Below are 97314 nucleotides of genomic sequence, written 5' to 3' on the forward strand. Positions count from 1 at the left end.
TGCCCGTACTCCGTCGGCCGTGAGGCCGTGACCGAAGGGAAGACCCGATGTCCGAGATCCTGAAGCTGCAGAACCTCTCCGTGAGCGAGCCGGAGGGCTCCGAGGACCAGCAGGTGGCCGACTGGTCGACCGTCAGCAGCGGCTGCAACAACACGAGGGTCCCCGTCTAGTCCGTCCGCTCCTCCGCAGCACGCCGAGCGCCGGTTCCGCACCGCGTCGTACCCGACGCCCGGCCGTCGGGCCGCGAGGCCCGGCCGAAGGGAAGACCCGATGTCCGAGATCCTCAAGCTGCAGAACCTGTCCCTGAGCGGGCCGGAGGGCTCCGAGGACGAGCAGGCGGCCGACTGGTCGACCATGAGCCTGGTCTGCGGCGACGCCGACCGGATCGAGGTCTGACCCCTCCGCACCGCCCCGTACGGCGCACCGCACCGCATCGCACCGCACCGCACCGCATCGCACCCACTCCGCCCGGCCGCGAGGCCGTGACCGAAGGGAACCGCCATGTCCGAGATCCTGAAGCTCCAGAACCTCTCCCTGGGCGAGCCCGAGGGCTCCGAGGACCAGCAGGTCGCCGAGTGGTCGACCGTCAGCAGCGGCTGCAACAACACCAGAATCGAAGCCTGAGCCCCCGAGTCGTCATCCGTGAAGCGGCCGGCACACCCGGTGCCGGCCGCTTCGGCCGTGGTCCGAAAGGAGAGCAGACCCATGTCGGTCCGGACGCTCACCCCGCTGCACCGCAACCGCGACTACCAGCGGCTGTGGCTGGCTCACGCCCTCTCGGGCTTCGGGTCCCAGGCCAGCGCCATCGCGCTGCCCCTGGTCGTGCTGCACGCCACCGGATCGGTCACCGCGTTCGGCCTGGTGACCTTCACCGAGATCCTCGCCTCCGTCCTGGCGAGCCTGCCCGCCGGCGTCCTCGTCGACCGGCTCCCGCGCAAGGCCGTCCTGATCGTCAGCGACGCCGCCCGCGCCCTGGCCTACGTGGTGATGACGGCCGCCGTCCTCACCGACCGGGTCACCCTGTCCCTCGCCCTGTGCGTGGCCGTCGCCAACAGCGTCTTCGGCGCCCCCTTCGGCCCCGCCGCCTCCGCCGCCCTGCGCCATGTCGTGCCCCGTGAGCAGCTCGGCGCCGCGCTCTCCCTGAGCCAGGCCCGCTCGGCCGCCGTCACCCTCGCCGGGCCGCTGATCGGCGCCGCCCTCTACGCCGTGGCGCCCGCCCTGCCGTTCCTCGTCGACGCGCTCTCCTACCTGGCGTCCACGGTGTGCGTGGCCCTGGTCCGGCTGCCCGCCGGACGCCCCTCGGCCGCCGGGAGCCCGCCCCCGCCGAGCCTCGTCAAGGACCTGGGCACCGGCCTGCGGGAGGTGCGCCGCAGTCCCTTCCTGCGCTACACGCTGGTCAACGCCGCCCTGGTCAACCTGGCGTTCAGCGGCATCGTCCTGGTCCTGATCACCGGCGGCGCCCACAGCGCGTCGGGCGGCTACCACAACGCGGTGATCATCGCCGCCTCGGGCGCGGGCAACCTCGTCGGCTCCCTCGTCGCCGCCCGCACCAGCACCACCCTGGCCCCCCGCACCCTGGTGCTGTCCGTCTGCTGGAGCACCGCCCTCTTCACCCCGCTGCTCGCCCTGAGCACCCACATGGCCGCCCTCGCGCTGGTCATCGGGCTGTGCAGCCTGGCCACCCCGGCCGCCAACGCCGTGATCGCCGCCGCCCGGCTGCACAGCATCCCGGACCACCTCCAGGGCCGTGTGCAGACCGCCTGCGGACTGATCCCCGCCCTGATCATCCCCTTCGGCCCGCTGCTCACCAGCGCGCTGCTGACCCGGGTCGGCCCCGGCACCGTCCTCCTCGCCAACTCCGCCCTGCTGCTGGCGCTGGCCTGCTACAGCACCGTCAGCCCCGGCCTGCGCCGCATCCCCGACCTGCGCCCGCCGCGGCGGCCCGACCCCGCGCCGGACCCGGCGGAAGACCGCCCCGCCCCGGTGCCGGAGCGGGCCCCGGAACCGGCGCCCCCCGTGGCGGCGGCACCCTGAGGACCGTCCGTTTTCCGCGGCCCCGGCCGCCGTGCGACCCGCCCCGGACGCCCACCCCCCGTGCGCCTCGGCCCACCCCCCCGTGCGCCTCGGACCACGCATCCCGCGATCCGCGCCCCGCGCCCTTCCCGCACCGGGAGGGGCGCGTGCGCGTGCCCGGGGGAGCGGACGCCGAAGCTCAGATGTCCCTCAGCTCGATGGACGGCCGCTCCACCGGCTCCATAGGGTCGCCACCATGCCCGACATACCGCTGACCGCGCTCGTCCTGTTGTGTCTCGCGGCCTTCGCCGCCGGCTGGGTCGACGCCGTGGTCGGCGGCGGCGGTCTCGTGCTGCTGCCCGCGCTGCTGCTGGGCCTGCCCGCCGGGACCCCGGCCGCGCACGCCCTCGGCACCAACAAGGCCGTCGCCATCGTCGGCACCACCGGTGCCGCCGTGACCTACGCCCGCAAGGCCCCCGTCGACGTGCGCACCGCCGTCCGGATCGGGCTCGCGGCCCTCGCCGGATCGTCCGGCGGCGCCTTCTTCGCGGCCGGGATGAGCACCGAGGTGCTGAAGCCGGTGATCATGGTGGTGCTGCTGGGCGTCGCGGCCTTCGTCATCCTGCGCCCCTCCTTCGGCACCGGTCCCGCCCCCGCCGGACCGGCCGGGCCCCGCCGCGTCCTGGCCGCCATCGCCCTCGCCGGGGTCGGCATCGGCTTCTACGACGGCCTCATCGGCCCCGGCACCGGGACGTTCCTGGTGCTGGCGCTCACCGCCGTGCTCCACCTGGACCTGGTGACCGCCTCGGCCACCGCCAAGATCGTCAACTGCTGCACCAACGCGGGCGCCCTCGCCACCTTCGCCTGGCAGGGCGCCGTGCTCTGGCAGCTCGCCGCGCTGATGGCCGTCTTCAACCTGGGCGGCGGCACCCTCGGCGCGCACACCGCGCTCAAGCGGGGCAGCGGCTTCGTCCGCGTCGTCCTGCTCACCGTCGTCCTCGCCCTGGTGGCGAACCTGGCGTACGAGCAGTGGCTCGGCTGACGCCCCGCCCGGCGGGCCCGGTCGGCCCTGTGCGCCGGGCGGGCCGGGCGGCTCAGCGGACGCCGGTCAGACGGGCGTAGACGACCACGTTGCCCTGGTAGCCCGTCGCCCGGGAGTAGCCGCCCCCGCAGGTGATGACGCGCAGCTCGGGGCGGTCGGCGGCGCCGTACACCTTCTCGTCGGGGAAGTCCTTCGCGGCGTACACCTCCACCGCGTCCACCGTGAACACGGCCACCGTCCCGTCGCGCCGCTCGACCTCGATGGCGGCGCCCCTGCGCAGCGCCCCGAGCCGGTAGAAGACGGCGGGACCCCGGGCGTTGTCGACGTGCCCGGCGACGACGGCGGTGCCCCGCTCGCCGGGGACCGTCCCGGCCTCGTACCACCCGGCCAGGTCGGCGTCGTCGGCCGGCGGCACGTCCAGGCTCCCGGCGGCGGTCAGGCCGAGGCCCATCAGGGGGGCGTCCACGCCGATGGCGGGGATGCGGACGCGTTCCGGCGGGGACGGCGCCAGGGCCGGGGCGGCGGGCGCCTCGCGGCCGGGCGCGGTGCCGGCGGCGGACTGCGCGGCCGACGGCTGCGGCGGGGCCCCGGCACCGGTGCCGATCAGCAGCCACACCCCGGCGCAGAGCGCGACCGCGGTCCCGGCGGCTATCGCCGTATCACCCACCCTGCGCATGACGTCCCCTCTCGGACTCGTGGGGGTCCCCCGCCCCCTCCGGGCCGCGAGGGGCGTCGGGCCCGGAGGGGGCGGGGACGTGCGGTACCGGCCGACGGGCGGCGGAGGGTGCCCGTCAGATCCCGTCGCCTCTCGCCCGGCGATGCAGGAGCCAGGTACCGCCCGCGGCGGCGACGGCCAGAGCCGACACGCCCGCCGCGGTCTGCACGGGGTCGGGGCCCAACGCGCCGCCGACCCCCGTCTTGACGCTTCCCCTCGGGTACACCCGCTCGGGGTCCGCGGTCAGCGTGACCACCAGATCGCCCGTCACCCGCCGGCCGCCCTCCGCACAGGTGGCGACGATCTCGTACGTCCCCTGCTGCGCGCTCGGCGGCACCTCGAACCGGCCCGCCGCGACGCCCCTGCCGCCGTCCGGCGCCAGCGGGAACGTCCCGGCGCCCACGGCGCCCGCGTTGCCCACCGCCGCGCCGTGGCCCGCGCAGCTCGCCGTCTCCGCGATGGCCGGCTCACCCGGCACGACCGAGGCCGGGTACACCCTGAGCCCGCCGTCCTCCTCGCTCTGCCCGGCGTGTGCCGAGGAGGCGGTGGCGAGACCCGCTGCCGCGACGGCGAGCGCGGTACCGGTCAGCAGGCGGGCGGTACGTCGCATCGGTGCTGCTCCTTCGGGCTGTTCGGTGGCCCCTGCCCTACCGAGGAAAGTGGCACCCGACGCGGCCCGCTTGTCGAGAAGGCGCCCGCGCTGCGGTGAACGGGTGTCACCGGGGGCGCCGCCGCGGGCCGCCCGCCCGCCGTCCTGGCAGGTCACCGGGGTGACGCGGGGCGGAACCGAAAAAGATCCACCGGGCGCCCGGCGCGGGGGTGAACGGGTGACCGGACGGGCCCCGCCCCGCGTCACGCCCCCTGGGAGCCCGGCCCGGGGCCGGGGGAGCGCCGCCCACGGCCGCGGGGCCCGCGCGTACGCGCCCTCCACCGGGGGCGGCGCCCTCACCGGCGGTCAACCAGAGGCACCGGCAGGCGAGTTGGCCCTTCCCGCCGGGAGGCTCCGTCCCCCGAGGCCCACCCCGGGCACCTCCGGCCCAGCCCTCACCCGGCCAGGAGCCCGGCAGCCCGGGTCAGTTGTCTCCCGCCACCCGGGTCCGGTCACGCACCCCGGCCCCCGCCGGGCACCCCCGGGCTTCCCGGCACCCGGGGCCCACACCCCCGGCGCCGCCGGGCCCCGTCACGCATCCCGGCCCGCCAGGAGCCCCGGGCTCCCCGGCAACCCGAGGTCCGCGCTCCGGCACCCGGTACCCGGGGCCCCGCCAGGCACCCTGGCCATCCGGCTCCCCGCCAGGCACCTTCCGGCACCCCGGCACCCGCGCCCCCCGGGGGGCCACACCCCGGCACCCCAGCATCCGGGCCCCGTCCCCGGCACCCCGGGCACCGCCCCGTTCAGCGGGGCTCCGTCAGGGCCAGGGACACCCCCGGCTCCCTCGGGCCCAGGAACGTCGGGTCGGGCCGGAGCACCGCGTCCGCCGCCGCCTTGCCCGCCGCGAACAGCTCCCGCACGCCGCCGTAGTACCAGGTCGCGTCGTGCCTGGCGTCGACGCCGACGCCGTACGACGTCACGCCCGCCCGGCGGCAGAGCGCCACCGCGCGGCGGATGTGGAAGCCCTGGCTGATCAGGACCGCCCGGTCCACGCCGAAGACCTTCTTCGCCCTGACGCAGCTGTCCCAGGTGTCGAAGCCGGCGTGGTCGCTGACGATCCGCCCGTCGGGCACCCCCGCCCGGACCAGGTAGGCGCGCATCGCGTCCGGCTCGTCGTACTCCTCGCGGCCGTTGTCGCCGGTGACCAGGACCACCTCGATCCGCCCGGCCCGGTACAGCTCGGCCGCCGCGTCCAGCCGGTGCGCGAGATACGGCGACGGACCGCCCCGCCACAGCCCCGCGCCGAAGACGACCGCGACCTCGGTGCGCGGCACGTCCGCCGTGGTGTGCAGCCGCCCGGCCGACGCCAGGTGCGTCCAGGTCGCCGGGGTCAGCGCCAGCACGCAGACCGTCACCACCACCCGCACCAGCCGCCGCCACCCCCGGCGGGTGCGCGGCAGGCGCGGCCTCCCCGTCAGCTCCGTCACGCGGTTCGCCCAGCGGCGCATCGGCGCCCCCCTTCTCCCGTTCCGTCCCCGTCCCGGAGGACGTGCCCGGCCGCCGGGCGGTTCGCCGCCGGGCACGTGACCGGTTTCACCCCCGGCGGCCCCGGCGGTCGCACCGGACCCCCGCGTGTCCCGCCCGCCCCGGCTTCCGCCTACTGTTCAGTCATGGAAGGCACCGCACCCCCGGCCCCCTACGACCCGGCCTCGACCGCCCGCTGGGCGCCCGAACCGGACAAGCGCCCCGGGCGCACCGCCTTCCAGCGCGACCGCGCCCGGGTACTGCACTCCGCCGCGCTGCGCCGCCTCGCCGGCAAGACCCAGGTGGTCACACCGGGCGAGGGCAGTCCGGTCTGGGACGCCAGCCCCCGCACCCGGCTCACCCACTCCCTGGAGTGCGCCCAGGTCGGCCGCGAACTCGGTGCCGCCCTCGGCTGCGACCCGGACCTCGTGGAGGCCGCCTGTCTCTCCCACGACCTCGGCCACCCGCCCTTCGGGCACAACGGGGAGCAGGCGCTCAACGAGTTCGCCCGGGACTGCGGCGGCTTCGAGGGCAACGCCCAGTCCCTCCGGCTGCTCACCCGCATCGAGCCCAAGCGGTTCACCCCGGAGGGCTCCGTCGGCCTCAACCTGACCCGCGCCGCCCTCGACGCCGCCACCAAGTACCCCTGGCCGCGCGGCGCCCACCCCACCGACCCGGCCTCCCCCAAGTTCGGCGTGTACGACGACGACCGGCCCGTCTTCGCCTGGCTGCGCGAGGGCGCCCCCGCCGCCCGCACCTGCTTCGAGGCCCAGGTCATGGACTGGTCCGACGACGTGGCCTACTCCGTGCACGACCTGGAGGACGGGCTGCACGCCGGGCACATCGACCCCAACTGCCTGCTCGCGGACCCCGAGCGGGAGGACGTCTTCGCGGTCGCCGCCGGCCGCTACGCCCCCGCCGGCACCGCCCGCGCCGAACTCGCCGCCGCCCTCGACCGCCTCCTCGCCCAGGACTGGTGGCCGCACGGCTACGACGGCACGGCCGTCGCCCAGGCCCGCCTCAAGGACGCCACCAGCCAGCTCATCGGCCGCTTCTGCCTGGCCGCCGAGACCGCCACCCGGGCCGCGCACGGCACCGGGCGGCTCACCCGCTACACCGCCGAACTGGTCGTGCCCCGCGCGAGCCGCCTGGAGTGCGCCGTCCTCAAGGCCGTCGCCGACCGGTACGTGATGCAGCGCGCCGAACAGGAGCGGCTCCGCGCCGACCAGCGGATCGTGGTGGCGGAACTGGCCGCGGCGCTGACCGCCCGCGCCCCCGACGGGCTCGACCCGCAGTTCCGCAGCCTCTTCGACGCCGCGGGCGACGACCGGGCGCGCAAACGGGTGATCGTGGACCAGATCGCGTCCCTGACGGACGCCTCGGCCCGCTCCCTGCACGCCCGGCTGACCGGGCGCCGATAAGACTGACATGGCCGGAACGAGGAAATTGCCGCTGGCCTGATCGGGTCACTCCCCCTTCCCGCGCCACGCGGGGTGCGGGACGCTCGCATGTGGCGGCACCCTGACGAGGAGGCAACAAGTGGTCGACGCGGATCAGACATTCGTCATCGTCGGAGGAGGGCTGACCGGCGCCAAGGCGGCCGAGACGCTCCGCACCGAGGGATTCACCGGCAGGGTGATCCTCATCTGCGACGAGCGCGACCACCCCTACGAGCGCCCGGCCCTGTCCAAGGGCTTCCTGCTCGGCAAGGAGAGCCGGGACAGCGTCTTCGTGCACGAGCCGGCCTGGTACGCGCGGCACGACATCGAACTCCACCTCGGCCAGACCGTCGTCTCCGTCGACCGGGACGCCCGGACCGTCCACTACGGCGACGACGGCACCCGGGTCCGCTACGACAAGCTCCTCATCGCCACCGGTGCCGAGCCCCGCCGCCTCGACGTCCCCGGCACCGGCCTGGCCGGCGTCCACCATCTGCGCCGCCTCGCCCACGCCGAGCGGCTCAAGGGCGTCCTCGCCTCCCTGGGCCGCGACAACGGCCACCTGGTGATCGCCGGCGCCGGCTGGATCGGCCTGGAGGTCGCGGCGGCGGCCCGCGAGTACGGCGCGGAGGTCACCGTCGTCGAGCCCGGTCCCACCCCGCTGCACGGCGTCCTCGGCCCCGAGCTGGGCGGCGTCTTCGCGGACCTGCACCGCGAGCACGGCGTCCGCTTCCACTTCGGCGCCACCCTCACCGAGATCGTCGGCCGGGACGGCATGGTGCTCGCCGCCCGCACCGACGACGGCGAGGAGCACCCCGCCCACGACGTGCTGGCCGCCATCGGCGCCGCCCCGCGCACCGCCCTCGCCCAGGCGGCCGGGCTGGAGATCGCCGACCGCGCCCACGGCGGCGGCATCGTCGTCGACGAGCACCTGCGCACCTCCGACCCCGACATCCACGCCGCCGGGGACGTGGCCTCCTTCCCGCACCCCCTGTTCGGCACCCGGCTGCGCGTGGAGCACTGGGCCAACGCCCTCAACGGCGGCCCGGCCGCCGCCCGCGCCATGCTCGGCCGGGACGTCGTCCACGACCGGGTGCCCTACTTCTTCTCCGACCAGTACGACCTGGGCATGGAGTACTCCGGCTGGGCGCCCGCGGGCTCCTACGACCAGGTGGTGATCCGCGGCGACGCGGCGAAGCGCGAGTTCATCGCCTTCTGGGTGAAGGAGGGTCGGGTGCTGGCCGGGATGAACGTGAACGTGTGGGACGTCACCGAACCCGTCCAGGCCCTCATCCGCGCCAAGGCCCCGGTGGACACCGACGCCCTGGCCGACCCGCACGTGCCGCTGGACGCCCTGCTGCCCTGACCCCGGCGCCGCGCGGCCCCGGCCCCCGGCCGGCCCGTCCCCGGTCGGGGCCGTCGGGGCCGCCGCCGGGGCCACCGTAGACTTCGTTCCGTGGCCGGACGGATCAACGACGAGGACGTGAAGGCGGTACGGGACGCGGTCCCGATCGACGCCGTCGTCTCGGAGTACCTCCAGCTGCGCGGCGCGGGCGGCGGCAACCTCAAGGGCCTGTGCCCCTTCCACGACGAGAAGTCGCCGTCCTTCCAGGTCAGCCCGAGCAAGGGACTCTTCCACTGCTTCGGCTGCCAGGAGGGCGGCGACACCATCACCTTCGTGATGAAGGTCGACCACCTCACCTTCTCCGAGGCCGTCGAGCGGCTCGCCGCCCAGGCCGGCATCACCCTGCGCTACGAGGAGGGCGGGTACAACCCGACCCACCAGCGCGGCGAGCGCATCCGCCTGGTCGAGGCCCACAAGGTCGCCGCCCAGTGGTACGCGGAGCAGCTCGCCACCGGCGCCGAGGCCGACACCGGCCGCGCCTTCCTCGCCGACCGCGGCTTCGACCAGGCCGCCGCCGTCCACTTCGGCGTCGGCTACAGCCCCCAGGGCTGGGACCACCTCACCCGCTACCTGCGCGGCAAGGGCTTCAGCGACAAGGAGATCCTGCTCTCCGGCCTCGCCCAGGAGGGCCGCCGCGGCCCCATCGACCGCTTCCGCGGCCGGCTGATGTGGCCCATCCGGGACATCGGCGGCGACGTCGTCGGCTTCGGCGCCCGCAAGCTGTACGAGACGGACAACGGCCCGAAGTACCTCAACACCCCCGACACCCCGATCTACCGCAAGTCCCAGGTCCTCTACGGCATCGACCTCGCCAAGAAGGACATCGCCAAGGCGTCCCGCGCGGTCGTCGTCGAGGGCTACACCGACGTCATGGCCTGCCACCTGGCCGGGGTCACCACCGCCATCGCCACCTGCGGCACCGCCTTCGGCGGCGACCACATCAAGATCCTGCGCCGCCTCCTCATGGACAACGGGTCGGCCCGGGTGATCTTCACCTTCGACGGCGACGCGGCCGGGCAGAAGGCCGCGCTGCGGGCCTTCGAGGACGACCAGAAGTTCGCCGCCGAGACCTACATCGCCATCGCCCCCGACGGCATGGACCCCTGCGACCTGCGCCTGGCCAAGGGCGACGACGCCGTCGCCGACCTGGTCGAGCCCCGCACCCCGCTGTTCGAGTTCGCCCTGCGCCAGATCACCGGCCGCTACGACCTGGACACCCCCGCCGGGCGCGCCGCCGCGCTCGACGAGGCCGCTCCCGTCGTCGCCCGGATCAAGAACAGCGGCGCCCAGCACGAGGTCGCCGTGCAGCTCGCCGGGATGCTCGGCATCCTGGACACCCAGTTCGTCGTCCGGCGCGTCGCCCAGCTCGCCCGCTGGGCCCGCGAACGCGGCGGCAAGGGCGGCCCCGCCCCGGCCCCCGACCGGCAGCAGCGCGGCGGCGCCGGGTCCGCGCAGCCCCACGCCGCCGCCGACCGTCCCGCCCCGCGCGGCCCCGCGCTCAACCTGCGCAACCCGGTCTTCGCCACCGAACGGGAGCTGCTCAAGCTCGCCCTCCAGCGCCCCGAGCTGGTCTCCCCGGCCTTCGACGCCTACGGCGCCGACGAGTTCACCGCCCCGCCCTACGCGGCCGTGCGCCAGGCCATCCTGGAGGCGGGCGGCGCCGAACTCGGCGTCCAGGACCCGCAGGACTACCTGGTCCGGGTCCGCGACACCGCCCCCGACGACGCCGTCCGCGCCATGGTCACCGAACTCGCCGTCGAGGCGATCATGCTGCACCGGGGCGTCAAGGGCGTCGACGAGCTGTACGCCGGGGCCCAGCTCGTCACCGTCCGCCGCCGCGCGGTCGAGCGCCGCATCCACGAGATCACCGGCCGCCTCACCCGGCTCGCCGCCCACGGCGACCCCGCCGAACTGGCCGCCGTGCAGAACGAGCTGTGGGTCCTCCAGCAGTACGACCAGACCCTGCGCGAGCACGGCGCCACCGCCCTCTGACGGCGGCGCTCGCCCCGCCGGTGGCCCCGCCCGCGCCGCCGGCCGGGCGACGGCACCCGGCACCCCGTCGGCGCCCGTCCCGGAGCCCCGCGCGGGGCCGTGGCGGGCCCCGACGCGTCGGGCGCCCCGGAACGCCGCCCGCCCCGCGCTCCGTGCCGCCCCGCGTCCCGCGCCGCCCACCGGTCAGGACCCCCGGGGCAGCCCCGGACGTGCCGCGTCGCCGAGGCCCCCGGGTGGCGCTCCCGGGGCGCGCTCCTGGGGGCGCGCTCCCGGACGGCGGCCCGGGCGCCCCGGCCGTCCCGCCGGGGCGCGGGCACCCGGAGGCCCCGATGAGCCCGCCGTCACGGGCCGGACGCAAAAAGTCACCGCACGCCCCTCGTGGCGGCGATGTGCCGTACGCCACACTGGGGGCCGGTGCCCGAGTCCCCCGGAGCGCGGCCGGTCCGTCCTCCGACGGGCCCCGGACCCCCACCGGCCGTGTCCTCCGCGTACGGGACGGCCGGCGGTGAGCCCGCCGACCGCGCTCCCGCGGTACCGCCGAGGCCCCGCCGGCAGCGTTCATCCTGGAGGTCGCCACCCGTGCAGACCCGGACCCCCACCCAGACCGACGCGAGCACCCCGGGCGCGGCGCAGGACGCCGAGCGCGCCGTCCTCGTCGCCCCGCCCCCGCACGGCCGCGCCGCCCACCGCCCCGCGCTCCTGCCCGCCGTGCCCGCCGCCCCGGCCGTCCGCGGCGAACCCCGGACCGACGGCGCGCCCGGCGGCCACGGGGCGCCCCGCGCCGACGGCGCGCCCGGGAGCGGGGCCCCGCCCGGGGAGCCGGAGGAGGTCCGGCCCGCCGGACCGCCCAGGGCGCCCACCCGCACCGAGTCCGGCGGTCCCCTCTCGGACCTGTTCCGCCAGTACCTCCGCGAGATCGGCCGCATCCCCCTGCTCACCGCCGCCGAGGAGGTCGAACTCGCCCGCCGGGTCGAGGCCGGGCTGTTCGCCGAGGAGAGGCTGAGGCTCGCCCCGGGCCCGGACGGCCGCCTCGCCCACGACCTCGACCGCCTGGTCGTCATGGGCCGGGTCGCCAAGCGCCGCCTGATCGAGGCCAACCTGCGGCTCGTCGTCTCCGTCGCCAAGCGCTACATCGGCCGCGGCCTGACCATGCTCGACCTGGTCCAGGAGGGCAACGTCGGCCTGATCCGCGCCGTGGAGAAGTTCGACTACACCCGCGGCTACAAGTTCTCCACCTACGCCACCTGGTGGATCCGCCAGGCCATGTCCCGGGCCCTGGCCGACCAGGCCCGCACCATCCGCGTCCCCGTGCACGTCGTGGAGCTGATCAACCGGGTCGTCCGCGTCCAGCGCCTCATGCTCCAGGAGCAGGGCCGCGAACCCACCGCGCAGGAGGTCGCCGCCCGCCTGGAGCTGACCCCGGAACGCGTCGGCGAGGTGCTGCGGCTGGCCCAGGAGCCGGTCTCCCTGCACACCCCGGTGGGGGAGGAGGACGACGTCTCGCTCGGCGACCTGATAGAGGACGGCGACGCCGCCAGCCCCGTGGAGTCGGCCGCCTTCCTGCTGCTGCGCCGGCATCTGGACGCGGTCCTGTCCACCCTCGGGGAGCGCGAGCGCAAGGTGGTCCAGCTCCGGTACGGACTGGACGACGGCCGCCCGCGCACCCTGGAGGAGATCGGCCGCCTCTTCGGCGTCACCCGCGAGCGCATCCGCCAGATCGAGTCCAAGACCCTCGGCAAGCTCCGCGACCACGCCTACGCCGACCAGTTGCGCGGTTACCTGGACTGACCGGCGGGCACGGGGGCGCCGCCCGGACCGGCGCCGAGCACCGCCCCCGCCCCTGTCCGTGCCCCCCGCCAGGGACCGGCACCGAGCCCCGGTCCCGTCCCCGCCCTCCGTCCGGACGCGCCGAAGGGGTGCCCCCGCCCGGGGAGCACCCCTTCACCGGTCCCGGCGGATCAGTCCACCTCGGCCACCGCCTGCGCGAACTGCGCCTCGTACAGCCGGGCGTACGCCCCGCCCGCCGCGAGCAGCCGCGCGTGCGTGCCCTGCTCCACGATGGACCCGTCCTCCATCACCAGGATCGTGTCCGCGTCCCGGATCGTGGAGAGCCGGTGCGCGATAACGAACGAGGTCCGCCCGTGCGCCAGCTTGGCCATCGCCTTCTGGATCAGCACCTCGGTACGGGTGTCCACGGAGGAGGTCGCCTCGTCCAGCACCAGGATCACCGGGTCGGACAGGAACGCCCGCGCGATGGTGATGAGCTGCTTCTCGCCCGCGCTGACCCCCGTCCCCTCGTCGTCGAGCACCGTGTCGTAGCCGTCCGGCAGCGTCCGTACGAACCGGTCGGCGTGCGCGGCCCGCGCCGCCTCCTCGATCTCGCCGCGCGTCACCTCGCGCGCCGCCCCGTACGCGATGTTCTCCGCGATGGTGCCGCCGAACAGCCAGGTGTCCTGGAGCACCATGCCGATCCCGGCGCGCAGTTCGTCCCGGGACATCGTGGCGATGTCCACGCCGTCCAGCGTGATCCGCCCGCCCGACACCTCGTAGAACCGCATCAGCAGGTTGACCAGCGTCGTCTTGCCCGCGCCGGTCGGCCCGACGATGGCCACGGTGTGGCCGGGCTCCACCGCCAGCGACAGGTCCTCGATCAGCGGCCGGTCCTCGTCGTAGCGGAAGGAGACGTGCTCCAGCTCCACCCGCCCGCGCAGCTCCTCGGGCCGCACGCCCGGGATCGGGTCCGCCGACTGTTCCTCGGCGTCCAGCAGCTCGAAGATCCGCTCCGCCGACGCCACGCCGGACTGGACCAGGTTCGCCATCGACGCCACCTGCGTCAGCGGCATCGAGAACTGCCGGGAGTACTGGATGAACGCCTGCACGTCGCCGATCGACAGCGAGCCCGACGCCACCCGCAGTCCGCCGACCACCGCGACCAGCACGTAGTTCAGGTTGGACACGAACATCATCAGCGGCTGCATGATCCCGCTGTTGAACTGCGCCCGGAACCCGGCCTCGTACAGCGCCTCGTTCTGCTCCGCGAACTGCCGCGCGGACTCCTCCTGCCGCCCGAACACCTTCACCAGGGTGTGCCCGGTGTACATCTCCTCGATGTGCGCGTTCAGCTCGCCGGTGGAGCGCCACTGCCGCACGAACTGCGGCTGCGACCGCTTGCCCACCCGGGTGGCCACCACGAACGACAGCGGCACGGTCACCAGCGCGACCAGCGCGAGGATCCAGGAGACGTAGAACATCATCGCCAGCACGCCGACGATGGTCAGCAGCGAGTTGATCAGCTGGCCCATCGACTGCTGGAGCGTCTGGCCGATGTTGTCGATGTCGTTGGTGGCGCGGGACAGCACCTCGCCGCGCCGGCTCCGGTCGAAGTACGACAGCGGCAGCCGCGACAGCTTCGTCTGCACGTCCTCGCGCAGCCGGAACATCGTCCGGTTGACCGCCCGGTTCACCAGCCGGGTGGCCACCGCCATCAGCACCCCGGCCACCGCGAAGGTGCCCAGCGCCAGCAGCAGCACCTCACCGACGGCCCCGAAGTCGATGCCCCGGCCCGGGGTGAACTCCGTGCCGCGCAGCATGTCCGCGATGCCGCCCCGCCCCTGCTCCCGCAGCGAGTCGAGGACCTGCTCCTTGGTCTGCCCGGCCGGCAGGTCGCGTCCGACGATGCCGCCGAAGACGAGGTCGGTGGCGCGGCCGAGGATCTTCGGCCCGATCACGTTGAGCCCGACGCTGACGACCAGGCAGGCCAGCAGCGTGTACAGGGTGGTCCGCTCCGGCCGGAACTGACCCATGAGCCGCTTGCTCGACCCCTTGAAGTCCATGGAGCGCTGGTCCGGGCCGCCCCCGGCCATCATGCGTGCCGCAGGCCCGGCCATCAGGCAGCCTCCGCTTCCGTGAGCTGGGAGAGGACGATCTCCCGGTAGGTCTCGTTCTCCGCCATCAGTTCCTCGTGCCGCCCGGAGCCGACCACGCGGCCCCCGTCCAGCACGATGATCCGGTCGGCGTCCCGGATGGTCGCCACCCGCTGCGCGACGATCACCACGGTGGCGTCCGCCGTCTCCCGGCCCAGCTCGGCCCGCAGGGCGGCGTCGGTGGCGTAGTCGAGCGCCGAGAAGGAGTCGTCGAACAGGTAGATCTCCGGGCGCTGCACCAGGGTGCGGGCGATGGCCAGGCGCTGGCGCTGGCCGCCGGAGACGTTGGTGCCGCCCTGGGCGATGGGCGCGTCGAGCCCGCCCTCCAGCCGCTCCACGAACTCCCTGGCCTGCGCCACCTCCAGGGCGCGCCACAGCCGCTCGTCGCTCGCGTCCGGGTCGCCGTAGCGCAGGTTGCCGGCGACGGTGCCCGCGAAGAGGTACGGCTTCTGCGGCACCAGCCCCACCACCCGGGCCAGCAGCGCCGGGTCGACGGTGCGCACGTCCACCCCGTCGACCAGCACCTCGCCGTCGGTGGCGTCGAACAGCCGGGGGACCAGCCCGAGCAGGGTGGACTTGCCGCTGCCGGTGGAGCCGATGACGGCGGTGGTCTCGCCCGGCCGGGCGGTCAGGTCGATGCCCCGCAGCACCGGCTCCTCGGCGCCCGGATAGCGGAACCCGGTGCCGCGCAGCTCCAGGTGCCCGCGCCGGCGCAGCTCGGTGACCGGCGCCGCGGGCGGCACCACGCTGCTCCGGGTGTCCAGCACCTCATGGATGCGCTCGGCGCACACCTCGGCGCGCGGCACCATCATGAACATGAAGGTGGCCATCATCACGGACATGACGATCTGCATGAGGTAGGCGAGGAACGCGGTCAGGTCGCCGATCTGCATGCCGCCGCTCTCGATCCGGTGGGCGCCGAACCAGACCACCGCGATCGACGACAGGTTGACCACCGTCATGACCACCGGGAACATCAGCGCCAGCAGGTTGCCGGCGCCCAGCGCCACCTCGGTCAGCTCCGCGTTGGCCCGGCGGAACCGCTGCTGCTCGTACTCGTCGCGCACGAACGCCCGGATCACCCGGTTGCCGGTGATCTGCTCGCGCAGCACCCGGTTCACCGTGTCCAGGCGCACCTGCATGGAGCGGAACAGGGGCCGCAGCCGCCGCACGATCAGCGTCACGCAGACGGCCAGCACCGGGACGACCCCGACCAGGACGCCGGACAGCGGCACGTCCAGGCCCAGCGCCATGACGATGCCGCCGACGCACATGATGGGCGCCGACACCATCAGCGTGAACGACATCAGGGCGAGCATCTGCACCTGCTGCACGTCGTTGGTGGTCCGCGTGATCAGCGAGGGCGCGCCGAAGGCGCCCACCTCGCGGGCCGAGAACGACTGCACCCGGCCGAAGACGGCCCCCCGCAGGTCCCGGCCGAGCGCGGAGGCGGTGCGGGCGCCGTAGTAGACGGCCCCGATGTTGCACACGACCTGGGCCAGGGAGATGCCGATCATCACCGCGCCGAAGCGCAGGATGTGGCCGGAATCGCCCTTCACCACGCCGTCGTCGATGATGTCGGCGTTCAGCGTGGGCAGGTAGAGGCTGGCGCAGGTCTGCAGGAACTGCAGCGCCACCAGCAGCGCGATGGGTTTCTTGTAGGGCCTGAGATAGGCCCTGAGAAGTCGTATGAGCACACTGGGTCTCTCGGAGTGGGCGGCGGGGGCGGATGGCTGCCCTTGGCACCCATCGTCGAACACTCCACCGGTGTTACTTCAACCGATTAACCCGACAGGGCGGAACTTCCGGCCGTACGGGGGGCGCCGCGGCCCCGGCCGCCCGGCGCGGCGGGCGGCCGGCACGGTCCGGGCCCGCGGCCCGCGGCCCGCCGGGCGGCTGCGCCCGTCCCGGCCTCCCCGTCCCGGCCTCCCTGACCCGGCAGCCCGTCCCGGTCGCCCGGTTCGACGCGTTGTGCCGCGGCCCGTCCCGGTGACTCGTCCGCGGGCAGGCACCCCGCCCGCGGGCAGGCACCCCGGCCCCCCCCGAGGGCGGACGTCCGGCCCGCCCGGCAGGCGCCCCCCGTCGGCCGCCCGAGCCCGGGAGGTAAGCGCGCGGGGGTACGGCGGGGTGCGCGGAACTGTCCCCCGGCCGTCCCCTCCCGGCCGTCCGCCGTCGCCCCGGCTCAGCCGAAGGCGCCCGGGTGGGTCTGCTCCCGTACGGACACGTACTGCTGGCGCACCGCCTGGCCCACCGCCAGTTCCTCGCCCGGGTCCAGCACCTCCGCCGCCGCGCCCTGCCAGGCCGGGCAGGAGTGCGGGGCGAGGGTGCCCCGCGAGACGCCCAGCGACCAGGCCGCCTGCCGGGCCGCGCCGATCGCCGCGTAGTCCGCCGGCTCCGGCACCACCACCTGGGCGCCGAACAGCGCCGGTGCCATCGCCCGCACGGCCGGGAGTTCGGCCGCCCCGCCCAGCAGGAACACCCGCCGCACGTCCACGCCCCGGCCGCGCAGCACGTCCAGGGCGTCCGCGAGACCGCAGAGCATGCCCTCGAACGCGGCCCGCGCCAGGTGCTCCGGCTTCATCGACTCGCGCCGCAGCCCCGCCAGTGTGCCGGCGGTGTGCGGCAGGTTGGGCGTCCGCTCGCCCTCCAAGTACGGCAGCAGCACCAGCCCGTGGGAGCCCGGCGTCGACTTCATCGCCAGGTCGGACAGCCCCTCCAGATCCGGCACGCCCAGCAGACCGGCCGCCCCGCGCAGGGCCCGCACCGCGTTCAGGGTGGTGACGACGGGCAGGTGCATCCCGGTGGCGTCGGCCAGCGAGGTGATCATCCCGGACTGGTCGACCAGCGGTTCGGAGTGCACGGCCATCACGGAGCCGGAGCCGCCCAGCGACACCACCGCGTCGCCCAGCCCGATGCCGAGCCCGAAGGCGGCGGCCATCGTCTCGCCCGTCCCGGCGGAGATCAGCAGCCCCTCCGGGGTCGTGCCGGCCGCCTCGGCGGGGCCGATCACCTCCGGCAGCAGGGGCAGGTGGCCGAGGGCCAGTTCGACGAGGTCCGGGCGGTAGCCGCCGGTGGCCGCCGACCAGTAGCCCGTGCCGGAGGCGCCGCCCCGGTCGGTGGTGTGCCGCCCCGGGCGCCCCAGCAGCTGCCACACCAGCCAGTCGTGCGCCTGGAGCAGCGCCGCGGTGCGGGCGGCGGCCTCGGGCTCGGTACGGGCCAGCCAGCGCAGCTTGGTCACCGGGTGCGCGGCCTGCGGCACACAGCCCACCGCCTGCGCCCACGCCTCGCGCCCGCCGAGCGCGTCGACCAGATCGGCGGCGGCCACCTGGGCCCGCTTGTCGGCGCCCACCAGGGCGGGCCGCACGGTGCCGCCCTGGGCGTCCAGCGGCACGACCGCGTCGGGCTGGGCCGAGACCCCGATGGCCTGGACGCCCTCCAGCAGCCCGCCGCCCGCGGCCTCGCCCAGGGACAGCAGCCAGGCCTGCGGGTCGACGTCGGCCGGACGGCCTCCGCCCTCGGGGCTCTCCACCGGATGCGGCGCGTATCCCTGCCGGAGCACGGCACCCGTGTCCGCATCACAGACGACGATACGAGTGAAATCGGGCGAACTGTCCAGCCCGGCGACTATCCCCATGCCCGAATTCTGCCGCACCGCGCGCGGTATCCGTACCCGGCGCGGGAACGGGCGGTCCGGCGGGGTCAGGTGTTGCTGGTGCCCCAGTCGTCGGAGCCGTTCCGGGCACCGCGCTCGCGCAGCGCCTGCACCCGCTGGGCGACCGAGTCGGGCATCCGGTCGCCCACCTTGTGGCTCACGGCGCTGTAGGCGCGGTCGGCGAAGTGCCGCCCCTGCTGCGCGGCCGACTCGGCGGTGTTGCGGACCGCCGGATTCTGTGCGACCTGGCGAGCGGACCTCCGCAACTGCTCGTACCGCTCGCGGCCGGCCTTCGTGCCGAGCACGTAACCGACGGCCAGTCCGACGACGAACGTGAGGCGATAACGCATGGCGGCCACCCTTCCCTTGCCTGGTGCCGTAGGAGTCTGCGGGAGCGGGGGAGTACCGATTGGCGGAGCACCCCCCTGCTTGCGCTAATGTATGTGTCGCAGCGAACGCACGCCCCTGGTGGGTACCCGGGACGAGGCGTTCGATGCGACGAGGCATTCCTCCGTAGCTCAATTGGCAGAGCAGCCGGCTGTTAACCGGCAGGTTACTGGTTCGAGTCCAGTCGGGGGAGCTCGGTCCTCCGTAGCTCAATTGGCAGAGCAGCCGGCTGTTAACCGGCAGGTTACTGGTTCGAGTCCAGTCGGGGGAGCATCGTGAACCAGGGCCCTTCGGGGTCCTTTTTCATGTCTCCCGCCTCCCCGGGGAACCACCCGCCGCACCGCGGAGTCCTCATGGTCAGGAAGGTGCCGTGGAAGCCGACCATCCGAGGCAGGAGATCGTATGAGCGGCTATGCTGCGGCAGACGGCGCGCACACATGTACGCGACACGCCGCTATGGGGCGGTAGCTCAGCCGGTTAGAGCAGCGGACTCATAATCCGTCGGCCGTGGGTTCGAGTCCCACCCGCCCCACCAGAGAAGGATCTCGCACACCGCTGTGACCTGCTCCGGAAGGCGTGGCGCCGGTTCGCGGCGATCGGTGGTCCCCGGCGTCAGCCGCGTGGTGACGGCCGGTCGGCGGTGCGTCGGGAGAGGAGCCCGGCCGGCAGCATGAGGGCGAGGCCGATGCCCACACCGCAGAGCGTCCACAGCACCCGGTAGCCCTCGGCGGCGTTGTCGGAGGGCTGCGGCAGGCCCACCAGGACGAGCGCTCCGGCGGCGATGGCCGCGCTGTAGAACGCGTAGTTCCAGAAGCGGATCAGCGCACCGTGCATCAGCAGGACGAGTGCGACGACTTCGAGCCCGCGCTCCACCGCGAACAGTCTGAGGCCGTTCTCGCCCGCGGGCACCCACAGCAGCAGCGCGGCGACGAGGGCGCCGATCAGCGCGCCGGTGAGCCGCTGCGCGGCGGTGAGCGCGGCCTGCTCCAGGCCGGGCTTCATCGCGATCATGGCCGCGATGGGGATCCAGTAGCCGTGCGGGAGGTCGAGCCCGAACGCCAGCGCGAACGTTCCGGCGGCGACCACCGCGCGGATCACCGCGAACAGGACCGGCGGACGGGTCAGCCTCCTCCGTGCCGTGTCGCCCGGGAGTTCCGGGAAGGGCCGGTCCTGGTCCGTGCGCCCCCGGGCGAGCCACCAGAGGAGGGCCACCGTGATCCACAGTGCCGCCCCTCCGGTCCAGGAGAGCACCTGCGCCCAGACGTGGCTGGTGACGTGGGGGTCCCCGTGGATGCCGGACTCGAATCCGACCGCGACGACGAACCAGATGTTGAGCAGCAGCGCGTCGACGAACCTGCGCACCCCGAACGCGACCGCCAGCCCGGCCGCCAGCGTGACCCCGAACGCGGCGAGCACCAGCAGGCCCCAGGCGTCGGAGCCGATGCCGAAGCCCAGGGCGGTCACCCCGGCGCCGGCCGCCGCGAAGAGGGAGATGCGGAGCGCGCGGGTGCCGTACCCGCCCCCGGGGTCGGCCAGCGCCGCGAACAGCAGGCCGAACAGCGCGCTGAGCAGGTACACCTCGTGCCCGATCGCCCAGAAGACGAACATCGGCACCAGCGCGGCGTCCAGGAACGCCACGGCGCGCGGCCAGTTCAGCCCCTCGGGGTGGAGCGCGAACACCTTCGACAGCCAGGCCCCGGCCCGTCCCCGGCCGACGGACTGCCCTGCGGATCTGCTCTCGGTGGCCACGACCCCTCTCCCTCCAGCGCGCGCGGTGCAAGGGACATGCACCTCGGGTGAGGAATTCTGCGATTCCGTGACGTGCGCGACGCGGCGACCCGCCGGGAGCGGGCGAGGAGAGGCGTGCCACCGCCCCTGCGGCGACACCGGCCGGCGGGGGGACGACTCGCGGGAGCCGGCCGAGGTCCGTGCTCCGACCGGGCCGGGCCCTCCGCAGGGCGGGCGGTGTCCCGCGCCGCGCCCCTCGCCGGCCCGACGGGGACTCCGCGGAGACCGGGCGGTGCACGCCGAGGGCGCCCGGCCCGATGAGAATGGCCGCCCGACCAGGGGTCGAAAAGCATGTTCCGGCCAGGTGCGGCGGTGGTGCGTCCGCGAGGTGTGGGGCGGAAGGGGCTGGGGCGACGGCCCATCGGGCCCCGGCGGGCGGACGGGTCGACCCGCGGCGTGATCCGTGGGCATGGAGGGGAACCCGCGGCGCCTGGGGCCCGGTGCGACCGGCGCCGGAACGGCCGGTGGAGTACGCCACAGCGGGCCGTTCTTCTGGGACGGTGAGCGCCGGGTTTCAAGCGTGTGACGCCCCATCGGGACACGGGCGGACGCGTACCTCGACGGGACTCCACCGCCGTCGCGGGGCACCGCCGAAACCACCCGTCCCGAACCGCGCGCGCCGCATCTCAGCACTGCCGCACACGCCGCACTTCAGCACACGCCGCACTGCCGCCCGCCGCACCCGCGTACGTCCCGCTTCAGCGTGCTCGGCGCCTCCGCACACTTCGCGCTCCAGCACGTCTCCCGTTCCAGTACGGCTCCGCGCTCCGGCGTGGTCCGGCACTTCCGCACCGCCGCACTTCCGCACCGCCGCACCGGACCGCAGCACCGCACCGCGCCGCCGCACCGCACCGGACCACGCAGACGGCATCGGCCCCACCAACAGGAGGTACCCCATGCACACCCGCACCGCAGCTCCGCCGAACAGACCCGTCCGGGCCGTACTGCTGGTCATGGGCATGCTGGCCGCACTGCTGGCCGCCGCCGTACCCGCCGCCGGCCCCGCCCATGCCGCCGTCCCCGACCAGTACGGTTTCGCCTACCTGGACAACCCGACACCGCCTCCCGGCTACGTGCCCGACCCCAGCCGCCAGTGGGGCAGTTGGGCCTCTCCGTCCACCAACCCCGTCAAGGTCGACCAGATCGGCCTCGGTTCCTACGTGGTGCACTTCCCGCAGATCGCCGGGAAGCAGGGGATCGCCCACACCACCGCGGTCAACAGGGTCCCGCACTGGTGTCAGATCGCCGGCTGGCAGCCCGCGGGGACCGGTGAGGACGTCTTCGTGAACTGCTATCTCCCCAGCGGCGCACCCGACAACTCCTCCTTCACCGTCCTCTACACCACCAGCAGCGGTGCTCCCGCCACGCGGACCGGCTCGTACGGCTATGTGTACTCCGACATCAGCGGCGCCGTCCTCACCCAGTACAACTCCGCCGGGGCCGTGAACACGGTGAGCAAGGGATCGACCGGCATCTGGAAGGCGTGGCTTCCCGGCCTCGGGCTGTCCGGCTTCTCCGGAAACCTCCAGGTCACCGCGGTCGACCCGAAGCAGGGGGCGCACTGCAAGGTGTCCGACTGGGCGCCGGGCGCGTCCGGGCAGACCGTCGAGGTCGCCTGCTACGACGCGTCCAACGCCCCGTACGACACCCGGTGGACGCTGAGCTATGCGTATCAGCGGGCGGTCCACGGACCGGCGTTCCCGCCGAAGTCGTTCGGTCACCTCTGGTACAACGGTTCGCTGCCCCCGCTGACCAACTACAACTCCAGCGGTGGCACCAACACCCTCGGCGGTTCGGGAGCCCCCTTCGTGGTCGCCATGCCGTCGGTGGCCGTCCCCTCGGACACCGCCCAGGCGACCGCCTTCGGCAGGGGTCCCGAGTACTGCGGCTTCCTCGCCCCGTGGGGCAGGACCAGCGGCACGGCCCAGCTCCCCGTCAACTGCTACGGTCCCGGCGGCAAAACGGTGAAGACACCCTTCTTCACCGCCTACACCTCGGCGTTCTGACCTCTGCCCGCCGACGGCCTCCCCCCGGGGGGACTCACCCCCGGCCGGCTGACCGGCCCGAACGGCAGCCCGGCCACCGGGCCGCACGGCGTCGGCGGGCGAGCGGGTGCCTGAGCACCCGGAGGGCCGGGAGAACCCGGAGCACCGGAGCCCGGCCCTGCGGGTGGGGCCGAGGACGGGCTCGGGCGTGCGGAACCGGTCGTGACCGATGACGTCGGCAGACCCCGCCGCACACGGCCGTACGGTCGCCACCGTCCTCCAGGAGGTGCGTGCGGGGGCCGGGGGCCCGGGCCCTCGGCCCCCGACGTTGCGTCCCGCGCGGGCGGGGCGTCCGATCGGTGACCCCGGAACGGGCCGGTCAGGAGGCCGGCCGCGTGCTGCGGGGCAGGGCCGGCGGGAGCCCGCCGGCCCTCGATCGCGAGCTCCACGGGTCCCGCAGCCTGGCCGAGCGCCGAGCGCCGAGCGCCGAGCGCCGCTTCAGCCGCCTCGTGCTGTTCCGCGTGGTCGCGACCCGCTTTCGCGGACCCGCCGTCCGCTGCACGGCCGGAGTCCGCCTCGCCCCACTCGTCCGCCGGCTCCGCGAACCCACCCGGGACCGTCCGCCGGACAGGCCCTCGGCCGGGGCGACCGGACCGCCGCCTGTGCCGGGGGCGGGGCCTTCCGCGCTCCTCCGGAGAAGCCGCCGTGGCCGAGCGGCCGGAGCTGCCCGAAGAACCTCGGCCCCCGTTGCCCCCCTCGACGGCGACGCCCTGACCGAGGCCCTCGAAGCCGCCGTCGCCCCCGCGGTCAGCTCCCCCCGTGTCCGTCCACCAGCATGTGCACCAGGCCCCGTACCCGGTGGCGGATCTCGTTCTGGTCGGCCGCCTGGGCGCTGCCGGAGCCGACCAGCCAGTAGAAGAGGATGCCCTCGCAGGCCGACATGAGCATGTGGGCGTCGGCGACCGGGGCGCGGGAGCCGGCGCGGGCCAGCAGATCGACCATGGCGAGCTGGAACTTCCGGCCCAGGTGGCTGTAGAGCTGGCGGAGTTCGGGTCTGCGCGAGGCTTCGAGGGCGAGTTCGAAGCGGGCCAGGGTGGTCTGGCGGCCGGTGGTGAGCGAGACGACCAGGGCGTGGGTGACCACGTCGATCAGGTTCTCCGCGGACGAGTCGGCGGAGCCGGCGGCGTCGGCGGGGACGGGGGCCGGGGCGTCGAAGGCGAGCGTGTAGTCGTCGGCCTCGACCGCGGCCAGGCGCACGAGGGCCAGCTTCAGCAGGGCGGCGCGGGTGCGGGCGTGGTTGGACGTGGAGCCGATCGGCAGTCCGGCGGCGCTGTCCACCGCGCGGTGGGTCAGCCCTCGAACGCCCTGGTCCGCGAGCACCGCGATGGCCGCGTCCGCCACCGCCTCCGACCGTGCGCTAGCCATGTTTCCACTCTCCTGTGCCGGTGTGTGCCGAGGTGTCCGATGTTCCCATGCGCGGACGGGCCGGTCCGACGTGCCGGAGGGGCGCTCCGGTGTGCCGAGGGGGCGGGAGGGTGTCGCGGACGGGGCGGCCCGGCCATCCGTTGACTTCAAATGTAGTTGATGAATACTATCGATGTAGTTGTTTGAGGGGTGGCCGGCCGAGTCGGCCCCGGCCATGGGGCCGTACGGGCGACTCGGGCGTCAGGCACTGACGGGCGGGTCCCGGTGTCCACGACGGCATCAGCCGCACGGGGACGGTTCACCCCGACGCATCCGAAACCGGAGAGACCTCCTATGAGCGAACGCCAGCGATGGACACTGCTGGCCGTCAGCATCGCGGCCTTCATGCTGCTGCTCGATCTGACGATCGTCATCATCGCGCTGACCGACATCCAGCAATCTCTCGATTCCTCCTTCGACGACCTGCAATGGGTCGTCGACGCCTACGCGCTCACCCTCGCGGCGTTCCTGCTGACCGCCGGGGCCCTGGCCGACCGCATCGGCCGGCGCAAGGTCTTCCTGATCGGGCTGGTGATCTTCGGTCTCGCCTCGCTCGGCTGCGGCCTGGCGTGGTCCTCCCCGGCACTGGTGATCTTCCGCGCGCTCCAGGGGGTCGGCGGCGCGGTCCTGCTCGCCGCCGGACCGGCGCTCATCGCCCAGGAGTTCGAGGTCGGCGTGGCGCGCAACAAGGCGTTCGCGGCCTTCGGCGGCGCCTCGGGCCTCGCGCTCGCGGCGGGCCCGCTCATCGGCGGCGCCCTGACCACCATCGGATGGCGCTGGATCTTCCTGATCAACCTGCCCATCGGCCTGCTCTGCCTGGCCGTCGCCCTGGTCAAGCTCCGGGACGTCCGCGAGGACGAGCGGCGCGCGATCGACTGGGCGGGCGCCGTCCTGCTCTGCGCGGGCCTCTTCCTCGGCACCTACGCCCTGATGCGCGGCCAGGCCGAGGGCTGGACCTCCGCGAAGATCCTCACCAGCCTGATCGCCGCGGTGGTGCTCCTCGCCGCGTTCGTCCGGCGCCAGTCCACCGCCCCGGCGCCCCTGATGGACCTGCGCCTGTTCCGCAACATCACGTTCAGCGGGCTGTCGATCGCCACCCTGCTCGCCTTCGCGGCGATCTTCCCGGCGATCTTCTTCTCCACGCTCTACCTCCAGCAGGTCCTCGGCCACGACGCGCTGGCCAGCGGCATCCGGATGCTCCCGCTCACCGGGGCGCTCTTCGTCGCCTCCGCGCTCGCGGCCCCGCTGGCCGCCAAGGTGCCCCCGCGCCTGCTGCTGACCCTCGGTCTGGCGCTGGCCGGAGTGGGCCTGTTCCTGCTGCGCGGGCTCTCCCCGGACGACACCTGGCACGCGATGCTCCCCGGCTTCATCGTGTGCGGCCTGGGCGTCGGCGTCTTCAACGTGGTGCGCGCCGAGACCACCGTCTCGCTGGTGCCGCCGTCCCGCTCCGGCGAGGCGTCCGGCGTCGGCAGCACCTTCCAGGAGGTCGGCGTCGCCCTGGGCATCGCGGTCCTGGGCGCCCTCTTCCAGCACCGGATGACCAGCGCCGCGGGCGACGCGCCCAGCTCCGTGACCAGCGACACCTCGCTCCTCTCGCCCGAGGGCGCCGAGGGCCCGCAGGCCGCTGTCGCCACCGTGGTGCGCCGGACGTTCGTCGACGCCATGGACGAGATCTTCCTGGTGGCGGGCATCACGGCGCTGGCCGGCGCGGTGCTCGTCCTGCTGATGGTGCGCCGCACGGACGCCGTCGAGCACGAAGGGGAGGACCGGTCCGCGAAGCTCCCCGCCGCTTCCTGAGCCGCGGGGACAGCGAACCGGGTACCGCACCGCGGGGCCCCGGCCCCGAGTTTCCAACCTGGAGAATTCCGATGACCGTTCCGCCCGAAGCCTCCGAGCTCCCCCCCTCCTTCGACCCCAACGACCCGGTCTTCCGGGCCGACCCCTATCCGATCTACAGCATGCTGCGGCAGGCCGGACCGGCCCATCGGGGCTTCCTCGGGATGTGGACCTTCGTCCGTTACGAGGAGTGCTCCGCCCTGCTCCGCGACCACCGCCTGGGCAAGGACTTCCAGCGCTCCAGCTTCTACGACTCCGTCCTCGCGGCCACCCAGGGCAACCCGCCGCCCTTCCTGGGTCTCGGTCTCGAAGGGGGCATCAAGCCCCTCTTCCTCACCGACCCGCCCGAGCACACCCGGCTGCGCGCCCTGGTGGGCTCCTCCTTCAGCCCCTCCCTGATCCGCTCCATGACCGAGTGGATCGACGCCACCGTCGACGAGCTGCTCGACGCGGCCGGCGACCGGTTCGACCTGGTGGAGGCCGTCGCCGACCCGCTCGCCACCCGCGTCCTCGGCAAGCTGCTCGGCGTCCCGGTCGAGGACCAGGAGCGGTTCCGGGAGTGGAACCGCGAGCTGACCGGCGTGCTCGACCTCGACCTCAGCCTCCCGCCGGAGGTCGCGGCCCGCCGCCGCCAGGCCATCACCGACTGCAACGCCTACTTCCACGGCCTCGCCCAGCGGCGCCGGACCGAGCCCGGCGCGGACCTCGTCTCCGCCCTCGTCCAGGCCCGGGAGAACGACGACGCCCTCAGCGACGAGGAGATAGCCGGCACCTGCGCCCTGCTGATGGCGGCGGCGTCGGAGACCTCGGCCAACCTGATCTCCTCCGGAGCGATGATCTTCGCGCGGCGGCCCGGCGACTACGCGCGGCTGGTCGAGGACCCGTCGATCGCCGCCACGGCCCTGGAGGAGATCCTGCGCTGCGAGCCCCCGGCGCACGTCGCGGGCCGGATCGCGCTGGAGCGCGTCGAGGTCGGCGACATCGTGCTGGAGCCCGGCGAGTCCGTGATGCTGGTCCTCGCCTCGGCCAACCGGGACGAGGCCCGCTTCCCGGACGGCGACGCCTTCGTCGTCGACCGCGGGGACAAGGGACACCTCTCCTTCGGCGCCGGCATCCACTACTGCATGGGCGCCCCGCTGGCCCGGAGCATGGCCGAGTCCGTGCTGCGCGGCCTCGCCGCCCGGCACCCGAAGCTGGCCCTGGACACCGACGAGGTCGGCTTCACCGAGGGGACCGGCCTGCGCGGTCCCGCAAGCCTGCCGCTCGCGGCCGGCTGACCCCGACCAGCCCGCGGCGAATCCCCCCGGCGCCGCGGGCACCCGGAGGCGGCGCACCCCGAGGGACCGGACGGCACCACCCCCGACCGTCCGTTCCCCGGGACCGCCGCCCCGAGGGGCGGGACCGGCCGTCGCGTGTCCGGCCGGTCCCGCCCGCTCAACGGAGGGCGGCCGCCCCCTCGGCGGCCGCCGCGCCGATCGCGCGGACCGCCTCCGCGGTCCTCGACGGCTCCTCGACGACGTAGAGGTGCCCGCCCTCGACCGTGCGGCTGGAGACCGGCCGCAGCAGCGCCCCCAGGGCCTCCAGCCGGGCGGGCGGACAGATCGCGTCCCCGGTGCCGCCGAGCAGGTGCACCGGCGCGTGGACCGGCTCCGGCCGCCACGCCAGGGTGCGCAGCGCCGCCAGGTCGCTCCGGAGGTCCGGCAGCAGGAAGCGCTTCGCGAACTCCTCGGTGACGTCGAGGTCCGGCGTCATCCCCCGGCGGGTGGCCTCCGCCAGCAGCCCGGAGTCGTCCAGGGCCAGCAGGTCGGCCGAGGTGGTCCCGGCCTCCGGCGGAGCGGAGAGCACCACGTGCAGGCCGTCCGGCCAGCGCTCGCCCTTGATCCGGGCCATCCGCTGCACCGCCGCCGCGCCCAGGCTGTGCCCCAGGACCAGACCGGGACCGCGCAGGTCCTCCGCGAGCAGGCCCAGGTAGAAGTGGGCCAGCGCGTCCAGGCTCGCCCCGGTGCCGCCGAACCCGGCGGGGGGCTGGACCGCGACCACGGTCCACTCGTCGCCGAGCTGGTGGGCGAGCCGGGTGAAGGAGCGGGCCGACCCCCCGGCGAACGGCACGCAGACCAGCCGGCGCTCCCCGCCCCGCTTCACGACCACCCGCTCCGGGCCCGACCTCATGAGCGCCGCTCCATCTCCCGCTGGCGGATGAGGAAGCGCGCGGTCTTGCCGGTGGAGGTGGTCGGCACCGCGTCCACCAGCCGGACCCGCTGCGGCCGCTTGTGCGGCGGCAGGGACGCCCGCACGGCCGCCATCACCCGCCCCCGCAGCCCCTCGTCCCCCGGCCGTCCCGGCTCGCCGGGCGCGCCCGGCCTCCCGGCGTGCCCGGGGTCCTCGGGCACCACGTAGGCGACGATGCGGATCAGCTCGTTCTCGTCCGGCACCCCGACGACCGCGCAGGAGGCCACACCCTCCAGGGGCAGGATGACCTCCTCGATCTCCGAGGTCAGCACCTTGCCGCCGCCGACGTTCAGGATGTTGTCGTCCCGCCCCAGGTAGACCCACCCGGCGCCGGGCTCGTAGCGCAGGTTGTCGCCGGTGTGGAACCAGCCGTCGCGGAAGGTCTCGGCGGTGAGCTGCGGGCGGTTCCAGTAGCCCAGGGCGTTGGCCGGGCCGCGCACCCGCATCCGGCCCATGCCGCCCGGCGGCAGGACGCGGCCCTCGTCGTCCAGCACCTCGACCTCGTACGTGGGCACCGGCTCGCCGGTGACGCCCGGCGCCGAGACGCCCGGCTCGGTGGAGACGAAGAAGTGCAGGCACTCGGTCGAGCCGAGGCCGTTGACCATGCTCAGGCCGAAGGTCTCGGTGAGCCGGTTGCTCAGCCCCGCGCCCAGGTGCTCGCCCGCCGAGAGGGCGAGGCGGACGGGGGAGAAGTCGAACTGCTCGGTGGCCCGGGGCACCGCCAGCATCGCCGCGTAGAGCGTGGGCACCGCGCAGAACACCGTCGGCCGGTGGGCGCGCAGCAGGTTCGCCGCCGCGTACGGGTCCGACCGGCGCTCGGTGATCACCGCGCTGCCCCCGACCGCGAACGGCATCAGCAGGGAGTTGCCGAAGCCGTAGCCGAAGGGCATCTTGGCCATCGACAGGAACCGGTCCCGGTGGGTCAGCCCGAGCCGCCGGACCACCCCCTCGGCGAAGGCGAGCAGCCCCCGGTGCGCGTGCACCACGCCCTTGGACCGGCCGGTGCTGCCCGAGGTGTACTGGAACAGCGCCGGTTCCTCCCCGCCGCCCACCGGCGCGGTCTCCAGCGGTTCGGCGGCCTCCGCCTCGGCGGGCAGACAGCGGACGGAGCCATCGCCCGGCCTGCGGCTCCAGAGGGCCGTACCGGGGAAGCGCTCGCGGAAGTCCGCCGCCAGCTCCCCCTCCGGGTCCTCCAGCAGCACGGCGCCCGGGGCGCAGTCCTCGATCACGTGGCGCTGCTCGTCCAGGGTCAGCAGCGGGGCGATCGGCACGGGGACCGCGCCCATGCGCATCGCCGCCAGGACGGTGGCCACGAAGGCCACGGTGTCGGGGAGGACGAGCACCACGCGGTCCCCCCGGCGCACACCCCCCTCGGCGAGCACCCGGGCGAACCGGCACACCCGCCCGTGCAGTTCGCGGTAGGTGAGTTCGCCCTCCTCGCTGATGAGGCAGACGGCGTCCGCCGTGTCCAGCCCCAGGTGGCGGTCCAGATACCACCATCCGGCGTTCCGCTCGTGCGGCCCGTTCATGCGCGTTCCCCTCGCCCGTTCACGTCGTCCTCCACCGTCTCCGGCCCGCCGAGCAGGACCGCGGCGCAGCTTCCGCCCGCGTCCACCGACAGGCACAGGGCCAGCCTTCCGCCGGGTGGTTCCCAGCCGGAGCCCCCGCCGCCCGTTCCCGCCGGGGGCAGGACGCCGCGGCGGATCGCCTCCACCGCGACGGCCGCCGCGAGCGCCCCGTCGGCGCCGCCGGTGCGCCCGGTCGTCGCGGTCACGTCGCACACCCGCGGGCCGTCGCCGAACTCCGCGTCCAGCGCGGCCCGCAGCGCGGCCCCGGACGCGAGGTCGCCCGTGGCGTGGACCACGGCCAGACCCACTTCGGCGGGCCGGCGCCCCGCCTCCCGCAGCGCCTCCCGGACCGCGTTGCGGGCGGCCCCGGCGAGGAGTGCGGCGCCGGGCGCGGTGTCGCGGGCCCGGCTGCCGCCCGTCGCGGCGCCGCCGCCGGGGCCGCCGTCGTCCGTCCCGCCGCCGGTGGCGGAGCCGGTGGCCCCGTCGCCGGGCGGTGCCGCGGCGGCGTCCCGGCCGGTGCCCAGGATCCGGGCGAGCGCCCGGCCCTCCCCGGCCCCGGCGCGCTCCAGCAGGAGCACGGCCGCTGCCTCGCCCTCCGGTACGCCGTCCGCCCCCTCCGGCGCGCCGCCGACGGCCGCCGAGAGGGTGTCCAGGCCCGCCGCCAGCACGGTGTCGCAGACCCCGTCGTCCAGACAGCGCGCGCCCACCGCCAGGGCCTCCAGCCCGGCCGTCGCCCCCGAGGTGAGCGTCAGGTTCGGCCCCTCGGCGGGCAGGACGATGGAGAGCTGCGCGGCGGCGGCGTTGTACCCCGAGTGCGGCCCCCAGACCGGATTGACCGTCAGCCCGCTGTGCCCGGCCGCGTTGTGGATGGCGATGTACTCGTTGCGTCCCGCCCGCAGCGTCCCCAGGACGACGCCGGTCCGCTCGGGGAGGTGCCCGGAGCGGTCCGGCCAGGCGGTGTGCGCCGCGTGGATCAGCAGCCGGGCGTCCCGGGTGAGGGTGCGGTCCACCCGGGGGCCGACCACGTCGCCCAGCGGCAGCGGGCCGCGCACATGGGCGGCGTGGATCTCGCGGCTGTCGTCGTACGCCCCGGCGGACGGCCGGGGCGGGAGGGCGTTGGCGACGAGCGGGATCCGCTCGGTGGTGAACCGCCGCCGCCCGCCGAGCAGGTCGTCGAACAGCTCCGCCACCGTCGCGCCCGACGCGGTGACCGCCGCCACGGCGGTGATCGCGGGCGGACCGGCGGCCGTGGGCCCGTCGGTGATCACGGGCGGGGCGGCGGAGGGCTCCGCCGTGTCGTCTGCGCGCATGTCAACTCCCCGTGGTGGCTGCGGACGGGCGGTGCGGGGCGTCCTCGGCGTACCGGCGGAGCACGACGGTCGCGACGTTCCCCCCGAAGCCGAAGGCGTTGCTCAGGGCCACCCGCACCGGTGCCTCGCGGGCCGGTCCGCGGACCAGGTCCAGCTCCGCGCAGCCGTCGTCCGGCTCCCGCAGCGTCGGATTGCCCGGCACCAGGCCCTCGGTGACGGCCTGGACGCAGGCGACGGCCTCCAGGGCGCTCGCGCCGCCCTGGGCGTGGCCCAGCATGCCCTTGATCGAGGACACCGCGGGCCGTCCTCCGCCCGGCCCGAAGAACCCGGCCAGGGCGGCCGCCTCCAGCGCGTCGTTGGCCTGGGTGCCGGTGCCGTGGGCGCTGACGTAGTCCACCTCCGCGGGGTCGAGCCCGGCCATCGCCAGCCCGTCCCGCATGCACCGGACCATGCCGAGCCCCCGGGGGTGCGGCGCGGTCATGTGGTGGGCGTCGGCCGCCACCGCGTAGCCGCACAGCTCGGCCAGGACGGTCGCGCCCCGGGAGCGGGCGTGCTCCAGCGACTCCAGCACCAGGACGGCCGCGCCCTCCGAGGGCAGCATGCCGCCGCGGTCGCGGTCGAAGGGCCGGACCACGTCGGGGGCGAGCGCCCGCAACGTGGTGAAGAGCTGGAACACCGCCTCCGACAGCTCGTCGGTGCCGCCGGCCACCATGGCGTCGGCCTGGCCCCAGCGGATGTGGTCGGCGGCCAGCGCGAGGGCCGTGTTGCCCGCCGCGCACCCGGCGCCCACCACCTGCCGGGGGCCGCGCAGCCCCCGGCGCCGGGCCGGTCCCGCCGCCAGGATCCCGGGGGTGTCCCACACCGGGTCGCCGTCGAGCGGACGGCCCCGGCGGCGCAGTTCCTCCAGATGCGGGCGGGTGCCCATGACCGTCCCCACGACGACGCCGACGCGCCGGGGGTCGGCGTGCTCCATGAGCCGGGACTGGGCCAGCGCCCGGTCGACCGAGTGGTTCACGTAGCGCAGCGAACGGGGTGTGCGCGGGGCGTCCGGGTCCCCGGCGTCGTCCAGTTCCGCCGCGTCGACCTCGGCGGCCAGCCCGACCGGGTAGCCGTCGGCGGGGAACCGGGTGACGGGGCCGGTGGCCACCGCCCCGGAGGTCACGTTCTTCCAGTACGTGGTCACCTCGCTGCCGAGCGGTGAGACGACACCCATGCCGGTCACCACCACCCGGCGGTGCCGGGCGCGCTCAGCCGGTGACACTGAGGGCGGCCCGTTCCGCGAGTTCCTCGGCGGTGTCGCTCGACGCGACCTGGTCGGCCTCCAGGCGGCAGCCGAAGCGGGCCTCCATCAGGGCGACGACCTCCAGCTTCTGGAGCGAGTCGCCGCCGAGGGCGTCGTAGAAGTGCGCCTGTGGCGACACCTCCTCCGCGGGCAGGGCGAGTACTTGGGCGATGATCTCGATCACTTCCGCGGTGAGATCCGACGCGTTCATGGGGACTCCCTCGTTCAGGACGTTGCTGTCAGCAGATGCCGCCAGCGGACGAGCTGGTCCTTCTTCAGACCGCCGGACCAGTGCAGGAACCTGGACGCCACCAGCCAGTAGGCGACGGCGGCGACGGCCACCGCGGCCACGGCCGGCCGCGGGGCCGCCGCGGCCAGGGCGAACGCCAGGAAGTAGAAGGTGAACTGGTGCATGACCTCGCGGGCCGCCGCCCGGTCCGCGGGCACCCGGGCGCGCGCGGCGGCCTTCACCACCAGGACGGAGACCACGGCCAGCGGCAGCAGCGCCAGCGCGGTCGGGGGCAGGGCGCCGGTCAGGACGAAGACCACCACCAGCAGGTGGGGCGCGGCGGTCAGCAGGTAGACGGCCGCGCCGCGGCGCAGCCGGGCCAGCAGCATCCAGAGGCTGGAGTAGCCGAGGGCGCGGTCGCCCTCCACGTCGGTGATGTCCTTGATGCCGGACAGGCCCAGCGTGAACGCCGCCAGCACCGCGGCGACGGGCAGGACGGGGCTCAGCAGCACCCCGGTGTCGCCCTCCACCGCCCAGCCGGTGAGGACGGGCATGACGACCGGGGTGATCAGTGTGGCCAGCGAGAGCACGCGGTGCCGCTTGAGGGCCGGGCCGACGGAGTAGCAGATCGCGATGGCCATGTCCGCGACCAGGAGCACCGCGAGCACGACGCTCGGGCTGGTCCACAGCAGCGCCGCCCCGAACAGGGCGAAGCAGGTCCAGCTCCCGATGGCGACCCCGGTCAGCCGGCTCCACCCGAACTCCTCGCACAGGCGGGTGCGTTCGGGCTGGTTCACCACGTCCGCCTCCCGGTCGGCGATCCGGTTGACGGACTCGGTGCCCACACAGAGCGCCAGCCACATGGGGGCGCCCAGCAGGACCCACAGAAGGGCGGAGCCGCCGCCCGCGAGCAGGCCCGCGGTGAAGCCCACCCAGTAGTAGGCGGTGAACCGGACGCTGCAGCTCCGGACCAGCAGCACCACCGACCGGGCGATGCCCGCGCGGCCCCCGCCGTAGGGTCCGACCGTCGTCGAGGCGGCCATCTCAGCGGCCCGTCCGTATCGCGGGGGACGCGTGCGCGGTCTCACTCATGGTGATCAGTCCTCGGCTTCCTGCGCGGCAAAAGGGCGTACGGGGTCTCCGCGCCGGGACGGTCTCCGGCGGGGGAGGGGGCGTGCCGGGGCGTCGCCCTACGGCACGTCCCGGGTACGGGTCGGTGCGTCCGCCCGGCGCGCGCCGGTGAGCGGGGGCGGTACGTGTGGTGCCGTTGGTGCGACGGGCGGGTGCTGCCCCGGGGCCGTCACGCGCGGTCGCGCGGTGCGGACCGGTGGAGGCCGCCCGTCGCCGGCCGACCGCCGTGCTCCGGCGCGGGACGGGTGGTCTCCGTGCGGGACGGGCGGTGCCGTGGGGCGGGGGGAGGCACCGGACGGCGGCGGGAGTGCCGGGCGCCGGGCGCGGTGGAGGGTGCGGGGCGGGCCGGACGGGCGCGGTCGCGCACTGCCGATGGGAGAGGGGGCAGCCGTCTCGCGGCGGCCGTCGCCGGGGTGGAGGCGTACGGGGGCACCGGGACGTCCAGGGGTGCCGCGGCGTCGAGGAACCGGTCCCCGGGTGCCGTCAGCTCGCGCAGCCGTCCTTCGTCGCACCCCATCGGTCCCCGATTCCCCGCCCATGCGAACACGTGTCTCACTCGCGGAGGTGAGATTACAAGCCAAGAATCAGCTTTTCAATCGCGCGCTGTCCATAGGTGACAATCAGTCAAGTGGCTGAAAAATAAAGTAAGTTGCCCCATCGGTCGTCGATCGCCGTGCTCTCCGGTGAATCCCCTGCTCAGAGGTGGTGGCCTGGGTGATCGCACAGGCGGCCGACATGGCGAAGCCTCCCGGCGCGGGGCGCGGGGAGGCGGTGTCCGGGGCGCGGAGGCGGGCGCGCGCGGAGGGGCGGCGCTCGGGCCACGCGGCGGGCGTGGACGGGGGTGCGGTGTTTGAAACGCGGGGTGGAGGTGCGGGAGGGGGCGGAGCGCGGGGAGTGGTGTGCGGGGCGGGCGCGGGGCACGCCGTGGGAAGGGGGGCGGGCCGGGCGTGGGGGCCGCCCCCGGGTCCGCCCCGGGGGCGCGGCGGAACGGGGGCCGTGCGCGGGGAGCGTCGGCGGACGCCGAACGAGTGGGTGTTCCGGTTGTTCCCGGCATCGCGGGCGACGAGCCGCGCGTTGGTGTCGGCGCCGATGGCGGCGGGGTACTGGACGCCGTCGGCCCGGCCGACGCCGGCGTGGGTCCGCCGCCGTGACGGTGGGGGTCACCCGGAGGGGTGCGCCCGTGGGGGCGGGGGTGGTCGCGGGCGGGCCGGGGCGTGCCTCAGTAGCCGACGGTGAAGCGCTCGCCGATGTGCCGCGGCCGGTCGATCTCGTCGACCAGGGCCACGGCGAAGTCCTCGGCGCTGATGCGGCTGCTGCCGTCCTCGGTGACGACGAGGTCGTCCAGGGAGGTGCGGTAGGTGCCGGTGCGCTCGCCGGGCTCGATCGTTCCGGCGGGGCTGAGGTTGGTCCACCGCACGTCCTCGACGGTGCGGCAGAAGTCCAGGGCGTCGCCGTGGGCGTGCATGATCTGGAGCAGGAACTCCGGCAGGCCCTCCGCGTCCCAGACCTGCCCGCCGTCCGGCGTGCGCAGCGAACCGGCGCCGCCGACCAGCAGCAGCCGCGGCGCGGCGTCGCCGAGCGTGCGCAGCCCCGCGACCAGGGACTCGGCGGCGGGCCGGATGGTCGCGACATGGCCCGGCCCGTCGCCCCCGCCGACGGCGCTGACCACGACGTCCTGGCCCCGCGCGACCTCGGCCACGAACGCCGGGTCCAGGACGTCCCCGGTGACGACGGTCGGGCCGGGGGTGCTCCGGGTCGGCTTCGCCGGGTCGCGCACGACGGCCGTGACCTCGTGGCCGCGGCGGAGCGCCTCGTCCAGGACACGGGATCCGATGGTTCCATTGGCGCCGAACAAAGCGATCTTGGACACGTGCGGCTCCTGCTTCGGGTCGGTTCTCCTGAGATGTCCGCACATGGCGGGACGTCCCACGATAGGCGTGGGGGCTGCCTGGAGGGGGCGGGGTGGGGGTGTGGCGGCCGCGCGGTTCCTGTGCCCTCCGGGCGGGTGTCGGACGGCCGCTGCGGGCCCGGGGTCGGGCGGGGTGGAGCGAGGTAGTCGCGGGGAGGCCGAGGAGGCGCTGTGCGAAGGGTGTTTGCGCAAGGGCGGGGTGTCGGTGACCCGGGTGCCCGATTCGGCGCGCCGTATCATTCCTGCGAAGCCGCTCCGGAGGACGGTGGGTGGCGATTGCGTCGGAAATGACCGATGGGTCGGAGTCGAAGGAAGTGGGCAAAATCTGCCCCTGCCCGAGACAAACCCGCAGGTCGTTTCCTGTAGTCCCCGCGCACGCGGGGGTGGCCCCACCCCGGGGGTGCCGAGCGCCCGGGCGAGGTAGTAGTCCCCGCGCACGCGGGGGTGGCCCCGGGCGGCGGGCCGCGGCCTGCGCCTGCTGCGCCGTAGTCCCCGCGCACGCGGGGGTGGCCCCCGAACTCGCCGAGCTCGGCGAGGACATGCGCAGTAGTCCCCGCGCACGCGGGGGTGGCCCCGGGACATGGGTCAGCCCTCCTTCGCGGCGGGGGTAGTCCCCGCGCACGCGGGGGTGGCCCCCGCGTTCTCCCGATTCCGCGCCCCGAGCCGCCGTAGCTCCCGCGCACGCGGGGGTGGCTCCGAGACCACGGTCATGGCGCAGCTCGTCCACCGGTAGTCCCCGCGCACGCGGGGGTGGTCCTGGCTTCGGCCGTGTATGCACTGGTCGTTGAGTTCGGGTGGTTCTTTCGTGCGGGGGATTGTGGTGGGTTTGTTGGTGGAAGTCGGGGGGCTCAGTGTCCCGGGCCCGGGGCCGAGGGGCGGGGGGTGCGGTCGTGGGCGGTGATGGCCTCGGCCACTTGCTGGACGGCGTCCCGGATTCCGTTTCCGTAGGGGTTCCGGGGGAGGGCGGGGGTGTGGGTGCGGGCCGCCTCGATGTGGTGGGCGGCGGCCTCGAAGGAACCCAGGCGGCGGTGGTCGTCGGCCAGGTTGAGGTGGAGCGAGGGGCGGAAGCCCTCGACACGGAGTCCGGCGTCGTGGTCCCGCACCCGCTGGTCGGTCATGGCGTCGGCGGCGTCCAGCGCCCGGACGTCCCAGGTGAGCGCCTCGGCGGGGTGCTCGTGGAGATCCGCCAGATAGTGGGCGAGAGTGCAGCGGTGCAGCGGGTCGCCGGTGACGCCGATCGCCGCCCAGAGCTCCAGGAGCCGCGTGCGGGCGCCGTCGGGGTCGCCGGTCCTGCCCTCGGTGACGGCCAGGCCGATGGCCTCCATGGTCGGGTCGGGGGTGGTGGCTGCCGGGGTGGTCATGAGGTGTCCTCGGGTCGGTGGTCGGTGGTCGGTGGTCAGGGGAGGGGCGGGACGGGCATGGCCAGGGTGGTGAGGTCGCCGCCGTCGGCGGAGCGGAGGGTGACCGGGCGGTCGGCGCCCCTCAGGTCGAGCATCAGATCCGGGCCGAGCGCGGTGCTCACCGCGGGGTGCAGCGTGGTCAGCCCGAACCGGACGCACAGCGCCTCGCCCGTCACGGCGGCCGGGAGCCGGACGCCCGGGCCCGCGGCGTCCGCCGGCAGCACGCTCACCCCGCCGTCCGCGACGCGCAGCGCCAGCCGCTCCCCGGGGTGGTCCTCCAGGGCGCGCAGGAACGGGCCCTTCGCGACCGTCGCGCGGGTGGTGGGCCCGCCCAGCGAGGCGAGCACCGACCGGTGGTCGGGGAACTCCCCGGGCAGGTGGCGGCAGAGCCGGTCGCCCCGTCCGGCCATGCGCAGCCGCACGCCGTGCGGGGTCGCCTCCAGCCGGACCAGCGCGCTGCGGCGCACCTCGCCGAGGGCGGCCCGCAGATCGTCCCCGTGCAGGGTCCCGGCCCAGGCCCGGTCCGCCGGTTCCGACGGCGTCAGGGTGCGGACGGAGAGCCGGTACCGGTCGGTGGCGATCAGGGAGACCTCTTCCGGCCCGGCCTCCACGCGCAGTCCGGCGAGCACCGGCATGCCCGGCTCGTGCGCGGTGGCGGTGAGCACCTGCTCGACCGCGTCCGCCAGGACGGGCCCCTTCAGCGCCGCGATCGGTGTGCCGGGCGCGGCGGCGCCGAGCACGGTGCGCAGGGCGGCGGCCCTGCGCAGGGTGTCCGCCGCCTCTCCGGCGATCCGCGCGGCGTGCTCGTCGACCAGCCGGGCCGCCTCGTCGGGCGCGGCGCCGAGGACCCGCTCGACGGTGGCCAGGGGCATGGCGATCCCGCGCAGCCGGCGCAGCAGGTCCGCCCGTTCCAACTGGCCCGTGTCGTAGTAGCGGTAGCCCGAGGAGGGGTCGGTCTCGGCGGGGGGCAGCAGTCCGGAGTCGGCGTAGAAGCGCAGCGCGCTGGCGGTGAGGCCGCAGCGCCGGGCGAAGACCCCGATCGGCATCAGCTCGGATGTGGGCACGCCGTCATCATGGGGTTTCATCCCACTCGAAGGTCCACCCGAGGTGGCATCTCCCGATTTCCATGACAGTGGAACGTTTCTGTGTTCACGTCCCGCGAGACGCCTCCCACCGCGTACGGGCAGGGGCGCGGACGCGGGCCGGAGTCACGGGCGTGCGGCCCCGGTGCGATGGGACGGTGGGGCATGCGACCGGACGACTGGCACCTGACCGGGAACCTCGACGCCTTTCTTTCCTCCGCTCGCGTCCCGTTCCGCACACCCCCGCCCTCACGGTGACGGAGACGCTGCGCACCCGCGGGACGGCGGTCTACGGCAGCGAACCTCCGGTCCTCGGGGTGCTGGAGCGGGCGGGCCGGGTCCGCGTCGTCCCCTTCCGGACACCGCCGCACCCCCTGCGGCTGACCGCCCTGACGTCGGACGGGGCCGACGCCCTGGCCGCGCGGCTCGCCGCTCTCGGGCACGTCCTCCCGGGCGTCGGCGCGGACCGCGACACCGCCGCCGCCTTCGCCGCAGCCTGGCGGCGGCACCGGCGCGACCCCGGTGCTCCACGAGCGCGCGCGCCTGTACCGCCTCGGCACCCCCACCCCGCCGGAGCCCGCCCCGGAGGGCCGCGCCCGGGTGGCGGGGGAGCGGGACCGGGAGCGACTGGCGCGCTGGTACCGCGAGTTCGGCGCGGCCGTGGGCGGCGGCGCCGTCCAGGACCACGGCGCCTGGGCCGACGCGCAGGTCGCGGCCGGGAGCGTCACCCTCTGGGAGACCCCGGACGGCACCCCGGTCGCCATGGCGGGACTCACCCCGATGGTCGCCGGGCAGATCCGGGTGGTTCCCGTCTACACCCCGCCCCACCTGCGCGGACGCGGGTACGCCGGTGCCGCGGTGGTCGGGGCGGGCCGGGCCGCGCGGGCCGCGGGCGCGGCGGAGGTGCTGCTCTTCGCGGACCCGGACAGCCCCACCGGCACGGCCCTGTACCAGCGGCTCGGCTACCGTCCGGTCGCGGACTTCGCGGAGTACGCCTTCCGGTGAGCCGCCCCGGCCCGGGACACGGTGGAGCGGCGACCGCCTCCGGGCCCTGGGTCAGCCGGGGAGCCGGCCCAGGGCGGTGCGCAGGGCCGCGCGGATCTCCGGCGGCGGGGGCGGTCCGTCGGGGGCGGCCCCGGCGGTGACCGAGGCGGCGACCGTGCGCAGCTTGGTGTTGGACACCTGCGACGCCTCCCGCAGCAGGTGCCACGCCTGGTCCGGCGTACAGGAGTGGACGGCCATCAGCACGCCCCGGGCCTGGTCGATGACGGGGCGGGAGGCGATGGCCCGGCGCAACTGCTCCACCTCCTCCTCCAGCACGTCCACCCGCCGGGCCCCGTCCTCGGGCCGGTGCTCTCGGGGCCCGGCGGGGGTGTGCAGGGGGTCGGCGGGGTCCAGTCCGGCCAGGTCCAGGAACCGCGAGGGCTGGCCGTGCCAGCGCGTCGCCGTCACCGGTACCGAGCGGCGTCTGCCGTGGCCGCCGAGCAGGTCGAGGAACTGGAGCCCGGACGCGTCCATGAACACCACCCCGGTCATGTCGGCGTCGATCCGGCCGACGCCCCGGGGCAGCCCGGCCAGCGCCTCGGCCAGGACCCCCACGCATCCGCGCGCCAGGTCCCCCCGGGGCAGGAGCAGGGCCCGGCCGGAGTCCGCGTCCACCCGGCCCTCTATGGCCAGGGCGGTCGTCGTCCCTCCCGCCGGACGTGGTGGAGCCGCTGAGGTCATGTCACCCGCCTTGTCCGTCCCGCTTCCTCTGTCCGCAGACGTTCGCCACGTCGGCACGATCCCCGTGGGAGTGCGCCTGCCCCGCCGCGCGGCCCGCCACACCCGGGCCGTTCACAGCGGTGCGTCCCAGGTGATCGTGGTGCCGGTGCCGGTGCCGGTGCCGGTGCCGATGCCGGTGCCGATGCCGTCGACGTCCCAGCCGCCGTCCCGCCGCTCGCCCGTGCCCTCCCCGTCCTCCCGTTCGCCGTCGTCCGTGACCGTCAGGCGCACGGCGTCGCGGCCGTCCGGGAGCCGTGCCGTCGCGTCCACGGAGACCTCCACGCGGGACACGCCGGTGCGGCGGCGGGCGGCGTCCAGCGCCCGGCGCAGGACGGTGACGAGGTGGTCCGCGACCCCGTCCGGCACCCGGGCGTCGACGGCGCCGGTGAACCGGGTGGACGGCGGGAACCCGAGCCGGGCCGCCGCCACCGCCGTCTCGCGCAGCACCCGCCCGCGCGGACCGGACGGCGGCTCCGCGGGCGGCTGCTGGAGGACGAGGATGGCCGTACGGACGTCCTGGACCGTGGACCGCAGCTCCTCCACCGCCTCGCCGAGCACGTCCCGGACGTCGTCCGCGTCGGGGCGGCGCCGTGTGGACTCCAGCATCAGCCCGGTGGCGAACAGCCGTTGCACCACGAGGTCGTGCAGATCGCGGGCGATGCGGTCGCGGTCCTCCAGGACGGCGAGGCGCTCCCGGCCGCGCCGGGCGTCGGCCAGGACGAGGGCCAGCGCGGCCTGCGAGGCGAACTGGGCCGCGAGCTGCCGTTCCACGGCGGTGTACGGGGGCCCGCCGCGGCGGCGGGGCAGCGCGAGGGTGCCGATCAGACGGCCGTCCGTCCGCAGGGGCAGCATCATGCTGGGCCCGAAGCGGTGCCGCACCCGGGTCGTCATGCGCGGGTCGGTGGCGGAGTCCGCGATGAACACCGCTTCGCCGCCGAGGAGTTGCTCCAGGACCGGGCTCCCCGGGGCGATGGTCGCGCCGACCAGGCCGTCCGGGTCGTCCGGTGCCGAGGCGGTCACGATCTCCATGCCGCCCCCGGCGGCCCGCTGGAGGATCACGCCCGCGGAGGCACCGGCGAGCGTCCGGGCCCGCTCCGCCACGGTCAGCAGGGCGTCGCCGGTGTCCCCGTCGGTGAGCAGGGCGGTGGTGACGGCCGCCGCGCCCTCGATCCAGCGCTCCCGCAGCCGGGCCGCCTCGCGCAGCCGGGCGGTGCCGACGACGATCCCCGCCTGGGTGGCCAGGACCCCCAGCAGGTGCCCGTCCCCGGGGGTGAACGGGCCGGCACCGGGGCGGGCGGTGACGCGCAGACCGCCGAACGGCTCCTCGCCCACCGGGACCGGCACCCACAGCCGGTGCGCGGCGCCCGGGGCGGACCCGGGAGGAGGGTCCGGAGAGGTGCTGAGGGGGGCGAGACCGTCCCGGGCCGGGTCGGCGGGGACCAGTTCCGCCCGCGCGGCGCCGGTGAGCGCGACGGCGGCGTCCAGGAGGCGGCGGAGCGCGGGGGCGGGGTCGTCCCCGCCGCTCCCGGCGCCGAGGACGGCGTCGAGGAGGAGGGACAGGGCCGCGCGGGGCGGGGGCCGGCCGGTCGTCATGCCGTCGGGGCGCGGCGGGGGGTCAGTCGCCCGTCGGGTCGAGCACCATCGGCTCGATGCGGCCCTCGAGCATGATGCCGAGACCCTTGACGGCGCAGACGCCGGGCCGCTCGGCGATGTGCACCGGCATGCCGGTCGCCTCGCGCAGCATGTGGTCGAAGCCCGGCAGCAGCGCGCTGCCGCCGACCATCATGATGCCCCGGTCCGCGAGGTCGGCCACCAGGTCCGGCGGGCAGTCCCGCAGCACCTTGCCGATGCCGTCGAGCACCGCGGTCAGCGGGGTCTGGATGGCGTGCCGCACCGCCGCGGTGTCCACCCGCACGCTGCGGGCCAGCCCGGTCGCCACGTCCCGGCCGTGGATCTCGGTGGAGGCCGGGCCGTGCGGGGTCAGGCCGTTGCCGGACAGGGCCAGTTGGAGGGGGCGCACCGACTGGCTGGGCAGCACCAGCTCGTGCTGGTGGCGCAGATGCTGCACGATCGCGTGGTCGACGGCCTCGCCGCCGACGGGGATGCGCTCGGCGGTCACGATGGCACCGAGGGAGAGCACCGCGACCTGGGTGGCGTGCGCCCCGCACACCATGATCATGGTGGCCTCGGGCTGCTCCACGGGCAGCCCGCAGCCGACGGCCGCCGCGATGAGGGTGTCGACGAGTTCGACGCGGCGGGCACCGAGGCCGACCAGGGTCTCGATGGCGGCGCGCTGGGCCAGCGGATCGGCGTCGTGCGGGGTGCAGGCGGCGGCGCGCAGCCGGGGCTTGCGGCGCAGGGTGCGGCGGATCCGGTCGCCGAGCAGGTGCCGGAGCATGCGCTGCGCCATCTCGATGTCGACCACGGTGCCGCCGGACACGGGGCGTACGACGCGGATGTAGCCGGGGGTGCGGCCCGTCATCCGCTCCGCCAGTTCCCCCACGGCGATCAGCGCGCCGGTGCGGGTGTTGACCGCGGCGGCGGACGGCTGGTCGACGACGAGCCCGGCGCCCTTGACGTACACGCGGGTGCGCGCGGCCCCCAGGTCGACGGCGAAGTGGCAGCGGCGCAACTGCTCCAGTGTGGCGGTACTGGCGGTCATGGCGGTTCCTCCCGAGTGCCGGACCGTACGGCCGCCGGGTGGCCGGCCTCACAGGCATCGTGCGCGCGGCGGCTGCGGGGCGCCTTCCGGAGGGGGCCGGGCGGGGGGACCGGAGGACGGCGCCTGCTCCGTACGGGGGAGGCGCGGGGCCGTACGGGTGACGGGGGGCGGGGCGAGGGGCGCCGGACCGTCGGCGGGTGCGGGAGCGGGAGCGGGAGCGGGAGCGGGTGCCGGTGTCCGGCGGGGCGGGCGGCGGCCCCGACGGCGCGGCCCCGGCGGCGGTCCGGCGGTGACCGGTGGTGATCCGATGGTGGCCCGGCGGCGCCCGGAGCGTGCGGCACACCGGCCCGGAGCGCACGACGGGGGAGGCGCGCCCCGCGCACGCGGACGGCGCCGCCCCCCTGGGACGGGGGGACGGCGCCGCCGGTTCCCTGCGACCGTCAGACCAGCCGGCCGACGAGGTGGACCAGGCCGGCGAGGATGTCGGTGAGAAGGTTCATGTGCGTACTGCTCCTTGGGACGTGCGTTCATCCGGGACCGTGCGCCCGTCACGGTCTGCAGCCCGTCGTGCGCACACCGTTGAGTATCGTTGCCGCGGGCACCCTTCATCACTCTCCCGAGCGATGACCACCTGTTCCGGGGAACACCCGATCATCCGTTCGGATCAGCCCCAGCTCCGCCAGGTCCTGCGGCCGCAGGCGCAGTTGATCGGCGGTCCGCTCGGCCTCGGCCGGCGGGCGCTTGAGGATCGCCGCCGCCTGCTCCGGGGCGATGACGGAGAAGTAGCCGTCCGGCGCGACCCAGGTGCGGCCGGGCGCGGCCAGGGCCAGGGCGCCGCCCGAACCGCCCTCGCCGATCACCAGCGTGGTGGCGGGCACCCGCAGCGAGGCCATCGCCCCGAACAGGTCCGCGACGGCGGGCCCGACCCCCTGGCGCTCCGCCGCCGCGTCGTTGGCGGCGCCCGGGGTGTCCACCAGGGTCAGCACCGGGATGCCGAGCCGGTCCGCGAGCCGCACCAGCCGGGCGGCCGTGCGGTATCCGGCGGGCCGGGTCGCCGTCCCGGTCTGGGCCGCGTACGCCACCGTCCGCCCCGCGTGCTCGCCGAAACCGCACAGCATGCCCCGGGGGTCGGTGCCGCCGCAGCGGTCGCCGCTCAGCGCCACCCGGTGGGTGAAGTAGGCGTCCAGATAGGCGCCCGCCCGGGGCCGCCCGGGCGCCCGCGCCCGCCGTACCGCCTCCGCCCCGTCGGCCGGCAGGTCCCGCGCCCCGAGCGGCTCCGGCACCGGCGCCGGGTCCGCGGACGGCGAGGTCAGCAGCCGCAGCCAGCGCCCCAGCACGGCACGCAGCTCCCCGGGCGGCACGACCGCGTCCGCGCTGCCCGCCGCCACCTGCCCCTCGGCGCCGTACGCCGCGGGATCGGCGCCCGGCGGCCGGACGCGGGACCCGGCGAAGCCCACCTGGGCGCCGGGCAGCGCCAGCACCACGTCGGCGCCCGCGCCCAGGGTCGCCCAGCCGCCGCCGGTCGCCGGGTCGCGCAGGACCGCGATCTGCGGCAGCCCCGCCGCCCGGGTCAGCGCCGACTGCCGGGCCACCCGCTGGAGCTGGGTCAGCGCGAGCATGCCCTCCTGCATCCGGCTGCCGCCGGTGGCGACCAGCGGCACCACCGGCAGCCGGTGCGCCCGCGCGTGGGCGAACGCCGCCTCCAGCCGGTCGCCGGTGCGACGGCCCAGCGAGCCGCCGAGGAAGCCGAACTCGAAGGCGATCAGCACCGCCCGGGTGCCCCCGACCACGCCGGTGCCGCAGACCACCGACTCCTCCTCGCCGGTGCGCGCGGCGGCACGGGCGCGGGCGTCGTCGTACCCCTCCCAGCCGAGCGGGCCGTCGGGCGGCTCCGGCGGCGCGGGAGGGGACGGCAGCTCGTCGAAGGCGTCGCAGAGCAGGGCGACGGTCTCCCGCGCGCCGTGCCGCCCGGGGCGGGCCGGGCCCGGTGCGGCCGGGCGGGCGTCAGCCATCGCCCAGCGCCCGCTTCATGATCTTCCCCATGTCGTTGCGGGGCAGCGCCTCGCGCAGCCGCAGCACCCGGGGCCGCTTGTGCGGGGCCAGCCGTTCCGCGACATGGGCGGCCAGCTCCGCCAGCCCCGGGGGCGCCTGCGGGTCGGCGGGCACCACCCAGGCCACGATCCGCTCGCCCAGGTCGGCGTCCGGCTCGCCGGTGACGGCGGCCTCCCGCACCCCGGGGTGTTCGAGCAGCGCGTTCTCGATCTCCCCGGCGCCGATCTTGAAGCCGCCGCTCTTGATCAGGTCGGTCGCCCTGCGCCCGACCAGGCGGACCCAGCCGTCGGGGTCGCGCACCGCCATGTCCCCGGTGCGGAAGAAGCCGTCGGCGGTGAAGGCGGCGGCGGTGGCGTCGGGGCGGTTGAGGTACCCGGTGAACAGGTTCGGGCCGCGCACCTGGATCTCGCCGACGCTCTCCCCGTCGTCCGCGGTCAGGGGTGTGCCGTCCTCCTCCACGAGCCGCAGCTCCACCCCGGGCAGCGGCGGCCCCACCGCTCCGGCGCGCGGCTCGGCGTCCGCGGGGACGCCGGTGTTCATCAGCGTCTCCGTCATGCCGTACCGCTCGACGACCCGCCGCCCGGTCGCGGCGGCGATCCGCTCGTGGTCGTGGACCGGCAGCGCGGCCGACCCCGACACCAGCAGCCGGGCCCCGGCGAGCGCCTTCGCCAGCGCCGGGTCGCCGGGCAGGGCCTCGGCGATCCGGTGGTACATCGTCGGCACCCCGAACAGCATGGTCGCCCCGGAACCCAGCTCCCGCGCCACGCCCTCGGTGGTGAAGCCGCCCAGGTGGCGCACCGACCCGCCGCGCCGCAGCGGGCCCAGGATCCCGAGCACCAGTCCGTGCACATGGAACAGCGGCAGTCCGTGGACGAGGACGTCCCGTCCGGTCCACCCCCAGACGGCGGCCAGCGCGTCCAGCGTCGCGGCCAGCGCGCGGCGGGGGAGGACGGCGCCCTTGGGCGGGCCGGTGGTGCCGGAGGTGTAGACGACCAGGGCCGGGTCCTCCTCGCCGCCGGTGTCGGCGGGCACCGGCCCGGCGGCACGGACGTCGACGTCGGCCCGGGGCAGCGCGGCCACCGGTCCGGGCAGCGCCTCACCGGGCGCGGCCAGCAGCAGGGCGGGCGCGCTGTCGGCCAGGATGTGCTCCAGCTCCCGCCCGCCGGACCGGGGGTTGAGCGGTACGGCGGCGGTGCCGGCGAGCAGCGCGCCGACCACCGCGACGACGGTCTCCGGCGACGGCGTCGCCCAGACGGCGACCCGCCCGGCCCCGCGCACCCGTTCGGCGACGGCACCGGCGGCCGACGCCAGCTCCGCGTAGGTCAGCGAGCGCTCACCGAAGCGCAGCGCCACGTGGTCGTCCGGGGCGGACGTGAGGGCCGGGAAGAGGGAGGACACGGGGGACTCCTCGGGAGACGGGACAGGGGTACCGCCCCCGTTCCTACCCGATCCGGGCCCGGTACGGGGTGTCGAGAGCGGAGCGGGTGAGGGAAAGGGGCCGGGGGAGGGGGTCGCGGGGGCCGGGCCGGCCGGGTGACGGAACCGTCGGAGCGCCGGGACCGGGCCGGGCGGGAGCGGACGGGGCCCGGTGCCGGGCCGGGGGCGGGCCCGGCGGGCGGGAGGTCAGGACGGGGCGGCAGGGCGGGGCTCCGGTCCGTCCCCGGCGACCGCGATCCGCTGGAGCAGCCCCCAGGTGAACTCCGCCGTCACCGCGCGGGGCGCCCCGTCCGCGCCGGGGGCGGTGAAGGCCAGGCCCCAGCGGGTCGGGGCCGAGCCCTGGAGCGGGCGGGCGGGGGCGAAGGCGCGGGCGGCCTCGTCGACCGTGCAGGACCAGGGCGTCAGATCCGCCACGGTGCGCAGCGCGGGGCCCTCGGCGCCGGGGGCGCGGACCAGCCACGCGTTCCAGACGGTGCCGTCCGCCGCGAGCAGCACCTCGAAGCGCAGGCCGGGCCAGAGCGGCAGCGGCCACCGCAGGGCCTCGCACTCCAGGTCGCCGATCCGGCGCGGGAGCACCGCCTCCGGCTCGCCCAGGACCGAGCGGTAGCGGGCGGAGGCGGACCGGGCGCGCGGTGAGCGGAGCATCGCCTGCCAACGGCTGTTGGCCTCCCGCATCCGGGCCGCCGAGGCCCCCAGCTCCCGGCGGGCGTCCTCCACCGGGCCGGGGTTGTGGTCGGCCATGCGGCGCAGCAGGACGAGCTGGAAGTCGAGCGGGGTGAAGGGAGCGGCGGGCCGCTTCTCGGAGGCCATGACGCCATGGTCACCCACCACCCCGCCGCCACATGACCGGCGGACCGGCCACCCGGGGCTCGGGCCCCGGGTTCCGCACACGGATTCCGCGCTCCGGGTCCGCGCCCTGGGTCCGCGCTCCGGATCCGCGCTCCGGGCTCGGGCCCCGGATTCCGCGCTCCGGGCCCGCTCCGGGCCCTGTGCCTCGGTCCCGCGCACGGGGCCTCGAACACCGCGCCCCGCGCACATGCCCCGCACACCGGGCCCCGGGCCCACTCGCCCGGCTCCCCGTGCCGGGCTCGGGGCATCGTGGTGCGCCTCCGTGTTGTGCGCCCGTGTCAGGTTCGGCGCGCGGGGCTCGGCGCGTCCGGCCGCCCTGCCGGGGTCCGGCCTCGCGGTTCCGGCGCACCGGGCGCACCGGGCGCACCGGGCGCCCCCGTGCCGTGCCCACCATGCCGGGCTCGCCGCGCGAGGTACAACGGGGGCGACTCCGCCCCTGCCGGGTGCTCTCGCCGGACTCCGAGCACCGGGTTCCCGTTGCCGGGTTCCCGTCGACCGGGCACCCTGCGTCGTGCCCCTCCGCGCCTGGCCGTTCCGCGCCGGGCACCGTGCCTCTCCGCCCCGGGCACCGTGCCCCTCCGCGCCGGGCCGTTCCGCACCGCGCGCGCCGCACCGCGCACTCCGCGCTGAGCCCAGGTCGTCGGACGGCCCCTGCCGGGTCCGCCCCCGCCGGTCCCGGCGTACCGCCCGGCTCCGTGGACGTCCGCCCTCGCGAAGCCACCGGCAAGCGGCGTGGTGCGACGTCGTCTCGGGGTACCCGTACCCGCACCCGTCGCGGACGGCAGTCCGGTGCGCAGGTCGTCCGGCAGGGCGGTTCGCCGATGAGTTCACCGTCCTCGAACGGTCCACCCAGTGACACGACCGTTCTCGACAGGAGTGCGATGTCCACCATCCAGCCAGTGATCCTGACCGCCGACCCGGACGTCCTGCTGAGCTTCTACACGAAGTTGTTCGGCGCCGAGGAGGTCTTCCGGACACCGGAGGAAGGGCCCGCCTTCTACCTCGGCCTGCGCATCGGCGACACCGACCTCGGGCTGGTGGCCAGGGCGGACCTGGACACCGGGGCGGCACCGCGGATCCTGCTCAGCATCGGTGTCGACGACGTCGACGAGACGCTCGGCCGCGTGACGGCTCTGGGCGGCTCGGTCCGCGGCGGCCCCAATGACATGCCCTGGGGACAGCGCGTCGCCCACGTCCAGGACCCCGACGGCAACCCGGTGAACCTGACCCAGCCGATCCCCGCCCGGTGACCCCCTCCCAGGCGCCCGTGCTGGTCGTGGGCTGCCCGCGACGGAGACCACGTGCTCGGTGGCGGCCTCGGTTCCCGCCGGGGCGGGCGGCAGGCGGAGCGGCGCCACCGGGGGCGGCCGTCCGGGGGCGGACCGTCGGGCGGGACCGTCCGACGGAGCCGGACGGTTCGTCGTATCCGGGCGGTCCGGCGTATCCGCCGCCCGGCCCGGCCGCACCCACGACGACACCGCCACCCGCCAGGGCCACGTCCTGGCCCACCCGCGCGCCGTCGGCCTCTGGGGCTGTCGGACCTCGGCTTCCGCGGCCCGGACGACGACGTACTCGACCCCGTGGTCGTCACCGGCTTCCCCGTCGGCCGCACCCACGGGGCCACCCCAGCCGGAAGGCCGCCGGCCGCGCCCTCGCCGTCGGACGCGCGCGCACCCCGATCCGGGCTCCCCGCGCGGGGCCCGGCGCGCCCAGCCCTCCCGGACCCCGCACCGGGCCCCGCCTCCCACGCTCCGCGTACCGGGTCCCGCCGGGCAGCCGCCACCCCCGCCGGGCAGCCGCCGCCCCGCGCGGCCCGTCCGCCTCACCCGCCCCCCGCCGTCAGCCTCCGCAGCGTCGCGTGTTCCGCCGGGGTCAGCGGGGGGCCGGAGAGCGGGGGAAGGGCGGGGCCCGTGAGGGCGGCGAGCAGCGCGGCGGGCCGCAGCAGGCGGGTCGGCGGGGCGAGCAGGCTGGTGAGGTCCCACAGGGCCGCCGCCGCCGGGTAGGAGCCGGTCGCCGCGCGGGTCAGCCGACGGGCGTACGAGGTGACCATGCGGTCGGCCGCGCCCGCCGTTCCGCCCCGGGTGCCCGGGTACAGCACGTCCTGGCTGACGGCCATCGCCCACGCCGCGTCCACCGGCCCGGCCACCCGCCGCTGCACGCGCCGCGCGAGCCCCGGCGCGGCGGCCCCCGCGCGCCGCACCTCCTCGCCGAGGATCCGCGCCTCCAGCGCGGCCACCGACATGCCCTGCCCGTAGACCGGGTTGAAGGTCGCCAGCGCGTCGCCGAGGACGACGAGCCCCTCCGGCCAGTTCCGGGCCCGCTCCAGATGGCGCCGCACATTGCTGGTGCCGCGCCCCACCCGTACGTCGGTCAGCGGTTCGGCGCCGGAGATCAGACGGGCCACGATCGGGTGCGGCAGCTCCCCTGCATAGCGCAGGAACGTTTCGGAATCGGCGGGCGGCTCGCCCCCGCGGGTGCCGCCGAGGCTCACCATCCAGCGGTCGCCCTCGATCGGCAGCACCATCCCGCTGCGGCCCGGCCGTCCCGCGTAGGGGTCGGCGTGCAGGACCGTCATCGGGAAGTCCCCGGCGCCCTCCGGCGTCCGGTAGACACGGGTGGCGTTGACCAGGCCCGCGTCCACCGTGCGGGTCCGCACCCCGGTCACGCCCAGCCCGTCCAGCCAGGTCAGCAGGCGCGAGCCGCGCCCGCCGGCGTCCACCACCAGATCCGCGCCGAACACCTCCTCGCCGTCCGCCGTCGCCGCCCGGACCCCGTCGACCCGGCCCGGCGAACCGGTCGGCCCCAGGGCGTCCGCCCGCACCAGCCGCACCCCGGTCTTGCCGAGGACCGCCTCGCGCACCACCCAGTCCAGCAGCGCCCGGCTGCAGGTGAGCATCCGCGGTCCCTCGTGCCGCCAGCGCCGGAACCAGCCCTCGGGGGTGAGCGCGACCATCCCCGAGCCCAGCGCGACCTCCCGCGCCCCGGCCGCCAGCAGGTGTTCGCGCACGGACAGGCCCGGCACCAGGCCGTCCATCGCGGCCAGCCCCCCGGCCATCAGCAGATGCGCGTGGCGGCCCTGCGGCAGGCCCCTGCGGTGCGCCGGACCGTCGGGCAGCTCGTCGCGCTCCAGCACGGTCACCTCGTCCACGGCGGCCGACAGGGCCGCCGCGGCCAGCATGCCGGCCACACCGGCGCCGATGACGACTGCTCTACGGGACATGCGTCTCCTTCGGTCGGGCCCGCGCCGCCGCCCGGCAGCCCGCGGCGCGGGCCGGGTACGGCCCCGGTCAGCCGTGGGCGGCCCTCACGGTACCGTCCCGGTCCGCGTCCGCCGCGGTCACGCCGTCCAGGGCCCGTGCCAGCTCGACGAGTTCACCGGTGCCGGAGACCTCGGTGGCGCGCAGCCGGTGGGTGCTCGGCGCGGCGGGCGGCTCCTCGCCCGCGGCGGCCCGGCGGGCGGCGTCGGCCAGCATGGCGGCCTCCCCGGCCGGGCGGGCCAGCCGGTCGGTGCCGCCCGCGCGCAGCACGGCCCCGTGGGCCCGCTCGCGGACCCCGTCGTCGAAGTACGGCGCCAGCGCCAGCAGGGCGTCGTGGATGGACATCTCCCGCCACCGCAGCCGCTCCCGGGGCAACCGCCACCAGGAGTAGGGCTGTTCGGGCGCCGTCGAGGCGAAGCGCACCAGCCGCCACAGCGGGCCGAGCCGGCGGTGCAGGTCCAGCCCCCGCCACTGGGCCCCGGCGGCGGGCAGCAGCCTCGGCAGCACGAACCCGGAGGCACAGGTCAGCGCGGCGAGCGAGGCCATCGGCGGGGCCACCGAGGTGGACAGGAAGTCCAGGTCGTGCCCGGTCCAACGGGCGCCCAGGGCGGTGTACTTGGTGAGCTGGAAGCCCACCACGTCGAGCAGGTTGCCGGCCAGGATCAGCCGCAGCCCGGTCCGCAGCAGCCCGGTGACCTCGCGCCCCCACTTCACGCACACCGCGCACATCGCCAGGGTCGCGGCGCTGTGCCCGGCCAGGTAGAGCACGATCATGACCCGCATGTACGGGGTGTCCGCGTAGTACGTGTCGAGGTCGGTGAGCCGCTCGGTGCGGGTGTCCGCCAGCGCGAACAGCACGACGAGGACGACGCCCAGGAGCGTGTACGCGGCCACGCTGCGCAGCACCCGGCGCCGGACGCGGGCCCGGGAGCCGCCCCGCCAGTTGATCAGCAGCACCAGCAGCGAGCAGCTGTAGGCGGACATCATGCAGTACGTCAGCGGGGCGCCGAAGTTCGGTACGCCGGTGAGGCGGTTGACGGTGGCCAGGGTCAGCGGGGCGGAGCAGACGAAGACCAGCGAGCCCAGGAGTATCGCCACGCAGGTGGAGAGGGTCAGACGGGAGCGGGGGCGGCGGAACAGCACCAGGCAGGACAGCCCGAAGACGACGGCGGCCAGATAGACCACGAGGCTCACGCCGGGGACCTCCGTCCGCTGGGCGTGCGGCGGGGCGGGGGCACGGCGGCGGCCAGCACGTCCGCGATGCGCACCAGCGCGGTGGCGCCCGGCAGCCGCTCCGGCGGACGCCCGGCCTCCCCGGGGCCGGCGGCGGGGACCGCGGCCGGAACGGCGGAGACGGCGGCGGCCGCGACGGCGGCGGGGCAGCCCGACGGCAGTCCCAGGACGGACAGCGGAACCCCGGCCGACGGTGCCCCCGGGCCCGGCCCGGGGAGTTCGCCGCGCTCCGCGGCCCGGACTGCCGCCGCCACGACCGCCGCCCAGGCGGCGGCCTCGGCCCGCGCCGCGTCCCCGTCCGCGCGCAGCTCGGCCGCCAGGACCCGCTCGTACAGGGCGCCGTCGACGTACGGGACGAGATGGCTCAGCGCGTTGTGGATGCTGGTCTGGCGCCACATCAGCCGGGTCGACGGCGAGGCCAGCCGGGGCCGGGGCAGCCGCAGCCGGCGGCGGGTCAGCACCCCGTCCAGCAGCCGTTCCAGCGGCGCCAGCCGGGCGTACGTCCGCCAGGCCCGGCGGCAGGCGGCCAGCCGCGGCACGATCAGCGGGATCAGCACCCCCGCCACGGTCAGCACGGCGCTCACCGCCGCCGCCGCCCGGGAGACCCCGGAGGCCAGCACCGACCAGTCCCGCCCGGCGTGGCGGGCGCCCACGGCGGCGAGCTTGGTCACGCTGTACCCGGCGTTGCACAGCGCGCCCGCGCCCAGTGCCGTCAGTCCGACCCGCAGCGCGCCGCCCACCTCCCGGGCCCAGCGCAGCGCCGAGACCGCGGTGACCGTGACGGCGGTGAGGTGCCCGGCCAGGTACAGCACGATCATCTGCCCGATGAACGGCGTCGTCGCGTAGTAGGTGTCCAGGTCGGTGCGGCGCTCCACGGGCGCCTCGCCCAGCGCGAACAGCACGGCTATGCCGAGCACCACGAGCGTGTAGGCGCACACCCACCGCCGGGCGACCTCCCGCACCCGGGGCCCGCCCCGCCAGTGGACGATGAGCACCTGCGCGGCGGCGCCGTACGCGGTGATCGACGCGTACGTCAGCGGCGCCGCCAGGTTGGGCACCCCGCCGAGCCGGTTGACGGCGCCGACGGTGGGCGGGGCGCCGAGGAAGAAGCAGAGTCCGGCGAGACCCAGCACCGCGCAGATGGAGCCGAGGTACGGGTCGCGCCGGTGGCGTATCAGGTCCGGCGCCTTGACCGCCAGGCCGAGCCACAGCACGGCGCAGCTCACGTAGTTGACGAGACCGTTCATCCGCGCGGCCCCCGGTAGTGGAGGGCGGCGCCGATCCGTCCCGCGAGGTCCCCGGCCGCGCCGTCGGGCGCGTACACCGGGTCCTCGGAGGACTCCAGCCGGGACCGCAGCCGACGGCCCATCAGCATGCCGAACCGGTCGGCCTCCTGCTCCTCCGCCAGGCTGAAGTCGCTGCGCGCCGCCACCGCCCGGCCCGGAACGGCCGCGCCCCGGACGGGCCGCGCGCCCCCGTCCCGCCCGGCCGCCGCCGACGGACCGCCCGCCCGGCCGCCGCGCAGCCAGCCGAGCCGGGGGCGGGCCGCTGCCCCGGCGGCGGCGCGCTCGGCCTCGCGGCGGTGGATGTGCCACACCTCGTGGCAGAGGATGACGATCTGGTGCCACACCGCCGCGCGGCGGTCGACGACGATCACGTCCTGCTCCTCGCCCTCGACCCAGAGGCCGCTGGCGGTGTGCGGGGGGAACGTCTCGCGGACGACCACGACCTCCCGGCCCCGCCAGGCGGCGACGGACGCGACGAGGGCGTCGAACAGCACCTCGGGATCGGCCGGTACGGGCACCCTGATCGGGTCGATGAGCGTGTCCGCGAGGCGGCGCATCTGCCTGCTCGTACCCACCGTTTTCTCCTCAACCCCTGCCCTGTCGTTCCTGTCGGTCCCGCCGTCCCGGCGCCGCCCGGCCGGCCGGCGCGTCGCGCGGTTCCCTGCAATATGCCAAGAGCTGCCCCCGGTCAGCCACCTCCGGTGCCCTCCCCGACCCGCACCCCGCGTCTCGGGGCGGCCACCGCGAGCGCCCGCACCATCCGCAGCGCCCCGGGGTCGCCGAGGGCCAGGGAGAGGGCGCCGATCTCGCGGAGCAGCTCCGTCGGGTCGGGGCCGCCCTCCGCGTGCCCGGCCGCCCAGCCGCCGTCCGCCCCGTCGCGCGGGCCGTGCCGGGCCCCGACCGCCTCCGTGACCGCCACCGCCGCGGCCAGCGCCCGGGACCGGTCCGGCGCGAGGCCCAGGCCGCGCGCCGCGTCGTAGGAGCGGCGCCGCAGGTCCTCGTCGAGGCAGCGGGCGAGCGGCAGCAGCGCGTCCCGGATGTACGTCTCCCGGCGGGTCAGCCGCAGCCCGGCGTCGACGCACGGCGCGTACGGCACCCGCCCGCCGTCCACGGACCGCATCAGCAGGTACAGCGGCCGCAGTTCGCGGTGGGCCCGCCGCACCCGCCGCCGTCTGCTCAGGTACTGGCCGGCGTGCGGCAGGATGAAGCCGACCGCGATCAGCACGGCGGACAGACAGGCCACCGGCGGCGCCACCTCCAGGTTGAGCCGGTCCAGGTCGTGGCCGGTCCAGCGGGCCACGACGGCGGTCAGCTTGGCGGCGTCGAAGACGAGGTTCATCGCGTACCCGGCGCCCAGGAAGGTCAGCCCCCAGCGCAGCCAGGCGTCCAGGCCGTCGGCGCGCACCCAGTTCCAGATCAGCTTCGAGGTGATCAGCACGGCCGTGGTGTGGGCCAGCAGGTAGAGCAGGATCTCCTCGCGCATGAACGGCGTGTTGGCGTAGTAGGTGTCCAGGTCCAGCCGCCGTTCCACGGGCGCGTCCGCGAGGACGAACAGCACCCAGAGCGCCACGATGACCCCGCCGTAGCCGGAGACCACCCAGCGCATCGCCCGCCGGGTCGCGGCGGAGCGGTCGGACAGCCCGTTGCGCCAGGCGATGATGAGCAGCAGACAGGAGCCGCAGAAGGCGGTCAGCAGCGAGTACACCCAGGGCGCCGAGATGTTCGGCACGCCCGTGACGCGGTTGACCCAGGCGATGGTGGACGGCGCGACGAACACGAACACCGCGCAGGCGAGCAGCAGCAGCCCGCCGACCGCCAGCAGCAGCGGATCGCCCCGGAAGCGGATGATGGCCGGCAGTTTGATCGCCAGGGCGGCGGCCAGGACCGTGGCCGGTACCCACCAGAAGGACGTGTAGAAGGTGCTGAGCGACTGCGTCACCGCGCCGCCGCCTCCCGCCCGCGGGCGCCCGCGCTGGCCATCGCACCCCTTTCCCACCGCACCGCCGCGGCGCCGCCGAGGTTACGCGGCGGCGCCGGAGCACGGCAGGCCGAAACCGGCGCGGTGACTCATTGCCGCCCCCGGCGCGCGCACCCCGAAAGCGCCCCCCACCTCCGGTGAACGGCGGGGTGTTACCGCCGGTCCCGTCCGGCAGTACGGCCCGCCCCGGCGCCCGCGCCCGGCCCGGCGGGGCCGCGGGGCGCCGCTCGGAGCCGCCGGAGGGGTCCCGGACCGTACCAACCGGTCTGGCCGAATCCACCGCCCCCGCGACCGCCCCCCGACCCGCCCCGGCCCCGGCCCGGCCCCCGCCCGGCCCCTTCGGGATCGCGGCCCGGACCCCGCCCGGATCCCCGGGCTGGCACCCGGTGCCGGGGGCGCGGCCGCTCCTCGCGCTCGCCGTGCGGCGGCCCGTACGGCGTGGCCGGTGCCCGGGGCCGCCCGGCCGCCGCGTCGTGCCGCAGGGTCCGGTCCGGTGCCGCCCGGCCACCGTCCGGCCCGATCGCGGCACCGGGTGCCGGGGGCCGTTCCCGGCCGTGGAGGTCCGGAGCGCGGCGGTCCGGCCGGGGCCGCCCGGCGGAGGCACCGGGCCCCGGCGGGCCGCCCGCGGCCGCCCGTTCAGGACGCGCGCGCCCCCGGTGACGGCACCGGGGTCACCGGGACGCCGCCCGCCGCGCACCCCAGCAGTTCCAGCCGTGCCGTCCCCGGCCCCGAGGCGGTGTCCCCGTCCGCCAGCACCGCCAGGGCCAGCGTGTTGGCGGCGGCGCGGGTCCGCAGCACACCGCCCGGCAGGACGAACGTGTGCTGCGCGTGCTGCGGCGGCGCGTCGTTGACGTACTGGCCCAGGTTCCAGCCGTTCAGGAAGATCTGGGCGCGGTAGCGGCGGGCCGGGTCGTCGTCGAGGACCAGGCCGACGGAGGCGTCCACCTCCGGCGGCACGTCCAGCCGGAAGGAGGTCCGGTACCAGGTCACCCCCTGGCGCCGGTCCGCGCGCGGCAGGGCGGCGGGCTCCCAGCCGCCGTCGTCGAGGCCCGGCAGGTGCCAGCCCCGCGACTCCCCGTACAGGCCCCCGTGGTTGAGCGGACCGCGCACCGGGTCGGGCGCCGCCGTGCCCCGCAGCCGCCAGCGCGCCCGTGGCGACGCGCCCTCGAAGGCGGCCGACACCAGCCCGCGCCCCGCCCGGTGGTCCGCCGGGTCGTGCTGGGTGCGGCGGACCAGCACCGACAGGACCGGCTCGGGGGCCCGGCCGCCCCGGCCGCGCTCCCGGTCCCGCTCGAACCGCCGCTGCCGCGCGCGCAGTTCGTCGCGGAGCGCGCCGGGCAGCGGGAAGCGGGCGGTGCCGGTCCAGGTACCCCGCCCGTCGGGCTCCCGGCCGGTCCGGTGGGTGCCCAGCGGCCTGCCGTCGAGCCAGGCCATGAGCATTCCCTGGGCCCCGGTGGCGTAGGTGAGGGAGACCGCGCCCAGCCCGGCGGCCCCGCCCTCCAGCCGCGCCCGGTACCAGACGTCGCCGTAGGGGAATCCGTAGTCGTCCGCGAACAGCACGGGCCCCCCGCGCGGCACGGGCGTCGTGCTGTACGAGGTCCGGCGGTCGGCGGCGGTCCAGCCGGAGTCGTCGTATCCGGGCTCCGCCTCCGGGTTCTCCGTGCGCCGCCGCCATCCGCCGAGCGCGGGCAGCACCAACTCGGGCGCCCCCGGCAGCCGCCAGGTGGCCAGCAGGCTGTGCGCGCGGCTGACGGAGGTGGCGACGTCGGCGCCGTTCCAGGTGACGCCGGTGACGCCGCGCGGCGCCCACACCTCCAGATCCGCCTCCCCGACGGTGTCGCCGGTCAGCCGGACCACCGGGCCGTCCAGCACGGCCCCGCGCAGCAGCGCCGGGCCGTGCACCAGGCCCTTGCCCGTCGGCGTCTCGAACGGCCACAGCCGCAGCGAGGCCGCCTCGTCCGCGAACAGCAGGACCAGCGTCCGCTCCGAGTCGCCGCCGCGCACCCGCACCCGGGTCAGCCGGTCCTCGCCGAGCGGCACGGTCACGTGCAGCCGCCCCCGGTCGTAGGCCCAGGCGGCCTCGTCGTCGACCCGGGTCGGCCACGGCTCGCTCGGGCAGTCCACCACCAGCCGGGCCATCTCCCCGGCCCGCCCGGTGAACACGGCGACGTCCAGCCGCCCCACGCCCAGGACCAGCATGGGCTGCACCGTGGCGTACGCCAGCCGCCGTCCCGATCCCAGGTCCAGCCCGGTGGCGAGGAGCCGGGCGTCGCGCGCGGGGACCGTGACCTCGACCCGGTCGCCGCCCAACGGCACCGTCGAGGTGACCTCCCCGGCCGAGTCGTTGCGCAGCACGTAGGCGTGCGCGCCGGTGTCCGGGTTGACCAGGTGCCGCACCCGCAGGCGCGGATCGGCGGCCCGCACCCCGGCCCCCTCCCGGAGCCGGGTGAAGTCGGGGACGTGCCGCAGCAGGTGACCGATCTGGTGCAGCGGGGCCAGCCGTGCGGTCGGCACCCGGCTCTCCGCGATGCCCGCCGTCGGGTCGTACGTCGGCGCGGGCGCGGAGGGCGCGGGCAGCCAGCCCCAGGAGGTGCCGCCGAAGGCGGTGCGCACGGTGTGCACGGCGGGGCCCCGCCCGAGCAGGTCCAGGTGCGCCCGCCGCGCCCCGGCCGCGTCCGGCGCACGCTCCACCTCGCCGTCCGGCAGCGGCCGCCCGCCGTGCAGCAGCGGTACGTCGATGCCGTCGGCGCGGACCTTCCGGTGCAGGTGGGCCAGGTGCCCGCGGTGGACGGGGTCCAGCCGGTAGAGGAGCAGGGTGCCGTCGCCCCGGGTGAACAGGTGCCGGGCGGCGATGGCGTCGACCCGGGACAGCCAGGCGTCGGCGTGCCGCAGGTACGCGGCGTCGGCGCGGGCGGCGTCGCCCTCCGCGGCCCCCAGCCAGCCGGGCAGCCCGCCCGCGTCCAGACCCGTGCCGCCGCCGTCCGCGACGGGGAACGGGCCGGGCCGCAGCACGACGTACAGCCCGGTCTCGGCGGCGGTGCGCAGGAACAGGTCCAGATCGCGCACACCGGTGAAGTCGTGGACGCCCGGCGCGGGGGAGTGCAGGTTCCAGGCCAGCGGGACGGTGACGGCGTTGTAGCCGTGCGCCCGCATCTTCTGCAGCACGTCCCGCCACAGCGAGGGGCTGGGCAGCCGGAAGGGGTGCGTCTCGCCCGACCACAGCGTCAGCCGTCTGCCGTCCACCAGCGCTGAGTACCGGTCGAAACCGACCCGGTGGCGCGCCCCGTCCGCGGCGGGCGGGGCGGGGGGCGGCCCGGTGGGCACCGGGCCCGGTGCGGGGGCGGCGGGCCGGTCCGCGCCGCCCGCGCTGCCGCCGAGCGCGAGCCCGAGGGTGGTGGTGCCCGCGAGGGTGCTGAAAACGCGTCTGCTGAGCTCCAAGGGAGCCCTCCCGTTGTGCCTGTGCCTGTGCCGTGCCTGTTTGCTGCCGTGCCGTGCCGTGCCTGTGCTGGTGCCGGGTCCTGTGCCGGTGCTCGGCGTTCCCGTCCCCGCGCCGGTGGACGCACGGACGGCGGTGCGGCCGGTGTGCCCACGGGTGTCCGGGCGGCTCACCGCCCGTGCCGGTCCCGGCGGCCGCGCGGGCCGCCGTGCCCTGCCGGTCCGCGACGCGGGGCGGACCGCCGTGCCGCCCCATTCTTCCAGCGCGCGACCCCCCGCCCGCACCCACCCGCCCGCACCAACCCGCTCGGACACCCCGACCCCGGGCGCCCGAACCCCGGCGCGCGGGCGCCGCCGCCGTGCCCGGCGCACCCGTCGTCCGGGGCCCCGCCCGTCCCGACGCACCTGGCCCAGCCCGGCCCGACGCACCTGCCGCACGGGGCCCAGCCGTGCCCGGCGTACCTGCCGCACGGGCCCCGCCCGGCCCGGCGTGCCCGGCCGCCCGGGACACCCGTACCGCGTCGCCCCGCCGGGCGGGACACCCGCACCGCGTCGCCCCGCCGCTCGGGCATTCGCCGGCCCGGACCGGTGCCCCGCTCTCACCGTCCCTGTCCGCACATGCCGTGACCCGGGCCGTCCGCACGGCGCTCCGGGACCTCGGGCTCCGCCTCCTCAGTCCTCGGGCTTCCCGCCCTCCAGGGCCGTGCGGCCTCGCTGTCCGGCCGTCCGGGCCCGGCGCTCCGGCGACGCGGGCCGACACCGTCCCGGCCGTCCGCGTCCGCCCTCCCCGTTCCCACCGGGGCGCGGTGTCCCGGTGCCCCGTACCCGTGGCCGCCCCGGTGGGCCCCCGGTCGACCGTCAGCCGTTCGGGTGATTTCCGGGCCCGGAATCCGACCGCCGGGGGGTGGAGAGGGACCGGACACCCGCCCCGGGTCCCGGGGGACACGGGCGCCCCCGGGGCCCGGCGGGGAGCAGGCCCCCGGCCCGGAGCCGGGCCCCGGCCCGCCCGCCGCTCGAAGCCCCGGGACCCGCGAGCACCCCGGGACCCGCGGGACCCGCGGGGCACCCTGGCTCCGGGCACCCTGGCTCCGGGCACCCTGGCCCCGGGCACCCCGGCCCCCGGGCACCCCATGGGATCAGAACGTGCCGAGCATCCTCCGCAGCGTGTCCCGCAGGGCGATCCGCTCCTCCTCCGACAGCCCGGCCAGCGGCTCGCGCGCGAACCGCAGCGACTCCCGCAGCTCCCGGGCCACGCGCCGGCCCTCCTCCGTCGCCGCCGCCACCTTCACCCGGCGGTCGTCCGGATCCGGGCGGCGCTCCACCAGGCCGCGCGCCTCCAGCCGGTCCACGATCCCGGTCACGTTGGACGGCTCGCACCGCAGCTTCCGCGCCAGCCTGCGCATCGGCAGCGGCTCCAGCGCCAGCAGGCCCAGCAGCCGCGCCTGGGCACCGGTCAGCGACCGCTCGGCCGCCGCCTCCTCGTAGTCGGCGTGGAAGCGTGCCACCACCTCGCCGATCAGCTCGACGACCTCCAGGGTCAGCGGATCGGGCGGGCGGACGGTGCGGTGCGGTACGGGCATGGGAACCAGGGTACCCAGGTGTTTGACAACCTGAAATGTTCAGACGCATGGTTGTTTCAGTAGCTGAAAGATTCCCGGAAAGGCGCCCCATGACCAATCCCCCCGCCCTCCCCGCCGTCAACCGCGAGTGGCACCTCCTCAGCCGGCCCGTCGGCCGCCCCGAGCCCGGGGACTTCGCCCTGGTCGAGGCGGAGATGCCGGTGCCGGGCGAGGGCCAGGTGCTCGTGCGCAACCGCTACCTCTCCGTCGACCCGTACATGCGCGGCCGGATGAGCGCGGCCCGCTCCTACGCCGCCCCCTTCACGCTGGGCGAGGTCATGCAGGGCGGCGCCGTCGGAGAGGTCGTGGCCTCCCGCGCCGAGGGCCTGGCCGTCGGCGACCACGTCCTGCACTTCCTCGGCTGGCGGGAGTACGCGGCCCTGGACGCGCGGGGCGCCGTCCGGGTCGACCCGGAGGCGGCGCCGCTCCCCGCCTACCTCGGGGTCCTCGGGATGCCCGGCCTGACCGCCTACGCCGGGCTGCTGCGCACCGCCTCCTTCCGGGAGGGCGACGCGGTCTTCGTCTCCGGCGCGGCCGGTGCCGTCGGCAGCCAGGTGGGCCAGATCGCGCGGCTCAAGGGCGCCTCCCGGGTGATCGGCTCGGCCGGTACCGACGAGAAGGTCCGGCTGCTGCTCGACGAGTACGGCTTCAACGCCGCGTTCAACTACAAGCGGGCGCCGGTGGCCGAGCAACTGCGCGAAGCCGCCCCCGACGGCGTCGACGTCTACTTCGACAACGTCGGCGGCGAGCACCTGGAGGCCGCCATCGGCTCCCTCAACCGCGACGGGCGCATCGCCGTCTGCGGCATGATCTCCGTCTACAACGACACCGAGCCCGCCCCCGGCCCGCGCAACCTCGTCCGGCTGATCCAGACCCGGGGCCGCATCCAGGGGTTCCTGGTGGGCGACCACGAGGACCTCCGGCCGGAGTTCGTCGCCGAGGTCGGCCGCTGGGTGCGCTCCGGTGAGCTGAAGTACCGCGAGACGGTCGTCGAGGGCATCGGGAACACCCTGGAGGCGTTCCTCGGCCTCCTGCGCGGTGACAACACCGGCAAGATGATCGTCGCGCTCTGACCCCCCGTCACCCGGCGCGGACCGTGCCCCCCGGCGGGGTCCGCGCCGCCCGGTAGAGTGCGCGCATGCGTGACCTCGGGGCGGGATTCGGCCATCTTCTCAAGGGCCAGCGGTGGATGGCGCGGCACGGCGGAAGCTACGGCTTCGGGCTGCTCCCGGGCCTGATCACGCTCGTGCTGTACGCGGCGGCGCTGATCGCGCTGGTGCTGTGGGGACAGGACCTCACCGCCTGGGCGACGCCCTTCGCGGACGACTGGGCGAGCCCCTGGGGCGGGCTGTTCCGCGGCTTCCTCACCGCGGTCCTGTTCGCCCTCGCCCTGCTGCTGGCGGTGCTCACCTTCACCGCCGTCACCCTGCTCGTCGGCCAGCCCTTCTACGAGAGCCTCTCCGAGCGCGTCGACCGCGACGTGTCGCCGGACGGCACCGCCCCGGAGTCGGAGCTGCCGCTCTGGCGCGAGCTGTGGATCTCGGGCCGCGACAGCCTGCGCATCCTGGTCCGCGCGGCCGTGTGGGGCGTGCTGCTGTTCGCCGCCGGGTTCGTGCCGGTCGTGGGGCAGACCGTCGTCCCGGTGCTCGGCTTCCTGGTCACCGGCTTCTTCCTCACCGAGGAACTGGCCGCCGTCGCCCTCCAGCGCCGGGGCGTCGAACTGCGCGAGCGGCTGGCCCTGCTCCGCTCCCGGCGGACCCTGGTCTGGGGCTTCGGCACCCCGCTGGGCCTGGCCTTCCTGGTGCCGTTCGTCGCGGTGTTCCTGATGCCGGGCGCGGTCGCCGGCGCCACGCTGCTCGCCCGCGACCTGCTGGGCGAGGAGACCCGCGAACCCGGCCGCGGCCCGGCCCCGGCCGCCGGGGCCGACGGGAACGGTGGGGCCGACGGGGACGGCCGGCCCGAGGCGGACGGAACCGCGGACACCGCCGCCGCCCCGGGCGGTACGGCTCCGGCGACCGCCCCGGGCTCCGGCACGGGTCCCGTCGGCCCCGCGTACTGACCGCCCGCCCGCCGCCGGCGCTCCCGGTCCGTCAGGGGCCCTTCGCCGTCACCGCCCGGTAGGCGATCTCGGCCAGCCGGGCCTGACCGTCCACGCTCGGGTGGAACCAGTCCCAGCGGCTGAGCTGCCCCGTGCCGAACCGGAAGCCGTGCACGGCGCCCCCGTCGGTGCGGCACTTGTCGTCCTTGGCGCAGACCTCCTCCAGCACCCTGTTGTAGTCCGTCACCCGGTCCCGCACCGTGTTCCGCCGCTGGGTGGCCGCCGCGTCCAGCGCGTCCGCGTCCCCGAGCATCGACGGGCACAGGCCCAGCTTCCACACCTGCCTGCCGAGCGGGTTGGTGCGCCCCTCGGACCACAGCCGCTTCAGGTCGGGCACGCTGACCACGAACACCTGCGCCTTCGGGAGCCGCGCCCGCAGCGTCCGCAGCGCCTCCTCGAACTGCGCCCGGAAGTCCGCCACCGGTGTCATCGCCCCGACCGAGGACCGGCAGGCGTCGTTCGCCCCGGCCATCACCGTCACCAGTTCCGGGCGGTGCGCCGCGGCCCGCTCCATCTGCGCCGGGACATCCGCCATCCGGGCGCCGGTGACCGCGTGGTTCCAGCTCCGCTCGGCCGCCTTCGCGCCCAGCAGCCGCACCGCCAGGCTGTCGACCTCCTCGCTGGAGCCCGTCGCCCAGGACACCTCGGGGCAGTCCGACAGCACCGTGCAGGCGTCGAAGCCGCGCGTGATGGAGTCGCCCACGGCCGCCAGCGACCGGGGGCCGGTGTCCCACACGGGGGCGGGCGCCGGGGACGGGGCCGCCCGCCGGGTGCCGGACGCGCCCGGGTTCCCGCCCGCCGCGTCGCAGCCGGTCAGCGCCAGGGCGACGACGGCCAGCGCGGCCAGCGCCGCCCGGCCGCGGGCCCGGCCACGCGGTTCCCGTTCCACCAACCGGGCCATGAGCGCCCTCCCTGTCGCCTGCTGCGCCTCCACACTTCCCAACCCGTGACACCGCGCCCGGGTTCCCCGGGCCCCGGTGCGGCGGCTCACACCCGCACAAGCGTCCTGCCGGGTGAACGGCGGCGGTTTCCCGGCACCAGGACCGACGGTACGTCACACTCCTTGCGCCGTCGCACGGTAGCCTCGCCATCAACGCGGCCGTCCCGGCCGCGGCCGTTCCACCCGTTCCGAGATGTCCCGCTCAGCCCGGAGGTTCCGGTGACGACACGTGGAGTCCTGTACGTGCACTCCGCGCCGCGCGCGCTCTGCCCGCACGTCGAGTGGGCCATCGCCGGGGTGCTCGGCACCCGCGTCGGCCTGGACTGGATCCGGCAGCCCGCCGCCCCCGGCACCTGGCGCTCGGAGTTCTCCTGGCAGGGCCAGGCCGGCATCGCCTCCAAGCTCGCCTCCGCGCTGCGCGGCTGGCAGATGCTCCGCTTCGAGGTCACCGCCGAGCCGTCCGCGGGCCACGAGGGCGAGCGCTACAGCTGCACCCCCGCCCTCGGCATCTTCCACGCCGTCACCGGCGTCCACGGCGACATCCTGATCCCGGAGGACCGGCTGCGCGCCGCCCTGGCCCGCGCCCGCGGCGGCGAGACGGAGCTGGAGGGCGAGATCGCCAAGCTCCTCGGCAAGCCCTGGGACGACGAGCTGGAGACCTTCCGCCACGCCGGTGAGGGCGCCCCCGTGCGCTGGCTCCACCAGGTCGTCTGACCCGCCGCCCCGCCGCCCCGCCGCCCCGGGCCGCCGGGCACCCGCCGACGCCGACGGCCCGGCCCCCCGAGGGGGACCGGGCCGTCGGCGTCGCACGGGCCGGGGCGTCACACGGTGCGGAACGCCAGCACCACGTTGTGGCCGCCGAAGCCGAAGGAGTCGTTCAGCGCGGCGATGCGGCCCTCGGCGGGCAGCGCCCTGGGCTCCCCGCGCACGATGTCGGCCGTGGCCTCGGCCTCCGGGTCGATGGTGTCGACGTTGATCGTCGGCGGCGCCAGCCGGTGGTACAGGGCGAGGATCGACGCCACCGACTCCACACCGCCCGCACCGCCGAGCAGGTGACCGGTCATCGACTTGGTGCCGGAGACGGCCATGTGGTCGACGTGGTCGCCGAAGACCTTGCGCAGCGCCTTCAGCTCCGCGATGTCACCGGCCGGCGTCGAGGTGGCGTGCGCGTTGACGTGCACGATCTCGGCCGGGTCCAGGTCGGTGCCGTCCAGCAGGCTCTGCAGGGCGTGCGAGATGCCGCGGCCCTCCGGCTCGGGCTGCACGATGTCGTGGCTGTCGGCCGAGATGCCCTGGCCGACGGCCTCCGCGTAGACGCGGGCGCCCCGCTCGGCGGCGTGCTCGGCGGACTCCAGGACGATGACGCCGGCGCCCTCGCCGAGGACGAAGCCGTCCCGGGCCACGTCCCAGGGGCGGGAGGCGCCCTGCGGGTCGTCGTTGTTCTTGGACATCGCCATCATGTTGCCGAAGGCGGCGATGGGCAGCGGGTGGATCGCCGCCTCCGTGCCGCCGGCGACGACCACGTCGGCGCGGCCGGAGCGGATCATCTCGATGGCGTAGCCGATGGCCTCGGCGCCCGAGGCGCAGGCGGAGACCGGCGTGTGCACGCCCGCCCGGGCGCCCACGGCCAGGCCCACGTTGGCCGAGGGGCCGTTCGGCATCAGCATCGGCACGGTGTGCGGGGAGACGCGGCGTACGCCCTTCTCCTTCAGCACGTCGTACTGGTCGAGCAGGGTCGTCACGCCACCGATGCCGGAGGCGATGACCGTGCCGAGACGGTCGGGGTCGATGCTGCCGTCCTCGCCGGCCTTGCCGGTGAATCCCGCGTCCTTCCATGCCTCCCGGGCGGCGATCAGCGCGAACTGCGCCGACCGGTCCAGGCGGCGGGCCTGCGGCCGGGGGATGACCTCGGTCGGGTCCACGGCGGCCGTGGCGGCGATCCGGACGGCCTGGTCGGCGGACCAGTCCCGGTCCAGGGGCTTGACGCCGGACCGGCCGGCCACCATGCCCTCCCAGGTCGAGGCTGCGTCGCCACCCAGCGGTGTGGTTGCGCCGATACCGGTGACGACCACGGTGCGATTGGTCGGGCTCACGGGAATTCTTTCTCCAAAGGAAACGGATTCGAACGGCGCCACCGCCGGGTGGCGGGGCAGTTCAGCCCGGCACCCGGGCGTCATGCCCGGGTGATCGGACGATCAGGCCTGGTGCTTGAGGATGTAGTCGGTCGCGTCACCGACGGTCTTGAGGTTCTTGACGTCCTCGTCGGGGATCTTCACGTCGAAGCGCTCCTCGGCGGCGACGACGACCTCGACCATGGACAGCGAGTCGACGTCCAGGTCGTCGGTGAAGGACTTGTCCAGCTGGACGTCCTCAACCGGGATACCGGCGATCTCGTTCACGATCTCGGCGAGACCGTCGACGATCTCCTTCTGAGTGGCGGCCATGGTGGCGCTCCTTCGTAGTGTTCCAGAGGTGTGGCGGTGTGGTGCTCCGTCCCGGACCGACGTGGTCCGGTACGGCGTGCCTAGGGGAGAGTAACGACCGTCGCGGCGTAGACGAGACCCGCCCCGAAGCCGATGACGAGGGCGGTGTCCCCGCTCTTCGCCTCGCCGGTCGCCAGGAGCCGCTCCATCGCGAGCGGGATCGAGGCGGCCGAGGTGTTGCCGGTGGTGCGGATGTCACGGGCCACCGTGACGTGCTCCGGCAGCTTCAGCGTCTTCACCATCGAGTCGATGATCCGCACGTTGGCCTGGTGCGGGATGAAGACGTCCAGGTCGTCCGGGCTGATCCCGGCCGCGTCCAGCGCCTGCTGGGCGACCTTCGCCATCTCGAACACGGCCCAGCGGAACACCGCCTGGCCCTCCTGCGTGATAGCAGGAAACTTGATGTTGCCCTCGCGGTCGAGGGGCAGCTCGGAGACGTCGCCGATCCGGAAGCGGTTCCAGGGGACGGTCTGCTTGATCGTGTCGGCCTTGTCGCCCTCCGAGCCCCACACGGTCGGGCCGATCTCGGGCGTGGTGGACGGGCCGACCACGACCGCGCCCGCCCCGTCGCCGAAGAGGAAGGCCGTGGCCCGGTCCTCCAGGTCGGTCAGGTCGGACAGCCGCTCCACGCCGATCACCAGGACGTACTCCGCCGAACCCTCGACGATCAGGCCCTTGGCCAGCGTCAGCCCGTAGCCGAAGCCCGCGCAGCCGGCCGAGATGTCGAAGGCGGCGGCCTTGTCGGTGCCCAGCCTGTCCGCGATCTCGGTGGCCACGGCCGGGGTCTGGCTGAAGTGGGACACCGTCGAGACGATCACGGCACCGATCCGGCGCGCGTCGATCCCGGCGTCGGCGATGGCCTTGCCGGACGCCTCGACGGACATCGTGGCGACGGTCTCCTCGGGCGAGGCCCAGTGCCGCGTCTCGATGCCGGAGCGCGAGCGGATCCACTCGTCGGACGAGTCGATCGTCTCGAGGATCACCTCGTTGGGCACCACCCGGGTCGGGCGGTAGCCGCCCACACCGAGGATGCGCGCGTACGGGGAACCCTTGCTGGGCTTGATCTTCGACATGGTCTCCGGCTCCTTGTCAGGCGTGCTCGGCGACGAGCGCACGGGCCGCGTCGAGGTCGGCGGGGGTCTTGAGGGCCAGGGTCTTCACCCCGGGCAGCGCGCGCTTGGCGAGACCGGTCAGGGTGCCGCCGGGGCACATCTCGATCAGGGCGGTGACGCCGAGCCGCTGGAAGGTCTCCATGCACCGGTCCCAGCGGACCGGGTTGGCGACCTGGCCGACCAGCCGCTCCAGCACCTCGGCGCCGGTGTCGACGGCCCGGCCGTCCTTGTTGGAGACGTAGGTGACCTTCGGGTCCGCCGGGGTGAGGGACGAGGCCGCCTCGGCGAGCCGGTCCACCGCGGGCGCCATGTGGTGGGTGTGGAAGGCGCCGGCCACCTTCAGCGCGACGACCTTGCGCACGCCCTCGGGCTTGTCCTCGGCGAGGGCGGCGAGCTGCTCCAGGGTGCCGGCCGCCACGATCTGGCCCGCGCCGTTCACGTTCGCCGGGGTCAGGCCGAGCCGCTCCAGGTGCGCGACGCTCACCTCGGGGTCGCCGCCGAGCAGCGCCGACATGCCGGTCGCGGTGACCGCGGCGGCCTCGGCCATGGCCAGGCCGCGGCGGCGGACCAGGGTCAGCGCCTCGGTCTCGCCGAGGACGCCCGCGAGGACGGCGGCGGTGATCTCGCCGACGCTGTGACCGGCGACGGCGTCCGGCGTGACCGTCCCGTCGGACCCGCCCGGCAGCGCGCCGAGCGCGGAGGCCGACAGCAGGCCGGCCGCGACCAGCAGGGGCTGGGCGACGGCCGTGTCGCGGATCTCGTCCGCGTCGGCCTCGGTGCCGTAGTGGGCGAGATCGAGTCCGATGGCGTCCGACCACGCGGCGACACGGTCTGCGGCGCCGGGAAGGGCGAGCCAGTCAGTCAGGAAGCCGGGCGTCTGGGCACCCTGGCCGGGAGCGACGAGTACGAGCACTCTCACACTCTCTCTTGAGGACGGCCCGGGCCGCCCGTGAGGACAGGGACGAAGAACACGAAGGGGTTTTGTTGGACCCCGACAAAAGCCTAGGTCTGCGGATCTCCATCGGCCAGACGCCCCAGGATGAGCGCGATCCGCAGGGTGAACGCAGACCGTACATCAGAGGGCGACCAACCGGTGACGTCAGTCACACGTCGGAGCCGGTAGCGCACGGTGTTCGGGTGAACGAAGAGCATCCGCGCAGCGCCTTCGAGGCTGCTCGCCTGCTCCAGATAGACACTGAGCGTTTCCAGCAGCGCGGCGCCGGCCTCTTCCAACGGTCTGTAGATCTCCTCCACCAACTGCTCGCGGGCGGAAGGGTCCGAGGCGATGGCGCGCTCCGGCAGCAGATCGTCCGCCAGCACCGGCCGGGGAGCGTCCTGCCACGCGACGCACGCCTTCAGCCCGGCGGCGGCGGCCTGCGCGGACCGGGTCGCGGCCAGCAGGTCGGGCACCACCGGACCGGCCACCACCGCACCCGCCGCGAACGGGCCGATCAGCGACTTCGCCACGGCCAGCGGGTTGTCGCTGCCGCCCGCGATCACCACCAGCCGGTCGCCGAGGACCCCGGTGAGCACCTGGAGCTTGGCGTGCCGGGCCGCGCGCCGGATGGCCTCCACGGTCAGCTCGGAGTCCCCGTCCGGGGCGGTGCCCAGGACCACGCACACATGGTCCGGCGAGTTCCAGCCGAGCGCCGCCGCCCGGGAGACGGCGCCCTCGTCGGCCTCGCCGCTGAGCACGGCGTTCACCACCAGGGACTCCAGCCGCGCGTCCCAGGCGCCGCGCGCCTCGGCGGCCTGGGCGTACACCTGGGCGGTGGCGAAGGCGATCTCCCGCGCGTAGACCAGCAGCGCCTCGCGCAGCACCGATTCGTCACCGGGGGCGGCGACCTCGTCGATGGCGGACTCCATCACCTCGATGGTGGTCCGCACCATCTCCACGGTCTGGCGCAGGGTGATGGCCCGGGTCAGCTCGCGGGGCGCGGTGCCGAAGACGTCGGTGGAGATGGCCTGCGGGGTGTCCGGGCGGCGGAACCACTCGGTGAAGGCGGCGATGCCCGCCTGGGCGACGAGCCCGATCCAGGAACGGTTCTCCGGGGGCATGGCCCGGTACCACGGCAGCGTCTCGTCCATCCGCGCGATGGCCTGCGCGGCGAGCGATCCGGAGGACTTCTCGAGTCGCCTCAGGGTCGCGGCATGCGGGTGCGGAGCGCGCGCGGCGTGGTCTGGCTTGCTGGTCTCGGGTTCGGGCACGGGGACAAGACTGCCTTATCCGGACGGCCGACCGTGCCGCCGGGTCTACGGTGGGGCCCGTGACGGACATTCGGCGCGCCGACGAGCGCTATCCCGGGGGCGACGCGGCGGCGGGCATCGTGTCGCGGCACGCCTTCTCCTTCGGCCCCCACTACGACCCCGGCAACCTGCGGTTCGGGGCGCTGATCGCCTGCAACGAGGAGCGGCTCGCGCCCGGCGCGGGCTTCGACGAGCACCCGCACAGCAACACCGAGATCGTCACATGGGTGGCCGAGGGCGAGCTGACCCACCGGGACAGCGCCGGCCACGAGACGGTCGTCCGGGCCGGCGACCTCCAGCGGCTCGGCGCGGCCGGCGGGGTCCGGCACGTGGAGCGCAACGACGGCGCGGCACCGCTGACCTTCGTGCAGATGTGGCTGGCCCCGCGCGAGAGCGGCGGCGAGCCGTCCTACGAGGTCGTCCGGGACGCCGCCGCCCGCACCCCGTACGCCGTCCCCGGCGCGGACGCGGTGCTGCACGTGCGGCGCCCGGCGGCGGGGGAGGAGACGGAGGTCCCGGACGCGGCGCGGGTCTACGTCCACGTGGTGCGCGGCGGGCTGCGGTGGGACGGCGCGGAGCTGGCGGCGGGCGACGCGCTCCGCCTCACCGACCCCCGGGGCGTGCGGATGCGGGCGCTCACGGACGCGGAGCTGCTGCTCTGGGAGATGCCGCCGGAGCCCGGACCGCGCCTGCCGTAGGGGGCCCGGGGCCCGCCCCGCGGGGTCAGGCCGCGCGCAGCTCCGCGAGGACGGCGTCGGTGAAGGGGGGCCAGGACTCGGCGGCCCAGGGGCCGAAGGGGCGGTCGGTCAGGGCCGCGCAGGCGGCGCCCGCGACCGGGTCGATCCACAGGAAGGTGCCCGCCTGGCCGAAGTGGCCGAAGGTCCCCGGGGAGGAGGAGGCACCCGTCCAGTGCGGGGACTTGCCGTCGCGGATCTCGAAGCCCAGGCCCCAGTCGTTGGGGTTCTGGTGGCCGTAGCCCGGCAGCACGCCCTTGGTCCCCGGGTACTGCACGGTCATCGCGGCGGCCACGGTGCGCGGGTCCAGCAGCCGGGGCACCTGCACCTCGGCGGCGAAGCGCAGCAGGTCCTCGACGGTCGAGACGCCGTCCTTGGCGGGGGAGCCGTCCAGCGAGGTGGAGGCCATGCCGAGCGGCTCCAGCACCGCCTGGCGGGCGTACTCCGCGAACGGCATCCCCGCCGCCCGCGCGATGTGCTCGCCGAGCCGCTCGAACCCGGCGTTGGAGTACAGCCGCCGCTCCCCGGGCGGCGCGGTCGTCCGGTGCTCGTCGAAGGCGAGGCCGGAGGTGTGCGCGAGCAGGTGGCGCACCGTCGACCCGGGCGGTCCGGCGGGCTCGTCCAGGTCGACCGCGCCCTCCTCGTGGGCGACGAGGGCGGCGTAGGCGGCGAGCGGCTTGGTGACCGAGGCCAGCGGGAACCGCCGTCCGACGGGGCCGTGGGTTCCGGTGACGGTGCCGTCGGCGCGCACCACGCCCGCGGCGGCGGTGGGCACGGGCCAGTTCTCGATCGTCGCGAGGCTCTTCAGGGACATGCCGTGAGCCTATGGCCTTCCCTCCGGTGCCCGCCGCGGGGCCCGGCACGCGTCGTCCCGGCCGTGCCGCCGCCCGGCGGGGGCGGGGAGGTGCCGGTCACGCGCCGCCCTCCTCCTCCGCGCCGGGTACCCCGCCCGCACGGGCTTCCCCGGTCCCGCCGGCGGCCGGTGAGTGCCGCCTCCGCACGGGGGCGCCCGCCCGCACGGCTGCCCGCGCGCGCCGGGCCCCGCGCGGGGGCGGTCCGGAGGGCATCGCCCCCGGGCACGAGGGGCCGCCCAAGGGAGGCCCTAGCGTGGGGACATGACCGTGACCCAGACCGCTCCCGGGGCGCCCGCCCGCCCGTCCCGGGCCCCGACCGCCCCGGACCCGGCCGGCCAGGACCCGACGGCCCCGGCCCCGACCGCCCGTACCGCCCCGGACCCGGCGGCCCCGGAGGGCGCGCGGGGCGCGGCCCCGGTGGACACCGGCCCGGACGACCCCTGCGCCGTCGTCGTCCGCGGCCGTCCCCGCCCCCGGGGCACGGGCCACCACACGATCGGCGAGGCCGCCGCCTTCACCGGGCTGAGCGTGCACACCCTGCGCTGGTACGAGCGGATCGGCCTGATGCCGCACGTCGACCGCTCCCACACCGGGCAGCGCCGCTACACCGATCACGACCTGGACTGGCTCGACTTCGTGACCAGGCTGCGCCTGACCGGCATGCCGGTCGCCGACATGGTCCGCTACGCCGAGCTGATGCGCGAGGGCGACGGCACCTTCCCGGAGCGCCGGGAGCTGCTGGAGTCGACCCGCCGCGACGTCCTCGCGCGCATCGCGGAGCTGCGGGACACCCTCGCCGTGCTCGACCACAAGATCGGGTTCTACGGGGCCGGCGCGGCTACAGCTCCGCCAGCAGTTCCGCCTTCTTCGCGCTGAACTCCTCGTCCGTCACCAGCCCCGCCGAGTGCAGCTCCCCGAGGTGGCGGATGCGCTCCGCGACGTCGGCGGGGTCGCGCCGGTGCGCCGGGACCGGCACCGGCGCCTTGGCGGGCCCCCGGTGGCGCACCGCGGCCAGCACCGCCGCCGCGAACGGCAGCGACTCGTGCACCGGTCCGTAGCCGAGCCCGAACAGCACGGCCGCCGGGTCCTGGTCGGCCTGCGCGGCCGTGGCGGTGCCGTCGCGCGGCAGCAGCCGCAGATGCCCCTGGAGGCGCTCGCCGGGCGAGCACCACTCGACCCCGCCCAGCTCGCTCACGGCGAAGCTCTGGTCCCCGGCCTTCCACTTCGCCGACGACGCCCCCGTCCAGGACCACCGGAAGGACACCGCCGTCCCGTCGAAGGACGCCTTGCCGTCGTACGCCTTGAACCGGCGCGGCGCCTCGGGCGCGGCCACCAGATGGCGCTCGGCGGGCCCGGGCGCGGAACCGGCCAGCGCCGCCCCCAGCTCCCCGGCCCAGAACCCGGCGAGGGACTCCCGCTCGGCGGGCAGCACCAGCCGGTACGGGTCGCAGCCGTCCCGGAGCTGCCCGGCCGCGGCCTCCATCAGCGGGTCGGCGCCGGGGCGCGGCAGGGCGCGCAGCACGACGGTGCCGCGCCTGCCGGGGCCGAGGGTCACCCCGGTGAGGGCCTCCAACGGCACGCGACGTTTCCCCAGCGCCTGGAAGAGCCTGGGCGTTCGAATCCCTCGTTCGTAGCGGATGAGCACGGAGTCGGATTCGAACTCCCAGGCGGCGTGAAATCCGGCCAGTACGTCACCCATGCGGCTCATCGTATGCGGCGGGCGCCGCCACGTCCCCTTTCCGGACGAAGCGGAGTTCCTGGTTTCTCTACGCGCGTCAGGAGGCCGTGGCCACGGACAAATCCTCCTGGCAGATGCCGCTCCGGCGGGCGCAGTCGACCGAGCGGTACGCGCCGACGCCGATCGCGGCGAAGTTGCGCAGGCTGTCGGTGCCGGGCACGAAGTACCCGGCGTGACCCCGGGCGTCACGGGCCGACAGCACCCGCGCGCCGAAGGCGGGGGAGACCGGGTCGGCACCGTGCCCGAGCCCGCCGACCTCCAGGTTCGGCACGTCCTCGATCCAGTCGTCGGCGTCCCGCATCGCCCACACCCGGGCCGCCGTGCGCAGCCGGGCGGCGCTCTCGGCGCGCATCCCGGGGCTGCCGGCCACCGCTATGTCGGTGACCCTGCTGGGCGCCGTACGGGCGGCCAGGCCGCAGACCACGGAGCCGTAGCTGTGGCAGAAGAGGGCGACCGGACCGGTCCCGGGCAGCGCCCGCAGCAGGGCGTTGAGCCGTACGGCGCCCCGCTCGGCGCGGGTCGCGGTGACGGCCTCGATACCGAGTCCGGCGGGGGAGACGTAGTCGGCCCAGGCGATCACGGCGGTGCGGGTGGCGGGGCCCGCCGTACGCTCCGCCGCGTACAGCGACCTGGCCATGCCGACGGGGGCGGAGTGCGCCCGTCGGGTGCGCTGGAAGGTGAGCAGGTCGGTGTCGACGCCGGGGACGACGACGGAGACGCGGTCGGCGCGGTCGAGGTCGCCGAAGACCTCCGCGATCTTGCCGGAGCCGGCCGGGTCGAAGGCGAGGACGTGCCGGGAGGGGTTCAGCAGCGCGGTGTAGCGGTCGGCGCGGCGGCGCGCCTCCCGCTGTCCGGCGGGGGTGAGGCGGCGGTCGTGCGTGCGCTCCCGCTCCCCGGCGCGGGCGGTCTCCAGGGCGAACCGGTTGGCCCGGTAGCGGAGTTGGACGGGGGCGCCGTTCATGTTGCCGACGGCGAGGGGGAAGCGGTGGGCGAGGGCGAGGCGCTGCCCCTCGCCGAGGGAGGCGAAGAAGCGGGCGAGCCGGGCGGGGGCCGAGGCGGCGTCGGGCAGCCGACGCCCGTCGATCCGGCCGTGCTGCCAGGCCGCGACGGAGGCTTCCAGGGCCGTCGTTCCCCGCTGGTTGCGCAGGGCCGTCCAGCCGGTGGTCGCCAGCATCACGAACACCACGGCCAGGGCGAGCAGGGTGCGCCAGACGTTCAGGTGCGGGGAGGTGTCGAAGGAAGTCACTGGGACGACACCCTAGGAGAGCGGTGGGGCCCCGCGTGAGCCAAGTGGCGCGGATCACGTTTCGTTTTCGTGTCAGAGGGTTAGGGCCTCTCGTTTGGATCAGGCCGGGCTCGCGGGGTCGGGCGCCGCGCCTCGCCACGTTGTCGTCGGTCGCCGGGGCTCCGCCCCGACTCCCTCCTCCGCCTCGCGACGCACGGCGCCCGACCCCGCCCCCTGATCCGGCCCGATCCAAAGGAAAGACCCAGGGGCGGGCCCCCGGGAGCCGCGCACCACCGCCCGGCCCGGGGGGAAGCCGCCCACCGCGACCGGGTCCCGGGCGGAGCCGCGCACCGTAGTCCGTTCCCGGGGAGTCGCGTGCCGCGCCCCTGCCGGGAAGGCCGCCCACCGCGACCCGGTCCGTGGGAAGGCCGCCCACCGCGGCCCGGCTCCGGGGACCGCCCACGGCGATCCGGCTCCGGGGACCGCCCACCGCGGCCCGGCTCCGGGGGCCGCTCGTCGCGGTCCGGGCCCGGGGGAGCCGTGCGCCGCCCCGGCCCCGGGGGAGTCCTGCGCGAGGGACCCCGGCCCGGGGAACCCCGTGCCGTGCCGCCGCCGCAGGCCCCGGGGCGGCGGCACGACCCCGGGCCCCGGGCGCGGTCCTGGAACCGCCCGCCGCCGAACGCCCGCCGCCTGCCCGCGGACCCGCGACCGGCTCAACGGCCCCCGGCGGCCGGGGAGGTGTGCCAGGTCCCGGTGAGCGTGGTCTCCACCCGGTCCAGGTGGGAGGTCGTGAGGTCGCGCAGCTCGGCCAGCCCGGCGTCGTCCCGCGCCGACCAGACCCGCTCGGCGGCCCGCAGCACCGCGCCGAAGACGGCCACCACCACCCGCGGCCGGGGATCGGCGTCCGGGTCCAGGCCCTCGCGCGCGGCGATGATCCGCGCGATCTCCTCCTCCAGCTCCGTGGCGCGCCGCAGATGGGCCGCGAGCAGCGCGGGCGTGGACTCGACCGTCCGGTAGAAGCGCAGGTGCAGGTCGAGCGGCACCACCTGGCCGACGGTCTCCCCGATGCCGTCCCAGCTCGCGGACAGGGCCCGGCGCAGGGTGTCCAGCGGCGCCTCCCCGGCCGGGCGGCCGCGCACGGACTCGACGAAGTGCGCCTCCGAGAGCCGCGCCGGGAAGAACGCGGCCTCCTCCTTGCTGGCGAAGTAGCGGAAGAAGGTGCGCTGGGAGACCTCGGCGGCCTCCACGATGTCGTCGACCGTCGTCCGCTCGTACCCGCGCTCGGTGAACAGCCCGAGCGCCGACCGCAGCAGCGCGTCCCGGGTGCGCAGCTTCTTGCGCTCGCGCAGTCCGGGCCGGGGGCCCTCGGGCGTGCGCCCGGCCGCCGGGGCCGTGTCGACCGTCATCAACGTCTCTCCTCCGCCGGCCGCGTCCCCGCCGCCGTAGTCGTCCGCCCCGCCGCGACGGCCCTTCCCGCGTGGCCGGACCTCGCGGTGTCGGTACCTCGCAGTTCAGGCGATAGCGGGATGACATGTCAGTTACCGACTAGTGAACCCGTTTGTCAATTGTCAGTCGCTGTCATTAGCCTCCCCATATGACTAGTCAGACCACCATCGACAAGACGGGTCCGGAGGGCGACGCGCCCGGCCCGTCGGGGCCGGCCCGTGCCGCGGGGCTGCGCGGGCATCCGTGGGTCACCCTCGTCACCGTCGCCGTCGGGGTCATGATGGTGGCGCTGGACGGCACCATCGTCGCCATCGCCAACCCGGCCATCCAGGACGACCTGGACGCCAGCCTCGCGGACGTCCAGTGGATCACCAACTCCTACTTCCTCGCCCTCGCGGTCGCGCTGATCACCGCGGGCAAGCTCGGTGACCGCTTCGGCCACCGGCAGACCTTCCTGATCGGCGCGGCGGGCTTCGCCGTCGCCTCGGGGGCCATCGGGCTGTCGAGCAGCATCGTCATGGTCGTCGTCTTCCGCGTCTTCCAGGGCCTGTTCGGCGCCCTGCTGATGCCGGCCGCGCTCGGCCTGCTGCGGGCCACCTTCCCCGCCGAGAAGCTGAACATGGCCATCGGCATCTGGGGCATGGTCATCGGCGCCTCCACCGCGGGCGGCCCGATCCTCGGCGGCGTGCTGGTCGAGCACGTCAACTGGCAGTCCGTGTTCTTCATCAACGTCCCGGTCGGCGTCCTGGCGCTGGTGCTCGGCGTGCTGATCCTGCGGGACCACCGGGCCGAGAACGCGCCGCGTTCCTTCGACGTCCTGGGCATCCTGCTGCTGTCGGCGTCCATGTTCTGCCTCGTCTGGGCGCTCATCAAGGCACCCGGCTGGGGCTGGGGCGACGGCACGACCTGGCTGTTCATCGCGGCCTCGGTGATCGGCTTCGTCCTGTTCGCCCTCTGGGAGAACAAGGTCCGCGAGCCGCTGATCCCGCTGGGGCTGTTCCGCTCGGTGCCGCTGTCGGCGGGCGTCGTCCTGATGGTCCTGATGGCCATCGCCTTCATGGGCGGCCTGTTCTTCGTGACCTTCTACCTCCAGAACGTGCACGGCCTCAGCCCGGTCGACGCCGGCCTGCACCTGCTGCCGCTCACCGGCATGATGATCGTCGGCTCCCCGCTGGCCGGTGCCGCGATCACCAAGGTCGGCCCCCGCGTCCCGCTCGCCGCGGGCATGGTCTTCACCGCCCTCGCCATGTACGGGATCTCCACCCTGGAGACGGACACGGGCAGTGCCGTGATGTCGCTCTGGTTCGCCCTGCTCGGCCTCGGCCTCGCACCGGTGATGGTCGGCGCCACCGAGGTCATCGTCGGCAACGCGCCGATCGAGCTGTCCGGCGTGGCGGGCGGCCTCCAGCAGGCGGCCATGCAGATCGGCGGCAGCCTCGGCACCGCCGTGCTGGGCGCCGTCATGGCCTCTAAGGTCGACCGCGACCTGGGCGGCAACTGGACCGCCGCGGGCCTGCCCGAACTGCCGCCGGACCAGCTCCACCAGGCGTCCGAGGCGGTCCGGGTCGGCGTCCCGCCGGTGCCCGAGGGCACCCCGCCGGAGACCGCCGCCAAGATCGCCGGGGTGGCGCACGAGACCTTCATCTCCGGCATGAGCCTGGCCTCGCTGGTGGCCTCCGGGGTCGCGGTCGTCGCGGTGCTGGTCGCCCTCCTGACCAAGCGCGGCGCCAACGCCGAGGCCGGTTCCGGCGTCGGCCACATCTGAGCGGACGGCGGCCGGTCCCCCGCCGCGGGGGACCGGCCGCCGCGCGTTCCGCGGGGTGGGGCGGTCAGGCGTCGCCGCCCGCCGCCCCCGGGGCGGCCGCCTTCACGTCGAGCAGCCGGTAGTGGTCCACCGCCTGCTTGAGCACCGACCGGTCGACCTTCCCCTCGCGCGCCAGCTCCGTCAGCACGGCCACCACGATCGACTGCGCGTCGATGTGGAAGAACCGCCGCGCCGCGCCCCGGGTGTCCGCGAAGCCCCAGCCGTCGGCGCCCAGCGACTGGTACGTCCCCGGCACCCACCGGGCGATCTGGTCCGGTACCGACCGCATCCAGTCGGACACCGCCACGAACGGCCCCCGGGCCCCGGACAGCTTCCGCGTCACGTACGGCACCCGCTGCTCCTCCTCGGGGTGCAGCAGGTTGTGCTCCTCGCAGGCCACCGCCTCGCGCCGCAGCTCGTTCCAGGAGGTCGCGGACCAGACGTCGGCCCGCACGTCCCACTCCTCGGCGAGGATGCGCTGCGCCTCCACCGCCCAGGGCACCGCCACGCCGGACGCCATGATCTGCGCCGGCAGCGAGCCCGAGGTGCCCTCGCTGAAGCGGTGGATCCCCCGCAGGATGCCCTCCACGTCCACGTTCTCCGGCTCGGCCGGGTGCCGGATCGGCTCGTTGTAGACGGTGAGGTAGAAGAAGACGTCCTCGCCGTGCGGGTGCTCCTCGTCGCCGCCGTACATCCGGCGCAGGCCGTCCTCGACGATGTGCGCGATCTCGAAGCCGAACGCCGGGTCGTACGCCACGCACGCCGGGTTGGTGGAGGCGAGGAGCTGCGAGTGGCCGTCGGCGTGCTGGAGGCCCTCGCCGGTCAGGGTGGTGCGCCCGGCGGTGGCGCCCAGCACGAAGCCGCGGGCGAGCTGGTCGCCCATCTGCCAGAACTGGTCGCCGGTGCGCTGGAAGCCGAACATCGAGTAGAAGACGTAGACCGGGATCAGCGGTTCGCCGTGGGTGGCGTAGGCCGATCCGGCCGCGATCAGGGAGGCGGTGCAGCCGGCCTCCGAGATGCCGTCGTGGAGCATCTGCCCGGTCGGCGCCTCCTTGTAGGCGAGCAGCAGGTCCCGGTCCACCGACTCGTACTGCTGGCCCAGCGGGTTGTAGATCTTCGCACTCGGGAAGAAGGAGTCCATGCCGAACGTGCGGTACTCGTCCGGCGCGATCAGCACGAACCGCCTGCCCAGCTCCTTGTCCCGCATGAGGTCCTTCAGCAGCCGCACGAAGGCCATCGTGGTCGCGATGGACTGCTGGCCCGACCCCTTCTTCACGCTCGCGTAGGTCGCCTCGCCGGGCAGGGCGAGCGGCTCCGACCGCACCAGCCGGGTCGGCACGTAGCCGCCGCAGCTCTTGCGGCGGTCGTGCATGTACTGCATCTCCTCCGTGTCCCGGCCCGGGTGGTAGTACGGCGGGGCGCCGGACTCCAGCTCCCGGTCGGAGATCGGCAGGTGCAGCCGGTCGCGGAAGCGCTTGAGGTCGTCGACCGTCAGCTTCTTCATCTGGTGCGTGGCGTTGCGGCCCTCGAAGTTCGGCCCCAGCGTCCAGCCCTTGACCGTCTTGGCGAGGATCACCGTCGGCTGGCCCCGGTGCTCCTTGGCCGCCTTGAACGCCGCGTAGATCTTGCGGTGGTCGTGCCCGCCGCGCCCCAGGTGCAGGATCTGGTCGTCGGTCATGTGCTCGACCATGGCGCGCAGCCGGTGGTCGTCGCCGAAGAAGTGGTCGCGGATGTAGGCGCCGGACTCGGTGGCGTAGGTCTGGAACTGGCCGTCCGGCGTGGTGTTCATCCGGTTGACCAGCACGCCGTCCCGGTCCTGGGCGAGCAGCGGGTCCCAGGAACGGTCCCAGACCAGCTTGATCACGTTCCATCCGGCGCCGCGGAAGACCGACTCCAGCTCCTGGATGATCTTGCCGTTGCCGCGCACCGGGCCGTCCAGCCGTTGGAGGTTGCAGTTGACCACGAAGGTCAGGTTGTCCAGGCCCTCGCGGGCGGCGATGGTGAGCTGGCCCAGCGACTCGGGCTCGTCCATCTCGCCGTCGCCGAGGAACGCCCAGACGTGGGACCGGGAGGTGTCCGCGATGCCCCGCGCCTCCAGGTAGCGGTTCATCCGCGCCTGGTAGATCGCGCCGATCGGGCCGAGCCCCATCGACACCGTCGGGAACTCCCAGAAGTCCGGCATCGACCGCGGGTGCGGGTAGGAGGACAGCGCGTGGGGGGCCTTGGACTTCTCCTGCCGGAAGCCGTCCAGGTGCTCCTCGGTCAGCCGGTCCAGCAGGAACGCGCGGGCGTAGATGCCCGGCGAGGCGTGCCCCTGGAAGAAGACCTGGTCGCCGCCGTCGCCGCCGTCCTTGCCCCGGAAGAAGTGGTTGAAGCCCACGTCGTACAGGGAGGCGGAGGAGGCGAAGGTCGCGATGTGGCCGCCGACGCCGATGCCGGGGCGCTGCGCCCGCGAGACCATCACCGCCGCGTTCCACCGGGTCGCGTTGAGGATCCTGCGCTCGATCTCCTCGTTGCCGGGGAAGAACGGCTCGTCCTTGGTCGCGATCGTGTTGACGTAGTCGGTGCTGCGCATCTCGGGCACGGCCACGCGCCTGGCGCGGGCCCGCTCGATCAGGCGCAGCATCAGATAGCGGGCGCGCTCGCGCCCCCGCTCGTCGACGGCGGCGTCGAGCGAGTCGAGCCACTCCTGGGTTTCCTCGGGGTCGAAGTCCGGAACCTGACTCGGGAGGCCGCCGATGATGATCGGACTGCCGTCGGATGCGGAAGCCACGCTGTTCCTTCGCTGTCGGAGGGCCACGGATGCCGGATGAGGGCGCCGTTTCCCCATCGTGTACCTCACGGGGGCAAACGTCATCTGTACCGTGGGGTAACCGGTCCCGTCGGGGGCCGGGGCCGTGTTCATCCGGGTCTCGTACCCACACAGGGTTCCCAAATGCGCAAACGGGGCAGATAGGTGTGGTGCACGTCACCCTCGGGCGGAACGGCGGTGCGGGAGTTGCGGCGACACGGCCGGGATCGTCACCGTTTCGGCGGTCCCGGAGGCCGGGTACTTGCGCGATCCGTCCCGCCCGTGTGGACTACGGCCAAGCCGTGCGTACGCGCGCGGCTCAAGAGACATTCACCGAGACATGATCAGGAGGCAACCCGTGAGCGCGACCGCGGACCACGCGGAGGAGCGGACGAGCCCTGCCGCCAGGCTGGGGTTCCAGCCCGGACAGGTGGTCCAGGAGATCGGCTACGACGACGACGTCGACCAGGAGCTCCGCGAGGCCATCGAAGGTGCCGTCGAGGGCGAACTGGTGGACGAGGACTACGAGGACGTGGCTGACGCCGTCGTGCTCTGGTTCCGTGACGACGACGGCGACCTGACGGATGCGCTGGTGGATGCCACCACGTACATCGAGGAGGGCGGGTCGATCCTGCTCCTCACGCCGAAGACCGGCCGTCCGGGATACGTCGAGCCGAGCGACATCTCGGAGGCCTCGACGACGGCGGGGCTGACGGCGTCCAAGAGCGTCAGCGTCGGCAAGGACTGGAGCGGCAGCCGACTGGCGACGCCCAAGGCCGCCAAGTCCAAGCGGTAGCCGCCGGGCTCCGCAGCATCCGGACCCGGGCGGGCCGGCCACGGTCGGCCCGCCCGCGGTCCGGGCAGATCCCTGCGTAGGGTGGTTCCTGCGAATCACCCCACGGGTGTTCGAGCGAATCACCCCACGAAGGGACGGACAGGACCCATGGCGATCCAGGTCGGCGACAAGGCCCCCGACTTCGAACTCAAGGACAACCACGGCGCCACCGTGAAGCTGTCCGACTTCCGCGGCCGGAAGAACGTCGTGCTGCTCTTCTACCCGTTCGCCTTCACCGGCGTGTGCACGGGCGAGCTGTGCGAGGTCCGCGACAACCTGCCGCAGTTCTCCGACCGCGGCACCCAGGTGCTGGCCGTCTCCAACGACTCCATCCACACCCTGCGCGTCTTCGCCGAGCAGGAGGGCCTGGAGTACCCGCTGCTCTCCGACTTCTGGCCGCACGGCGACGTCTCGCGCGCCTACGGCGTCCTCGACGAGGACAAGGGCTGCGCCGTCCGGGGCACCTTCGTCATCGACCGCGAAGGGGTCGTCCGCTGGACCGTCGTCAACGGCCTGCCGGACGCCCGTGACCTGAACGAGTACGTGAAGGCCCTCGACTCCCTGTGACCCCGCCGCGCCTTCGGGGCGCGGCACGGGTGGCCGGAGTCCGCGGTCCGTCCCCCGCGCGGGGACGCGCGGCGGGGGAACCCGTCACTAGGATCGGATCGTTGATCCGGTATCCACGCACGACACGCAACGCACGACATCCAACGCACCACGGGGCGATCGGCCCCCGGACACCAAGGGAGGACTCGTGGGAGTCAGCCTCAGCAAGGGCGGCAACGTTTCGCTGACCAAGGAGGCCCCCGGCCTCACCGCGGTCATCGTCGGACTGGGGTGGGACGTCCGCACCACGACCGGCACCGACTTCGACCTGGACGCCAGCGCGCTGCTGCTGAACAACACCGGCAAGGTCGGCAGCGACGGCAACTTCGTGTTCTTCAACAACCTGAAGAGCCCGGACGGCTCCGTCGAGCACACCGGCGACAACCTCACCGGTGAGGGCGAGGGCGACGACGAGCTGATCAAGATCAACCTGGCCGCCGTGCCGGCCGACGTCGAGAAGGTCGTCTTCCCGGTGTCGATCTACGACGCCGAGAACCGCCAGCAGTCCTTCGGCCAGGTGCGCAACGCGTACATCCGCGTCGTCAACCAGGCCGGCGGGGCCGAGATCGCCCGCTACGACCTGTCCGAGGACGCCTCCACGGAGACGGCCATGGTCTTCGGCGAGCTGTACCGGCACGGGGCGGAGTGGAAGTTCCGCGCCATCGGCCAGGGCTACGCCTCGGGTCTGCGCGGCATCGCGCAGGACTTCGGTGTGAACGTCTGACACTCCGGGCGGCCGGGTCCGGCCGCCCCCGAGGGGCGACCGGGCCCCGGGCGTCCGGCGCCGCACCCCCGCCGTGCGGCGCCGGACGCGCACCACCACACGAGCACCATCCCCGGGGAGGGACCATCAGCATGGGCGTCACGCTTGCCAAGGGCGGAAATGTCTCCCTGTCCAAGGCCGCACCGAACCTCACACAGGTGCTGGTCGGACTCGGCTGGGACGCGCGTTCCACCACCGGCGCACCCTTCGACCTGGACGCCAGCGCGCTGGTGTGCAGCGGCGGACGGGTGCTCGGCGACGAGTGGTTCGTCTTCTACAACCAGCTCACGAGCCCCGACGGCTCCATCGAGCACACCGGCGACAACCTCACCGGCGAGGGCGAGGGCGACGACGAGTCGCTGCTGGTCGACCTCTCCCGGGTGCCCGCCCACTGCGACAAGATCGTCTTCCCGGTCTCCATCCACATGGCCGACGAGCGCGGCCAGACCTTCGGCCAGGTCGGCAACGCCTTCATCCGCGTCGTCAACCAGGCCGACGGCCAGGAACTGGCCCGCTACGACCTCAGCGAGGACGCCTCCACCGAGACCGCGATGATCTTCGGTGAGCTCTACCGCTACCAGGGCGAGTGGAAGTTCCGCGCGGTCGGCCAGGGCTACGCCTCGGGTCTGCGCGGCATCGCCCTCGACTTCGGCGTCAACGTCTCGTGACGCCCCGCCGGCGGGGCCGGGCGCGCGTCCGCCCCGTCCCGCCGGGCGGCCCCCTTGTCCCGGGTGCCGACTCCCTCGTGGTAGCGCCGCAGCGGCAGGCCCTAGACTCACGGGTCAACGGCGAGTAAAGCCGGACATGGCGCGGGGGAGACCCGTACACACACGATGGGGTAGCCAGTGCTCTTGAAAACCTTCGGCTGGTCGTTCGCGGTGACCGCGCTCGGCCTGGTCGCGGCGGTCTTCTACGGGGGGTGGACCGCCTTCGGCGTCGTCGCGATCCTCTCCGTGCTGGAGATTTCGCTGTCCTTCGACAACGCGGTGGTCAACGCCGGAATCCTGAAGAAGATGAATGCCTTCTGGCAGAAGATCTTCCTCACCATCGGTGTGCTGATCGCCGTCTTCGGCATGCGCCTGGTCTTCCCGGTCGTCATCGTCGCCGTCAGCGCCCAGCTCGGTCCGATCGAGGCCGTCGACCTCGCCCTGACCGACAAGGACCGCTACCAGGAACTGGTCACCGACGCCCACCCGTCGATCGCCGCGTTCGGTGGCATGTTCCTGCTGATGATCTTCCTCGACTTCGTCTTCGAGGACCGCGAGATCAAGTGGCTCCAGTGGCTGGAGCGCCCGCTCGCCAAGCTCGGCAAGATCGACATGCTGTCGGTCTGCGTCGCCCTGATCGTGCTGCTCGTCTCCGCGATGACCTTCGCGGCCAACGCCCACCAGCACGGCGGCACCCACGCCGACAAGGCGGAGACGGTCCTGATCTCCGGCGTCGCGGGACTGATCACCTACATGATCGTCGGCGGTCTCTCCGGCTACTTCGAGGACAAGCTCGAAGAGGAGGAGGAGGCCGAGCACGAGGCCGAGGAGGCCGCCGCGCGCAGCGGCCGGCCCAAGTCCGCGATCGCCCTCGCCGGCAAGGCCGCGTTCTTCATGTTCCTCTACCTGGAGGTCCTGGACGCGTCCTTCTCCTTCGACGGGGTCATCGGCGCCTTCGCCATCACCAACGACATCGTCCTGATGGCCCTCGGCCTCGGCATCGGCGCCATGTACGTCCGGTCCCTGACCGTCTACCTGGTCCGCCAGGGCACCCTCGACGACTACGTCTACCTGGAGCACGGCGCCCACTACGCGATCGGTGCCCTCGCCGTCCTCCTCCTGGTCACCATCCAGTACCAGATCAACGAGATCATCACCGGCCTCATCGGCGTGGTCCTGATCGGCTGGTCCTTCTGGTCCTCGGTGCGCCGCAACCGGGCGCTCGCCGCGGCCGGCGGCGCGGACGGGGAACAGGACAAGCAACCCTCCGCGGTGTGACACCCTGACGGAGGACCCGGCGCCCGGTGCGCCCCCGGTGCACCCACCGGAGGTGTGAAGGCGCCCGGGGTGAGGAACGCTCTGTGCGGGGCGGCCCGGAGGGAGAAGTCCCCGGGGCCGCCCCGTCGGCGGTGACGGCGAGGGTGGGGGCGGACATGGGCTTACTGGACGGACTGTGGCGCGGGCGCGAGAGCGTCTTCGACCCGGGCAACGCGGCGACCAACTCCATCCAGCTCACCGGACGGCAGAACAGGGTCTCGCTGACCAAGCAGGACGCGGCCAGCGGCCACCTCCGGGTCAACCTGACCTGGCGGATGCGGACCTCGGACCTCATGGGCCCGCAGCGCGAGAGCCTGCTGCGCCACCCGCTGCGGGCGCTCAAGCCCCCGGAGGTCGTCGGCCACAGCCAGAGCATGGTCAACGTCGACCTCGACCTGGGCTGCCTCTACGAACTCCAGGACGGCACCAAGGGCGTCGTCCAGCCGCTCGGCGACTACCTCGGCGACGTCAACGCGCCGCCGTACGTCAAGCTCAGCGGCGACGACCGGTTCGGCTCGGGCTCCGGCGAGACGATGTACGTCAACCTCGACCACCGGGACGCCATCAAGCGCCTGCTGGTCTTCGTGTACATCTACGACCAGACCCCGGCCTTCGACCGGACGCACGCCGTCGTCACCCTCTACCCGAGCAACGGCCCGAGCATCGAGATCGGCCTCGACGAGCGTCAGCCGCAGGCCCGCTCCTGCGCCGTGATGATGATCGAGAACGTCAAGGACGAGATCATGGTCCGCCGCGAGGTGAAGTACGTCTACGGCTTCCAGGGCGAGCTGGACCGGCTCTACGGCTGGGGGCTCCAGTGGGGGCGGGGCTACAAGACCAAGGCGTAGCCCGGGGGCGCGCCGGGCGCACGGGCGGGGCGTGTGCCCCGCGCGGTGCCCGGCCCCGTGCGCCGTCCGGCGGACCGCCGTGTCGGCGCCGCGCGGACCGCGTCGGCGGCCCGCGCCCCGCGGTGTCAGCGCCCCACGAACTGAGGCCCCTGCGGCGGCAGCCGGAACTCCGGCCGCCCGGCGGGCCGGGGATAGCCGTGGGCCGGGCGCGCCGGGGGCTGCGGCGGGTAGCCGTAGGCGGGCTGCGCGGGCACCCCGGCGGGCTGCTCCGGCGGCAGCGGGTACGACGGGACGGGCTGCACGGTCGTCGGCTGGTCCGGCGCCACCACGGGGGCGGGGCCGGCCGGCCGGGGCGGCAGGGTCTGCGCGGCGGCGGGCAGCGGCGCCGGGTCCTGCCCCGGGGCGGCCGGGAACGGCTGCGGCGCGGCGGGGAACGCCTGCGGCGGGGTGGGGAACGCCTGCGGCGGGGTGGCCTGCGGCGGCGTGGCCGCCGGCAGCGGCGTCGGCTCGGGGGCGGCGGGCAGCGGCCGCGGCGGTGTGGCCGCCGGGGGCGGCGGCTCCGCGGCGGCCTCCGACTCGTCCACCGAGATGCCGAAGTCGGTCGCCAGGCCCACCAGCCCGTTCGAATAGCCCTCGCCCAGCGCCCGGAACTTCCAGCCCTCGCCGCGCCGGTACAGCTCGCCGCAGATCAGCGCCGTCTCCCGGCCCGTCTCGGGCTTGACGTCGAAGTACGCCAGCGGATCGGCGTCGGCCGCCGCCGCGTCGTACAGCAGGATGCGCAGCGCCCTGACCCGGTCGAAGGTGACGCCGTCGGCCGACGCCACCAGCAGTATCCGGCCGACCGAGCCCTCCACACCGGACAGGTCCGTCTGGATCGTGTCGGTCAGCCCCTCGCTGATCCGCTTCTTGCCGAGCCGCCAGACCTGCCCGGAGGGGTGCCGGGGCTGGTTGTAGAACACGAAGTCCTCGTCGGAGCGCACGCGGCCGTCGGGCCCGAGGAGCAGGGCGGAGGCATCCACGTCCGGGACCCCCTGGCCCGCGGTCCAGCGCAGCACGGCGCGTACCGTGGTGGCGTGCAGCGGGATGTTCGACCCCTTCACCATCGCGTGCGTCATGCCGTCATCCTGCCCTCTCGGTCCTGGTCACGACAACGCGGGGGAGGGTACTCGGGCCCCTGCCGCACCACCGCGGCCGGCCGCCGGCCGCCCGTCCGGGTCACTCTCCGTTCATGTCCGGAGGGAACCGGGGACACCGACGGCTACGTACTATTACCGGCCACCTTCGGACAACCGCACCGGTGGCTCAGACACCACGGGGGAGTACTCATGCGTCATTTCGGTCACGTCGCCCCAGAGGTGCGCGAGCGCCTGTTCCACCGGGAGCCGCGTGCCTTCACCGCGGACTCCCCGGCCCACCTGCTCGCCGCCGCCCTGGGCGCCACGCTGTACAGCCCCGCCACCCGGCCGACGCTCGCGGACGACGTCCTGAAGCAGGCCGCGCGGGGCGTGGTCTCGATGGTGCTGTGCCTGGAGGACTCCATCGACGACGCCGACGTGGCCGCCGGCGAGGAGAACCTCGTCCGGCACCTCTCCGACCTGGCGGAACGTCCCGGCGCGGAGATCCCGCTGCTGTTCGTGCGGGTCCGCACCCCCGGGCAGATACCCGCCCTGGTGCGGCGCCTCGGGCCCGCGGTGCGGATGCTGTCCGGATTCGTCCTGCCCAAGTTCACCGAGGAGCGGGGCGTGCCGTTCCTGGAGGCCCTCGCGGACTCCGAGGCCGCCTGCGGCCGGCGGCTGTTCGCCATGCCGGTGCTGGAGTCCCCGGAACTGCTCTACCGGGAGACCCGGGTGCAGACCCTGGAGGGCATCTACCGCGCCGTCGACAAGTACCGGGAGCGGGTCCTCGCCCTGCGCCTGGGCGTGACCGATTTCTGCTCCTCCTACGGGCTGCGCCGCGACCCCGACATGACCGCCTACGACGTCCAGGTCGTCGCCTCCGTCATCGCCGACGTGGTGAACATGCTGGGCCGGGCCGACGGCTCCGGCTTCACCGTGACCGGACCGGTGTGGGAGTACTTCCGCGCCCAGGAGCGGCTGTTCAAGCCGCAGCTGCGGCAGAGCCCGTTCCTGGAGGGCCGGGCGGAGGAACTGCGGGCCCGGCTGCTGGAGCACGCCATGGACGGGCTGCTGCGCGAGATCTCCCTGGACCGCGCCAACGGACTGCTCGGCAAGACCTGCATCCACCCCTCGCACGTCCCCGTCGTGCACGCGCTGTCCGTCGTCAGCCACGAGGAGTTCAGCGACGCCCGGGACATCCTGCGGCCCGAGCGCGGCGGCGGGGGCGTCCTGCGGTCGGCGTACACCAACAAGATGAACGAGGTGAAGCCGCACCGCGCCTGGGCGGAGCGGACCCTGCTGCGCGCCGAGGTCTTCGGGGTGGCGGGCGAGGACATCGGCTTCGTGGAACTGCTCACCGCGAGCCTGCCCGACTGAACACGAGGACACATGAACGACGCCGCGCACGACCTTCCCGCGCACGACGCCACGGCCGACGGCCGCCCCGGGCACCGGCCGTCCGCCCATGACCACCCCCGGCCGGGCGGCCCCGCGGGTGCCCGGCGGGCGGACGCCCGGCCCGACGGCGTCCGGCACGAGCGTGCCGCACCCGCCGCACACGCCGGCTCCGGACACCCCGGCGCCGGACACCCCGGGGCCGGAGGCGCCGGCGCCGGACGCGACACGGCCGCGGACCGCGCGGCCGGACCCGACGGGGTGCCCGCCGCGGGCGCCACGGACCACGGAGGACACGAGGACATGCACCAGGGCGACCGGAGCGCACCCGCACCCGCCCCCACCGCGACCGGGGCCTGGTCCGGCGACTGGGTCGCCCGGCGCCTCGGCGTCGAGCTGGCCGGGGACGCCGCCCTGACCGGACTGCTGGGCCTCGCCCTGCGCCGCAACCCCAAGCGGGCCCACCTGCTCGTCTCCCACGTGCTCGGCAAGCACGTCCCGCAGGCCCCCTCCGTCGTCCACGGCCACGGCGTCGCCCTCGGCCGCCGGGTCCGGGCGCTGCTCGGCGAGGAGGCGGCCGGCCGGGCCGTCGTCCTCGGGTACGCGGAGACCGCCACCGGACTCGGCCACAGCGTCGCGGACGGCCTGGGCACCGCCCCCTACCTGCACTCCACCCGGCGCCCGGTCGCCGGGGCCGCCACCGCCGGGGGCTTCGAGGAGTCCCACTCGCACGCCACCTCCCATCTGCTGCTGCCCGAGGACCCGGCCCTGCTGGCCGGCGACGGGCCGCTGGTCCTGGTCGACGACGAGTTCTCCACCGGCAACACGGTCCTCAACACCATCCGCGCCCTGCACGAGCGCCACCCCCGTGACCACTACGTCGTGGTCGCCCTGGTCGACATGCGTTCGCCCGCCGACGCCGGGCGGCTGACGGACTTCGCCCGGGGGATCGGCGCCCGCGTGGACCTGGTGGCGACCGCCTCGGGCACCGTGCGGCTGCCCGGGGACGTGCTGGAACGCGGACGGGAACTGGTCGCCCGGCAGGAGGCCGCGACGGCGCCCGCGTCCGGGGCCGCCGCGTCCGGAACCACCGCGTCCGTGCCCGCCGCGGCCGGGGCCACCGCCGTGTACGCCGGAACGGCCGCGCCCGCCGGGCCGGGTGTCCCCGTCGCCCCCGGTACGGAGGGTGCGGGCGCCGCGTCCGGTACGACCGGGGCGCCCGCCGGGACCGCCGCCCCCGCGGCATCCGGGGCCCCCGCCGCGTCCGGTGCTCCGGGGGCGGGCGCCGCGACCCGGGCCGGTGGCGGCGTCGCCCGGGTCGACGTGGGCTGGCCCGCCGGGCTCCCCGACGGCGGACGGCACGGCTTCACCCCCGCCCAGCGGGAACGCCTGGAGGCCGCCCTGCCCGGCATGGCGGAGCGCCTCGCCCGCGCCCTGCCGGACGGCGCCCGCCGGGTGCTCGTCCTCGGCTTCGAGGAGCTGATGTACGCCCCGCTGCGGCTCGGCACCGAGCTGGAGCGGATCCTCCCGGACACCGAGGTGCGCTTCTCCACCACCACCCGCTCACCCGTTCTCGCGGTCGACGACCCCGGCTATGCCATCCGCACCCGGCTGGCCTTCCCCGCCCACGACGGCCCCGCCGACGGCCCCGGCGAGCGCTACGCCTACAACGTCGCCGGGGCGGGCTTCGACACCGTCGTCGCCGTCGTCGACTCGGTGGCCGACACCCCCGCGCTGCACGCCCCCGACGGCCTGACGGCCCGGCTCGCCGCCCACGTCCCGCACGTCCTGCTCGCGGTCGTCCCCTCGTACACGCCGCGCGCGCCGCACGCCCCCGAAAGGCCCCCCATGCTGCCCGAGCCACTCCGCGGCCCCGCCTTCTCCTCGTACGCGCCCGACGAGGTCGGCTGGCTGCTCCAGGACCTCTCGGAGGTGACCCTGGAGGCGCCCACCGAGGAGCGCGAGGAGGCCATCCAGAGCGGCGGCGCCCACTACGCCGAGTCGCTGCCCGTGGAGTTCCAGCCCGGCGCCCAGTACCAGGAGCTGTTCCACACCGCCCTCGCCGCGTCCGGGGCCCGGCTGGCGCGGGCCGTCGCCGCCGTCACCGAGATCGTGCTCACCGAGCGCTCGCCCCGCCCCGTCCTGGTCTCCCTCGCCCGCGCGGGCACCCCCGTCGGCGTCCTCATGCGCCGCTGGGCCCGTTACCGGCACGGCCTGGACCTGCCGCACTACGCCGTCTCCATCGTCCGGGGCCGCGGCATCGACGCCAACGCCCTGCGCTGGCTGGCCCGCCACCACGACCCCGCCGACGTCGTCTTCGTCGACGGCTGGACCGGCAAGGGCGCCATCACCCGCGAACTGGCCGACGCCATACGGGAGTTCGAGACGGCCGAGGGCGTCACCGGCTTCGACCCGGAGATCGCGGTCCTCGCCGACCCCGGCTCCTGCGTGCGCACCTACGGCACCCGGGACGACTTCCTGATCCCCTCCGCCTGCCTCAACTCCACCGTCTCCGGCCTGATATCGCGCACGGTGCTCCGCGCCGACCTGGTGGGGCCGCACGACTTCCACGGCGCCAAGTTCTACCGCGAGCTGGCCGGCGCCGACCTCTCCCCGGACTTCCTGGACGCCGTCGCCGCCCGCTTCCCCGAGGCCGCGGAGACGGTCGACGGCGAGGTCGGACGGCTCCTGTCCGCGGACCGCGAACCGACCTGGGAGGGCTGGGCCGCCGTCGAGCGGATCAGCGAGGAGTACGGCATCCACGACGTCAACCTCGTCAAGCCCGGCGTCGGCGAGACCACCCGGGTCATGCTCCGCCGGGTGCCCTGGAAGGTGCTCGCCCGGCCGGACGCGGGCAGCGACCTGGACCACGTGCGCCTGCTGGCGGAGCAGCGGGGGGTGCCCGTGGAGGAGGTGCCCGGCCTGCCGTACACCTGCGTCGGGCTCATCCACCCCCGGTACACGCGCGGGGCGACCGGCGCCGACGGCCGGGCGGTGACGGGCCGATGACCGTCCTCGTCGCCAGCGACCTCGACCGCACCCTGATCTACTCCACGGCCGCGCTCGGCCTGACCATGCCCGACCTGCGGGCGCCGCGCCTGCTGTGCGTGGAGGTCTACGAGGCCCGGCCGCTGTCCTTCCTGACCGAGCGGGCCGCCCGGCTGCTGACCGACCTGGGCGACGCGGCGCTGTTCGTGCCGGTCACCACCCGCACCCGCAAGCAGTACCAGCGCGTCAACCTGCCCGGCCCCCAGCCGACGTACGCGATCTGCGCCAACGGCGGGCACCTGCTGGTCGACGGCGTCTCCGACCCCGCCTGGCACGCGCAGGTCACCGCCCGGCTGGCCGAGCGGTGCGCCCCGCTGGAGGAGGTGCGCGAGCACCTGGCGCGCACCGCCGACCCGTCCTGGGTGCGCAAGATCCGTGTCGCCGAGGACCTGTTCGTCTATCTCGTCGTCGAACGGGAGCTGCTGCCCGACGGCTGGGTGAAGGAACTGGCGGCCTGGGCCGGTGAGCGCGGCTGGACGGTCTCCCTCCAGGGCCGCAAGATCTACGCCGTTCCCGCGCCGCTCACCAAGAGCGCGGCCGTCCGGGAGGTCGTCCGCCGCAGCGGCGCGGAGCCGGTGCTCGCGGCCGGGGACTCCCTCCTCGACGCGGACCTGCTGCTCGCCGCCGACCGGGGCTGGCGCCCCGGCCACGGCGAACTGGCCGACACGGGCTGGTCGGCACCGTCGGTCACCGCCCTGCCCGAGCGGGGGGTGCTGGCCGGGGAGCGCATCCTGCGGGAGTTCCTCAGGGCGGCCCGGCGGCGGTAGCGGGGCGGGGCCCCGCGCGGGGCGGGGTGCGCGGGGCGCAACTCCGCCGGGCGCGGGCCGGGTCCGGGCCGAGCCCGGGTGGGCGCGAGCTGCCGCGCCGGTGGGCGCGGGCCCGCGCCGGTGGGGCGGGCGGGGTCAGCCGCAGCAGCCGCCCCCGCAGCAGCCGCCCCCGCCGCCCGACGGGGGCGCCGGGGCCGACGCGGAGGCGGAGCCGCCGACGGCGACCGTCGACAGCAGCTTCACGGTGTCCCCGTGCCCGGCCGGGCAGACGGCCGGGTCGGCGGACTCGGCCATGGGACGGTTCAGTTCGAAGGTGTCTCCGCAGCTGCGGCACCGGTACTCGTAGCGAGGCATGCCCACAGGTTAACGGCCACCCGCCCGGCCCGGCCGGGGCCCGCGCGAAACCGACCCGTGACCGACGGCGGCCCGCTCCCGGCCGCCCGGACTCCGCTCCCGTTTGTGGTGCCCGCTTCTGGTTGCTCGGGCCTCGTTTCTGGTTGTGGTGCCCGCTCCCGGCCGCCCGGACCCCGCTCCCGGTCGCCGCGCCCGCTCCCGGCCGCCCCGGCCCCGGGCGGCTCACCGCCGGACGCGGGCGCGGCGACCGGGGCCGGGCCCGCGCGACCCCGCCGGAATCCGGTCCGGGGCCCGTCCACGGAGCCCGTGAGGGGTCCCGCGCACGGGTTCCGCGCACGGGTTCCGCGCACGGGTTCCGCTCCGGGGACCCCGGCTCGGGAAGGGGCTCGGGAAGCCGGCGCACGGGCCCGTCCACGGAACCCTACGCAGGGCGCCGGGACGCGGGGCCGCTCGGGGAGCCCGGCTCACCGACTCCGGGGCGCGGGGCTCCGGCTCATGGGGTCCGGCTCGCGGCAGCGGGACCTCATGAGCCGGACCCCATGAGGTCCGGCTCGCGGCAGCGGGACACGGGCCCGTTCACGGAGCCCGGTTCGCGGACCGGCTCAGGGAGCCCCGAGCCCCGAGCCCTGAGTCTCAGGGGAACCGGGGGCGGGGTCCGCCGCTGGATTCTCGGCCCTCGGACCCCGGGGTGCGGGGCCGCCGCTCATGGAGCGAGTTCGGGCGGTCCCGGCCACGGAGCGGGCCGGGCGGTCCGTCCGCGGCCCGCGGGTCGCCGGTGCGGTCACGGGGACACGGTCGCGGGCTCCATCCACGGTGCCCGGCCCTCGGGCTCCGGTTCCGGCTTCCGGGGCTTGGCCCCGCGAGGTCCGGTCACGGGGCCGGGGGGAAGGCCGCGCGCAGGCCGCAGAACCGCGCGCGGGCTCCGGCGCGGCCCCGGGGCCGCGCGCGGGCCACCGGGGCGGCGAGCCCCGCGCGCGGCTCTCCGTTCACTGGCCGGAGCCCAGCTCCTCGCGTATGCGGGCGACGACGTCCGCCGCGGTGTGCCGCACCGCCTCCGTCTCCGTGAGGAAGTGCCAGTAGTCGGGGTGCCGGTCCTCCAGTGTCGCGACCGCCCGGTCCAGCCGGGCCACCGCCTCGTCCAGCGGGCGCGCGTGCCGGGGGTCGGGGGTGTGGCGGCCCGCCATGGCCAGCCGCTGCGCGTCGCGGACCGCGAACCGGGTGCGGTCGATCTCCTGCTGGGGGTCCTTCTGCACGGCGTTCAGCCGCTGCAGCCGGTCACCGGCGGCGGAGACCGCCTCGTCGGTCCCGTTGAGCAGGGCCCGCGCCGTCGACAGCAGGGAGGTGGCGTCGGGCCAGCGCTGCTCGTCGCGCGCGGCGCGCGCCTCGGCCAGCTTCCGCTCCGCCTGCCGCACCGACTCCCCGGCCTGCTCGGGCACCTGCTGGAGATCCTGCCAGCAGGCGGCCGTGAACCGCCGCCGCAGCTCGCTGAGGACGGGCTCCACCTGCCCGGCCCGGGTGGTCAGCGCCTGGGCGCGGGTGCGCAGGGAGACCAGGCGGCGGTCGGTCTCGGCGGCCAGCCCGGGCAGCCGCTCGGCCTCGGCGCGGATGGCCTCGGCCTCCCGGGTGACCCGCTCCGCCCGCTCCACCGTCTGCGGCACCCCGTGCTGGCCGGCCCCCTGGTTGAGCAGGGTCAGCTCCGGTCCGAGGGCGGCCAGCCGGGCGGCGAGCCCGTCGGCCTTCAGCCCGGACTCCCGGGCGGCGTCCAGCGCGCCGGAGGCGGCCCGCAGGGCCTGGCGGGCCCGCTCGACGGCGGGCGCCAGCCGGGCGAGCTGGGTCTCCGCCTTGCCGAGCAGCGGGCCGAGCCCCTCGGCGTAGCGGTCCAGTTCCCGCCGGACCTGGTCCAGCGCGTCCTTGGCGGCGGTCAGCTCGGTGCGCGCCCGGGTGGCGGTGGACGCCTCCAGGTCGTCCCGGTCCAGGTCGTGGGCGTCGACGGCGCCGATGTACTGGTGACTGACCTCGTCGATGCGGCGGCCCAGCGCCTCGAAGGCGTCCAGCGCCCGCCGCGCGGCGGGGGAGGAGTCCACGGCCGCGATGGTCTCCACGGAGATCCGCAGGTCCCGCTGGGCGGTGTCCAGCTCGTAGAAGGCGGCCGCGGCGGCGTCCTTGGCGGCCTGGGCCTGGGCGCGCTGGCTCTCGGCCCGCCCGCCGAACCAGCGCCGGGTGCCGCCCCCGGCGAACGCGGCGGGGAGCACCAGCAGACCGAGCAGCGGCAGCCCCATGAGCGCCAGCGCGTCACGAGCCGCGCCGGGTGTCCGCCGGTCCCGGAACCGGTGCGGCGGGCGGCGATGCGCGCGCGGCACCATCGGCGAGTACGGCTGCGATGGAGTCGCCGTCACATCCCTCTCCCGTGTCGTCCGTCCTGCCAGGATCCATTGTCCCATCCGTGACCGGCGAACACACGGGGCGGTCAGTCCGCCGCGTCGACCGTGATGCTCCCGTCGCCGGTGCGCGCGTTCACCACGTGGGCGCTGTCGTCGTCCCGGGGCACCGAGACCTTCGCCGAGCCGTCCCCCGTCCGCGTCGTCACCCGGTACGCGGAGCGGGGCAGGGTCAGGGAGATCGAGCCGTCTCCGCTGCGGGCCTCCACCAGGTCGGGCACCGCGCTCAGTTGGAGCCGGACGGAGCCGTCACCGGTGCGGGCGACGACCCGGCGGGAGGACACCTCGGCCCGCGCCTGACCGTCGCCGGTGCGCAGCTCCAGCGGGCCGCTGGAATCGGTGACGTGGACGGAGCCGTCCCCGCTGCGGATGGTCAGCGGCTCCTCGAAGCCCCGGGCCCGGACGCTGCCGTCCCCGTCCCGGACGGTGACGGCGACGCCGCGCGGGACCCGTATGAGGTGCCGGGCCGAGCAGTCGGCCACGATGCCCGAGCAGCGCATCCGCAGGGTCAGCCGGTCGCCCTCCATCCTCCACGTCACCTCGGGCTTGGAGCCGACGGCGACCGAGCCCTTGAACCACCGGGTGACCTCGACGGCGCCCGCCCTGTGCCCGTCCGCCGCGACGATCTCCAGGTCGGAGTCGTCGGAGTCGATGGTGAGGGTGCGGCCCGGCAGGGAGAAGCTCCGCCGGTCGGGATCCTGGTCGTCCGAGGCGTCGTTGCAGGCGGCGAGGCCGGCCACGAGGACGGCGACGGCCCCGGCGACGGCGAGGGCGCGGGCGGGTACGGAGCGGGCGGACATGGTGGTTCTCCCCCTGGGACGAGTGGCGCGGAGGCCGTGCAACGGCCGGTCCGGGGCGTCCGCCGCGGACGGCGGGGCGCTTCCGGAACGGTGGTCGGCGCGGCGTTCGGGACGGTCCTGCGGTGGACCTTCGGGACGGTCGGCGGTGATGCTCTACGACCGTACGGAGCCGGGGCCCGCCGGGGCATCCGGGCCGCTCCCTGATTCGGGGTGGGGTTATCCCCAGGCCGGAATCGGGGGGCGGATCAGGGCCGGGGACAGGTTTGCGGGGCACCGCCGGTGTCCATGTAGGCTGTCGTCTCGTCCTGGGTGCGTAGCTCAGGGGTAGAGCGCCTGCCTTACAAGCAGGATGTCGGCGGTTCGAAACCGTCCGCGCCCACCAGGACCCCGCCCCCCGGCCCGCGCCGACGGCGGGGACACGGCGACAGAGATGCCCATCGGCCCGGTTCGGGACGGTGGGCGTCGTCGCGTCCCGGGCCGGTGGCGGACGCCTTCCGGGGACGAAGGTCGCCGGGTCCGGCGGCCCGAGGAGCCGGGCGGCGCCGGCCGGGACGGTCAGGACGCACCGGGTCCGGTCCGTCCTTCTTCCCCCCGGCCTGCCGCCCGCGCGCGGCCGTCCGCCGGGCCGGGGCCCGTCCGCCGTCCCGTCCGGTCACCGTGCCGGTCACTCCCAGGGCGGCTTGATCGTCGGGTCGTCGAACGCCTCGGATGCCGAGTGGTAGAGGCGGATCAGGCGGTCCTTCACCCGGCGGCGCGCCTCCTCGGGGATCGCCGCCCGATCGAGCCGTCCGGCGGCGGCGTGCACCGCGTGCAGGACCCGTTCGGGCCGCCCGTCCACGATGTCCGCGACCGGGAACTTGTAGTCCGCCTCCGTCGCCGGGTTGCCCCCGGGCCTGCGGTACAGGAAGACACTCGCCAGCTTGACGGGGTCCCCGTCCGCCCACGCCCTGGCCCGGGACTCCGCCTTCGAGCCCGACCACACGCGGTCCCGGGGCGCCCAGGGCATCGCGACGTCCGCGGCGTCGTCGTCCTCCGGCGGCACCACCACCGGGTTCTTCTTCCTTACGGACACGGCCGGGCCTCCAAACGCTCGGGATCGGCAGCCGCGGCCCGTCCCCCGCCCACCGGAACCGCCCGCGGCGCACCTCCGCCGCCCCGCCCGGCGCTCCCGCGCGACGCGGCCACGCCGACCGGGCGCGTACCCGCGCCACGGCACCGGCCCGGCGACGGCGGTCGGCGCAGGTGGCTGCGCGGCCGCCCGCTTCGCGGAACGGACAGAACGGCTCGGTACACCAGCGTATTCGGCCGGGCGGAACGTGGCACACGGAGTGGGGCGGGCGGCGGACCGGCCACCGGCTCCCCGCCGGAGACCCCACGGGCACGTCCGGTCAGGGCCCCGGGAATCCTTCGGGGCCCACGGGGTTCCTCGGCCGGGGTGGAGCCGGCCCGGTCCCCGCGCCACGCCCGGGCCGCCCCTTCGGGGCCCGACAGCCCTGCCCGGCCCGGGAGTTCCTACGATGGGGCCCGTGAGGAGTGCCGGGCAGCGCCGACGACCGCCCCTGGGGCGGTGGTACGCCCTGTGCGTGCTGGGGCTGCTCGCCGGGCTGCTGGGCATGCACGGGCTGGCGCCCGGCGGGAGCCTCCCGCAGCCGCCGCCCCGGCACCCCGTGACCGGGCACGCGGCGACCGTGCACGCGGTCACCGGGCACGCCGTCACGGGGCGGACCGCCGCCGGACCCGTCGGCAACGGGCTCACGGAGGCGGCGGGTCCGGCCACCGGCGCGGCGGGCGGGGCAGCCGCCGGGCCCCCGGGAGCGGACCCCTTCCCGGCGGCGCGCGCCGTCACGGGGAGCGCCCCCGCCCACTCCGGCACCGGGGCAGTGCCGCCCGGCACCCCCGCGCACGCCGGGTGCGTCGAGGACCGCGGCGGCTGCGGCGGCGGTCACGCGCACCACGCCGACGCCATGTGCTCCTCCGGCGCGCTGGACGACGCCCCGGCTCCCGCCCCGCCCGCCGCCGACCCGGTGCCCGCGGCCCCCGGCGACACGGTCGCGCGCGCCCGCGCGGCCGGGGCGCCCGACGGCGCCCGCGCGCCGCCCTCCCTGGCCGAACTGCAACTCCTGCGGATATAGGCACCGCCGCGCAGCACCCCGCCGTCCCGGCGACGGGTGCCGCAGAGGCGTGCCGATCCCCCCCTTCCCGTACAGGAGTTCACCCATGAAGCAGATCCGTACCTTCCGCGCGGCAGGTGCCGTCCGCCCGCGCCGTCCGTTCGCCCGCCGGACGGCGCTCGCGGCGGTGACGGCCACCGCCGCGCTGGTCCTCGCCGCCTGCGGGAGCGACGGCGGCACCCCGGGCCGGGGCGGCGCGGGGGCGTCGGCCTCCGCGCCCACCGGGGCCGACGGCGGCACGGCGGCGCGGGGCGCGCACAACGCGCAGGACGTCGCCTTCGCGCAGGGCATGATCCCGCACCACCGCCAGGCGCTGGAGATGGCGGAGCTGGCCGGGGGCCGGTCCGCGTCGGCCGGCGTCAGGGACCTGGCCGCGCGCATCCGCGGGGCGCAGGACCCGGAGATCAGGACCATGACCGGCTGGCTGACGTCCTGGGGCGAGCGGGTCCCGGAGGCGGGCGGCTCGATGCCGGGCATGGACCACTCGGAGCACTCCTCGATGCCCGGCATGATGGCCGGCGGGGACATGGAGAGGCTGAAGCGGGCCGAGGGGGCCGAGTTCGACCGGATGTTCCTGGCCATGATGGTCGAGCACCACGAGGGCGCCGTCGACATGGCCGAGGCCGAGCGGGCGAAGGGGCTCCACGGCCCCGCGAAGGCCCTCGCGGGCGACATCGTCACCGCGCAGAACGCCGAGATCACGGAGATGAACCAGCTCCTCGGCAAGGACTGACCGGGCGGGCGGGCGGCGCCGAAGACCCGTGTCGCCCGTCGCCCGCCGACCGCAGCCCCCGCCGAACGCGCCGCCGGTCGGCGGGGGACGGGCCGCCGGGGGACCGGACGACGGCCGGCCCCTCGGGGGCGGACTCGCCGGCCGGTGCGACGGAACCACCGGGACCGGCCCGGAGGGCGCCGGCGGCCGGGGAAGGTCGGGACGAGGGCCCGTGGGGTGCCGGTCCGGCGAGGCCCCGGGTCCGGCCGCCTCCGGGTAAACCCGGTCGGGCCCGTCCGGCGCGGTGGGCGACCGCCACCGCCGTACGCACCCCGGGGCCAGGCGCCCCGCGCACGCGGACCCGCAAGCCCCGGCGCCCCGGGACCCCGCCTCCGGGACCCCGCGCCCGGGAACCCCGTGTCCGGGCACCGCGCCCGCCGAAAACCCGCGCTCCGAACCCGGAACGCGTGCCCCGGGCCGCGCACTCCCGCCCCGGAGCC

General features: G+C 75.6%; 75 protein-coding genes, 4 tRNA genes, 3 pseudogenes and 1 CRISPR repeat array. Of the genes and pseudogenes, 35 read left to right on the plus strand and 47 right to left on the minus strand.

Annotation, left to right across the window (positions count from 1 at the left end):
• Positions 1 to 47 precede the first annotated feature (47 nt).
• The 5 genes from ACZ7LB_RS00490 (at position 48) to ACZ7LB_RS00510 (ending at position 3055) form a co-directional block, all read left to right on the plus strand.
• Complete coding sequence (locus ACZ7LB_RS00490) at positions 48 to 170, plus strand: hypothetical protein (protein WP_272919276.1); 123 nt, start codon at positions 48 to 50, stop codon at positions 168 to 170.
• Positions 171 to 270: 100 nt separating this feature from the next.
• Positions 271 to 396 carry a hypothetical protein gene (locus tag ACZ7LB_RS00495; RefSeq protein WP_471464382.1) on the plus strand — a complete coding sequence of 42 codons (126 nt, stop codon included), beginning with the start codon at positions 271 to 273 and terminating at the stop codon, positions 394 to 396.
• Positions 397 to 501: 105 nt separating this feature from the next.
• Complete coding sequence (locus tag ACZ7LB_RS00500) at positions 502 to 624, plus strand: hypothetical protein (RefSeq protein WP_471464384.1); 123 nt, start codon at positions 502 to 504, stop codon at positions 622 to 624.
• Between the two features lie 81 nt (positions 625 to 705).
• Positions 706 to 2034 carry an MFS transporter gene (locus tag ACZ7LB_RS00505; RefSeq protein WP_471464385.1) on the plus strand — a complete coding sequence of 443 codons (1329 nt, stop codon included), beginning with the start codon at positions 706 to 708 and terminating at the stop codon, positions 2032 to 2034.
• Between the two features lie 235 nt (positions 2035 to 2269).
• Positions 2270 to 3055, plus strand: a complete 786-nt coding sequence (locus ACZ7LB_RS00510; RefSeq protein ID WP_471464387.1) for a sulfite exporter TauE/SafE family protein — start codon at positions 2270 to 2272, stop codon at positions 3053 to 3055.
• Positions 3056 to 3107: 52 nt separating this feature from the next.
• Here ACZ7LB_RS00510 and ACZ7LB_RS00515 read toward each other — a convergent pair whose 3' ends face one another.
• From ACZ7LB_RS00515 to ACZ7LB_RS00525, 3 genes are all read right to left on the minus strand, one after another.
• Complete coding sequence (locus ACZ7LB_RS00515; RefSeq protein ID WP_471464389.1) at positions 3108 to 3731, minus strand: class F sortase; 624 nt, start codon at positions 3729 to 3731, stop codon at positions 3108 to 3110.
• A 115-nt stretch (positions 3732 to 3846) separates the two neighbouring features.
• Positions 3847 to 4380, minus strand: coding sequence for a hypothetical protein (locus ACZ7LB_RS00520; protein WP_471464391.1), 534 nt, complete (start codon positions 4378 to 4380; stop codon positions 3847 to 3849).
• A 782-nt stretch (positions 4381 to 5162) separates the two neighbouring features.
• The gene (locus ACZ7LB_RS00525; RefSeq protein WP_471464393.1) at positions 5163 to 5867 is read right to left on the minus strand and encodes a SanA/YdcF family protein; all 705 of its coding nucleotides are present in this window, start codon (positions 5865 to 5867) and stop codon (positions 5163 to 5165) included.
• A 162-nt stretch (positions 5868 to 6029) separates the two neighbouring features.
• Between ACZ7LB_RS00525 and ACZ7LB_RS00530 the strand changes: the two genes are divergently transcribed.
• The 4 genes and pseudogenes from ACZ7LB_RS00530 to ACZ7LB_RS00545 form a co-directional block, all read left to right on the plus strand.
• Positions 6030 to 7304 carry a deoxyguanosinetriphosphate triphosphohydrolase gene (locus tag ACZ7LB_RS00530; protein WP_471464395.1) on the plus strand — a complete coding sequence of 425 codons (1275 nt, stop codon included), beginning with the start codon at positions 6030 to 6032 and terminating at the stop codon, positions 7302 to 7304.
• A 118-nt stretch (positions 7305 to 7422) separates the two neighbouring features.
• Positions 7423 to 8688: an NAD(P)/FAD-dependent oxidoreductase gene (locus tag ACZ7LB_RS00535; protein WP_471464397.1), complete on the plus strand. Its 1266-nt coding sequence runs from the start codon at positions 7423 to 7425 to the stop codon at positions 8686 to 8688.
• A 90-nt stretch (positions 8689 to 8778) separates the two neighbouring features.
• Positions 8779 to 10719: a DNA primase gene (gene dnaG, locus ACZ7LB_RS00540; RefSeq protein WP_471464398.1), complete on the plus strand. Its 1941-nt coding sequence runs from the start codon at positions 8779 to 8781 to the stop codon at positions 10717 to 10719.
• A 545-nt stretch (positions 10720 to 11264) separates the two neighbouring features.
• A pseudogene (locus ACZ7LB_RS00545) lies at positions 11265 to 12507 on the plus strand (RNA polymerase sigma factor); the annotation flags it as partial.
• Positions 12508 to 12677: 170 nt separating this feature from the next.
• Here the strand turns inward: ACZ7LB_RS00545 and ACZ7LB_RS00550 are convergent.
• From ACZ7LB_RS00550 to ACZ7LB_RS00565, 4 genes are all read right to left on the minus strand, one after another.
• Positions 12678 to 14606, minus strand: a complete 1929-nt coding sequence (locus ACZ7LB_RS00550; RefSeq protein ID WP_471464400.1) for an ABC transporter ATP-binding protein — start codon at positions 14604 to 14606, stop codon at positions 12678 to 12680.
• Entirely contained in the window at positions 14606 to 16339 is a 1734-nt protein-coding gene (locus tag ACZ7LB_RS00555) for an ABC transporter ATP-binding protein (protein ID WP_471464402.1), read from the minus strand. The genes ACZ7LB_RS00550 and ACZ7LB_RS00555 overlap by 1 nt, the downstream gene beginning before the upstream one ends.
• A 485-nt stretch (positions 16340 to 16824) precedes the next feature.
• Complete coding sequence (locus tag ACZ7LB_RS00560; protein ID WP_471464404.1) at positions 16825 to 18276, minus strand: xylulokinase; 1452 nt, start codon at positions 18274 to 18276, stop codon at positions 16825 to 16827.
• Positions 18277 to 18341: 65 nt separating this feature from the next.
• Positions 18342 to 18644 (minus strand): YtxH domain-containing protein, encoded by a 303-nt coding sequence (locus tag ACZ7LB_RS00565; RefSeq protein ID WP_471464406.1) that lies wholly within the window; start codon positions 18642 to 18644, stop codon positions 18342 to 18344.
• A 157-nt stretch (positions 18645 to 18801) separates the two neighbouring features.
• Between ACZ7LB_RS00565 and ACZ7LB_RS00570 the strand changes: the two genes are divergently transcribed.
• The 3 genes from ACZ7LB_RS00570 (at position 18802) to ACZ7LB_RS00580 (ending at position 19216) form a co-directional block, all read left to right on the plus strand.
• Positions 18802 to 18874 (plus strand) — tRNA-Asn (locus ACZ7LB_RS00570).
• Positions 18875 to 18879: 5 nt separating this feature from the next.
• Positions 18880 to 18952, plus strand: a tRNA-Asn gene (locus ACZ7LB_RS00575).
• Positions 18953 to 19139: 187 nt separating this feature from the next.
• Positions 19140 to 19216 (plus strand) — tRNA-Ile (locus ACZ7LB_RS00580).
• Between the two features lie 77 nt (positions 19217 to 19293).
• Here the strand turns inward: ACZ7LB_RS00580 and ACZ7LB_RS00585 are convergent.
• Positions 19294 to 20430 (minus strand): FUSC family protein, encoded by a 1137-nt coding sequence (locus ACZ7LB_RS00585; RefSeq protein WP_471464408.1) that lies wholly within the window; start codon positions 20428 to 20430, stop codon positions 19294 to 19296.
• Between the two features lie 935 nt (positions 20431 to 21365).
• Between ACZ7LB_RS00585 and ACZ7LB_RS00590 the strand changes: the two genes are divergently transcribed.
• Positions 21366 to 22475 carry a hypothetical protein gene (locus ACZ7LB_RS00590; RefSeq protein ID WP_471464410.1) on the plus strand — a complete coding sequence of 370 codons (1110 nt, stop codon included), beginning with the start codon at positions 21366 to 21368 and terminating at the stop codon, positions 22473 to 22475.
• A 786-nt stretch (positions 22476 to 23261) separates the two neighbouring features.
• On the opposite strand, the gene ACZ7LB_RS00595 is transcribed toward ACZ7LB_RS00590, so the two are convergent.
• Complete coding sequence (locus ACZ7LB_RS00595) at positions 23262 to 23879, minus strand: TetR/AcrR family transcriptional regulator (RefSeq protein ID WP_471464412.1); 618 nt, start codon at positions 23877 to 23879, stop codon at positions 23262 to 23264.
• 333 nt (positions 23880 to 24212) lie between these two features.
• Between ACZ7LB_RS00595 and ACZ7LB_RS00600 the strand changes: the two genes are divergently transcribed.
• Together ACZ7LB_RS00600 and ACZ7LB_RS00605 are read left to right on the plus strand one after the other, a co-directional pair.
• Complete coding sequence (locus ACZ7LB_RS00600) at positions 24213 to 25715, plus strand: MFS transporter (protein ID WP_471464414.1); 1503 nt, start codon at positions 24213 to 24215, stop codon at positions 25713 to 25715.
• A gap of 71 nt (positions 25716 to 25786) precedes the next feature.
• Positions 25787 to 27031: a cytochrome P450 gene (locus ACZ7LB_RS00605; RefSeq protein ID WP_471464416.1), complete on the plus strand. Its 1245-nt coding sequence runs from the start codon at positions 25787 to 25789 to the stop codon at positions 27029 to 27031.
• 157 nt (positions 27032 to 27188) lie between these two features.
• On the opposite strand, the gene ACZ7LB_RS00610 is transcribed toward ACZ7LB_RS00605, so the two are convergent.
• The 9 genes from ACZ7LB_RS00610 to ACZ7LB_RS00650 form a co-directional block, all read right to left on the minus strand.
• Positions 27189 to 27923 carry a thioesterase II family protein gene (locus ACZ7LB_RS00610; protein ID WP_471464418.1) on the minus strand — a complete coding sequence of 245 codons (735 nt, stop codon included), beginning with the start codon at positions 27921 to 27923 and terminating at the stop codon, positions 27189 to 27191.
• Complete coding sequence (locus ACZ7LB_RS00615; RefSeq protein WP_471464420.1) at positions 27920 to 29512, minus strand: AMP-binding protein; 1593 nt, start codon at positions 29510 to 29512, stop codon at positions 27920 to 27922. Before ACZ7LB_RS00615 ends, ACZ7LB_RS00610 begins: the two co-directional genes overlap by 4 nt.
• On the minus strand, positions 29509 to 30861 hold the full coding sequence (locus ACZ7LB_RS00620; protein WP_471464422.1) for a beta-ketoacyl synthase N-terminal-like domain-containing protein: 1353 nt from the start codon (positions 30859 to 30861) through the stop codon (positions 29509 to 29511). Before ACZ7LB_RS00620 ends, ACZ7LB_RS00615 begins: the two co-directional genes overlap by 4 nt.
• A 1-nt stretch (position 30862) precedes the next feature.
• Positions 30863 to 32122 carry a beta-ketoacyl-[acyl-carrier-protein] synthase family protein gene (locus ACZ7LB_RS00625; RefSeq protein WP_471464424.1) on the minus strand — a complete coding sequence of 420 codons (1260 nt, stop codon included), beginning with the start codon at positions 32120 to 32122 and terminating at the stop codon, positions 30863 to 30865.
• Positions 32109 to 32354: an acyl carrier protein gene (locus ACZ7LB_RS00630; RefSeq protein WP_471464426.1), complete on the minus strand. Its 246-nt coding sequence runs from the start codon at positions 32352 to 32354 to the stop codon at positions 32109 to 32111. Before ACZ7LB_RS00630 ends, ACZ7LB_RS00625 begins: the two co-directional genes overlap by 14 nt.
• 14 nt (positions 32355 to 32368) lie before the next feature.
• A complete protein-coding gene (locus ACZ7LB_RS00635) occupies positions 32369 to 33415 on the minus strand; it encodes a UbiA family prenyltransferase (protein WP_471464428.1) in 1047 nt (348 codons plus the stop codon).
• A gap of 1307 nt (positions 33416 to 34722) precedes the next feature.
• On the minus strand, positions 34723 to 35373 hold the full coding sequence (locus ACZ7LB_RS00640) for an NAD(P)-dependent oxidoreductase (RefSeq protein ID WP_471464430.1): 651 nt from the start codon (positions 35371 to 35373) through the stop codon (positions 34723 to 34725).
• Between the two features lie 401 nt (positions 35374 to 35774).
• Positions 35775 to 36170: a CRISPR direct-repeat array (repeat unit 29 nt; unit sequence GTAGTCCCCGCGCACGCGGGGGTGGCCCC).
• A gap of 90 nt (positions 36171 to 36260) precedes the next feature.
• Entirely contained in the window at positions 36261 to 36773 is a 513-nt protein-coding gene (locus ACZ7LB_RS00645; RefSeq protein WP_471464432.1) for a hypothetical protein, read from the minus strand.
• A 35-nt stretch (positions 36774 to 36808) separates the two neighbouring features.
• Positions 36809 to 37876: a DNA polymerase III subunit beta family protein gene (locus tag ACZ7LB_RS00650; RefSeq protein ID WP_471464434.1), complete on the minus strand. Its 1068-nt coding sequence runs from the start codon at positions 37874 to 37876 to the stop codon at positions 36809 to 36811.
• Positions 37877 to 38059: 183 nt separating this feature from the next.
• Here ACZ7LB_RS00650 and ACZ7LB_RS00655 point away from each other — a divergent pair.
• Positions 38060 to 38899 (plus strand): annotated as a pseudogene (locus ACZ7LB_RS00655) (GNAT family N-acetyltransferase).
• A 51-nt stretch (positions 38900 to 38950) separates the two neighbouring features.
• Here the strand turns inward: ACZ7LB_RS00655 and ACZ7LB_RS00660 are convergent.
• The 6 genes from ACZ7LB_RS00660 to ACZ7LB_RS00685 form a co-directional block, all read right to left on the minus strand.
• Positions 38951 to 39619, minus strand: a complete 669-nt coding sequence (locus ACZ7LB_RS00660; protein ID WP_471464436.1) for an ANTAR domain-containing response regulator — start codon at positions 39617 to 39619, stop codon at positions 38951 to 38953.
• Between the two features lie 111 nt (positions 39620 to 39730).
• Entirely contained in the window at positions 39731 to 41251 is a 1521-nt protein-coding gene (locus ACZ7LB_RS00665) for a GAF domain-containing sensor histidine kinase (RefSeq protein WP_471464438.1), read from the minus strand.
• Positions 41252 to 41273: 22 nt separating this feature from the next.
• The gene (locus ACZ7LB_RS00670; RefSeq protein ID WP_161224954.1) at positions 41274 to 42320 is read right to left on the minus strand and encodes a rod shape-determining protein; all 1047 of its coding nucleotides are present in this window, start codon (positions 42318 to 42320) and stop codon (positions 41274 to 41276) included.
• Positions 42321 to 42928: 608 nt separating this feature from the next.
• The gene (locus tag ACZ7LB_RS00675) at positions 42929 to 44332 is read right to left on the minus strand and encodes a carboxyl transferase domain-containing protein (protein ID WP_471464441.1); all 1404 of its coding nucleotides are present in this window, start codon (positions 44330 to 44332) and stop codon (positions 42929 to 42931) included.
• Positions 44325 to 45770 (minus strand): acyl-CoA synthetase, encoded by a 1446-nt coding sequence (locus ACZ7LB_RS00680; protein ID WP_471464443.1) that lies wholly within the window; start codon positions 45768 to 45770, stop codon positions 44325 to 44327. The genes ACZ7LB_RS00675 and ACZ7LB_RS00680 overlap by 8 nt, the downstream gene beginning before the upstream one ends.
• 225 nt (positions 45771 to 45995) lie before the next feature.
• Complete coding sequence (locus ACZ7LB_RS00685; protein ID WP_471464445.1) at positions 45996 to 46619, minus strand: hypothetical protein; 624 nt, start codon at positions 46617 to 46619, stop codon at positions 45996 to 45998.
• Positions 46620 to 47539: 920 nt separating this feature from the next.
• Between ACZ7LB_RS00685 and ACZ7LB_RS00690 the strand changes: the two genes are divergently transcribed.
• On the plus strand, positions 47540 to 47908 hold the full coding sequence (locus ACZ7LB_RS00690) for a VOC family protein (RefSeq protein ID WP_471464447.1): 369 nt from the start codon (positions 47540 to 47542) through the stop codon (positions 47906 to 47908).
• A 572-nt stretch (positions 47909 to 48480) separates the two neighbouring features.
• On the opposite strand, the gene ACZ7LB_RS00695 is transcribed toward ACZ7LB_RS00690, so the two are convergent.
• The 7 genes from ACZ7LB_RS00695 to ACZ7LB_RS00725 all read right to left on the minus strand — a co-directional run bounded on the left by ACZ7LB_RS00695 (position 48481) and on the right by ACZ7LB_RS00725 (position 59427).
• Positions 48481 to 49878 carry an NAD(P)/FAD-dependent oxidoreductase gene (locus ACZ7LB_RS00695; RefSeq protein ID WP_471464449.1) on the minus strand — a complete coding sequence of 466 codons (1398 nt, stop codon included), beginning with the start codon at positions 49876 to 49878 and terminating at the stop codon, positions 48481 to 48483.
• Positions 49879 to 49945: 67 nt separating this feature from the next.
• Positions 49946 to 51109 carry an MAB_1171c family putative transporter gene (locus tag ACZ7LB_RS00700; protein WP_471464451.1) on the minus strand — a complete coding sequence of 388 codons (1164 nt, stop codon included), beginning with the start codon at positions 51107 to 51109 and terminating at the stop codon, positions 49946 to 49948.
• Entirely contained in the window at positions 51106 to 52395 is a 1290-nt protein-coding gene (locus ACZ7LB_RS00705) for an MAB_1171c family putative transporter (RefSeq protein WP_471464453.1), read from the minus strand. The genes ACZ7LB_RS00700 and ACZ7LB_RS00705 overlap by 4 nt, the downstream gene beginning before the upstream one ends.
• The gene (locus tag ACZ7LB_RS00710; RefSeq protein ID WP_471464455.1) at positions 52392 to 53009 is read right to left on the minus strand and encodes a toxin; all 618 of its coding nucleotides are present in this window, start codon (positions 53007 to 53009) and stop codon (positions 52392 to 52394) included. Before ACZ7LB_RS00710 ends, ACZ7LB_RS00705 begins: the two co-directional genes overlap by 4 nt.
• A 113-nt stretch (positions 53010 to 53122) precedes the next feature.
• Complete coding sequence (locus ACZ7LB_RS00715) at positions 53123 to 54373, minus strand: MAB_1171c family putative transporter (protein ID WP_471464457.1); 1251 nt, start codon at positions 54371 to 54373, stop codon at positions 53123 to 53125.
• Between the two features lie 675 nt (positions 54374 to 55048).
• On the minus strand, positions 55049 to 57850 hold the full coding sequence (locus ACZ7LB_RS00720; RefSeq protein WP_471464459.1) for a beta-galactosidase: 2802 nt from the start codon (positions 57848 to 57850) through the stop codon (positions 55049 to 55051).
• Between the two features lie 1133 nt (positions 57851 to 58983).
• Positions 58984 to 59427 (minus strand): MarR family winged helix-turn-helix transcriptional regulator, encoded by a 444-nt coding sequence (locus ACZ7LB_RS00725; RefSeq protein ID WP_471464461.1) that lies wholly within the window; start codon positions 59425 to 59427, stop codon positions 58984 to 58986.
• Positions 59428 to 59516: 89 nt separating this feature from the next.
• Here ACZ7LB_RS00725 and ACZ7LB_RS00730 point away from each other — a divergent pair, with 89 nt between their 5' ends.
• On the plus strand, positions 59517 to 60539 hold the full coding sequence (locus ACZ7LB_RS00730) for an NADP-dependent oxidoreductase (RefSeq protein WP_471464463.1): 1023 nt from the start codon (positions 59517 to 59519) through the stop codon (positions 60537 to 60539).
• 65 nt (positions 60540 to 60604) lie between these two features.
• Positions 60605 to 61525: an EI24 domain-containing protein gene (locus ACZ7LB_RS00735; RefSeq protein WP_471464465.1), complete on the plus strand. Its 921-nt coding sequence runs from the start codon at positions 60605 to 60607 to the stop codon at positions 61523 to 61525.
• Positions 61526 to 61556: 31 nt separating this feature from the next.
• On the opposite strand, the gene ACZ7LB_RS00740 is transcribed toward ACZ7LB_RS00735, so the two are convergent.
• Positions 61557 to 62465, minus strand: a complete 909-nt coding sequence (locus tag ACZ7LB_RS00740; protein ID WP_471464467.1) for an SGNH/GDSL hydrolase family protein — start codon at positions 62463 to 62465, stop codon at positions 61557 to 61559.
• A gap of 258 nt (positions 62466 to 62723) precedes the next feature.
• Here ACZ7LB_RS00740 and ACZ7LB_RS00745 point away from each other — a divergent pair, with 258 nt between their 5' ends.
• Positions 62724 to 63218 carry a DUF3145 domain-containing protein gene (locus ACZ7LB_RS00745; RefSeq protein ID WP_161224967.1) on the plus strand — a complete coding sequence of 165 codons (495 nt, stop codon included), beginning with the start codon at positions 62724 to 62726 and terminating at the stop codon, positions 63216 to 63218.
• Positions 63219 to 63325: 107 nt separating this feature from the next.
• Here the strand turns inward: ACZ7LB_RS00745 and ACZ7LB_RS00750 are convergent, their stop codons facing one another.
• The 5 genes from ACZ7LB_RS00750 to fasR form a co-directional block, all read right to left on the minus strand.
• A complete protein-coding gene (locus ACZ7LB_RS00750; RefSeq protein ID WP_471464469.1) occupies positions 63326 to 64597 on the minus strand; it encodes a beta-ketoacyl-[acyl-carrier-protein] synthase family protein in 1272 nt (423 codons plus the stop codon).
• Between the two features lie 102 nt (positions 64598 to 64699).
• Complete coding sequence (locus ACZ7LB_RS00755) at positions 64700 to 64948, minus strand: acyl carrier protein (protein ID WP_161224969.1); 249 nt, start codon at positions 64946 to 64948, stop codon at positions 64700 to 64702.
• A gap of 80 nt (positions 64949 to 65028) precedes the next feature.
• Positions 65029 to 66060, minus strand: coding sequence for a beta-ketoacyl-ACP synthase 3 (locus ACZ7LB_RS00760; protein ID WP_471464472.1), 1032 nt, complete (start codon positions 66058 to 66060; stop codon positions 65029 to 65031).
• Between the two features lie 16 nt (positions 66061 to 66076).
• On the minus strand, positions 66077 to 67012 hold the full coding sequence (locus tag ACZ7LB_RS00765; protein ID WP_471464474.1) for an ACP S-malonyltransferase: 936 nt from the start codon (positions 67010 to 67012) through the stop codon (positions 66077 to 66079).
• A gap of 89 nt (positions 67013 to 67101) precedes the next feature.
• Entirely contained in the window at positions 67102 to 68307 is a 1206-nt protein-coding gene (gene fasR, locus ACZ7LB_RS00770) for a fatty acid biosynthesis transcriptional regulator FasR (protein WP_471464476.1), read from the minus strand.
• A gap of 59 nt (positions 68308 to 68366) precedes the next feature.
• On the opposite strand from fasR, the gene ACZ7LB_RS00775 reads away from it, so the two are divergent.
• Positions 68367 to 69044, plus strand: coding sequence for a pirin family protein (locus ACZ7LB_RS00775; RefSeq protein WP_471464478.1), 678 nt, complete (start codon positions 68367 to 68369; stop codon positions 69042 to 69044).
• Positions 69045 to 69069: 25 nt separating this feature from the next.
• Here the strand turns inward: ACZ7LB_RS00775 and ACZ7LB_RS00780 are convergent, their stop codons facing one another.
• A complete protein-coding gene (locus ACZ7LB_RS00780) occupies positions 69070 to 69894 on the minus strand; it encodes a serine hydrolase domain-containing protein (RefSeq protein WP_471464480.1) in 825 nt (274 codons plus the stop codon).
• A gap of 457 nt (positions 69895 to 70351) precedes the next feature.
• Here ACZ7LB_RS00780 and ACZ7LB_RS00785 point away from each other — a divergent pair, with 457 nt between their 5' ends.
• Positions 70352 to 70810 (plus strand): MerR family transcriptional regulator, encoded by a 459-nt coding sequence (locus ACZ7LB_RS00785; RefSeq protein ID WP_471465098.1) that lies wholly within the window; start codon positions 70352 to 70354, stop codon positions 70808 to 70810.
• Here ACZ7LB_RS00785 and ACZ7LB_RS00790 read toward each other — a convergent pair.
• The 3 genes from ACZ7LB_RS00790 to ACZ7LB_RS00800 all read right to left on the minus strand — a co-directional run bounded on the left by ACZ7LB_RS00790 (position 70773) and on the right by ACZ7LB_RS00800 (position 74303).
• Positions 70773 to 71633: a DUF4429 domain-containing protein gene (locus ACZ7LB_RS00790; protein ID WP_471464482.1), complete on the minus strand. Its 861-nt coding sequence runs from the start codon at positions 71631 to 71633 to the stop codon at positions 70773 to 70775. The genes ACZ7LB_RS00785 and ACZ7LB_RS00790 overlap by 38 nt on opposite strands.
• Before the next feature lie 76 nt (positions 71634 to 71709).
• A complete protein-coding gene (locus ACZ7LB_RS00795) occupies positions 71710 to 72918 on the minus strand; it encodes an alpha/beta hydrolase (RefSeq protein ID WP_471464484.1) in 1209 nt (402 codons plus the stop codon).
• 692 nt (positions 72919 to 73610) lie between these two features.
• Complete coding sequence (locus ACZ7LB_RS00800) at positions 73611 to 74303, minus strand: TetR family transcriptional regulator (protein WP_471464486.1); 693 nt, start codon at positions 74301 to 74303, stop codon at positions 73611 to 73613.
• A gap of 188 nt (positions 74304 to 74491) precedes the next feature.
• Between ACZ7LB_RS00800 and ACZ7LB_RS00805 the strand changes: the two are divergent.
• Positions 74492 to 76112 (plus strand): annotated as a pseudogene (locus ACZ7LB_RS00805) (MFS transporter); the annotation flags it as partial.
• Positions 76113 to 76172: 60 nt separating this feature from the next.
• On the opposite strand, the gene aceE reads toward ACZ7LB_RS00805, so the two are convergent.
• Positions 76173 to 78920 carry a pyruvate dehydrogenase (acetyl-transferring), homodimeric type gene (aceE, locus tag ACZ7LB_RS00810; RefSeq protein ID WP_471464488.1) on the minus strand — a complete coding sequence of 916 codons (2748 nt, stop codon included), beginning with the start codon at positions 78918 to 78920 and terminating at the stop codon, positions 76173 to 76175.
• A gap of 376 nt (positions 78921 to 79296) precedes the next feature.
• Between aceE and ACZ7LB_RS00815 the strand changes: the two genes are divergently transcribed.
• From ACZ7LB_RS00815 to ACZ7LB_RS00840, 6 genes are all read left to right on the plus strand, one after another.
• Entirely contained in the window at positions 79297 to 79734 is a 438-nt protein-coding gene (locus ACZ7LB_RS00815; RefSeq protein WP_471464490.1) for a DUF3052 domain-containing protein, read from the plus strand.
• Between the two features lie 147 nt (positions 79735 to 79881).
• Entirely contained in the window at positions 79882 to 80340 is a 459-nt protein-coding gene (locus ACZ7LB_RS00820; RefSeq protein ID WP_471464492.1) for a peroxiredoxin, read from the plus strand.
• 187 nt (positions 80341 to 80527) lie between these two features.
• Positions 80528 to 81103 (plus strand): TerD family protein, encoded by a 576-nt coding sequence (locus ACZ7LB_RS00825; protein ID WP_471464494.1) that lies wholly within the window; start codon positions 80528 to 80530, stop codon positions 81101 to 81103.
• 131 nt (positions 81104 to 81234) lie between these two features.
• Complete coding sequence (locus tag ACZ7LB_RS00830) at positions 81235 to 81810, plus strand: TerD family protein (RefSeq protein ID WP_161224983.1); 576 nt, start codon at positions 81235 to 81237, stop codon at positions 81808 to 81810.
• A 177-nt stretch (positions 81811 to 81987) separates the two neighbouring features.
• Complete coding sequence (locus ACZ7LB_RS00835) at positions 81988 to 83127, plus strand: DUF475 domain-containing protein (protein ID WP_471464496.1); 1140 nt, start codon at positions 81988 to 81990, stop codon at positions 83125 to 83127.
• A 155-nt stretch (positions 83128 to 83282) separates the two neighbouring features.
• Positions 83283 to 84014, plus strand: coding sequence for a TerD family protein (locus ACZ7LB_RS00840; protein WP_471464498.1), 732 nt, complete (start codon positions 83283 to 83285; stop codon positions 84012 to 84014).
• 125 nt (positions 84015 to 84139) lie between these two features.
• On the opposite strand, the gene ACZ7LB_RS00845 is transcribed toward ACZ7LB_RS00840, so the two are convergent.
• Entirely contained in the window at positions 84140 to 85129 is a 990-nt protein-coding gene (locus ACZ7LB_RS00845) for a TerD family protein (protein WP_471464500.1), read from the minus strand.
• A gap of 210 nt (positions 85130 to 85339) precedes the next feature.
• Here ACZ7LB_RS00845 and ACZ7LB_RS00850 point away from each other — a divergent pair, with 210 nt between their 5' ends.
• From ACZ7LB_RS00850 to ACZ7LB_RS00860, 3 genes are all read left to right on the plus strand, one after another.
• Positions 85340 to 86506: an HpcH/HpaI aldolase/citrate lyase family protein gene (locus ACZ7LB_RS00850; protein WP_471464502.1), complete on the plus strand. Its 1167-nt coding sequence runs from the start codon at positions 85340 to 85342 to the stop codon at positions 86504 to 86506.
• A gap of 321 nt (positions 86507 to 86827) precedes the next feature.
• Entirely contained in the window at positions 86828 to 89533 is a 2706-nt protein-coding gene (locus ACZ7LB_RS00855) for a phosphoribosyltransferase (protein ID WP_471464504.1), read from the plus strand.
• Entirely contained in the window at positions 89530 to 90339 is an 810-nt protein-coding gene (locus ACZ7LB_RS00860; protein ID WP_471464505.1) for an HAD family hydrolase, read from the plus strand. The genes ACZ7LB_RS00855 and ACZ7LB_RS00860 overlap by 4 nt, the downstream gene beginning before the upstream one ends.
• 135 nt (positions 90340 to 90474) lie before the next feature.
• Here ACZ7LB_RS00860 and ACZ7LB_RS00865 read toward each other — a convergent pair whose 3' ends face one another.
• From ACZ7LB_RS00865 to ACZ7LB_RS00875, 3 genes are all read right to left on the minus strand, one after another.
• Complete coding sequence (locus ACZ7LB_RS00865; protein ID WP_471464507.1) at positions 90475 to 90693, minus strand: FmdB family zinc ribbon protein; 219 nt, start codon at positions 90691 to 90693, stop codon at positions 90475 to 90477.
• A gap of 986 nt (positions 90694 to 91679) precedes the next feature.
• On the minus strand, positions 91680 to 93089 hold the full coding sequence (locus tag ACZ7LB_RS00870; RefSeq protein ID WP_471464509.1) for a hypothetical protein: 1410 nt from the start codon (positions 93087 to 93089) through the stop codon (positions 91680 to 91682).
• Positions 93090 to 93160: 71 nt separating this feature from the next.
• Complete coding sequence (locus ACZ7LB_RS00875) at positions 93161 to 93931, minus strand: DUF4097 family beta strand repeat-containing protein (RefSeq protein WP_471464511.1); 771 nt, start codon at positions 93929 to 93931, stop codon at positions 93161 to 93163.
• 307 nt (positions 93932 to 94238) lie between these two features.
• On the opposite strand from ACZ7LB_RS00875, the gene ACZ7LB_RS00880 reads away from it, so the two are divergent.
• Positions 94239 to 94313 (plus strand) — tRNA-Val (locus ACZ7LB_RS00880).
• A 282-nt stretch (positions 94314 to 94595) separates the two neighbouring features.
• Here ACZ7LB_RS00880 and ACZ7LB_RS00885 read toward each other — a convergent pair.
• Positions 94596 to 95003 (minus strand): hypothetical protein, encoded by a 408-nt coding sequence (locus ACZ7LB_RS00885; RefSeq protein WP_471464513.1) that lies wholly within the window; start codon positions 95001 to 95003, stop codon positions 94596 to 94598.
• Between the two features lie 454 nt (positions 95004 to 95457).
• On the opposite strand from ACZ7LB_RS00885, the gene ACZ7LB_RS00890 reads away from it, so the two are divergent.
• Positions 95458 to 96063 carry a DUF6153 family protein gene (locus tag ACZ7LB_RS00890; protein WP_471464515.1) on the plus strand — a complete coding sequence of 202 codons (606 nt, stop codon included), beginning with the start codon at positions 95458 to 95460 and terminating at the stop codon, positions 96061 to 96063.
• 85 nt (positions 96064 to 96148) lie between these two features.
• The gene (locus ACZ7LB_RS00895; RefSeq protein ID WP_471464517.1) at positions 96149 to 96835 is read left to right on the plus strand and encodes a DUF305 domain-containing protein; all 687 of its coding nucleotides are present in this window, start codon (positions 96149 to 96151) and stop codon (positions 96833 to 96835) included.
• Positions 96836 to 97314 lie beyond the last annotated feature (479 nt).

The sequence above is a fragment of the Streptomyces sp. NPDC107521 genome (genome assembly GCF_055598485.1).

Excerpts from the sequence above, each read along its gene's own strand:
- ACZ7LB_RS00505 (WP_471464385.1), top strand. The coding sequence starts at position 706 with ATGTCGGTCCGGACGCTCACCCCGCTGCACCGCAACCGCGACTACCAG.
- ACZ7LB_RS00495 (WP_471464382.1), top strand. The coding sequence starts at position 271 with ATGTCCGAGATCCTCAAGCTGCAGAACCTGTCCCTGAGCGGGCCGGAG.
- ACZ7LB_RS00525 (WP_471464393.1), bottom strand. The coding sequence starts at position 5,867 with ATGCGCCGCTGGGCGAACCGCGTGACGGAGCTGACGGGGAGGCCGCGC.
- ACZ7LB_RS00800 (WP_471464486.1), bottom strand. The coding sequence starts at position 74,303 with ATGACGGTCGACACGGCCCCGGCGGCCGGGCGCACGCCCGAGGGCCCC.
- ACZ7LB_RS00695 (WP_471464449.1), bottom strand. The coding sequence starts at position 49,878 with ATGTCCCGTAGAGCAGTCGTCATCGGCGCCGGTGTGGCCGGCATGCTG.
- ACZ7LB_RS00565 (WP_471464406.1), bottom strand. The coding sequence starts at position 18,644 with ATGCGTTATCGCCTCACGTTCGTCGTCGGACTGGCCGTCGGTTACGTG.
- ACZ7LB_RS00595 (WP_471464412.1), bottom strand. The coding sequence starts at position 23,879 with ATGGCTAGCGCACGGTCGGAGGCGGTGGCGGACGCGGCCATCGCGGTG.
- ACZ7LB_RS00560 (WP_471464404.1), bottom strand. The coding sequence starts at position 18,276 with ATGGGGATAGTCGCCGGGCTGGACAGTTCGCCCGATTTCACTCGTATC.
- ACZ7LB_RS00530 (WP_471464395.1), top strand. The coding sequence starts at position 6,030 with ATGGAAGGCACCGCACCCCCGGCCCCCTACGACCCGGCCTCGACCGCC.
- ACZ7LB_RS00675 (WP_471464441.1), bottom strand. The coding sequence starts at position 44,332 with ATGGCTGACGCCCGCCCGGCCGCACCGGGCCCGGCCCGCCCCGGGCGG.
- ACZ7LB_RS00740 (WP_471464467.1), bottom strand. The coding sequence starts at position 62,465 with ATGGCCCGGTTGGTGGAACGGGAACCGCGTGGCCGGGCCCGCGGCCGG.
- ACZ7LB_RS00520 (WP_471464391.1), bottom strand. The coding sequence starts at position 4,380 with ATGCGACGTACCGCCCGCCTGCTGACCGGTACCGCGCTCGCCGTCGCG.
- ACZ7LB_RS00670 (WP_161224954.1), bottom strand. The coding sequence starts at position 42,320 with ATGACCGCCAGTACCGCCACACTGGAGCAGTTGCGCCGCTGCCACTTC.
- ACZ7LB_RS00755 (WP_161224969.1), bottom strand. The coding sequence starts at position 64,948 with ATGGCCGCCACTCAGAAGGAGATCGTCGACGGTCTCGCCGAGATCGTG.
- ACZ7LB_RS00760 (WP_471464472.1), bottom strand. The coding sequence starts at position 66,060 with ATGTCGAAGATCAAGCCCAGCAAGGGTTCCCCGTACGCGCGCATCCTC.
- ACZ7LB_RS00860 (WP_471464505.1), top strand. The coding sequence starts at position 89,530 with ATGACCGTCCTCGTCGCCAGCGACCTCGACCGCACCCTGATCTACTCC.
- ACZ7LB_RS00620 (WP_471464422.1), bottom strand. The coding sequence starts at position 30,861 with ATGCGCGCAGACGACACGGCGGAGCCCTCCGCCGCCCCGCCCGTGATC.
- ACZ7LB_RS00850 (WP_471464502.1), top strand. The coding sequence starts at position 85,340 with ATGCGTCATTTCGGTCACGTCGCCCCAGAGGTGCGCGAGCGCCTGTTC.
- ACZ7LB_RS00790 (WP_471464482.1), bottom strand. The coding sequence starts at position 71,633 with ATGGGTGACGTACTGGCCGGATTTCACGCCGCCTGGGAGTTCGAATCC.
- ACZ7LB_RS00615 (WP_471464420.1), bottom strand. The coding sequence starts at position 29,512 with ATGAACGGGCCGCACGAGCGGAACGCCGGATGGTGGTATCTGGACCGC.
- ACZ7LB_RS00510 (WP_471464387.1), top strand. The coding sequence starts at position 2,270 with ATGCCCGACATACCGCTGACCGCGCTCGTCCTGTTGTGTCTCGCGGCC.
- ACZ7LB_RS00515 (WP_471464389.1), bottom strand. The coding sequence starts at position 3,731 with ATGCGCAGGGTGGGTGATACGGCGATAGCCGCCGGGACCGCGGTCGCG.
- ACZ7LB_RS00895 (WP_471464517.1), top strand. The coding sequence starts at position 96,149 with ATGAAGCAGATCCGTACCTTCCGCGCGGCAGGTGCCGTCCGCCCGCGC.
- ACZ7LB_RS00830 (WP_161224983.1), top strand. The coding sequence starts at position 81,235 with ATGGGCGTCACGCTTGCCAAGGGCGGAAATGTCTCCCTGTCCAAGGCC.
- ACZ7LB_RS00855 (WP_471464504.1), top strand. The coding sequence starts at position 86,828 with ATGCACCAGGGCGACCGGAGCGCACCCGCACCCGCCCCCACCGCGACC.
- ACZ7LB_RS00690 (WP_471464447.1), top strand. The coding sequence starts at position 47,540 with ATGTCCACCATCCAGCCAGTGATCCTGACCGCCGACCCGGACGTCCTG.
- ACZ7LB_RS00705 (WP_471464453.1), bottom strand. The coding sequence starts at position 52,395 with ATGAACGGTCTCGTCAACTACGTGAGCTGCGCCGTGCTGTGGCTCGGC.
- ACZ7LB_RS00605 (WP_471464416.1), top strand. The coding sequence starts at position 25,787 with ATGACCGTTCCGCCCGAAGCCTCCGAGCTCCCCCCCTCCTTCGACCCC.
- ACZ7LB_RS00735 (WP_471464465.1), top strand. The coding sequence starts at position 60,605 with ATGCGTGACCTCGGGGCGGGATTCGGCCATCTTCTCAAGGGCCAGCGG.
- ACZ7LB_RS00490 (WP_272919276.1), top strand. The coding sequence starts at position 48 with ATGTCCGAGATCCTGAAGCTGCAGAACCTCTCCGTGAGCGAGCCGGAG.
- ACZ7LB_RS00730 (WP_471464463.1), top strand. The coding sequence starts at position 59,517 with ATGACCAATCCCCCCGCCCTCCCCGCCGTCAACCGCGAGTGGCACCTC.
- ACZ7LB_RS00865 (WP_471464507.1), bottom strand. The coding sequence starts at position 90,693 with ATGCCTCGCTACGAGTACCGGTGCCGCAGCTGCGGAGACACCTTCGAA.
- ACZ7LB_RS00780 (WP_471464480.1), bottom strand. The coding sequence starts at position 69,894 with ATGTCCCTGAAGAGCCTCGCGACGATCGAGAACTGGCCCGTGCCCACC.
- ACZ7LB_RS00875 (WP_471464511.1), bottom strand. The coding sequence starts at position 93,931 with ATGTCCGCCCGCTCCGTACCCGCCCGCGCCCTCGCCGTCGCCGGGGCC.
- ACZ7LB_RS00500 (WP_471464384.1), top strand. The coding sequence starts at position 502 with ATGTCCGAGATCCTGAAGCTCCAGAACCTCTCCCTGGGCGAGCCCGAG.
- ACZ7LB_RS00840 (WP_471464498.1), top strand. The coding sequence starts at position 83,283 with ATGGGCTTACTGGACGGACTGTGGCGCGGGCGCGAGAGCGTCTTCGAC.
- ACZ7LB_RS00645 (WP_471464432.1), bottom strand. The coding sequence starts at position 36,773 with ATGACCACCCCGGCAGCCACCACCCCCGACCCGACCATGGAGGCCATC.
- ACZ7LB_RS00590 (WP_471464410.1), top strand. The coding sequence starts at position 21,366 with ATGCACACCCGCACCGCAGCTCCGCCGAACAGACCCGTCCGGGCCGTA.
- ACZ7LB_RS00660 (WP_471464436.1), bottom strand. The coding sequence starts at position 39,619 with ATGACCTCAGCGGCTCCACCACGTCCGGCGGGAGGGACGACGACCGCC.
- ACZ7LB_RS00820 (WP_471464492.1), top strand. The coding sequence starts at position 79,882 with ATGGCGATCCAGGTCGGCGACAAGGCCCCCGACTTCGAACTCAAGGAC.
- ACZ7LB_RS00635 (WP_471464428.1), bottom strand. The coding sequence starts at position 33,415 with ATGGCCGCCTCGACGACGGTCGGACCCTACGGCGGGGGCCGCGCGGGC.
- ACZ7LB_RS00665 (WP_471464438.1), bottom strand. The coding sequence starts at position 41,251 with ATGACGACCGGCCGGCCCCCGCCCCGCGCGGCCCTGTCCCTCCTCCTC.
- ACZ7LB_RS00550 (WP_471464400.1), bottom strand. The coding sequence starts at position 14,606 with ATGGCCGGGCCTGCGGCACGCATGATGGCCGGGGGCGGCCCGGACCAG.
- ACZ7LB_RS00845 (WP_471464500.1), bottom strand. The coding sequence starts at position 85,129 with ATGACGCACGCGATGGTGAAGGGGTCGAACATCCCGCTGCACGCCACC.
- ACZ7LB_RS00610 (WP_471464418.1), bottom strand. The coding sequence starts at position 27,923 with ATGAGGTCGGGCCCGGAGCGGGTGGTCGTGAAGCGGGGCGGGGAGCGC.
- ACZ7LB_RS00600 (WP_471464414.1), top strand. The coding sequence starts at position 24,213 with ATGAGCGAACGCCAGCGATGGACACTGCTGGCCGTCAGCATCGCGGCC.
- ACZ7LB_RS00685 (WP_471464445.1), bottom strand. The coding sequence starts at position 46,619 with ATGGCCTCCGAGAAGCGGCCCGCCGCTCCCTTCACCCCGCTCGACTTC.
- ACZ7LB_RS00725 (WP_471464461.1), bottom strand. The coding sequence starts at position 59,427 with ATGCCCGTACCGCACCGCACCGTCCGCCCGCCCGATCCGCTGACCCTG.
- ACZ7LB_RS00630 (WP_471464426.1), bottom strand. The coding sequence starts at position 32,354 with ATGAACGCGTCGGATCTCACCGCGGAAGTGATCGAGATCATCGCCCAA.